This window comes from Sulfitobacter sp. 1A13368, assembly GCF_043557275.1.
Lineage (GTDB): Bacteria > Pseudomonadota > Alphaproteobacteria > Rhodobacterales > Rhodobacteraceae > Sulfitobacter > Sulfitobacter faviae.
In genome coordinates this window covers 610,068-710,049 of the sequence record NZ_JBIFFR010000002.1, presented here as the reverse complement: position 1 = coordinate 710,049, position 99,982 = coordinate 610,068, and the positions used below count along the sequence as shown (strand labels likewise).

The window sequence follows — 99,982 nt, the reverse complement described above, 5'->3', positions numbered from 1 at the left end:
CATAAACCACGACGCATAACTGAGGGTGGGTCAAATCTCGGTGAAAATACCGGGTCAGTTCTCAGTGACAATCAACAATGGCGGTGCTATCCGGTGAGAAAGTCACGGGATAACTGATGCATGAAAACAATCGAAAAGATCGGGCGGTTCACCATAGCTGAGAACCGGCGCGCACTCTACCTGAGATGGTGGGATTCTCACGCTAAGAAAACTCAAACGAAATGCCTGCATGCGGCGACTCTGGAACAGGCAAGAACGCTCGCAAAGGAGCGCATGAAGGTCGTCTTGGATCGCACCGAGACTATTCGACCTGACAGCGGCGATGATCCGACGTTCGGTGAAATTTGGCTTGGCTTTGAGCAGGACAAGCGGAAGCAGCTTGCAGCCGAACGCTTTCGTCTCTTGGAAAATCGGAGGGAGCTATACTTTAAACCGCATCTTTGGAACGTCAGAATGTCCAAGATGGGTCCTGCTCTTCGGGCGCTGGTAAAGGGCATGGAAGAGGGTCGGGTTCGCCCCGAAAATGCCAAGTCGAAGCTAAAGACCCTTACACCTGACGGCAAGCCCAGGCTACATCCCAATACTATTGCTGACATTATCGGCAGCGCAGTAGAGGCCTGCGCACTCGCGAAAAGCGACAGTCTAACGACTCACAATCCGCCCAAGATCCCTTTCATCGCAGGGGTCACAGCGCCGGAAGATCGAGATCCGAAAGGCAGATACATCAGCTTCGAGGAACTGGGCCTACTGATCGACGCTTGCAAGCGTCCACACGTTCTCGATCTTCTTCTTCTCGACATCGGCTGCGGTGGTCGGATCGGCGCGGTGGCAGACATGACGGGGGCGAAGGTTCGCCTTGATCTTGGTGTTATTGATCTTCTTGGGGAAGGATTTGTCGAAACAAATCGGCGAAAGAAAACTCCAATTATACCGGTTACTGGTCCTATGGAGCGTATTTTGAGCAGGCTCGTTGCGGCAAATCGAGACGGTTTCCTTATTCATGAAACCGGCGGCCCAATCTCAGCAGGCGCTCGCAATTTTACGCAAATTATTCAGAGATTGGTGGCGCGAGCGCATTCGGCCAGAACGCCTGACCAGGTCAAGCGGAAGGTGCTGGAACCAACCGAACAAGGGAATGTAAACTGGTATTCGATTAGGCGCACATTTGCCGATTGGCTCGACGAGAGGGTGAGTGATGCGGCAATCAGCGCAGTTATGGGGCATTTTGAGATTTCCTCTCGGACCAGGCGTCAACTTTTCGAGGCCGGGAGCCCTACCACCGACCTCTACAAACGCCGCAAATTGGGGCCGGTCCTTGAAGTTGCGGCCGTTCTCGATGGGGAATGGTGGCCTTCCATTCAGCCATTCACAACTGTAGACCTGCGAAGAGAGACTTGAAGGCTGAAGCGAGCTGATGCATGATGTTGGTTAAGGTTTTGATATATAAAGATTTATATGAGTTAGATAACCGCGTGCATGACGTGCAAATCACCCGTGAAAGCCCGAACTACCGTATCGGTTAACCCATAAAGCAGCGGCCCCCAGGCCGTTCTTTGCAAAAGGAAGATGCCATGACCCCCGGCGCGCGCGTATCAGCAGCGATAGAAGTTCTGGACGCGATCGCCGGGGGGCTGGCCGCCGAACAGGCGCTGACCCGATGGGCGCGGCAAAGCCGTTTCGCAGGCTCCAAGGACCGGGCCGCCGTGCGGGACCATGTCTTCGACGTACTGCGCCAGAAACGCACCGCTGCCCACTACGGCAAGGGTGAGACCGGTCGCGCGCTGATGATTGGTGTGCTGCACGGGCAGGGGGCTGACCTTGAGGCGCTGTTTTCGGGGGCGGGCCACGCGCCCGTTCCGTTGACGGAGGAGGAGCGGGCTTTCCCGCCCGCGCCCGAAGATCGCGCAACCCGGCTGAACCTGCCCGACTGGTTGCTGCCTCTGTTCGATACGGCGCTCGGGGAGAATGCGGATGCCGCGGCCCTCGCGCTTCAAGAGCGCGGGCCGATCTGCCTGCGGGTAAACACCGCACGGATCGCCGTGCCCGCGGCGCAAGAACTGCTGGCCGAAGAGGGTGTCCAAACCCGCGCAAACCCGCTTGCCGAAGCCGCGCTGACCGTGACCGAAGGCGCGCGCCGCATCCGAAATTCCGCCGCCTTCACTGACGGTTACGTCGAATTGCAAGACGCAGCGAGCCAAGCTGTCGTCGCCGCGCTGCCTTCGGGGGGCCGGGTGCTCGACTACTGCGCCGGCGGCGGCGGCAAAGCGCTTGCGCTGGCCATGGACTCCGCGCGTGAGATCACGGCACACGACATTGACCCCCGCAGGATGAGCGATCTTCCCCCCCGCGCCGATCGCGCGGGCGTCGCGATTTCCCTAGCCGATACCGAAGAAGCCAAAGCGGGCGCCCCCTATGATCTCGTCCTCTGCGATGCGCCCTGTTCCGGCTCGGGCGCATGGCGCCGCGCGGCGGAGGGGAAATGGACCCTGACCCCCGAGCGCTTGACCGAGCTGACCACCATTCAGGACCAGATTCTCGATACCGCAGCAGGACTTACAGCACGCGACGGAGTCTTGGCCTATGCCACTTGCTCCCTGTTGCGGGAGGAGAACGAAGCGCGGGTCAAGGCTTTTCTGGCCCGCCACCCCGAGTGGCGAGTCGCCCGCATGGACCGCTATGACGTAACCCCCGATGGCGACGGATTCTTTTCAGCACAGTTGACGCGCGAGTAAATTTACCCATAATCAACCAATGCGTGCAAATCGATTTCGGTTAAAGCCTGCTTAACCTCTGTCGCACGTAATAGTCGTATGATTCGGTTGTTAGGGGATGTGCGTGCAGCAGGGCGTTGGGCATTCAGGGATTGGGGCGCAGGCGGGCCTCAGGCGGCTTTGGCTGCTTGTGGTGATGGCTCTTGCCGCTGGCGCGCTTGCGATGCGCAGCATTGATGCGACGTTGCAGCTTTCCCTTGCCGCGTCGGCGGCCACATTGGTTTTTATTTCAACTGGTTACATCGTCTTTCTTCTATGGGATAGGGGCCGGAATCGGGTCAGCGCGGATGGAGTCGCGGACTTCATCGCAAAAGACGCCGCACCGAGTTTCATCGCCACCTCTGATCGGCAAGTCATTTACCGCAACGAGGCGGCTCTGAAGCAGTTCGGCAAGGTCGGCGAAGAATCCCTCGCGCAGGCCTTACGAGCACATTTCGCCAATCCCGTGGGCCTTCTCTACCGCCTGCAATCACGCGCCACCGCCAGCGGCAACGCACGGGAAGAGGTGATCACCCGGTCCGGCCCCATGCGCCTATCGGTGCACCAGTTATCAGCCGACCGCCTGCTTTGGCGGATTGAAAGCGTTGCCACCCGCGAGGGCCCACGGAGTATGCACGAAAGCATGGCCTTGCCAATGGTCATGCTGGGCCGCGGCGGGACGATCCTTTCCATGAATGAAGCGGCGCGCATACTGGTCGGGGAACGGGTGAAGTCACTGGACCGATTGTTCAATTCCCTACCCTTAACCCCCGGAACCGTGACCGAAATCGCCACCGCGGAAGGAAACCGGCAGGTACTGGTGGCCGAGGTTGAGGCCGGCGCGAACCGCCGCGCGCTCTATCTTCTGCCGCCGCCCGAAGGGGCGGCCTCTCCCAATGAGTTAGGCTGGGAAACCTTTCAAGACCTCCCCGTGCCGATGATCAAACTGCGCCCCGACGGAACGGTATTGGCCTTCAACCGTATGGCGGGGAAGCTACTTGGCGTATCGCTGCGGCGCGACACCCATCTTTCGCATCTGATGGAGGGGCTCGGCCGCTCGATCTCGGACTGGCTGCAAGACAGTCTTGCAGGGCGGTTGGTTCAAAAGTCCGAATTTCTCAGGCTCACCCGAACGGATCAGGAGGTCTTCGTTCAGGTTTCGCTCAACCGCATATCCGAAGCCGGCGAGGCGGCCCTCATCGCGGTGCTGCAGGACGCGACCGAACTCAAATCGCTTGAGGCACAATTCGTGCAGAGCCAGAAGATGCAGGCCATTGGACAGCTTGCCGGGGGCGTCGCGCATGACTTCAACAACCTTTTGACTGCGATTTCCGGGCATTGTGACCTCCTCTTGCTGCGGCACGATCAGGGCGACCCGGATTTCAGCGATCTGGTCCAGATCAACCAGAACGCCAACCGGGCGGCCGCCCTTGTGGGGCAACTCCTCGCTTTCTCGCGCAAACAAACCCTCCGGCCAGAGACGCTCGACATGCGCGATACCCTCGCCGATCTCATGCATTTGCTGAACCGTCTGGTGGGCGAAAAAGTAACGCTGACCCTTAGCCATGACCCGGTACTTGCGCCGATCCGCGCGGATAAACGTCAGTTGGAGCAGGTATTGATGAACCTCGTCGTCAACGCCCGCGATGCCATGCCCGCCGGGGGCGAGATCCGTATCGTGACCGAGGTGACGAGCCTCGACCAACCGCTTGAAAGAGATCGGGTCAGCGTGCCAGCAGGCCGCTACGTCACGGTGCAGGTGCATGACGATGGCACGGGCATTCCGAAGGATAAGCTGCAAAAAGTCTTCGAGCCATTTTTCACCACCAAACGAACCGGCGAGGGCACCGGCCTGGGCCTCTCCACTGCCTACGGCATCGTCAAACAAACGGGCGGATTCATCTTTATCGACAGTGAGTTGGGCAGGGGCACATGTTTCTCCCTCTACTTCCCCGTGCTGGAGGGCCAGCCCACCGCGGTCGCGAAAAAGCCCCCGGCGTCGCCGGATCAAAGCCCGCTTCAGCGGTCCGACGGGGTGATCTTACTGGTGGAGGATGAAGCACCCGTGCGCGCCTTCGCAAGCCGCGCCTTGCGGCTGCGCGGCTACACAGTGCTCGAAGCCGAATCCGCCGAAGCCGCGTTAAAGATGCTCGAAGATAAGGAGTTGGATATCGATGTATTCGTAACAGACGTCGTTATGCCCGGCATGGATGGGCCAAGCTGGGTGCGCCAAGCGCTCAAACAACGCCCGGATGTGCGAGTTGTTTTCGTCTCGGGCTATGCGGAGGATAACTTCGGTCAGGAACAGTCGAAAATTCCGAATTCTGTCTTCCTGCCCAAACCCTTCTCTCTCACCGACCTGACCATAACGGTCCACAATCAGCTACATTAAGCATCACCTGGGGCAGGGTTATGTAATCGACTCGTAAAGCTCAAACTCCGCCGCGAACTTACGGCGAAAGCGTTTCTCCACATTCGGGGAAAGCGCCAGCTCCATCTTGGGAGAGACATTCTCCTGCCCCAAGGTCAGCGTCACGTCGAGCCGCTCTTCCAAAAAGCGACGGAGCCGCGTCTGATCTTCATAGCGGAAATGGTGAGTGATCCCGGTGCCGTTCGGTTGGGTCTCCATGAACTTCAGCTGGCTCCCCACATCGGCGAAGCCCGGCTTGTCGCCCTTCATATAGGCGAGGACGAATTCGTCGAAAGTGATCCCGAAAGTGTTGTTCGGCTTGCCCTTCATGAAGGGGCGCTGCCGATAGCGATACCAACTGCCCAGCCAAGAGATCGGTTCGCGCATCACCGCCATCAGCTCAAGCTCGGCATCGCAAACTTTTAGAAACATTGGTCGAATAAAACGATTATAGCGATAAACAGGCGCATGCTTCAGCATGGGCGGATCGGAAATCACCATGTCCGCCCGCGGCGCCAGTGCTTTTTCATAGGCCGTGGTTCCGGTCTTTGGGACCGACAGAAAAGCCAGCCGTTCTTTAAAAAAAACAATCAATTGCGTCTTACCTTGGGCTGCAGGCGGCCCTTTCTGGTTTGGGTAAACCATTTCTTTACCATTCTCGCCAAAACATAAAGGATAAACAAAGTCATTGAAATGTTCCGCATTTACCCTCATATGGAACATTAGAAGAACATAAGCGACGCAGCGCGCAGGCGATTGCCGCCGGGGCGCCACTGTGACACTAAGGAATGAACCTAATGGCAACGGCAGATCTTTTGACGATGGACAGCAAGAAAACCGCAGAAAAGCAAAAGGCGCTCGACAGCGCGCTGGCCCAGATCGAACGTCAGTTCGGCAAAGGGTCGATCATGAAACTGGGGGCCGAAGGGGCGATCCAGGATATCAAAGCCAGCTCCACAGGCTCGCTTGGCCTTGATATCGCGCTTGGCATCGGCGGCTTGCCGATGGGGCGTATCATTGAGATTTATGGCCCGGAATCCTCGGGTAAGACAACGCTGACCCTGCATTGCGTGGCAGAGCAGCAGAAAGCAGGGGGCGTTTGCGCCTTTGTCGACGCGGAACATGCCCTTGATCCGCAATATGCGAAAAAGCTTGGCGTGGACATTGACGAGCTGTTGATTTCCCAGCCCGACACGGGTGAACAGGCGCTTGAGATCACCGATACGCTGGTACGCTCTGGCGCGGTCAATATGGTAATCGTCGACTCCGTCGCGGCCCTGACGCCGAAATCCGAGCTTGAAGGTGAGATGGGCGACAGCAATGTTGGCGTTCAGGCCCGTTTGATGAGCCAAGCAATGCGCAAGCTCACCGGGTCGATCAGCCGGTCCAATTGTATGGTTATCTTTATCAACCAAATCCGGATGAAGATCGGCGTGATGTTCGGCTCTCCGGAGACCACCACCGGCGGTAACGCGCTGAAATTCTACTCCTCCGTCCGTCTCGACATCCGCCGGATCGGCGCCCTGAAGGACCGGGACGAAGTCGTGGGCAACGCAACGAAGGTTAAGATCGTCAAGAACAAGGTGGCGCCGCCTTTCAAACAGGTCGAATTCGATATCATGTATGGTGAAGGCATCTCCAAAATGGGGGAGTTGCTGGACCTTGGGGTGAAGGCCGGTGTGGTTGATAAATCCGGCTCATGGTTCAGCTACGGGGATGAACGGATCGGGCAGGGGCGTGAGAACGCAAAGAACTTCCTGAAACAGAACACTGCTATGGCGTCGGAGATCGAAGATAAGATCCGCGCGGCCCACGGGTTGGACTTCGAAGGCTCCGGCGGTGACGACGCGGATATTCTCGAAGCTTGAACTGCTTTGACAATTTGAATTTAAGAAGGGGCGTGGCCAAAGGCTGCGCCCCTTTTTCATGGGCAGGAACGGTGGACAGCGCCGGGACTGAGGGGTATTTGGGACCGATCAAATCTGCCCCGGAAGGCCTCGCCATGAAGACGCTGAATGAAATTCGCTCAACTTTTCTGAATTATTTCGATGCGCAGGGGCATCAGATCGTGCCCTCCAGCCCGCTGGTGCCGCGCAACGACCCGACATTGATGTTCACTGCGGCCGGCATGGTCCAGTTCAAGAACCTCTTCACCGGGGTCGAGACGCGCGATTACAGCCGTGCCACATCGGCGCAGAAATGTGTGCGGGCGGGCGGCAAGCACAATGACCTCGATAATGTCGGCTATACCGCGCGGCATCACACGTTTTTCGAAATGCTCGGCAACTTCAGCTTCGGCGACTACTTCAAGGCCGAAGCGATCCCCTTTGCTTGGGACCTGCTGACCGAGGAGTTCGGCATCGACCCGAACCGCCTTTTGGTCACAGTGTACCATACCGATGAAGAAGCGGTTAAAATCTGGAAGGCCCATACCGGCCTGCCGGATGAGCGCATCATTCGCATCGCGACGGATGATAACTTCTGGTCCGCTGGCCCCACCGGCCCCTGCGGGCCCTGTACCGAGATTTTCTACGATCACGGCGATCACATTTGGGGCGGCCCTCCGGGATCGCCCGAGGAAGACGGTGACCGTTTCGTCGAGATCTGGAACCTCGTTTTCATGCAATACGAGCAGTTCGAAGACGGCACCCGCCAGCCGCTGCCCAACCAGTCGATCGATACCGGGATGGGGATCGAACGGGTGGCGGCGCTGTTGCAGGGCACGAATGACAACTATGCCACCGACCTCATGCGCAACCTGATCGAGGCGAGCGCCCATGCGTCTTCGACCGATCCCGACGGGCCCGGCAAGACCCATCACCGGGTGATCGCGGATCACCTGCGTTCGACCTCCTTCCTGATTGCCGATGGGGTGATGCCCTCCAACGAAGGCCGCGGATATGTGCTGCGCCGGATCATGCGGCGCGCCATGCGCCATGCGCATCTGCTCGGCGTTAAGGATCCCTTAATGCATCAGCTGGTACCATCCTTGGTGCAGCAGATGGGCGCGGCTTACCCTGAGTTGGGACAGGCGCAATCGCTTATCCGTGAGACTTTGCTGTTGGAGGAAACCCGTTTCCGCCAAACGTTGGATCGCGGTTTGAAGCTGCTGGATGATGAGTTGAGCGGTTTGCCCGAGGGGGCGACCCTGCCGGGGGAGGCGGCGTTTAAACTTTATGACACATATGGCTTCCCGCTTGATCTGACGCAGGATGCGCTGCGCGAGAAGGGCCGTGCGGTCGATACCGAGGGCTTCGACACCGCCATGGCAGCGCAGAAGGCCAAGGCCCGTGCGGCCTGGGCCGGCTCCGGCGAGGCTGCGGATGCTACCGTTTGGTTCGATGTGGCCGACAAAAGCGGCGTGACAGAGTTTCTGGGCTATGACACCGAAAGTGCTGAGGGGCAGATCGTCGCCTTGGTGCAGGGCAGTGATCAGGTCGAAGCCGCCGCAGTAGGCAGCGATGTGCAGGTCGCGCTGAACCAGACTCCGTTTTATGCCGAAAGCGGCGGGCAGGTTGGCGACACCGGCGTGATCCGGACGCAGACCGGTATTGTGAACGTGACCGATACGCGGAAATCGGCGGGCGTTTTCGTGCATTTCGGCCATGTGGTCGAAGGCGAGGTGAAGCCGGGGCAGACCGCTGTTCTTGAGGTGGATCGTTTGCGGCGCAGTGCCATCCGCGCCAACCACTCGGCCACGCACTTGCTGCATGAGGCCCTGCGCAACGCGCTTGGGGATCATGTCTCGCAGCGCGGTTCGCTGAATGCGCATGATCGTCTGCGGTTTGACTTCTCCCATGCCAAAGGGTTGACGCAGGAAGAGTTGAGCCAGGTCGAGCGTGAGGTGAATGATTACATCCGCCAGAACACGCCGGTTGAGACGCGGATCATGACGCCAGACGATGCGCGCGCCATGGGGGCGCAGGCGCTCTTTGGTGAGAAATATGGCGACGAGGTGCGTGTCGTCTCGATGGGGCAGTTGGAAGGGTCCGGCAAGGGCAGCGACAAGTCGACCTATTCGCTGGAGCTTTGCGGCGGCACTCATGTGCGGCAGACGGGTGATATCGGCGCCTTCGTCCTTTTGGGAGATAGCGCAAGCAGCGCGGGCGTCCGCCGGATCGAAGCGCTGACCGGGACCGAGGCTTTGGCATGGCTGCGCGAGCAGGAAGCGGCGCTGAGCCGGGTCGCGGCGGAGTTGAAAACCTCGGCCAGTGACGTGCCGGAACGGGTGCGTGCATTGCTGGACGAGCGCCGCAGCTTGTCCAACGAAGTGGCGCAGCTGCGTCGTGAGTTGGCGATGTCGGGCGGCGGCGCGGCTGCACCCGAAGCGCGCGAGGTGAACGGCGTGAAATTCGTAGGCCAAGTGCTGAGCGGTATCACGGGCAAAGACCTGCCGGGTCTGGTGGATGAACATAAGGCCAAGCTCGGCTCGGGCGCGGTTTTGTTGATCGCCGACACCGGCGGCAAGGCGGCAGTCGCAGGCGGTGTGACGAAGGATTTGACAGATCGCCTCTCGGCGGTCGACATGGTGAAAGCGGCGGTGGCCGAACTGGGCGGTAAGGGCGGCGGTGGCCGTCCTGACATGGCGCAGGGCGGCGGCGCTTCGGCGGAGAATGCCGAGGCGGCGATTGCTAAGGCTGAGAACGTCTTGAAAGGATAAGGCCCATGGGCGCACTTTGGATTGCACATGTCACCGTCACCGATGAGGAGGCGTATAAGGAATACGCCGCGGGCGCCACTGATGCCATTGCGGCACATGGCGGGAAGTTCATCGCCCGCGGCGGGCGGTTCGTTCAGCTTGAGGGCAAAGAGCGGCCGCGCAACGTGGTGGCCCGTTTCCCCGATGTCGAAACGGCCGAAAAATGTTATCATTCCGATGCTTATCAAGCGGCGTTGAGCCATGCGCGCGGGGCGTCAGAGCGCGAATTGATGATCGTCGAAACCGACGAATGATTCTAAGACGCCCCGCCTGAACGACAGGCGGGGCGTCTTGCATTGCCGGGGCGGAACCTTCTAACGGTAAGGCGGTTGATCTCTCATGAACTTCGACCGACTATCCGCTTTCGCCCAATGGTGCCGCCGCCATGTGGAGGTGACGACACTGGCCCTGATGGGGCTTTCGATCACAGCCGTTTGGACCTTGGCCGAACTGACCGAAGAGGTCGTCGAAGGCAGCACCAGCAGCCTTGACCGTGACATCCTATTGTTCTTGCGCACGCCCGGCGACCTTTCCGATCCCATCGGCCCGTGGTGGGTGGAGGAAATTGGCCGCGATTTGACGGCGTTGGGCGGGGTCGCGGTGCTGGTACTGACGACCGTCGTCGTCTCGCTCTTTTTCCTGCTGCAACGGCGGTGGTCGACCGCGCTTTACATCCTCGCAACCGTTGGCGGGGGCATCGTGCTGAGCAGCATCGCCAAGGAGTTTTTCGACCGTCCGCGCCCTGACCTCGTGCCGCATGGCTCACTCGTGCATACGGCAAGCTTCCCCTCGGGGCATTCGATGATGGCGGCGGTGGCTTACCTTACCCTTGGCGCGATGGTGGCGCGGGCGCAGAAACGCTGGGCGCTCAAGGTCTATACGCTGGCGGTTGCCGTCCTGCTCACGCTGCTCGTTGGGATCAGCCGGGTCTATATGGGGGTGCATTGGCCGACGGATGTGGCGGCGGGCTGGCTTGGCGGCGGGGCTTGGGCCATCCTTTGCCTGATTGCGGCGCTGAGTTTGGCGAGGCGTGGGCATATCGATCGCGAGGAAAGCGATACTTAACGCCGCGAGGTCTCCGAGGCGCGGATATGAAAACGGCAGCGCATCGTGAAATGCGCTGCCGTTTTGTTCTGACTTACCGTAGCTTAGCTGGCTTTTGCCATCCGCTTGCGCTCATGCGGGTCGAGGTAACGCTTGCGCAGGCGCACGGCGTTCGGGGTCACTTCGACCAGCTCGTCGTCGTCGATATAGGCAATCGCCTCTTCAAGGCTCAGCGTCATCGGCGGGGTCAGGCGCACCGCGTCATCGGTGCCCGAGGCTCGCACGTTGGTCAGCTTCTTGCCCTTCAGCGGGTTCACTTCCAGATCGTTGTCGCGGCTGTGCTCGCCGATGATCATGCCGGTGTAGACGTCCGCCTGCGCGCCGATCATCATCTTGCCGCGCTCTTCGAGGTTCCACAGCGCGTAAGCGACCGAGGTGCCGTTCTCCATCGAGATCAGCACGCCCGCGCGGCGGCCCGGGATCGGGCCCTTGTGCGGCGCCCAGCCGTGGAAGACGCGGTTCAACACGCCGGTGCCGCGGGTGTCGGTCAGGAATTCACCGTGATAGCCGATGAGCCCGCGCGAGGGGACATGGGCGATGATCCGGGTCTTGCCAGCGCCGGCGGGTTTCATTTCAACCAGCTCGCCCTTGCGGGTGCCGGTGATTTTCTCGATCACCGCGCCGGAGTATTCGTCATCCACGTCGATGGTGGCTTCTTCGATCGGCTCATGGCGTACGCCGTCGATCTCTTGGAACAGCACCTGCGGGCGGGAGATCGACAGCTCGAACCCCTCACGGCGCATGTTCTCGATCAACACGCCCATCTGCAATTCGCCGCGGCCCGCGACTTCGAAAGCCTCGCCGCCCGGTGTGTCGGAGATTTTGATCGCCACGTTGCTTTCGGCTTCTTTCAGCAGACGCTCGCGGATCACGCGGGATTGCACCTTTTTGCCGTCGCGGCCCGCGAGCGGGCTGTCGTTGATGCCGAAGGTCACAGTGATGGTGGGCGGGTCGATCGGCTGCGCCGGGATCGCTTCGTTCACCGAAGGATCGGCCAGCGTATCGGCCACGGTGGCCTTGGCCATGCCCGCGATGGAGACGATGTCACCTGCTTCGGCCACGTCGATGGCGGTCTGCTCCAGCCCGCGGAAGGCGAGGATTTTGGTGGCGCGGAAGGTCTCGATCTGGGTGCCGTCGCGCGACATCGCTTTGACGGTTTGGCCCGCTTTCAGGGTGCCGGTTTCGACGCGACCGGTCAGCAGGCGGCCCAGGAACGGGTCGCCGCCGAGCGTGGTGGCCAGCATCGTGAAGGGCTTGTCGGCGTTCTCGATCTGCTTGGGCGCGGGGACGTGATCAAGGATCAGGTCAAACAGCGCAGAGAGGTCTTTGCGCGGCCCGTCAAGTTCGGCATCCGCCCAGCCGGAGCGGCCCGAGGCATACATATGCGGGAATTCGAGCTGTTCGTCGGTGGCGTCGAGGCTGGCGAAAAGGTCGAAACATTCGTCCAGCGCCCGGTCAGGCTCGGCATCCGGCTTGTCGACCTTGTTCAGCACGACGATCGGGCGCAGGCCCAGTTTCAGCGCCTTGGAGGTCACGAATTTGGTCTGAGGCATCGGGCCTTCGGCGGCGTCCACCAGAAGGACCACACCGTCGACCATCGACAGGATGCGCTCAACCTCGCCGCCGAAGTCGGCGTGGCCCGGCGTGTCGACGATGTTGATGCGGGTGTCGTTCCAGACGACGGAGGTTGGCTTGGCGAAGATGGTAATGCCGCGCTCACGTTCCAGATCGTTGCTGTCCATGGCGCGCTCGGTGGTCGCCTGGTTTTCACGGTAGGTGCCGGATTGTTTCAGAAGCTCGTCCACCAGCGTCGTCTTGCCGTGGTCGACGTGGGCGATGATTGCGATGTTGCGCAGGTCCATTAAGTCAGCCTTTGGATAGGGGAGGGACGCGCCAACCTGAAGCTGCGCGTATAATTGCGCCGCCCATACCGCGCCCCGGCTGCAATTGCTAGCCCTAATGCCGTGACGCCCCCCTTACTGCGCGAAGCTGTGCCACTGGTGCAGCCTTAGTGGGTGGCGCTGTTCGAAAAGAGGTGGATGACCAGAATGCCGCTGATAATCAGCACAAGCCCCAGAACCGCGGGCAGATCGAGCCGCTGACCGAAGAGGACGAAGCCGATAATCGCGATCAGCACGATGCCCAGACCGGCCCAAAAGGCATAGACGATCCCAACTGGCATGACCTTCAGCGCCAGCGACATGCAGTAGAAAGAGATCATGTAGAAGACCACCACCGCCACCGAAGGCCAGAGCCGGGTGAATTGATGCGAAGCCTGCACCGCGGTCGTGCCAAGGGTTTCCGCCACCACGGCGATGATGAGCCACAGGTAATGCATCTCGGTCTTCCTTAGAGCGGGAGTTCGGTGGTTTCCTTGATCTCCTCCATCACGAAACTGGCCGAAACATCCGATAGCGGCACCCGGCGGATCAGGTCCTGATAGAGGCGATCATACCCCGCCATATCCCGAACGCGCGCCCGGATCAAATAGTCCAGATCACCGGTCATCCGGTAGACGCCGAGTATCTCGGGCATGGCTTTCGTGGTGCGGGAGAATTTCTCGAGCCAATCGGGAGCATGGGCGTTGGTGCGGACTTGGATAAAGACGCTGAGGCCGAGGCCGAGTTTCGCCGCGTCCAAGAGCGTCACCCGGTTCTTGATCACGCCCGCCTTTTCCAGCGCCCGGATGCGCCGCCAGCAGGCATTGCGCGACAAGTTGACCGCCGCGCCAAGCGCTTCGAGGGATTGGCTAGCGTCGCGTTGCAGTTCGACCAATATGCGGCGGTCTATCTCATCAAGTGTTGTCATGGCGGTAGTTTGGTGGGAAATCTTCTCACGCACAAGCGGTTGTTGGGAGTGATTTGAGACAACGTCACAAGCAGGATCGGCTAGGGTAGGGGAAAGGCAGAGACAGGAGTTTCCCATGATCGCACGCATCTTCCTCGACCATCCCGCCAAGGTGGATGAGACGTTTCTGGAGCATATGGCCTTCGCGCTGAAGTTTTCGGGGCTGCTGTTTGCGGCGGCTGGCGCGGCGCTCGTGCATGCGCTGGTCCCGTGTTTGTTCGAAAAGACGGCGAGTGGGATCATCGCGAAGCTTTACGCGCGGACGCATAATCGCGGGCAGTGAGGGCCAGCGCCTGCCCGCGGGTGGGCGATCTTACGTGGCCTCGTGCCACTTTATGGTTCAGCAATGTTGTGCATTCCGCGAGGTCACGCCCAGCCAAGCCAAATCGCCTACCCGGCCGGGCGGGCAGGCGATGGCCCGGCGCCTACGGCTTGATTCCGGGCCGGGCGGCAAAAGCGAAAAAAGGCCGCATCGCTGCGGCCCTTCGCATTTAGCGCAATGCCGAACAACTCAGCCCGCCAGCGCCTTGTTCAGGTTCTCGTCCACCTTCTCCAAGAACCCCATGGTCGTCAGCCAACCCTGATCCGGCCCCACTAGCAGGGCAAGGTCCTTGGTCATGAAGCCTGATTCCACCGTATCCACCACGACCTTCTCCAGCGTCTCGGCGAAGTTGATCAGCGCGGTGTTCTCGTCCAGCTTACCCCGGTGCTTCAGCCCGCCGGTCCAAGCGTAGATCGACGCGATGGAATTGGTCGAGGTTTCCTCGCCCTTCTGGTGCTGGCGGTAGTGCCGTGTCACGGTGCCGTGGGCGGCCTCGGCCTCCACAATCTTGCCGTCGGGTGTCATCAGTTGCGAGGTCATCAGCCCGAGCGAGCCGAAACCCTGCGCCACGGTGTCGGACTGCACATCGCCGTCGTAGTTCTTGCAGGCCCAAACATAGCCGCCCGACCATTTCATCGCCGAGGCGACCATGTCGTCGATCAGGCGGTGCTCGTACCAGATGTTCTTCTTCTTGAAGTCCTCGGCGAATTCCGCGTCGAAAATCTCTTGGAACAGGTCTTTGAACCGCCCGTCATAGGCCTTCAGGATCGTGTTCTTGGTCGAGAGATAGACCGGCCAGCCACGGTTCAGACCGTAGTTGAAGGACGCGCGCGCGAAATCGCGGATCGAATCGTCGAGGTTGTACATCGCCATGGTGACACCGGCGGAGGGCGCATCGAAGACCTCCTTCTCGATGGTCTCGCCATCATCACCGACGAATTTGATGGTCAGCTTGCCTTTGCCGGGAAAGCGGAAGTCGGTGGCGCGGTACTGGTCGCCGAAGGCATGACGGCCGACGACGATCGGCTGGGTCCAGCCCGGCACAAGGCGCGGCACGTTGCGGCAGATGATCGGCTCGCGGAAGATCACGCCGCCCAGAATATTGCGGATGGTGCCGTTGGGGCTGCGGTACATGCGCTTGAGGCCGAACTCTTCGACCCGCGCCTCGTCGGGTGTGATCGTGGCGCATTTCACGCCGACGCCGTGTTCGCGGATCGCATGGGCCGCGTCGACGGTGATCTGGTCGTCAGTCTCGTCCCGCACTTCGATGCCGAGGTCGTAATACTTTAGGTCAACGTCAAGATAGGGCGTGATTAGCTTCTTTTTAATGAAATCCCAGATGATCCGGGTCATCTCATCGCCGTCGAGTTCGACGATGGGGTTTTCTACCTTGATCTTCGACATGACGAATTCCTCTGTTTTAGGGTGCGTTTGGCCGTGCTTTAGCCTATTCGGGGCCAAAGAGAAAGATCGTATACAATGGTATGCCGAAGGCTGCGGTCAGGCGCCGACCCCGGCGAAAAAGCTGCTGATGCGGGCGCGGGCATAGGACCAAAGGGCAGGGGCGCCGATGGCGATCTTGCGGCCCACCTTTTCTTCGATTTGCGCTTCCGAGACGTTATAGTCAGTCCAACTGCCGCCGCCGGAGGCGAGGTTCTGCATCGGCGGCTGGAACCGATCAAGCGATTTGGCAAAGCGGGCCGTAGGGCTTTCGGCGGCCTCGAACTCTTCCCAGATGCTGCGCAGGTCGTCCCGCAGATCGTCCGGCAATAGGCCAAAGATGCGGTCGGCGGCGATTTGTTCCTGCGCTTCCATCTCGGCGGCGTCATAGTCGCCAAAGATTGGATTGTCGCCCGCGTCAATCTCGACAAGGTCGTGCAGGATCAGCATCTTGATGACGCGGTTGATGTCGACCTCAGGCCCCGCCTGATCGGCCAGCACCAGTGCATAGAGCGTCAGATGCCACGAATGTTCGGCAGAGTTTTCCGCACGGCTGGCATCGCATAGGGTGGTGCCGCGCAGCACGGTTTTCAGCTTGTCGGCCTCATTCAGAAAGGCAATCTGCTTGTCCAGCCGCTCTGTCATGCGCCGCCCTTGCCGCGATGGTCGCGCAGCTTGCGCGCCAGAAAGGCGCGGGCCTTGTCGTTGGCCATCCGGGTGCGAACGGCCGTGAGAAAGGCTTCTTCCAGCGTTTGCGACGAGGCGCCCAGCACCTCGCCGACTTCCATGAACAAGCGGTCTTCACCCGTCTCGGCCTGTACGGCGAGACATTCCTCGGCCAATTTATTGGCCAGTTGGGTGACGACCGCGTCCGCCATCAGCGTGTGGATTCCGTCAGGCGGCGTTTCACATAGTCGCTGGTCGAGGTGATCAGCGTGTCCATATGCGGCTCTTCAAAGAAGTGCCCGGCGCCTTCGATCTCCTGATGGGTGATCGTGATGCCCTTTTGCTCGTGCAGCTTGCTGACGAGGTTCGTGGTATCGGCAGGCGGCGCCACGCGGTCGGCGGTGCCGTTGATCACCAGACCCGAGGCCGGGCAGGGCGCGAGGAAGGAAAAGTCGTACATATTCGCAGGCGGAGAGACCGAGATGAAGCCCGTAATCTCAGGCCGACGCATCAGCAGCTGCATCCCGATCCATGCGCCAAAGGAGAAACCCGCAACCCAGCAATGCTTAGAGTTGTTGTTCATCGACTGCAGGTAATCGAGCGCCGAGGCCGCATCAGACAATTCGCCGATGCCCTGATCGTATTCGCCTTGGCTGCGGCCCACGCCACGGAAGTTGAAGCGCAACACGGTAAAACCCATGTTGTAGAACGCATAGTGCAGGTTATAGACGACCTTGTGATTCATCGTGCCGCCGAACTGCGGATGCGGATGGAGCACGATGGCAATCGGGGCGTCACGTTCTTTTTGGGGGTGGTAGCGGCCTTCAAGGCGGCCTTCGGGTCCGGGAAAAATAACCTCGGGCATGGGTATCCCTGTCTAGGGGTTCAAAGATCGCCGCGAATAGTTGACGAATTCGCTAGGCCACCTTAGAACGGTTCTAATCTGGTTCCGCGCAGTGTCGCGTGGATCAGTCTTTGGACTTAGGCATTTAAGCCGCCCACGTCAATCAAATGGCGCGGCGGGTGAGGGTGAGACGATGAAGCTATCTACCAAAGGGCGCTACGCGATGGTCGCTTTGGCCGATATTGCCCTGCAACCCGAGGGCACCTTGGTGTCTCTGGGCGACATTGCCGAGCGACAGTCGGTCTCTTTGCCCTATCTGGAGCAGTTGTTCGTCAAGCTCCGTCGGGCCGAATTGGTGACCTCTGTCCGGGGGCCGGGTGGCGGGTATCGTTTGGCGCGTCCGGCGGCGGATATTCGCGTGGTCGATGTGCTGGCGGCGGTGGATGAGACGGTGGATGCGATGCACAAGGGGGCGGGCGCCTCTGGCGGGCTGTCGGGCAGCCGGGCGCAATCGCTGACCAACCGGCTGTGGCAGGGGCTGAGCGCACATGTCTATGTATTCCTGCATCAGACGCGCCTCTCGGATGTGGTTGAGAATGAGCTGGCCCCCTGTCCGGCGGTGCCGACACTCTTTGCCGTGGTGGATGAGTCGTGACGGTGGTTTTGGGCAACGGGGGCGCCTTGGCGGCTGTGGCCTGCGCGGCTGGTGATGTGGGATTTCGGGGGCGCTGCCCCCGGACCCCCGCGGTATTTGGAAAAGGATGAAGGATGCGGGTCTATCTTGACCATAACGCGACCACGCCGCTGCGGGCGGAGGCGCGCGCGGCGATGATCGCGGCGATGGACCTGCCCGGCAACCCATCTTCGGTCCATGCCGAGGGGCGTGCGGCCAAGGCCGTGGTCGAGCGCGCGCGGGTGCAGGTGGCGGGGCTTGTGGGCTGTGATCCGGTCGATGTGATTTTTACCTCCGGGGCGACCGAGGCGGCGGCGCTTGCGGCTGCGATGGGGGCGCGGGTTGTGACCTCAGCGGTGGAACATGACGCGGTTCTGTCTTGGGGGCAGGCGGCGCGTTTGGGTGTCGACGCACAGGGTGTTTGGGATGGTGACCTGACCGCCGCGGCGGGGGGCGATGTGGTGGCCCTACAGGCCGCGAACAGCGAGACGGGTGTGTTGCAGCAGACCATGCCTTTGGCGCAGCAATGTTGGGCAATGGAGAGCACGCCCTATGTGTTGGTCGATGCGGTGCAGGCGCTTGGCAAAACCCGGTTCAAGATGGCGACTTCGGGCGCGGATTTCATCCTTGTCTCGGCGCATAAGCTGGGCGGGCCCAAGGGGATCGGCGCATTGATCGTCAAACGCGGCATTGATCTGGCCGAACATGCGCTGCTGCGCGGCGGCGGGCAGGAGATGGGCCGCCGTTCGGGGACCGAGAATATCCCCGCCATTGCAGGGTTCGGCGCGGCGGCTGAGGCCGCGGCGGCCGATCTGGCTGCGGGGCGTTGGGAAGAGGTGGCAGAACAGCGTGATTTGCTGGAAGCGACCCTTGCGGATGCCGCAAGTCTGACTATTTTTGTAGGGAAAGGCGCTCAGCGCCTGCCCAACACCTCTTGTATCATCACGCCCGGCTGGAAGGGCGAGACCCAAGTGATGCAGATGGACCTTGCCGGTTTTGCCATTTCGGCGGGGTCGGCCTGTTCCAGCGGCAAGGTGCGTGCCAGTGCCGTATTGCGCGCCATGGGCTTTGATGAAACACAGGCCGCCAGCGCGATCCGGGTGTCGCTGGGCCTCGACACCACCCGGGAAGATATCCTGCGGTTCGCCACGAGCTGGACCGCCAAATTGAAAAAGCACGAAACGCGGGCCGCCTGAGCGCCGCCACGGAAAGGAACTGAAACCTTGGAAAATATGACCCTGAAAGAGAATGATGGCGTCAAGGAAGGCGTTGACCAGGAAACCGTGGATGCCGTGCGCGAAGTCGGCGGCAAGTACAAATACGGCTGGTCCACCGACATCGAGATGGAATACGCGCCCAAAGGGCTGACGCCCGACATCGTGAAGCTGATCTCGGAGAAGAACGACGAGCCTGAGTGGATGACCGAATGGCGGCTTGAGGCTTACAACCGTTGGCTCAGCAAGGAAGAGCCGGATTGGGCGATGGTGGATTATCCTGAAATCGACTTTCAGGAGCAGTATTATTACGCCCGCCCCAAAAGCATGGCCGAGAAGCCCAAGTCGCTCGACGAGGTCGATCCGAAACTGCTGGCGACCTATGAAAAGCTCGGCATCCCGCTGAAGGAGCAAATGATCCTTGCTGGCGTCGAAGGCGCCGAGGATGCGCCTGCCGAGGGCCGCAAGGTGGCAGTGGACGCGGTGTTCGATTCCGTTTCCGTCGGCACAACCTTCCAGGAAGAGTTGAAGAAGGCCGGCGTGATCTTCTGCTCGATTTCCGAGGCGATCCGCGAATACCCTGATCTGGTGAAGAAGTACCTCGGCTCGGTCGTGCCGGTGTCGGACAACTTCTACGCCACGCTGAACTCCGCCGTCTTCTCCGACGGCTCCTTCGTCTATGTCCCGCCGGGCGTGCGCTGCCCGATGGAACTGTCGACCTATTTCCGCATCAACGCCGAGAACACCGGCCAGTTCGAGCGGACGCTGATCATCGCCGACAAGGGCTCTTACGTCAGCTACCTTGAAGGCTGTACGGCACCGCAGCGCGACGAGAGCCAGTTGCACGCCGCCGTGGTCGAGATCATCGTCGAGGAAGACGCGGAAGTGAAATACTCCACCGTTCAGAACTGGTATCCCGGTGACGAGGACGGCAAGGGCGGTATCTACAACTTCGTGACCAAGCGCGCCGATTGCCGTGGCGACCGCGCCAAGGTGATGTGGACGCAGGTCGAGACCGGCTCTGCCGTGACTTGGAAATACCCGTCCTGCATCCTGCGTGGCGACGACAGCCAAGGCGAGTTCTACTCCATCGCCATCGCCAACAACATGCAGCAGGCCGACACCGGCACCAAGATGGTGCACCTCGGCAAGCGCACCAAGTCGCGGATCGTCTCCAAGGGCATCTCGGCCGGCAAGGCGCAGAACACCTACCGCGGGTTGGTGTCCATGCACCCCAAGGCCAAGGAATCGCGCAACTATACCCAGTGCGACAGCCTGTTGATCGGCTCGGAATGCGGGGCCCATACGGTGCCCTATATCGAGGTGAAGAACAACTCGAGCCGCGTTGAGCACGAGGCGACCACCTCCAAGGTGGACGACGACCAGATGTTCTATTGCCGCTCGCGCGGCATGGACGAGGAAGAGGCCGTGGCGCTGGTGGTGAACGGTTTCTGCAAGGACGTGCTGCAGGCGCTGCCGATGGAGTTCGCCATGGAAGCGCAGGCGCTCGTGGCGATCTCGCTGGAAGGCTCTGTCGGCTAATGAGCCTTGATGCGGCGCATACTCCTCTCCGCCTGCATTGGTGGAAGGCGCAGCCGAACTTCGGCGATGCGCTGAGCCCGCTGATCCTGAGCCATGTCTCGGGGCGGCGGGTGGAGCATGCGTCTGTGGATGAGGCGGATGTCTTTGGTCTCGGCTCGCTTTTGCAGATCGTGCGGCGGAACTACGACACGCCGCGTGCAGGAGCCAAGCCGGTGATCTGGGGCAGCGGGTTGTTGCGTCCCGCCGGGGGTCGTGCCTTCCTGAAGAACATCGAAATCGCGCTGCTGCGCGGGCCGGTGACGGCGGCGCTTCTCGGGATCGAGACCGATGCCTTTGGTGATCCGGGGCTTTTGGTGAACGAGGTTCTGCCCAGCGACGCACCGCGCGGCAACAAGATCGGTATCGTGCCGCATCACACGCTGGCGGACGATCCCGGCCTGCTGGACCTCGTAGCCTCCGACAGCGCCTATGTGCTGATCGACCCGCGCGACCCGGTGGAGCAGGTTTGCGCCGGCATCGCCGCCTGTGCCCATGTCTTTGCCTCGTCGCTGCACGGGTTGATCACGGCGGATGCTTACGGCGTGGCCAATACTTGGGTGACGCCCGAGGGGCAGGGGCGGCTGAAGTTCCACGACTACGCCGCCGCCGTGGGGCGCGACATGCGCGCGCCGATTGCCTTGGCCGAGATACCGGCAGCGCCCAAACCAGACGCGCCGCTGACCTATCAGGACGGCATCACTGCCTGCCGCGCCGCGCTGAAAGACAGCTTTCCCGCCGCGCTCTGCGCCCGTCAGGGGGCGGCATGAACTTTAACACGCAGGGGCAAGCCCCTGAGACAACACTGAAATAGCATGAATTGCGGCGCAAGGCGCGCCAGAAGGAGACCGAAATGCTGAGCATCAAGAACCTGCAGGTGAAACTGGAAGAAGAGGACAAGCAGATCCTCAAGGGCGTCGATCTGGAAGTCGAGGCCGGCAAGGTGCACGCGATCATGGGGCCGAACGGCTCGGGCAAGTCTACGCTGAGCTATGTGCTCTCGGGCAAGGACGGCTACGAGGTCACCGAAGGCTCCGCCACACTCGAAGGCGAAGACATCCTCGAACTGGAACCCGAAGAGCGCGCCGCGGCGGGCCTCTTCCTTGCCTTCCAGTACCCGGTGGAAATCCCCGGCGTCGGCAACATGACCTTCCTGCGCACCGCCGTGAACGCACAGCGCAAGGCGCGCGGCGAAGAGGAAATCTCGGCTGCGGACTTCCTTAAGGAAATCCGCGCCAAGGCGAAGGACCTCAAGATCGACGCAGAGATGCTGAAGCGCCCCGTGAACATGGGCTTCTCCGGCGGTGAGAAAAAGCGCAACGAAATCCTGCAGATGGCGATGCTAGAGCCCAAGATGTGCATCCTCGACGAGACCGACTCGGGCCTCGACGTGGACGCGATGAAGCTGGTGGCCGAAGGCGTGAATGCCCTGCGCACCGAGGGCCGTGGTTTCCTCGTTATCACGCACTACCAGCGTCTTCTGGACCACATCAAACCCGACGTTGTGCACATCATGCACGATGGCCGCATCATCAAGACCGGTGGTCCTGAGCTCGCGCTCGAAGTCGAGAACAACGGTTACGCAGACATCCTTGCCGAGGTGGCATAATGGCCGAAGCACAACTGAAAGAAACCCCGACCGAGGCGATGATCGCAGCGCTCGACATGCCGCAGGGTGGCTGGAGCCGTGCGGCGCGCGAGGATGCGCTGGCGCGGGTGCGCGCCATGGGCCTGCCGCAGCGCCGCGATGAATATTGGAAGTTCACCCGCCCCGACACGCTGACCCAGGCCGAGGCGCAGCCCGCTGCGATCTTTGATCACGGCGATGCGCCGTTGTTCGACGGCACCGAGCGTCTGCGTATCGTCTTCGTCGATGGCGTGTTCGACGCCGACGCCTCGGATGATCTCACGCTCGAAGGCGTCAGCATCGAACGGCTGGCCGCGGCGGACAGCGACCTGCACTGGGCGCGCGATCTTTACGGGACGCTGGAGAAGAACGGCCAGACCCCGGTGCAGCGCCCGCTCGCCGCGCTGAACACCGCCTTTGCGACCGATGGCGTCTTGATCCATGTGACCGGCACGCCGAGCAAGCCAATCAATCTGGTTTATACCCATAAATCAGAGACTTCTGACGCGATGTTGCACCATGTGGTGAAGCTCGACAAAGGTGCCGAAGTCACGCTTTTGGAGAACGGCCCCGCCGCGGCGCGCTTCAACACCGTGATGGAGGTTGAGGTGGCCGACACTGCGCGCTTCCACCATGTGCGCGCACAGGGCCGCGACCACGAGCGCCGTGCCGCGACCCATGTCTTTACCCGTTTGGGCACCGAGTCGCTGTTCAAGAGCTTCACCGTCACCGTGAACGGCGCGCTGACGCGCAACGAATGCGTGATCGAACTCACTGGCGACGATGCCTCGGCTCATGTCGCGGGCGCCTGCGTCGGCGATGGTGATTTCCACCATGACGACACGGTTTTCATCACCCATGATGCCGAGAACTGCGAAAGCCGTCAGGTATTCAAGAAGGTGCTGCGCAACGGTGCGACAGGCGTGTTCCAAGGCAAGATCCTCGTCAAGGAAGGCGCGCAGAAGACCGATGGCTACCAGATCAGCCAGTCGCTGCTGCTGGACGGCGACAGCCAGTTCCTCGCCAAGCCCGAGCTTGAGATCTACGCCGACGACGTGGCCTGTTCGCATGGCTCCACTTCCGGCGCGATCGACGAGGAGGCACTGTTCTACCTCCGCGCCCGCGGTGTGTCCTATGCCGAGGCGACCGACCTGCTGACGCTGGCCTTCCTTGCCGAAGCGGTGGAGGAGATCGAGGCCGAGGAACTGCGCGAAGAAATCACCGGGCGTCTCAGCTCGTGGTTGGAGCGTCGTAGCGCCTGATGGCTGTCACCAGCGATATCGTTGCGACCTACCGCGGCCCCGGCAAAGTGATGTCGGGGCTGCTTGCGCAGGGACGCAACGAGGTGCGCGTGCTCATGTTCGCGCTGATGGCGGGGCTGCTGATCTTCGTGGCCCTGTCGCCGTATCAAGCCCGCGCAGCGCATCTCGATCCGGACGGGCCGCTTGCGGTGCGCCAGTATTGGAGCGCGTTTTTCTGGATCTTCGTGATGCCCTTGCTGCTCTATGGCTTGGCCGCGATGGTCTGGGGGATCAGCCGTCTCGCGGGGCAACGGCTCAGCGGTTATGCGGTGCGGCTGACCTTGGTTTGGTCGCTCCTTGCCTCTGCACCGATCCTTTTGTTGCTGGGCCTCGCGCTTGGGTTCATCGGGCCGGGCCTACAGGCACAGATTGTCGGGGTGATCTGGTTGGCCGTGTTCTTTTGGTTCTGGATCGCGGGCCTTGTCGCCGCGCAGCGGGGCTGAGATGAGCGGCGCCCTGATCCAGCTTGCGCAGACCACCCTGCGCAGCCCCCGCGCGGCAGCGCGCCAGATTGCGGAGTTGCCCTTGGGCAATGATGTCATCTGGACGTCGCTTGCCTTGGTGGCCGCGCTGAACGCGCTCGTCATCTCGGCCACCTTCGTGATCGCGCCGCCCGCCATGGCGCTGCCGAGCTATTTCCAATCGCCGCTGGTGCTCTTCGCGCTGCTGGCCGGGTTGATGGTGCTCTATGTGCATGCGCTGACTTGGGTTGGCCGGGCACTAGGCGGGCAGGGCGCGTTGACGCCGCTTTTGGCTGCCGTCGTGTGGCTTCAGGCGCTTCGCCTCTGCGCGCAACTGGGAATCTTGTTGCTGACCTTGGCCCTGCCGCCGGTGGCGCTGCTGGCCTCTTTCGTCGTTACCTTTTGGGGTCTTTGGATCCTTTTGAATTTCGTGGCCGAACTCTTGCATCTGCCGGGGCTGTTCCACGCCGCTGCAGTGCTCGCGGGGGCCGCGCTTGGGGTCTTGCTGGGGTTGGGCCTTCTGCTGTCTTTGATCGGGCTGACCGCCCAGGGAGTTTAAGTCATGTTCGACGTTGAAGCCGTCCGGGTGCAGTTTCCGATCCTTGGCCGCGAGGTGAACGGCAAGCCGCTGGTCTACCTTGACAATGGCGCTTCGGCCCAGAAGCCGCAGGTGGTGATCGACGCGATTACCCAAGCCTATGCGAATGAATATTCTAACGTTCACAGAGGTTTGCACTATCTTTCTAATCTAGCGACCGACAAATATGAAAGCGTGCGCGGCACCGTGGCGCGCTTCCTCAACGCCGGGTCGGAAGATGAGATTGTGCTCAACACCGGGGCGACCATGGGGATCAACACCGTGGCCTATGGTTGGGCCATGCCGCGCATGCAGGCGGGCGATGAGATCGTCCTGTCGGTGATGGAGCATCACGCCAATATCGTGCCGTGGCATTTCCTGCGCGAACGGCAGGGCGTGGTGCTGAAATGGGTCGATGTGGACGCCACCGGCGCGCTTGACCCACAGGCGGTAATCGACGCCATCGGGCCGAAGACCAAGCTGGTTGCAATATCGCACCTTTCCAACGTCTTGGGCACGAAAGTTGATGTGAAAGCCATCACCGAAGCCGCCCATGAGAAGGGCGTTCCGGTCTTGGTCGATGGCTCGCAGGCGGCGGTCCATATGCCGGTTGACGTGCAGGACCTCGGCTGTGATTTCTATGCCGTCACGGGACATAAACTCTATGGCCCCTCCGGTTCGGGCGCGATCTATATCAAGTCCGAGCGCATGGCCGAAATGCGCCCCTTCATCGGCGGCGGTGACATGATCCGGGAAGTCAGCAAGGACGCGGTGAGCTACAACGATCCGCCAATGATGTTCGAAGCCGGGACCCCCGGAATCGTCGGCACCATCGGCTTGGGCGTGGCGCTGGAGTTTATGATGGATCTGGGGATGGAGAATATCGCCGCCCATGAGGACGATCTGCGCGACTATGCGGTCTCGCGGCTCGGCGGTTTGAATTGGCTCAACCTGCAAGGCACGACGCCAAACAAAGCGGCGATCTTCAGCTTCACACTGGACGGCGCCGCCCATGCGCATGACATCTCGACCGTGCTCGACAAGAAAGGCGTGGCCGTCCGGGCTGGGCATCATTGCGCAGCCCCCTTGATGACGCATCTCGGCGTTTCGGCCACCTGCCGCGCGTCCTTTGGCATGTATAACACTCGGGCCGAGGTCGACACATTGGTCGACGCCCTCGAATTGGCGCATGATCTTTTCGCCTAAGGTGAATTTCGCCGCCCTTGCCCCCGGATTTCCCATTGCAGGGGCGGCGCGCTCTGGCTATACCGCACCTCAGTGGACCCTTAGCTCAGCTGGATAGAGCGCTGCCCTCCGAAGGCAGAGGCCAGAGGTTCGAATCCTCTAGGGTCCGCCATTTTTCTCCATATGAATGTCGTTTGTCGCGTTGGGGTCTATGCCTTCGCTCGAGAGAGGCTTTGCCGTGGGCTCGCCAAGCGTTTGGATTATATTCCGTATCTAAAAACTCTATCCGCATCTGTCTTAGTTTATATAGCCCAGCAAGCTGATACCTTCTGCCCAACAGTGAAATTCCTGCAGAAGGACAAACGAAATGAAAGCCATCGGCTATAACACCACCGGCCCGGCAGAGGTTTTTGAGATGCTCGAAATTGAGCGTCCCGCCCCCCGACCACGTGACCTTTTGGTGGAGGTGAAGGGCATCTCGGTCAATCCGGTGGATGTGAAGCTGCGCGCGCTTTCGGGGCCTGAGGGTGGTCCGAAGGTATTGGGCTTTGACGCCGCGGGCGTGGTGGCGGAACTGGGCGCAGAGGTTAGCGATTTCGCGGTGGGTGATGAGGTGTTCTATGCCGGGGACGTGACCCGCGCGGGGACCAATGCCGCCTTCCACAGGGTCGATTCCCGGATCGTCGGGCGAAAGCCTGAAACCCTTGATTTCGTTGAGGCCGCCGGGCTGCCGCTGACCGCGATCACGGCTTGGGAGATGCTGTTCGATTCCTTCCGGCTGGCCGAGAGCGCTGGCGAAGGGGAGGCGATATTGGTCATCGGCGGCGCCGGGGGCGTGGGGTCGATCCTTATTCAACTGGCGAAGGTCCTGACCGGTTTGACCGTGATCGCGACCGCCTCGCGGCCAGAGACCCAAGATTGGGTGCGCAAGATGGGGGCGGATCATGTGGTGGATCACCGGGGCGATCTGGTGGCGCAGCTTGCCGAGCTCGACCTCACGCCAAGCTATGTCGCTGCGCTGACGGCCACCGATACGCATTGGCCCGCCATCATCCAAGCCATCGCGCCGCGCGGGCAGATCGCGCTGATCGACGACCCTGAGACGCTGGATATGAAAGCGGCGAAACCGAAAGCCCTAAGCGTGCATTGGGAGTTCATGTTCACACGCTCGATGTTCCAGACCGAGGACATGACTGCGCAGCGCGACCTGTTGAACCGGGTGTCGCAGATGATCGACGCAGGCATTTTGCGCTCTACCGTGACGGAACATGCGGGCGTGATAAATGTGGAAAACCTTCGCGCGGCCCATGAGCGTCAGGAAAGTGGGCGGGTGATCGGCAAGCAGGTTCTGGGCGAGTGGTGATCGCGCAGAACCGCCTCCGATCCCCTCGCAGAGACCCAGTAAGGAGAGACAGATGACCAAGACGATCCTCATCACCGGCGCGACCGACGGTATCGGTCTGTTGACCGCCAAAAAGCTCAGCGCGCAGGGGCATAGTGTTTTGCTGCACGGGCGCAGTGCGGAGAAACTCAGCGCTGCTGCGGCGGAGGTGGGGGGTAATCCCCAGACCTACCGCGCGGACCTGTCGCGGCTGGAAGAGGTCGTGACGCTGGCAGAGGCGCTGCGCATTGATCACAGCCAGATCGACGTGGTGATCAACAATGCCGGTGTCCTGAAACTGCCCGAGCCGCGCACCGAGGCAGGGTTGGACGCGCGTTTCGTGGTCAACACGCTGGCGCCCTATCTGCTGGTTCAACTGTTGCTGCCGGTGCTTCCCAAAGCGGGCAGGGTGGTGAACCTCTCCTCCGCCGCGCAGGCGCCGGTGGAGGTAGCCGCGCTTAGGGGCGAGGTGACGCTTGACGATATGGCGGCCTATGCGCAGAGCAAATTGGCGATCACGATCTGGACCCAAGAGATGGCCCGCGCCCATCAGGACGGGCCGCTCTTCATCGCGGTGAACCCCGGCTCTCTCTTGGCGTCGAAGATGGTGAAGGAAGGCTTTGGCGTCGCCGGGAACGACCTGAGCATCGGGGCCGACATCCTTGCCCGAGCAGCCCTTTCGGATGAGTTTGCAGGGGCCTCCGGTGCCTATTTCGACAATGACATGGGCGGGTTCAATGAGCCGCATAGCGCGGCAAAAGACCCCGATCATGTGGCCGCCGTCATGGCCGCGATCCAAGAATTGGTGAGCGGGAACCGGGCGGAGTAGCGCCGGAAAGCGTCATCTCGGACTTCCGCCCGCCCGCATGGAAAAGAAAAAGCCCCGCCGAGCGATGCTGGCGGGGCTTTTAGATCTTATCAGGCAGCATCAGCGGCGGCGGCGCCCACCTGAGCGGCCCGCGCGACCGCGGCCTTCTTGACCCGCTTTGGGCGCGCTTTTGTTGAACTCGATCCAAGCGCTGCCGTGAGGGTCACGGTCAAAGAGGAAGTTGGCGGCGCGAATGGCCTCCATCTCCTTGCCCGGGCGGGGTTTGGTCGAGCCTAGGTTGAAGAGCGTCGCAAAGGTCTCATCATCCATGTCTTCGGGCAGGATGATCCCCGCGGCGGTAATCTCGGCCCGCTTTTCGGCGATTTTGGTGGCGTTCAGTGGCACGGCCACCGGGTTCATGATCGCACTCGTCATGCCCGCACCCATCGCCATGGGCAGGAAGGCATTGTTGATGCCGTGGCGGTTGGGCAGCCCAAAGGAGATGTTGGAGGCGCCGCAGGTGGTGTTCACGCCCAATTCCTCGCGCAGACGGCGGACGAGGGTAAAGACCTGATGCCCCGCCGTCGCCATGGCGCCAATCGGCATGACCAGCGGGTCGACGACGATATCATGGGCGGGAATGCCAAAATCGGCGGCGCGTTCGACGATCTTTTTCGCCACGGCAAAGCGGACATCCGGGTCCTCGGAGATCCCTGTGTCGTCATTGGAGATCGCCACGACGGGCACGTTGTATTTCTTGACCAGCGGCAGGACGACTTCGAGCCGCTCTTCCTCTCCGGTGACGGAGTTCAGCAGCGGGCGGCCTTCGCAGGCCTCAAGCCCCGCCTCCAGCGCGCCGGGGACCGAACTGTCGATGCAGATCGGCACGTCGACGGCGTTTTGCACGACCTTGATCAGCTCCGGCATCAGCATCGGCTCGACAAAGTTGTTGTCGGCATAGCGCGGGTCTTCGGCCATTTTGTTGGAGAAGACCGCGCCCGAGTTCACGTCGAGCACCGTGGCACCGGCGGCGACCTGCGCGATGGCATCCGCCTCGACCCGCGAAAAATCGCCTTGCTCCAGCTCTTGGCTGAGGATCTTGCGGCCCGTGGGGTTGATCCGCTCTCCGATCACGCAAAACGGCTCGTCAAAGCCGATGACGGCGGTCTTGGTCTTGGATTCGATGACGGTTCTGGTCATGTAACTTCCTTCAGGCTGCGTCGGCGGGCACCCCAGAGGCGCCGCCATTCTCTTGGACCCATGTGGCGCTGGTTTTGATCCCGCCCAGCGGGAAAAGATGCACATGGGTGATGTTGAAATCCGGGTGGGCCGCTTTGTGGGCGGCTAGTTCGCTGATCACATCTGTCGGCTCATAGGGCAACAGCAGCTTGGTGACATCCATCGCGCGCTTTTGCAGCACCTTGAGCGAGGGGCCGACACCGCAGGCGATGGCGAATTTGATCAGCGTTTGCAGTTTGGCGGGGCCAGCAATGCCGATGTGAATGGGCAGGGTAATGTCCGCGGCCTTAAGACTGTCAGCCCATTCGATAATCGGCTGCGCGTCAAAGGCGAATTGCGTGGCGATGGCCATTTCGGCATCGGTGCGGATCTGGAAATCATTCTTCCATTTCAGCGCCGCATCGACGTTGAGGCGGCCCCCGTCAGCGTCGATATCGCGGTTGCCCTCGGGGTGGCCGGCGACATGCAGGCGGGTAAAGCCTGCCTTGTCGAACAGCCCCGTTTCCATCAACTGCATCGAGTCGCTGAAATCCCCCGCCGGGGTGGTGACACCGCCCGCCAGCAGCAGCGCTTGGCGGACATCGGCCTCGCCCTGATAGCGGGCGATCCAATCGGCCAGCGTGGCGCGGTCTTTGATGATGCGGGCCGGGAAATGTGGCATGACCTTGAAGCCATCCGCGTTCAACCGCGCGGCGGTGGCGACCATATCTTCGATCGGGGTGCCGTCGATATGGGCGATATAGACACGGGTGCCCTCTGGCAGCAGGGCGCGGAAATCCTCGACCTTTTCGGCGGTGCGGGGCATCACCTCGATAGAATAATCTTTCAACAGCGCCTCGACTTCGGCCACCGGCGCCTGTGGGGCCGGTGTTTCCTTTTTGCGGAAGTTCAAAAGTGCCATGAGCGTGTCCTTGATCATAGGGCTGGCAGGCTATGCCCAGCCGTCGTTGTCAATCAGTTGCTTAATCCGGTCGCGGTCGTATTCCGCGTCGATGCGGGCGGCTTCGGCATCGGCGATGCTGTCGGGATCACCCTCAACCTCAAAAGGCGCTGCCTTGCGCCATTCCGCGAGATAGGCGTCGGTATCGGCGGCCCCCACCTTCATCGCCGCGCGGTCGATCGCCTGTTCAAAGCGTTCGGGCAGGGGGCGTTTTGACCCGCGACGGCCCTTGCCGACGATCACCTGAGCAGGGATATCGCGCCAGTAAACGATGGTGACTGCGGGCATGGGACGATTCCTCCGGTTTAAACCTGTCTAACGAGCGTCGCGGTCAGGACAGGGCCGTTTTTCGACAAAACACGACCCATCCGCGACTTGGGTGAGGTGATAGCGCATTGGCCCTGCCATCACGAGGGGGCGGCGCCCCCATTATTCTCAAGATGATTGTGAGGCGGCCCGGATGGCGGAGCGCGCACGGCCCGCGGACACCGCGGAAATTGGCCCAAGGCACCGCGACCACTTGCACCGGCTGGGCGCAGGGAATACCTTGGGGGCAACTCGATATGAAAGGCGCGTAACCATGGCGCCACAGCGTCCCAAAGGTGCGGGTGCGCTCGACAAAGACATTCCGGCTCTGAGCCCCGCGCCAGTTCCGCCCAGATCTAATGAGCTATATGCGGCCCTAGATCTGGGTACAAATAGCTGCCGCATGTTGATCGCCCAGCCTCGGGGCAGCGGTTTCCATGTGGTGGACAGTTTTTCGAAATCGGTGCAATTGGGTGCCGGTTTGGAAAAGACCGGGCGGTTGTCGCGCGGATCGATGGCGCGCACCATTCAGGCATTGCGCATCTGTCAGCAAAAGTTGCGGCGCAACAAGGTGCAGAACATGCGTCTTGTCGCGACCGAAGCCTGCCGCCGCGCGCAGAACGGGGCGGAGTTCATGCGCCGTATCCAGCGCGAGACCGGGCTGAAGCTCGACATTATCCGGCCCGAGGAAGAAGCCCAGCTTGCCGTGATCTCCTGCGCGCCGCTGGTCAGCCGCAAGACGGAAAACCTGCTGGTGGTGGACATCGGCGGCGGCTCGACGGAGTTGGTCTGGATCGATATTTCCAAGGTGCCGCGGGCCGACCGCGCACGCTCGATCATGCGGCTTCAGGGCGGGTTCTATCAGGCGAAATCCGACGTGCCAGCCGCGCGGGTGGTCGACTGGATCAGCGTGCCGCTAGGCGTCGCGACGCTCCGCGACCAATTTTCGGATGTCGAAGACGACGCCGCGCGTTTCGCTTTGATGAGCTGGTTTTTCGAAGAAAACCTCACCGATTTCACGCCCTATCAGACGATCCAGTCGCAAAAGCGGTTCCAGATCGTCGGCACCTCGGGCACCGTGACCACCGTCGCGGCGAGCCACCTGAACCTGAAACGCTATGACCGGACAAAGGTCGATGGCCTCAGCATGACCAGCGCGCAGATCGACAAGGTGATCCATTCCTATATCGCCATGGGGCCGGGTGGGCGGCGCGCCGATCCGCGTATTGGCCAGGACCGGGCGGCGCTGATCATGTCGGGGGCGGCGATCCTGCAAGCCTTGATGCGCTGCTGGCCGACCGACAGGCTGTCAGTTGCGGATCGCGGTCTGCGCGAAGGCCTGCTATATGCACAAATGAGCGCCGATGGCGTATTAGAAGAAGGGGTCTTTTAATGGCCAAGACACCGGACGGAAAGAACACCTCGGGGCGCGGTCAGCGTGACCTCAAGGTCAAGGTGAAATCCGCACGCGGGCGCAAGCTCAGTTCGACCCGTTGGTTGCAGCGGCAGTTGAACGATCCTTATGTCAAACGCGCACAGGCTGAAGGCTATCGCGGGCGGGCGGCTTATAAGATCATGGAATTGGACGATAAATATCGCTTCCTCGTCCCCGGCGCGCGGGTGGTCGACCTTGGTGCAGCGCCGGGCGGTTGGTGTCAGGTCGCCGTCAAACGCTGCAACGTGCTGGGCGAAAAGAAGGGCAAGGCGCAGGGCACCATTCTGGGCGTTGACCTACAAGAGATGGAGCCGATTGCGGGCTGCGAGTTGCACCAGCTCGACTTCATGGAGGATGACGCCGACCTCAAGGTCAAGGAATGGCTCGGCGGCAAGGCAGATGTGGTGATGTCGGACATGGCCGCGGCCTCATCCGGGCATAAGCAGACCGACCACTTGCGCATCATCGCACTTTGCGAGGCGGCGGCCTATTTCGCTTTCGATGTGCTGGAAGAGGGCGGCACATTCGTAGCCAAGGTGCTGGCAGGCGGCGCGGAAGGTGAGTTGCAAAAGCTGCTCAAGCGCCGTTTTGCCAAGGTCGCCAATATCAAACCACCTGCAAGCCGTCCCGATTCATCGGAGAAATTCGTGGTGGCCACAGGGTTTAAGGGCGAAGAGGGTTAAGCCGCCATCGCCGTTCATGGGGCGTAAACCAGTCAAACGTTAGGGTGTAGCTCTCCCGCGGTATTTGTGCCGCCTACCTCATGAGGGCTCCCCGATGCTACGACACCTGCCACTTGTATCGCTCATCTTCATCCTGTGTTCCGGGCTCAAGGTTTCCGCCTCCGAAGTGCCTTGGGCGGTGACCGATTACATCGACCGCGAATTGCTGTCTTGGGTCAATGATGCCCGCATCGTCGATGCGATCGCACAGCAGAACGCGCGGCACCGCGAAATGAATGCGCTGGCGGTCACGCCGGCGGCAGTCACCGGGCCGGGCGCCGGGGTGCCCCAGCTGAAAGCCCCGATCGCTGCTGCCTTTCTCCAAACGCAGATCGCCCGCGCCGAGGGTCAGATCGCCGGGGTGACTTTGCTGGATGCCTATGGGCTGACCGTGGTCTCCAGCGGCAGCGCCTCGGTCTATTTCAAGGGCGGCAAGCCCAAGAACAGCATTCGTTTTTCTCCGCCGTCGGGGATTTTCGTGATTGATCAAGTGGCCGTTGACGAAAGGTCGAAGGCCCATCAAAGCCGCGTCTCGATGCCGATCACAGAGCCATCGAACGGCGCAATTGTCGGGGTGATTACAGTTGAGTTGGAAGCGGCGGCTTTCTTCTGAGGCTGCTCTCTGCGCAGACCGGTCCCGGCAGGCGGGGCCGGTCTGTTGCTCACCTCCTAAGCGGGGTCGGGACTATCAAATATCCCCGAACAATCCTTCAGCGATAAAACCCTTGGCCTCCGCCTGGGAAGCGGCAATTCTGCAGGTCAACCCGACGGAGAGAGTTGATGACCCCCCCAAGCTATTTCGCACCCACCGGCGGCCACCCGGATCAAAAAACGCTTTTGTCAGATCGCGCCGTATTTACTGAGGCCTATGCCGTTCTCCCGCGCGGTACGATGCGCGATATCGTGACCTCATTCCTGCCGTTCTGGGAAGGCACGCGGCTTTGGGTCATCGCCCGCCCGATGACCGGATTTGCCGAGACGTTTTCGCAATATATCATGGAAGTGCAGCCCGGTGGCGGCTCGGACCGGCCTGAGCTTGATGCGCAGGCGCAGGGGGTGCTTTTCGTGGTCGAGGGTGGCTTTACCCTGACCGTTGAGGGCCAGCAGCACGCGATGCGCGAGGGCAGCTATGCCTATGTCCCCGCGGGGGCCGATTGGACGCTGAAAAACGACAGCGGCGCGGTGACGCGCTTTCACTGGATCCGCAAAGCCTATGAGGCGGTGGAGGGGCTGGACCGCCCCGATCCGCTGGTGCTGAACGAGCAGGACATCGAGCCGAATGTGATGCCCGATACCGATGGGGTCTGGGCGACGACGCGGTTCGTGGATCCCAACGATCTGCGCCATGACATGCATGTGACCATCGTCACGCTACAGCCCGGTGGGGTGATCCCCTTTTGCGAGACCCATGTGATGGAACACGGGCTCTATGTGCTGGAGGGCAAGGCGGTCTACCGGCTCAATCAGGATTGGGTCGAGGTCGAAGCGGGTGATTTCATGTGGCTGCGCGCTTTCTGCCCGCAGGCCTGCTACGCAGGTGGTCCGGGGCCGTTCCGGTATCTGCTTTATAAGGACGTGAACCGGCATATGAAGCTCCGGTGAAGCGTTGAGGGCCAGCGCCTGCCCGCGGGTGGGCGAACATACCTTGGTTCGTGCCACTTTATGGTTCAGTCATGATGTGTGCTCGCTAGGTTACGCCCAGCCTCACCAAATCGCCTACCCGTCCGGGCGGGCAGGCGATGGCCCGGCGCCTGCGGCTTGATTCCGGGCCGGGGTGGTAATCTCAGCCCCCAAAGAGGAGGGCGCCGCATCGGGCGCCCCTTCATTATCAAACCCGCTTCTCCAACGACCCCGAACCATGCCCCGAAAGCCCGCCGGAGACCTCCTCGGTCGCCTCATCCGACAATTGCTCGGGCAACACCAAGTTCAGCACAATCGCGATCAGCGCCGCCGGCAGCAGCCCGCTGGTCATCAACACCCGCAGCGTGTCGGGCAGGTATTGCACCGCCTTGGGATCGAGCTGCAGCCCCAGACCGATCGAGAGCGAGATCGCGAAAATCACCATATTGCGGCGGTTCCAGTTCACGTCCGACAGCATCGAGATGCCCGCCGCGACCACCATACCGAACATCACGATCACCCCGCCGCCGAGCACTTCGATGGGGATGGTGCGGATCACCGCGCCCACTTTCGGCACCAGTCCGCAAAGGATCAGGAACAGTGCGCCCACGGTCACCACGTGGCGGCTCATCACGCCGGTCATGGCGATGAGGCCGACGTTCTGGCTGAAAGAGGTATTGGGAAACCCACCAAAGACCCCGGCCACCGCGCTGCCCAAACCGTCGGCATAGGTGGCACCCGTGATCTCGGCATCCGTCGCCTCACGCCCCGCGCCGCCCTTGGTGATGCCCGAGACATCGCCCACGGTCTCAACCGCCGAGACGAAGGCCATCAGGCAGAAACCGACGATGGCGGCGAAGCTGAACTCGAACCCATAGGCAAAGGGCACAGGCAGCGCCACGGCGGCGGCGCGGTTCCAACTGGTGGCGATGCCTTCGAAGGTGACCATCCCCATCGCCAGCGCATAGAGATAGCCCACGCCGATGCCGATCACCACGGCGGAGACCGACAGCATGCCCCGGGCGAAGAACTTCAGCCCCAGCGTCGCGACGATCACCACCAGCGCCGCCGACCAGTTCAATAGGCTGCCGTATTCGGGGCTGTTGATCGCAGGCACGCCGCCGGCGGCATATTGGATGCCCACCTTGACCAGCGCGAGGCCGATCATCGTCACCACCAGCCCGGTGACCAGCGGCGGCAGGGCAAAGCGGATGCGTCCGATGAAAGTCCCCAACAGCACATGAAACAGCCCGCCGACCAGCACGCCGCCAAAGAGCGCGGGCAGCGCCTCGACCCCTTTGCCCGCGACCAGCGGGATCATGATGGGCAGGAAGGCGAAACTCGTACCCTGCACAATCGGCAGCCGCGCGCCCACCGGACCCATGCCGATGGTCTGAAACAGCGTGGCGATGCCCGCGAAGAGCATCGACATCTGGATCAGATAAGTCATGTCGGGAAACCCCTGCGCCCCGGCGTCCGAGCCAAAGCCAAAGCCCGCAGCCCCCGCCACGATGATCGCGGGCGTCACGTTGGAGACGAACATCGCCAAGACATGCTGAATGCCCAAGGGCACGGCCTTGGACAGGGCGGGGGTATAATTCGGGTCGCGCAGTTGCGCCGGCGTGCCCAGTGAAGCGTCAGTCATGTCATTCTCCCTATTGACCGATCCCGTCTGCCGCTTCTGATGAGGGCATGACGGTTATTCCTTGGCTGCGACCACCTCCCACGGCTGATCGAACCAATGTTCTTCCAAATTGTCGCCTTCGCCGATCCGGTCGACCACGGCGAAAAGACCAGGGGCGCTCAGCGGGCAGCAAACCGCGTGCCATGTATTGCGGCGGTAGTTCACGCCTTGACCGGGGCCTGCGAGAAACGCCTGCAGGGGGCCGGGGCGGCCCGCGTCATCGGGGGCCACGACCACGAGATAGGGGTTTTGGTGCATCGGCAGAAAAGCCTGCGCGCCAAGCGGATGCCGCTCGACCATCTCAAGGCTGAAGGGCAGGGCGCGCGGCTCTGCGTTAAAGATGCTGATGCCCGCGCGGCCCCCGCCAAAGTCGAGATCGGCCAGATCGTGATGCCGCCCGCAGAGCCCTTGGTTGATGATTTTGTCAGGCGCCCCGCGCACTTCCAGCACCTCGCCGAAGGGGGCGAAAGCCTCGGCGGTGAACGGCTGAAGCAGGATCTGCCTGCTCATGGCAGCAGGTCTTTCAGGCGCAGCTGCGCGATCCGTTCGACTTGGCGGCAGGCCTCGGCAAATTCGGTGTCGCGGTCATTGTCGATGCGGCGTTTGAAAGCGGCGAGGATGCCCGCCTTGTCGTGGTCGCGCACGGCGATGATGAAGGGGAAGCCGTGTTTCTCGACATAGCGGTCGTTCAATTGGGTAAAGGTTTCCCGCTCCTCATCCGTCAGCGCATCCAGCCCCGCGGCGGCCTGTTCCGAGGTGCTCTCAGCCGTCAGCCGCTTGGCCTGCGCCAGTTTGCCTGCCAGATCGGGGTGGGCCTGTAGCACGCCCAGGCGCTGCGCATCTGAGGCGGAACGGAAGACCCGCGCCAGAGCATTGTGCAGGCCGACGGCGGTGTCATGGCCCGCGCCCAGTTCCAGCGCATGGGCGCCCTCGGCGATCCAAGGCGAATGCTCGAAAATGCTGCCGTATTTGGCGACGAAAGTCTCGCGGTCCATCTGGCTGGGGCGCGCGCGGCGCTGGTGCGGATGGGTGGCGGCCCAATGATCTGCGATCTGCTCGCGGGTCGTGAACCAGACGCCCTCATGGCTTTGGGCGTATTCGATGAACTGCCGCAGCGCCTCGACCCGACCGGGGCGGCCGATCAGGCGGCAGTGCAGACCGACCGACAGCATCTTCGGCGCGCCCTCGGCCCCCTCGCGGTAAAGCGCGTCAAAGCTGGCTTTGAGGTAGTCGAAGAACTGCGCGCCCGCGTTGAACCCCTGCGGCGTGGCGAAACGCATATCGTTGGCGTCGAGCGTATAGGGCACGATCAACTGATCACGGTCACCGACCTCCATCCAATAGGGCAGATCATCGGCATAGGCGTCGGCCACATAGGCGAACTGCCCGGTCTCTGCCGCAAGGCGCAGCGTGTTCTCGGACGAGCGCCCACAGTAAAAGCCGCGCGGCGCTTGGCCGGTCACTTCGGTATGCAGACGGATCGCTTCGGTAATCGCCGCGCGTTCGGCGTCTTCGGCCATGTCCTTGTGTTCGATCCATTTCAGACCGTGGGTCGCCATTTCCCAGCCTGCGTCGATCATCGCGGCGACCTGTACGGGCGAGCGCGCCAGCGCCGTGGCGACGCCATAGACCGTGACGGGCAGGTCTTTCATCAGACGGTGCAGCCGCCAGAACCCAGCGCGGGCGCCGTATTCATAGATCGATTCCATATTGGCATGCCGCTGCCCCGGCCATTGCGCGGCGCCCACGATCTCGGACAGAAACGCTTCTGACGCCGCATCCCCGTGCAGGATGTTGTTCTCACCGCCTTCTTCGTAGTTCAGCACCAGCTGCACGGCGATCTTCGCGCCACCGGGCCATTGTGCATCTGGGGGGGTGGGGCCGTAACCCTGCATGTCGCGGGGGTAGCGAGTCATGTCTTTCTCCTTCTGTCGTTCTCTGTCTAGACCGGAAGGTCATGGATTGCTTTCAATTAATTCCTGAAAGACTATCGTGAAAAGGGCACTTTCGCTCAGCCGCGGCTCGGGCGATCAAGGGTTAGGCACGGAGGGTATGATGACAGGCTATCTGACAACACATGTATTGGACACCGCACGTGGCTGCCCGGCGGCGGGGCTGAAGATCGACCTCTACCGTTTGGAGGGCGACAGCCGCACCCATCTGCGCAGCCTCACCACCAATGCCGATGGCCGCACCGATGAGCAGATTCTGCCCGCGGCGGAGTTCCAGACCGGCACCTATGAGCTGCTGTTCCACTGCGGCGATTACCTCGACGCGCAGGGCGCCCCGGCGGAAGAGCCGCGTTTTCTGGATATCGTCCCGCTGCGTTTCGGCATGTCTGAGGCCGCGCATTACCACGTGCCGCTGCTGCTCTCGCCCTTCGGCTATTCCACCTATCGCGGCAGCTAGACCTTTAGGGCGTCCTCCATCCGCGCGATCATGAAGTCCATGAAAAGCCGGGTCTTGGGGTCTTGATGGCGGCGATGGGTGTAGAGGCAGGCCATCTGAACGGGCAGGGGCGGCGTGTCTTCCACGACCCGCACCAAAGCGCCGCTTTGCAAATGTTCGGCGATCTCGAAGATCGGTTTCATGGCGATGCCCGCCCCCGCCAGCGCCCAATCGGTCAGCACATCACCGTCATCGCTCTCGAACCGCCCGCGCACGTCGTATTTCACCGCGCCTTCAGGGCCTTGTAGCTGCCATTGAAACTCGGTCGCGCCGGGAAAGCGCAGGTTGAGGCAGTTGTGCTGGCCGCGGTCGATCTCGGCCCCCGAGCGGGGATGCCCATGCGCCGCGACATAGGCCGGGCTGGCGCAGAGCACGCGCTCGCAATCGGCCACCTTGCGGATCCGTAGTGTGGAATCCTGCGGACGGCCCAGAAAAAAGGCCACGTCCAACCCTTCGGCGGTGAGATCGAGCTTACGGTCGCTGAGGCGCAGTCGCAGATCGACCAACGGATAAGCTTCTGAAAATGCGGGCACATGCGGCGCGATGAGCCGCCGCCCAACGCCTAAGGGGGCCGCCACATGCAGCATGCCGCGCGGATTGTCGGTAACGTCTTCGATGCCCGCCTCCGCCTCGGCCACTGAGGCGAGGATCTTGCAGGCCCCATCGTAGAAAATCCGCCCCTGTTCGGTGGCCGACAGGCTGCGTGTGGTGCGCTGGAACAATCGCACGCCCAGATGCCCCTCAAGCTGCGTGATCCGCGCCGAGGCCACGGCAGGCGAGACCCGCTGGTCGCGCGCCGCCGCCGACATGCTGCCAAGCTCGTAGACGCGCACGAAGGTGCGGATGTTGTCGAAATAGGACATTTATCGGGAACTTTTGATAGAGTTTAGGGAATGCCAAATCTAGCGGTAAAATCCGCGATTGAATAGTCTGCCCGGTGAATCATCCGGAGAGACCTCATGCACGACTTAGCCATCATCTGGGATTGGATCGGCTTTGCCATCCGCTGGGTGCATGTCATCACCGCCATGGCATGGATCGGCGCGTCCTTCTACTTCATCGCGCTCGACCTCGGACTGCGCAAGGTGCCGCATCTGCCCGCCGGGGCCTTCGGCGAGGAGTGGCAGGTCCATGGCGGCGGCTTTTACCACATCCAGAAGTATCTTGTGGCGCCGGAGAACATGCCCGAGCATCTGATCTGGCACAAATGGCAGAGCTATTCGACGTGGCTCTCGGGCGCGGCGCTTTTGATGGTCGTCTATTGGGCGGGGGCGGAGCTTTACCTGATTGATCCCTCCAAGGCGGACCTCTCGGTCTTCCAAGGCATCCTGATCTCGGCGGGGTCGCTGACTTTGGGCTGGCTGATCTACGACTTCCTGTGCAAATCGCAGCTCGGCAACCGGCCCACGGTGCTGATGCTGCTTTTGTTCGTGCTGCTGGTGGCAATGGCCTGGGGCTACAACCAGGTATTCACGGGCCGCGCGGCGCTGCTGCATCTGGGGGCATTTACAGCGACGATCATGACGGCGAACGTGTTTTTCATCATTATGCCGAACCAGCGTATCGTGGTGAAGGACCTCCAAGAAGGGCGCACGCCGGACGCGAAATACGGCAAGATCGCCAAGCTGCGCTCGACCCACAACAACTACCTGACGCTGCCGGTCATCTTCCTGATGCTTAGCAACCACTACCCGCTGGCTTTCGCGACCGAGTACAACTGGCTGATCGCCGCGCTGGTCTTCTTGATGGGGGTGACGATCCGGCATTACTTCAACACGATGCACGCGACTGGAAAGGGCCCGCATTGGACATGGGGCGTGACCGCGCTTTTGTTCGTGGCGATCATGTGGCTCTCCACCGCGCCCCTGATGCAAGATGATATCGAAGCGGCAGAGGCCCGCGCGCTGACAGAAACAGAGCAGCTTTTCGCCAGCGCCGAGGGGTTTGACGAGGTGGCCAATATCGTGCCGGGGCGTTGCGCCATGTGCCATGCGCGCGAGCCGTTCTACGACGGTATCCACCGCGCGCCCAAGGGGTTGCTGCTTGAAACACCCGCGGACATCGCCCGCGCCGCGCGGCAGATCTATCTGCAAGCGGGGGTGACCAATGCCATGCCCCCCGCCAATGTGTCCTTCATGGAGGAAGAAGAGCGCCGCAAGATCATGCGCTGGTATCGCGACGGGGCCGCAGCACAGCCCTTCAGCCTCGCGGGGAGGTAGCGGGGCGCGCTACTCGAACTCCATCTGCTCGAACACGCGGCCTGCGTTTTTCGTCGCCAATTCCTCGAAAGTATCAAGCCCGGCATAGGGCGATTGATCTACATAGTAAGCCTCGGCCAGACCGCCGCCCGCCTCCAGATGGGCGGCGATCCGCGCGCGGAGGTAGAGCAGATAATCCCGCGTGAAGCGACGGACCTGCGCCATATTGGTCGGATGCCCGTGACCGGGGATCACATAACGCGCCTCCAGCGGCTCAAATGCGGTTTCCCAGGTCTCGATCCATTCGGCGGTCATCGTGTCAGGAAAGATCGGCAGCATGCGCTCGTGAAAGGCCATGTCGCCCGAGATCACGAGGCTCTGCATCGGCAGCCAGATCACGATATCGCCGGGGCTATGGGCCGGGCCGAGGTGGCGGGCCTCGATGCGGAAACCGCCCATCTCGACGATATATTCATCCTCGAAGGTCTCGGTTGGCAGCTGCACCTCCGTCCCCTCGGCCCGGTCGCGGTTGTAGCGCTGCATGGCCTCCAGAATGCTGCCGCCAAAGCGCTCCACTTCATGCGCGGCGTCTGCATGCGCGACGATCGGCACGCCTTGCTCAGCCCAGTAACCGTTGCCCAGAACCGCGTGGCCCTGACCGTTCTCGTTAAAGACCAATTTCACGGGCTCGTCGGTCACGGCCTTGATCTCATCATGCAGCGCCGCGGCCAGCCCATAGACCGCGCCGCCGTTGATTACGACAACGCCTTCGCCGGTCACGATGAAACTTAGGTTATTGTTATGGCCTGCGTTTTCATAGGTGGGCGGGGCCGTCGCTCCGATGGCCGAAAAGACGCCGGGAATGACTTCATAGGGTTTGTCGTAGAGCAGGGAGCCGGGGTATTTATCGGCGATATCCTCGCTGGCCATGGCGTTCGAGCCGAGCAGGAGGGCGGCGGCGCAAATCAGGTGCTTCATTGTGCGGCCCCCAGAAAACGATAGCCTTCGCCACTCCGTTCTACGCGGCCCAATCCGCCCTGCGGCAGGTGGAAGCCCATCAACCAGATTTGCTCCTGCGCCAGCCGGTCCAACAAGCGCTGCCGGGTCCTCGCGCCTTGCTCGGGGTCTTGGTCCGATCCGCTGGCCCAGCCCGGGCGGGCAAAGGCAAGGTGGTGGTTGCCAATGGCATCGCCGCCGATCAGCAGCGCATCACCGCCCGTGCCCAGAAGGAAGGACATATGCCCGGGCGTATGGCCGAAACTCGCCTGCGCCGTGATGCCGGGCAGCACTTCGCCCCCGTCGGCAAAATGGCGCACCCGATCCTCAATCGCTTCCAGCCGCCGCGCGGCCCCCACGGCAAAGGCGGCGCGGGCCGGGCCAATCCGGTCCACCGTCGCCGGATCGCGCCAATAGTCCCATTCAACTTGGCCCATATGGTAGCGCGCATTGGGAAAGACCAGATCGTCGAAATCGTCCAGCACGCCCCAAAGGTGGTCGGGATGGCCATGGGTAAAGACCACATCGGTCACCGCCTCCGGCGCGACGCCTGCGGCATCAAGGCTGTCGAGCAGCGCCCCAGCGGAGGGCATGAAGGCAGGGCCCGCGCCCGCGTCAAAGAGGATCACACGCTCGTCATTGCGCAAAAGCGTCAGGTTGCAAGGCGGCTCCAACTGGTCTTGGGGCAGGTCGAAGGGCGCCAAAGCCTCCGCCAGTGCGTCTTGCGGCAAACCTTCGAAGAAAAAGCTGCGCGGCAGCACCAGATTGCCGTCGCTCACGCTGATGAACTCATATCCGCCGATCTGGGCCGAGGTCATCGCGAAAGCGCGCAGCGGCGTTTGGGCGAGGGCGGCCGCCCCCATTCCGGCCAGCACCATCCGTCTGTTAATCTTCATCTGATCCCCTCCCATCATTCATTCCGATTCGTGAATATAATCATCCCCATCGGTTTGCGGCACAAGGGGCGAATGCGGCTGCGAGAGATAGGCCCGAGAAACAATGCAGCTATGCATGATCATGCCTTGCATCGCCTGCAGGGGTTCTATCTACGGGGGCACCACTCGAAACCCACCCCGATCCGGACGGAAAATGACTGATATCACTACAGAAGGCGCCTCGATCGCCTTTGACAAGGTCGGCAAGGCCTTTACCAAAGCGGGCGGTGCGACCGTGAATGCGCTCGAAGGGATTTCCCTCGACGTGGCACCCGGCTCCATCACGGGGATCATCGGGCGGTCGGGGGCGGGCAAGTCGACCCTGCTGCGTATGGTCAACGGGTTGGAGCGTCCGACGACCGGCAAAGTGCTGGTCGGGGGTGAGGATGTCGGCAGCGCCAAGGGCGGCAAGCTGCGCGCGATCCGCCGTGACGTTGGCATGATTTTTCAACACTTTAACCTGCTGTCTTCACGCACCGTGTCGGGCAATATCGCGCTGCCGCTCGAAGTGGCGGGAATGCCGAGCGCGCAGATCAAGCCGCGCGTGGCGGACCTGATCGACCGTGTCGGTCTGAGCGCGCAGGCGGGGCGCTATCCGGCTGAGCTTTCCGGCGGGCAGAAACAGCGTATCGGCATCGCGCGGGCCTTGGCCACCGGGCCGAAGGTGCTGCTTTCGGATGAGGCGACATCGGCGCTCGACCCCGAAACCACGCAAACGGTTCTGGCGCTTTTGAAGGACATTAACCGCGATCTGGGGCTGACGATCCTGCTGATCACCCATGAGATGGCCGTGGTGCGCGACATCGCGAGCCATGTGGCGGTGATCGACGCGGGCCGCATCGTGGAGCATGGGGAGACCTATGACATCTTCACCGCGCCGCAACATGCGACGACGCGGTCTTTCCTGTCGGGCGTGACGGGCGTCACCCTGCCTGCCTTCGTCAAAGACCGCCTGACCCAAACCCCGCCCGCGGCAGGGGGCGAAGAGGTCATCCGCGTCACCTTTGCGGGCACCCATGCCACCGATCCGATGCTGGCGCGATTGACGCAAGAGATGGGCATTCCGGTCAATATCCTTGCCGGTGCGGTGGAAGAAATCGGCACGCGGCCCTTCGGCAACCTGCTGGTGTCGATGCCCGTGGCGCAGGCCGCCCAAGCGCGCGCCTTTCTGGAACAACACGGACTGCTGACGGAGGTGCTGGGCTATGTCGGCTAACCTGATTAACCTATTGGTCGAGGCCACGGGGCAAACGCTCTACATGGTCGCAATCTCGGCCATCCTCGGCACCGTTTTCGGCCTGCCGCTTGGGCTGTTTCTGGCCACCTCGCAGCGCGGCGAACTGCTGTCCGCCCCATGGGTGAACAAGGTGCTGGGACTGGTGGTGAACGCCACGCGTTCCGTGCCGTTCATCATTCTGGTCGTGGCCATCATTCCCTTCACCCGCATGATCGCAGGCACTTCCATCGGCACCACGGCGGCGATCGTGCCGCTGACGATTGCGACCGTGCCTTTCATCGCCCGTCTGGTGGAAAACGCGATCCGCGAAGTCGATTCCGGCTTAATCGAAGCCGCCCGCGCCATGGGGGCGACGCCGCTGCAAATCATCCGCAAGGTGCTGCTGCCCGAGGCGCTGCCGAGCATCACACTGGGCCTCACCCTCGCCATCGTCAGCCTGATCGGCTATTCTGCCATGGTCGGCGCCGTGGGCGGCGAGGGGCTGGGTGATCTGGGTATCCGTTATGGATATCAACGGTTTATGCCCGACGTCATGGCGATTGTCGTGATCATTCTTATCGTCTTGGTGCAGCTTGTGCAGTCCATTGGTGAGCGTATTGCCAGTGCCGTGGACAAACGGGCCACCAAAAGCGGCGGTCAATAGGCCGCGCCTTACTTCCGTTCTCTCAATCTAAGGAGATACTATGCTTCGTCTTACAACACTCACCTCCGTTCTGGCGTTGATGGCCACAGGCCTTGCCGCTGAAGAAATTAAGGTCGGTGTGTCCCCTGGCGAACATGCCGAAATCATGGAAGAAGTCGCCCGCATCGCGGAGCCTATGGGCCTCGAAATCGACGTGGTCGAATTCTCTGACTATGTGGTGCCGAACCAAGCACTCGCCGATGGCGACATTCAGGCGAACTCTTTCCAGCACGTGCCCTACCTCGAAGCGCAGATGAAAGACCGCGGCTTTGAGCTGAGCGTGGTCGGCAACACGATCACCACCCCGATGGGCGTCTATTCCGACAAGATCACAGATCTTTCTGATCTCGAAGAAGGCGCGACATTCGGCATTCCGAACGATCCCACGAACGGTGGCCGCGCGCTGTTGGTTCTGCAAGAACTCGGGTTGATCAAAGTCGATGAGGCCGCAGGTTTGGTGCCCACCATCCTCGACATAACCGAAAACCCCAAAGACCTGTCCTTCAAAGAACTCGACGCCGCGCAACTGCCGCGTTCGCTGGCCGATCTGGATGCGGCTTTGATCAACACCAACTACGCGATTGCCTCGGGCCTCAGCCCCAAGGAAGATTCCATCGCGATGGAAAGCGCCGAGAACCCCTATGTGAACGTCATCGCCGTCCGCAAGGGCGACGAGGAAGCGGCATGGGTTGAGACATTGCTCAAGGCCTATCACTCCGATGAGATCAAAACCTTTATCGATGAAAGCTATCAGGGCACGGTAATCACCTCCTGGTAAGCGCTTGTTATAGAAGCGTATTGATAGACTTGACCCGCGCCCGCGCGGGTCAAGAGCGCCCCAGACCGTGCCGGGGCATTTTGACTGGTTAAAACTCCCCTAATCATTGGGTCGGGGCTGACGGTCAGCTAAAACCATTAAATTTCTGTTTAGAAATTCCGCGTAGTTCTCGCAGACAACGTGCGCTTTGGCACATTTCTACGCACATTTCTTAACATTGAAATTATGTTGCGCTGCGGCGTGAGAAAATTGTTGAAAAGTTCAATTCCGCCCGTATCGTGAAATCGTGAGGGATTTTTTCACATGACCCGGGGCTTGCCCTTCCTGATGTCTGACAGGGCCGATGGTCGCGATCCATGTGAACGGGAGTTCGACTGCAAGACGCGACCATAACAAACCAAGGGAGACTATCATGAAGACCGTGAAACTGATGGGCACCGCCGCCAGCCTGCTTGTGCTGGGGGTCAGCCAATCCGCCGCGCAGGATCTGACCGTTGGGTATTTCCTCGAATGGCCGATGCCGTTCCAATACGCCAAGGCGGAGGGGATGTATGACGAAGCGCTCGGCACGACGGTGAATTGGGTGAGCTTCGATTCCGGCACCGCCATGTCGGCGGCGATGGCCTCGGGGGATGTGCAGTTGTCGCTGAGCCAAGGCGTGCCGCCCTTCGTGGTCGCCACTTCGGCGGGGCAAGACCTGCAAATTCTCGATGTCGCGGTCAGCTATTCCGAGAATGACAATTGCGTCGTGCGCGAGGCGCTGGAGATCGACAAATCCTCTGCCGAGGAACTGACGGGCAAGAAGGTCGCGGTGCCGCTCGGTACGGCTGCGCATTACGGTTTTCTCAAACAAATGAACCACTTCGACGTCGATGTAGGATCGCTCGACGTGGTGGATATGGCGCCGCCAGATGGAGCCGCGGCCATCGCACAGGGATCGGTCGATATGGCCTGCGGCTGGGGTGGATCGCTGCGCCGGATGATGGAACATGGCAATATCCTTTTGACCGGCGCGGAGAAGGAAGAGCTGGGCATTCTCGTCTTCGACGTCACCTCCGGCCCGGCCTCTTGGGTGGCCGAAAACTCCGACACGGTCGCCGCCTTCCTGAGTGTGACGGCTGAGGCAAACGCGATGTGGGCGGATGAGGCCAACCGCGGCAAGATGCTGCCTGTCATCGCCAAGGACGCCGGTATGGACGAAGACGCCACGATGGAAACCATCGCGACATTCTCCTTCCCTTCGGTTGATGAGCAGATGGGTGAGAAATGGCTCGGCGGGGGCGCGCAGGAGTTCATGAAAGGCGTGGCCGATGTCTTTGTCGAAGCAGGCGCGATCGACGGTGCGCTCGACAGCTATGAAGACGCGGTGAATACCGGCCCGCTGCAAGCCCGGAGCGATATGTAAGCCAAGCGGCGCAAAAATAGGCCGCCCCGTTGCAGCCCGGTGCCTGATTGCGAGGGACCGGGCAGATGGGGCGCGCCGATAAACGAAAAGCAGCGGGGCGGCATGTCGGGATTGAAAATCGAAAACCTGTCGATGCGGTTTGATCTGCCCAATGGCAGTCATGTGCAGGCGCTTGAGGACGTATCGCTTGACCTTGCGGAGGGGGAATTGATGTCGGTCCTTGGCCCCTCGGGCTGTGGCAAGACGACGTTGCTCAATATCGTGGCGGGTTTCCTTGCCCCGAGTTCGGGCGAGATCGTGATGAACGGCCATCGTGTCACGGGGCCGGATGCCGAGCGTGGCATGGTCTTTCAACAGGGCGCGCTCTTTGAGTGGATGTCAGTGCGCGAAAACGTGAGCTTTGGTCCGCGCATGAAGGGGCAGGGCGAAAAGCAATACGGGGCCGAGGTTGACCATTTGCTCGATATCGTCGGGCTGGGCGATTTCAAGGAAAAGGCGATTTATGAGCTCTCGGGTGGGATGCAGCAGCGGGTGGCGCTGGCGCGTTGTCTGGCGAATGACCCCGATGTGATCTTGATGGACGAACCCTTGGGCGCGCTGGATGCGCTGACCCGCGAAAAAATGCAAAGCCTCGTGCTGAAACTGTGGAAAGAGACCGGCAAGACCATCATCTTGATCACCCATTCGGTCGAAGAGGCGCTGCTGCTTGGCGAGCGGCTTTTGGTCATGGCGCCGCGCCCGGGGCGCATTCACCGCGAATACCGTCTGCCCTTTGCCGATCTGGGCGTGGGGCAAGACCTGCGTGAGGTCAAGAAACACCCGGAATTCGCCGAAAGGCGCGAGGAAATCCTCGGCATGATCTGGGACATGGAGGAAGAGATCATGGGCCGGACGGAGGAGGCATGATGTTGATCCTGCTTATTTATATCGTCATCTTCGCGCTTTCCTTTTTCCTTGTCCGTCTGGTTGTCGATCAGACAGCCAGCGGCTTTACGGCGCGTAAAACGGTAACCTTTGGCGACGAAAGCGCGGTGACGTCGAACCGCACCGCCAGCGTGATTTCGATCCTGACGATCTTCTTGCTGTGGGGCGCCTTCACCGGCTCGTCCCTGCTTCCCCGGTTTTTGCATGCGCCCGGCCCGTTTGAGGGGCTGGCCGAGCTGACCTATACCGCCGAGGCCGATGACGGCTCCCGCGATGACGGCACGATCACGGTGTTGGTGCATCCGGTGGGCGAAGACGCGGAGACGCCGCAGGTCGATCCCGGCGAAGGCTGGGCCAAGAATGACGCTTTCGCCATCGGCGCTTGGCGCTCGGGGCTGTTGCGTGTTGATAAGAATGACCAGAAGGGCCGCGATGTCGGGCACCGGGTCGTCGCCGTGAACGGGCAGGAGATCGCGCCCGGTGGCGAGGTGCAGACCGAGTTTGGCCGTGTGGGCATGTCGCCCAAGGGCACGCTGAATTTCGAGCCCGCCAAGGGTTGGCAGATGGAGCCGATCTGGCTGCCGCCCCCCGAAGCCGTGGTCTCCCGCCTTGCTGAAATCTCAAGCCAAGGCTACCGCGACAGCACCCTGTGGGAGCATCTGGGCTATTCGCTGTTCCGCGTGGTGGTGGGGTTCGCCCTTGGTGCGCTGGTGGGCATTCCGCTGGGCTATGCCATGGGGCTGTCGGGCTGGTTTCGGGGCTGGTTCGATCCGATTGTCGAATTCATGCGCCCGGTGCCGCCGCTCGCGCTGATCCCGCTGGTGATCATCTGGGCGGGGATCGGGGAGGTGGGCAAGATCATCCTGCTGTTCCTCGCGGCGCTGTGGATCATGGCCATCGCGGCGCGGTCGGGCGTGTCGGGGGTGAATATCACCAAGGTCCACGCGGCCTATTCGCTGGGCGCCTCCAAGGCGCAGATCATGCGCCATGTCATCGTGCCGAACTCACTGCCCGAGATTTTCACCGGTGCGCGGGTGGCGATGGGGGTCTGCTGGGGCACGGTGGTTGCCGCCGAACTGGTCGCGGCAGAGAAGGGGGCGGGGATGATGATCATGGTCGCCTCCAAATTCCAACTGACTGATATCGTCCTCATGGGGATCATCCTGATCGGCATCATCGGTTTCGGCATCGACATGCTGATGCGCAGGGCTGAGCGGTTGCTGGTGCCTTGGAAAGGGCGGTCTTAACCCCGCCCGTCATCCCCTTCTGTTCGAAAGGAGCCCCCCTTGCCAGACGCCGAATTCCGCGCCACAGTGAAAAAATGGAGGAAAATTTCACATGACCCGAGCAAAAAGGCCCGGGGCGGAGGCAGTGGGGCCGCGCTCTCTGGGGGCCGACCTACGGGCGATCCGCAAAGGGCGCAAACTGACTCTCACGGATATGGCCGAGGCTTTGGGCCGGTCGGTCGGCTGGGTCAGTCAGATCGAACGCGACATCTCGACCCCTTCCATCGCCGATCTGCGGCGCATGGCCGAGATTTTGGACGTGCCGATTTCCCTGCTTTTCGGCGAGGCGACAGTGACCTCCGAAGAGCGCGGCTATGTCGTGCGGGCCGGGGCGCGGCGGGCCATGGGCAGTGCCGCCAACGGGCTGACGGAAGAACTGCTTTCGCCCGATCTGACCGACAGTTTCGAAGTGATCCATTCGACCTTTGCGGCCTATTCGGGGCTGGAAGCGCCGGTGAAGCGGGAGACGCAAGAGGTCGGCTTCGTCATCTCGGGCCGGTTGAACCTCACGATTGCCGACCGCCGCTTTACCGTTGGCCCCGGCGACAGCTTTCGCATTCGCGGCGAATATTACACTTGGGACAACCCGCACGACACGCCCGCCGTGGTGGTCTGGGTGATCTCTCCGCCGGTTTACTGAACCGGGTTTTCATCAATTTAAAAGAACTGCAACTGACCGGGGGCGCCTCTGGCCAGCCCTTTGGCGGTGCATGGCGATAGGAGGTGCGTGTGGCTGATTTTCCGACAACGGCACGGGTTGTGATCATCGGGGGCGGGGTGGTTGGGGTCTCGACCCTATACCACCTTGCCCGCGCGGGCTGGACCGATTGCGTCTTGCTTGAGAAGAACGAACTGACGGCAGGCTCCACTTGGCACGCGGCGGGCAATTGCCCGAATTTCTCGAACTCTTGGGCCGTGATGAACATGCAGCGCTACGGGCTTGAGATGTACCGCAGTTTGGGCGGGGAGGTGGGCTATCCGATCAACTACCATGTGACCGGGGCGCTGCGTCTCGCGCATAGCCGCGAGCGGATGCAGGAGTTTGAACATGTCGCCTCCATGGCCCGCGCGCAGGGGCTGGGGATGGAGATGTGCACCCCCGCCGAATTGAAGGAACACAATCCTTTCATAGAGTTGCACGATTTGGCAGGCGGGCTGTGGGATCCCTTGGATGGGGACATCGACCCGGCGCAGCTGACCCAAGCCCTTGCCAAAGGTGCGCGAGAGGCAGGGGGGCAAATTCACCGCTTTACCCCCGCCACCGGCATAGATTGCGATGGGGGCGAATGGATCGTCCATACCGACAAGGGCGCGATCCGCTGCGAGAAGGTGGTCAACGCTGCTGGCTACTACGCGCAACGGGTGGGCGAATGGTTCCGCCCCCATGGGGGCCGCCGGGTGCCCGCGGTGGTGATGAGCCATCAGTATTTCTTGACCGAAGAAATCCCCGAACTTGCCGCGTGGACCGCCGAGAAGGGCCATAAGATGCCGATGGTCCGCGATGTGGACAGCTCCTATTACCTGCGGCAGGACAAGAACGGTCTGAACCTTGGCCCCTATGAGCGCAACTGCAAAGCGCATTGGATCACCCCCGAGGATCCGATGCCCGAAGATTTCAGCTTTCAGCTCTACCCCGACGATCTGGACCGGTTGGAATGGTATATCGAAGACGCCATGGCGCGGATGCCGCTGTTGGGCCAAAGCGGTGTGGGGCGGGTGATCAATGGGCCGATCCCCTATGCGCCCGATGGGCTGCCGATGCTCGGCCCGATGCCGGGCGTCCCGAACGCCTTTGAGGCGCATAGCTTTACCTTTGGCATCGCGCAGGGCGGCGGCGCGGGCAAGGTCATGGCCGAATGGATCACGCAAGGCGAAACGGAATGGGACATGTGGGATGTCGACCCGCGCCGCTACACCGCCCATGCCGATCACGACTACACTCTCGCCAAGGCGCTTGAGACCTATGGCCATGAATACGCGATGCATTTCCCGCATCACGCATGGCCCGCCGGGCGCCAGAAAAAGCTCTCGCCGCTGCACGACCGTCTGCGCGAAGCGGGCGGGCAGATGGGGGCCTACAACGGGTGGGAGCGCGCGAATTGGTTCGCGAAACCCGGCGATGATACTTCGGAAGCACCGACCCAGACGTGGGACCGGGAGGGGCCGTGGGCGGTTCGGGTTCGAGAGGAGGTCGAGGCGGTGCGCGATAGCGTGGGCGTGCTCGATCTGCCGGGCTTCTCCCGTTTCGCGCTGGAGGGGTCCGGTGCTGCGGATTGGTTGCGGGGCCGGATCGCGGGCGCGCTGCCCAAGGTCGGGCGAATGACGCTGGGCTATTTCCCCGACAGCCGGGGCCGGGTGCTGACCGAGATGTCGATCCTGCGCCATGCGGAGGATAAGTTCACCTTGATCACCGCCGCCCCCGCGCAATGGCATGATTTTGAACTGCTGCGCGATGCGCTGCCCAAAGGGGGGGAGATCAGACTGAGGGACCGGACAGATGCAGTCTCGACCCTGATTCTATGCGGCCCGAAATCCCGCGCCCTGCTGGCGCCGCTGGCCCCGGAGGCCGATCTGGCGCTGCCGTGGCTCAGCCATCAAGAGGCGTCGGTAGAGGGCAAGCCTGCGCTGCTCGCCCGGGTCTGTTTCGCGGGCGAGTTGGGCTGGGAAATCCACGCGGCCTCCGAAGACATGCCCGCGATATATGATGCGCTGATCGCGGGCGGGGCCACGCGCTTTGGGATGTTCGCGCTCAATTCCATGCGCCTGGAAAAAGGCTACCGGACGTGGAAAGGCGATCTGTCGCAGGAGTATACCTTGCTGGAGACCGGCTTGGACCGTTTCCTGCGCCTCGACAAGCCGGAGGCATTTCCAGGAAAGGAGGCGCTGATCGCCGAACGGGACGCAGGGCCACAGCGCCGCTTCGTGACGCTGGTGGTTGAAGGCAACCCGCAAGATGCGCCGCCGATGGCCACGCTGCGCCTGAAGGGAGATGCCGTGGGCGAGGTGACCAGCGGCGGATATGGCTACCGGGTGGGTGCCTCCATCGCGCTCGGCGTCGTGCGGGCCGAGGCCGCCCAGCCGGGCACCGAGCTGATGGTGGAAATCTATGGGCAAAGCTACCGCGCTACGGTGCAGCCCGACGCCCCTCTCTGGGACAGCGAAAATGCGCGTATCCGCGCGCAGGAGGCCTGAGATGGTACAGCTTCCTACCAAAGCCCGCGCGGTGATCATCGGCGGTGGCGTGATCGGCTGTTCGGTCGCCTATCATCTGACGAAACTGGGCTGGACCGATGTGGTACTGCTGGAGCGCAAACAACTGACCTCCGGCACCACATGGCACGCGGCGGGGCTGATCGCACAGCTGCGGGCGACGCAGAACATGACGCGGCTGGCGAAATACTCCCAAGAACTCTACGGCGCGTTGGAGGGGGAAACCGGGGTCGCCACCGGGTTCAAGCGCGTGGGCTCGATCACCGCCGTCCTGACGCCTGCGCGGCGTGAGGAGATCTTGCGGCAGGCCGCCATGGCCCGCGCCTTTGGCGTCGAGGTCGAAGAGATCACCCCCGAAGAGGTCCGCACGAAATACCCCCATGTGAAGACCGAGGGCATAACCGGCGCGGTCTATTTGCCGAAAGACGGTCAGGGCGATCCGGCCAATATCGCGCTGGCCTTGGCCAAGGGCGCCCGAGCGCGCGGCGCGGTGGTGGCCGAGCGGGTCAAGGCGACGGGGGTCACCCGCGCGGGGCGTCGGATCACGGCGGTGGTCTGGGCCGGGGAGGATGGCAGCACGGGCCGGATCGAGGCCGAACATGTCATCAATTGCGCGGGCATGTGGGGGCGCGAGCTGGGCCGCATGCTGGGCAGCAACGTGCCGCTGCAAGCCTGTGAACATTTCTATATCGTTACCGAGGCCGTGCCGGGCCTACACGAGTTGCCGGTGCTGCGCATCCCCGATGAATACGCCTATTACAAAGAGGATGCAGGGAAGATCCTGCTTGGCGCCTTCGAACCCGTCGCCAAACCATGGGCGCTGGACGGCATCCCCGAGAGTTTCGAGTTCGATCAATTGCCCGAGGATTTCGACCATTTCGAGCCGATCCTCGAGATGGCAGTCAAACGGCTGCCGCTGCTCGCGGAGGCGGGGATTCATACCTTCTTCAATGGTCCCGAAAGTTTCACCCCCGACGATGCCTATCACCTTGGCCAAGCGCCCGAGATGGACAATGTCTGGGTCGCCGCCGGGTTCAATTCCATCGGCATCCAATCGGCAGGCGGGGCGGGCATGGCGCTGGCGCAGTGGATGGAGGACGGGCAGAAACCCTTCGATCTGGGCGATGTGGACATCGCGCGGATGCAGCCGTTTCAGGGCAACAAGACCTATCTGGCGGAACGGTCGACCGAAACGCTGGGGCTGCTCTATGCCGATCACTTCCCCTACCGCCAAAAGGCCACCGCGCGGGGCATTAGGCGCAGCCCGCTCCATGCGCATCTGCTGGAGCATGGCGCGGTCATGGGCGAATTCGCAGGCTGGGAACGGGCCAATTGGTTCGCTGATCCCGGGCAGCCGCGCGAATATCGCTATGCTTGGGGCCGGCAGAATTGGTTCGACAATCAAGCCGCCGAACATGCCGCCATCCGCGCGGGCGTGGGGCTTTACGATGTGTCGTCTTTCGGCAAAATTCGCGTCGAGGGGCCAGAGGCCGAAGCTTTCATGAACCACGTCTGCGGCGCGCAGATGGCGGTGCCGGTGGGCAAGATCGTCTATACGCAATTCCTCAACCCCCGCGGGGGGATCGAGGCGGATGTCACCGTAACGCGGCTGAGCGAGACGGCCTATCTCGTCGTCACCCCGGCAGCGACGCGGCTGGCGGATGAGACATGGCTGCGCCGCCATGCTGGCGACCGGATGGTGGTGATCACGGATGTGACAGCGGGTGAGGCGGTGATTGCCCTTATGGGGCCGAAGGCGCGTGAGGTCTTGCAGGCCGTTTCCCTCAATGACTTCTCAAATGACACCCACCCCTTCGGCATGGCGCGCGAAATCGAGATCGGCATGGGCCTCGCCCGGGCGCATCGGGTGTCCTATGTGGGCGAACTGGGCTGGGAGCTTTACGTCAGCGCCGAGATGGCAGGTCATGTTTTTGAGGCGCTGATGGAAGCGGGCGTGGCTTTCGGCGTGGAACTCTGCGGTCTGCATGCGATGGACAGTTGCCGGATCGAAAAGGGCTTTCGCCACTTCGGCCATGACATCACCTGCGAGGACCATGTGCTGGAGGCGGGCTTGGGCTTTGCTGTGAAGACCGACAAGCCCGATTTCATCGGTCGCGACGCGGTGCTGCGCAAAAAGGAAGAGGGGTTGAAGCTGCGGATGCTGCAATTCCGCCTGACGGACCCCGCGCCACTGCTCTACCACGCTGAACCGATCCTGCGGGAGGGGGCCATCGTGGGCTATCTCACCTCAGGCAACTATGGCCACCACTTGGGCGGAGCGATCGGGCTGGGCTATGTGCCCTGCGCGGGCGAAAGCCCCGCCGATCTGCTGGCCTCGACCTATGAGATCGACGTGGCGGGCCGCCGGATCAAGGCCGAAGCCAGTTTGAAACCGATGTATGACCCTAGCGGGGCGCGGACCAAAAGCTAGGCCGCCGCCTTACGAAAAACGCCCCCTTGGCAGGCTTATCGCCCCGGCTTTGACATAGATCAAAGCGGCGGCTTAGGGCTCATGCGATCCGTCTCCCAAAGATGAAGGGATTCGGAATATGTTCGATACGCTCAAGTTGATCGTGCTTGCGCTTATAGTGTTCTTTGCAGCACTCGGGGCGGATTGGGCGCGCGATCCGGCTTATATGGTTCACGCCCTGCTGGTCATGGTGGTGGCCGCAGGGTTGTTTTTTTGGCAGTTGCGCCGGATGCCTGTCGAGGACGCGGCGCCGGTCGCGCCTGCGCCGCCGCAGGGCTATATGGATGGCCCCATTCGCTATGGCGTCATCGCCACCGCCTTTTGGGGTGTGGTTGGGTTTCTGGTGGGCACCTTCATCGCCTTCCAACTGGCCTTTCCGGCGCTGAACATCGACTGGGCGCAGCCCTATGCCAACTTTGGCCGGTTGCGCCCGCTGCACACCAGCGCGGTGATCTTCGCCTTTGGCGGCAACGCCCTGATCGCCACGTCTTTCTACATCGTGCAGCGCACCTCTTCGGCGCGGCTTTGGGGTGGGAACGCGGCTTGGTTCGTCTTTTGGGGCTATCAGCTTTTCATCGTTCTGGCGGCCACGGGCTATTTGCTCGGCGCGACCCAGTCCAAGGAGTATGCTGAGCCGGAATGGTACGTCGACATCTGGCTCACCATCGTCTGGCTGGTCTACCTCGCCGTATTCTTCGGCACGATTCTGAAGCGGCGTGAGCGGCATATTTATGTCGCCAACTGGTTCTTTCTGGCCTTCATCATCACCGTGGCGATGCTGCATGTGGTCAATAACCTTGCTATCCCGGTATCGATCTGGGGCTCCAAATCGGTGCAGGTCTTTGCCGGTGTGCAGGATGCGATGACGCAGTGGTGGTACGGCCATAACGCCGTGGGCTTCTTCCTGACCGCGGGTTTCCTCGGCATGATGTATTACTTCGTGCCGAAACAGGCGGGGCGTCCGGTCTATAGCTACAAACTGTCAATCATCCACTTCTGGGCGCTGATCTTTCTGTATATCTGGGCCGGTCCGCACCACTTGCATTACACCGCCTTGCCCGATTGGGCGGCGACGCTGGGGATGGTGTTCTCGATCATCCTGTGGATGCCCTCATGGGGTGGCATGATCAACGGGCTGATGACGCTCGAAGGCGCGTGGGACAAGATCCGCACCGATCCGATCATCCGCATGTTCGTGGCCTCGCTCGCCTTCTACGGGATGTCGACCTTCGAGGGGCCGATGATGTCGATCCGGGCGGTGAACAGCCTTAGCCACTACACCGACTGGACCATTGGGCATGTGCATTCCGGCGCGCTTGGCTGGAACGGGCTCATCACCTTTGGCGCGCTCTACTTCCTCACCCCGCGGCTTTGGGGCCGGGCGCAGATGCACTCCATGGCGGCGATCAACCTGCATTTCTGGCTCGCGACCCTCGGGATCGTGCTCTACGCCGCGTCGATGTGGGTCTCCGGCATCATGGAGGGGCTGATGTGGCGTGAGGTCGATGCCAATGGCTTCCTTGTCAACAGCTTTGCCGACACCGTCGAAGCCAAATTCCTGATGTATGTGGTCCGTGGTCTGGGCGGGGTGCTCTACCTCGCGGGGGGTGCGGTGATGGTCTGGAACATGTGGATGACCATCCGCGCCCCGCAAGCCCGCCCCGTCACCGTCGCCCTGCCAGCGGAGTAAGATCAATGGCCAAGAACCCCCACAGCCCTAATTATAACCCCGCTGACGACCCCAAAGTCGTGACCGCCAGCGAAGGCTTAAAGAAGGGCAAAATCCCCAACGAACTGCCGCCCGAGACGGAGGCGATCACCTTTCACCAGCGGTTCGAGCGCAACGCGACGCTGCTGTTGATTGCCTCGCTCGGGGTGGTGAGCATCGGCGGGATCGTCGAAATCGCGCCGCTCTTTTGGTTGGAGAACACCATCGAAGAGGTCGAGGGCATGCGCCCCTATTCGCCGCTGGAACTGGCGGGGCGCGAGATCTATGTGCGCGAGGGCTGCTATGTCTGCCACAGCCAGATGATCCGCCCGATGCGCGACGAGACCGAGCGTTATGGCCACTACAGTCTCGCCGCCGAGTCGATGTATGACCACCCGTTTCAATGGGGCTCCAAACGCACCGGTCCCGATCTGGCGCGGGTCGGCGGGCGCTATTCGGATGAGTGGCATGTCGATCACCTGATGGACCCGCAATCGGTGGTGCCGGAAAGCGTCATGCCGAAATACGCGTTTCTGATGGACGCCCAACTTGAGCCCGAGGATGTGACCGATCTGGTCGCCACCCACCGCACGGTCGGCGTGCCCTATAGCGATGAGATGATCGCGAATGTCCGTGGCGACTTCCGGGTGCAAGTCGACCCTTTCGGCGATTACGACGGGCTGCTGGAACGCTACCCCGGCGCGCAGGTGCGCAACTTCGACGGCCAGCCGGGGGTGAGCGAGATGGATGCCCTGATCGCCTATTTGCAAATGCTCGGAACGCTGGTCGATTTCTCGACCTTCGTGCCTGACGCCAGCCGCTGAGGAGGCCGCAATGGACACCTATTCTTTCCTGCGTGAACTGGCTGATAGCTGGGCGCTCTTGATCCTGACGCTGATCTTTCTGGGCGTCATTGCTTGGGCCTTTCGCCCCGGCTCGCGCGCCCTGCACGACGATGCCGCCGCCGTCCCGTTTCGCAACAACGACCCCGATCAAGCCCGCAATGACGGAGCCCGCACATGACCGATAAACGCAAGATCGACCCCGCCACCGGGACCGAGACCACAGGCCACAGTTGGGACGGGATCGAAGAGCTGAACACGCCGCTGCCGCGCTGGTGGCTCTGGACCTTCTACGCGACCGTCGTCTGGGGCGTGATCTATACCATCCTTTATCCCGCCTGGCCGATGGTCTCAGGCGCGACGGCGGGGCTGCTCGGCTATTCCACCCGTGGCGAGGTCGCTGCCGAGATTGCGCGGGTGGACCTGTCGAATGCTGACTTGACCGAAAGCCTCGTCAACGTCGATCTGGGGGTGCTGAAGGACAACGAAGAGCTTCACCGTTTCGCGACACAGGCCGGGCGCTCGGTCTTTGCTGCCAATTGCTCGCAATGCCACGGCGCGGGGGCAGGGGGTGTGGTGGCCTCGGGCTATCCCAACCTTTTGGACGATGACTGGCTCTGGGGCGGCACGATGGAGGATATCGCCTATACCGTGCGCCATGGCATCCGCAACGAGGATGACCCCGACGCGCGTTTTTCGGAGATGCCGCCGTTTGATTGGATGGAGGAGGCCGAGCTCGACGCCACCGTGCATTTCGTGCGCAGCCTCTCGGGGCTTGAGCATGACGCAGGTGCAGCGCAGGCGGGGGCAGAGGTCTATGCCGACAACTGTAGTGCCTGCCATGGGGAGCGTGGCCTTGGTGACCGTGAGATGGGCGCGCCCAACCTTGCCGATGCGATCTGGCTGCGCGGCGGCAGTCATAAGGCGATCCTGCGGCAGCTCAAAGCGCCGCGCATGGGGGTGATGCCGCCGTGGCAGGCCCGTCTGGGCGAGGCCGAGGTGCGCGCCGTGACCGCCTATGTCCACGGTCTGGGCGGCGGCGAGGCTGCGGTCGATGCCGAGGGTGCCGCCGCCGATTAAACCGGTACGACAAATAATCTGCGGATTGATGCAGATCAAAGCGGCCTGCGCCCCACGGGTGTAGGCCGCAAGACGTAACACCGGAGCCTACTGCCCATGTCCAACGCCGCCCCTCCGCTTTTCGCCGCCCGCGAGCCGATCTTTCCCCGCCGGGTCAGCGGATTCTTTCGTCGGTTGAAATGGGTGATCCTGATCCTCACGCTGGGGGTCTATTACATCACCCCCTGGATCCGCTGGGATCGGGGGCCGAACCTGCCGGACCAAGCGGTTCTGGTCGATCTCGCAAACCGGCGCTTCCATTTCTTCTGGATCGAGATTTGGCCGCATGAATTCTACTTCGTGGCCGGGCTGCTGATCATGGCGGGGCTGGGGCTGTTCCTGTTTACCTCTGCCTTGGGGCGGGTCTGGTGTGGCTATGCCTGCCCGCAGACCGTCTGGTCTGACCTCTTCATGACCGTGGAACGTTGGATCGAGGGCGACCGCAACGCGCGCATCCGTCTGCACAACGCACCCTGGAGCCTGCGCAAGGCGCGGCTGCGGGGGGCGAAATGGGTGGTCTGGCTGTTGATCGCGGTGGCGACGGGCGGGGCTTGGGTCTTTTACTTTGCCGATGCGCCCAGTCTGGCGCGCGACCTCGTGACCCTGCAAGCCGCCCCCGTGGCCTATGCCACCATCGGCGTGCTGACGGCCACGACCTTCATCTTTGGCGGTTTCATGCGCGAACAGGTCTGCATCTACATGTGCCCTTGGCCCCGCATCCAAGGCGCGATGATGGACCCCGGCACGCTCACCGTCGGCTATCGCAAATGGCGCGGCGAGCCGCGCGGCAAGGGCGGGGTGAAGCGCCAGAAAGCGGCGGCAGAGGCGATCGGCAGCGGCGATGCGGTGGCGCGCTATGGTGCGGCGCTCGACAAAAACACCGCGGGCGACCGCCAGTCGCGGGACGGCGAGGTTTTGGGCGATTGCATTGATTGCAACGCCTGTGTCGCGGTCTGCCCGATGGGGATCGACATCCGCGAAGGCCAGCAGATGGAATGTATCACCTGCGCGCTCTGTATCGATGCCTGCGACGATGTGATGGCCAAGATTGGCCGACCGCGCGGGCTGATCGACTACCTCGCGCTGGATGATGAGCCGCCCACCGCGCCCAAGGAAAGCGCCGCCGTGGCGGGCCTTGCCGAGGCGCCCGCGGGCGATGTCGCCGGGGCCACTGCGCCGCCCTGGCAGCCCAAGCCGCTTTGGCAGCATGTCTTCCGCCCGCGCACCCTGATCTATACCGCCGCTTGGGCCGCCATCGGTGTGGCGCTTGTCGTGGCGCTCTTCATCCGACCCGAGATCGACATGACCGTGGCGCCGGTGCGCAATCCGACCTTCGTCACCCTCTCGGACGGGTCGATCCGCAACGCCTATGACATCCGTCTGCGCAACAAACATGGGGAAGCGCGGGATTTCCGGCTGTCTCTCGCCGGAGACCGTGGTTTGGACCTCAGCGTCGAGGGGGCTGCGGGTCCGGTGGTCTCAGTGCCCGCCGACACCACCCGCCTGCAACGGATCTATGTCATCGCCCCGCCGCAGAGTGACGCCGCCACCGCGCCGCGCAGCGATCTGCGGTTCTGGGTCGAAGATCTCCGCTCGGGCGAGCGGGCCTTTGGTGACACGATTTTCAATGGAAAGGACAGCCAATGACCGCAGCGCAATTACAACGGGGGCGCCCCCTGACAGGCTGGCATGTGCTGGCGATCTTCGTGGGCGGGTTTTCGATCATCATCGCGGTGAACCTCGCGCTCGCTTTCAATGCGGTGCGCACCTTCCCGGGAAAGGAAACCGAATCGAGCTACGTCGCCTCGCAGAATTTCGACAGCGACCGCGCGGCGCAGGAAGCGCTCGGCTGGGCGGTGCAGACCGAGTTGACGGAGGAGACACTCCGGGTGGCGGTGCAGGATGCCAATGGCGTGGTGCAGCCCGAGATCATCGCGGCGACATTGGGCCGGGCGACCACCGTGGCGGATGACATGACGCCCGACTTCGCCTGGGATGGCCGCGCGTGGACCGCGCCGGTCACCGCAGCGCCCGGAAACTGGAACCTGCGGATCGAGATGCGCGCCGCCGATGGCACGCTCTTTCGCCGCCGCATTCCCTTGCAGGTGACACGATGACCGTCGCCGCCTGTCCCGGCTGTGTCGCAGGCGCCCCCTCGGCTGAGGCTGCGGCGCAGCGCATCGCGGAGAACGACAAGGTCATCCATCTCGCCCTGCCGCAGATCCGCTGCGCGGCCTGTATTGCGGGGGTCGAGGGGGTTTTGGCCCGCTTGCCCTCGGTCAAAGCCGCGCGGGTGAACCTTGGGGCCAAACGGGTGCGGATCGTGCTGAGTCCCGGCTATGACGCCAGCGCCGCGCTTCAGGCGTTGAACGACGCGGGCTTCGAGGCGCATGAGCTGGACGCGACCGCCCTGCGGCCTGCGGGGGATGACACGGGCCGCCGTCTGCTGGCCCGCGCCGCCGTGGCGGGCTTTGCCATGATGAACGTGATGGCAGTCTCCGTCGCGGTCTGGTCCGGGGCGGGCGATATCACGCGCGAGATGTTTCACTGGGTCTCTGCCGCCATCGCGCTGCCCGCCTTGGCCTTTTCGGCGGTGCCCTTCTTCGCCTCGGCATCGGTCGCCCTGCGGGCGGGGCGGATGAATATGGATGTGCCGATTGCGCTGGCGATCCTGCTGGCGGCGGCGACCTCGCTTTATGAGACTTTCGCCGCCACCGGGGCGCATACTTGGTTCGATGCGGCGCTCTCGCTGACCTTTTTCCTGCTGGTGGGCCGCTATCTTGAGCATCGCGCGCGGGCCATGGCACGTTCCGCCGCGGCGGAGTTGACGGCGCTGGAACTGCCCCGCGCGACGCGGCTGACCGCGACGGGGCGTAAGACGGTGGACGTCAGCGCCCTGATGCCCGATGACCGCATCGCCCTTGCCGCCGGGGCGCGCGCGCCGGTGGATGGCATCGCCTTGGGCGCGGTGATGGTGGACCGCTCCGCCCTGACCGGAGAGGCCGACCCCGTCGCGGTGGCGGCGGGCGGGCCGATCTGCGCGGGCGAGGTGATCCTTGACACGCCGCTGACCCTAAGGGTCACCCGCCGGGCCGAGGACAGCACCCTGCGCCGCCTTGCGGCTTTGGTCGAGGTCGCCGAGACCGGCAAACACCGTTACAGCGGGATCGCCGACCGCGCGGCGCGGCTTTATGCGCCGGTGGTGCATGGGCTGGCGGCGCTGGCTTTTGTGGTCTGGTGGGCGCTGACGAGGGACCTCTATCAGGCGATTGCGGTAGCCACGGCGACGCTGATCATCACATGCCCCTGCGCGCTGGCGCTGGCCATTCCGGCGGTGACGGCGGCGATGACCGGGCGCTTGTTCCGCGCGGGCGTGCTGCTAAAATCCCCCACGGCCTTGGAGCGTCTGGCCGAGATCGATACGGTTCTCTTCGACAAGACCGGCACGTTGACCGAGGGCGTGGCGCGGCTGCCCGCGCTTGATGCAGAGGTGGCATCGGTCGCGCTTGCCCTCGCGCAGGCGTCTGACCACCCCGCCTCGCGCGCCTTGGCGGCGGCGTTGCAGGGGCAGATGCCCGCCGATCTGCACGACCTGCAAGAGGTGCCGGGCGAGGGCGTCCGCGGCCTTTGGCACGAGGCGCGGGTCTCTCTGCGCCGTGGGCTGGAGGGGCCGGAACTGCATCTGCCTGATCGCCGTATTCCTTTGCCCCTGTCCGAAACACCCCGCGCCGGGGCGGCGGAAGTCGTCAGCGCCCTGCGCGGGCGTGGGATGGAGGTGGCGATGGTCACTGGCGATACCGCGCAGCGTGCAGAAGTGCTGGCCGAAACCCTCGGGATCGCCACGGTTCATGCCTCCGTTCGGCCTGAGGATAAGGCCGGTCTGGTTCGCAATATGGCCGCGCGGGGCAAGCGGGTGCTCATGGTGGGCGACGGGCTGAATGACACGGCGGCGCTTGCCGGGGCGCATGCCTCTCTCGCGCCTGCCACGGCGCTGGATGCCGCGCGGGTCGCCTCGGACGGGGTGATGCTGGGCGGTGATCTTTCGGCGGTCGCCGATACCCTGCGGCTGGCCCGTCGGGCGCGCAGCCGCATTCGCCAGAACCTCGGGCTGGCCGCCGCCTATAACGCGGTCGCGATCCCGGTGGCGGTCATGGGCTTCGCCACCCCGCTAATGGCGGCGGCGGTGATGTCTTCTTCCTCTATCCTCGTGGTTTTGAATGCGGTGCGCCGATGAATATCCTGATCGTTCTCATCCCCGTCTCCGTCTGTCTTGGCGCGGCAGGGCTTGCGGCCTGTCTTTGGACGCTGCGCAGCGGCCAATACGATGATCTGGAAGGTGACGCCGCGCGGATTTTGTTGGAGAATGGGGAGACGCCCGACGGCAAGGACCGCGAGAGGAATGCTGAGAAGACCGCCTAAAACGCGAAACGCAGGCCGGAGCCTGCGTTTTCTGGGTTCATTGGGAGCTGGCGTTCAGTCAGTCGCCTGAGAGGCCGAGATCAGCGCGTCCATATCCTTGATCATCACGGTTTGGGAGGTCTCGAGCACGATGATATTTTGCTTGCGCAGGCGGGTCAGGGTGCGGCTCACCGTCTCAATCGTCAGGCCGAGGAAATCCGCGATGTCGCTGCGGGTCATCGGCAAGGCGCAGGTGGTGTAATTGCCGATCGGCCTGCCGGTGCGCTCCGCCAGCGTGATGAGGAAGGACGCAACCTTTTCCAGCGCGGATTTGCGGGCCAGCATCATGAAGTGATCCTGCATCGCCGAAATCTCACGCAGGGCAGCGTTCAACAGCCGCTTATGCGTCTCGTGATCCCCCTCGAAATCGTCGAGCGCATGGCGGCGGTGGGCGATCACCTCTGCCGTCTGGATCGCCTCGCAATCGCTGTGATGGAGCGCGCCATTGGGAAAGCCGATGATGTCGCCGGGCAGGCCAAAGGCGATGACCTGCCGCCGCCCGTTGTCGAGCACGCGGGTCAGGCGAAAGACGCCCGAGGTGATCTCATAGATATGGTTGGCGATATCGCCCTCGCGAAACAGATGGCTGCCGACCGCCTGCCGCTTGCGCGGCGATTGCGCGGCGGGGGTGCGAGAGCAAAGCTGCGCCTCGGGCACTTTGGTTGCGGGGGTGAACTCATTGGATAGCGTCACGTACATGCGATCGTCCTTTCTGCGGCGCGGTCACATTCTCAGGCGCATGTCGCAGAACGACCTTTGGTCTTGTATCCGTTTGTAACGCTTTGTCGCAGGGGATGGCGTGGCGGGTGGTGCTCGCTTGGGTTGCGGACTATACAAACGCAACTTTTGGGGTGATGGGCGTGACCGCGAAGAAGATCCTTGTTGTTGATGACGATGCGAAGATCCGGACGCTTCTGAGGCGCTGCCTTGAAAGCGACGGCTACCTTGTGACCGAGGCGCATGACGCGCAGAGCGTGGGCGCGGCCTTTGCGGCGGAGGCTTTCGATCTGGTGACCTTGGATCTGAACCTCGGCGCGGAGGACGGGCTGGACATCGCGCGCGACCTTCGCCGCGATCATGACGTGCCGATCTTCATGGTGACGGGCAAGGACGATGTGATCGACCGTGTTGTCGGGTTGGAACTGGGCGCGGATGACTATCTGACCAAACCCTTCCATGTGCGTGAGGTCTTAGCCCGTGTAAAATCCGTCCTGCGGCGCAGCGGCAAGCGCGAGGCGGAGGCGCCCGCACCGCAAAGCGCGGAGCCGTGGCTTGCGCTTGATGGGCTCAAGATCAACCTCGACCGGATGCTGCTGGTGGGCCGGAACGGGCAGGAGGGGGATTTGACCACGGCTGATTTCAAACTCTTGGCCGCCTTTGTGAACCACGCGAAAAAGCCCTTGTCGCGGGACCGGTTGATGGATCTGATCGACGGGCAGAACTGGGCACCCTTGGACCGAACCATCGACAACCAAGTGGCGCGGCTGCGCAAGAAGGTCGAGCGTGATCCGGCGCGTCCGCTTTTGATCAAAACGGTGCGCGGGGTGGGCTATGTGCTGACCGAAAGCCCCACCGCCACCTCGGGTTAGTCTTGTAACAAGGCGCGAAACGCTTCGGCCAGATCCGCTTGCCTATAGGGTTTGCGCAAGAGGGCGAAGGCATGGCTCTCTTCCTCGCCGCGCAGGACGTTTTCGGAAAATCCCGAGGTGATCAATATTCGCAGATCGGGCATTTCCGCCGCGACCCGTTTGGCCAGCGCATGGCCCGACAACTCCCCCGGCATCACCAGATCGGTAAAGACCACGTCGATGTCGTCACGGTCTTGCAGGATGTCCCAAGCCGCATCGCCGGTGGTTGCCGTGACGCAGTCGAACCCCAGCGACTCCAGCCGCCGTTCCGACAGGCGCAGGACCATCGGATCGTCTTCGACCAGCAACACGCGCAGGCCGGTGCCGATACCGGCGTGCTGCTCTGGCGCGTCGCTGGAGGCCGCCCGCGTGCTGGTGCTGTCCACGAGGGCGGGGAAATAGAGGCTGATCGTCGTGCCCTTGCCCAATTCGCTGTAGATCGCGATATGCCCGCCGGATTGTTTGATGAAGCCGTAAACCATCGACAGGCCCAGCCCCGTGCCTTGGCCGACCGGTTTGGTCGAAAAGAACGGCTCCATCGCGCGGGTGCGGGTCTCAGCAGACATGCCTTCGCCCGTGTCCGCGATCGACAGGCGGATGTAGTTGCCCATGTCGATGCCGATTTCCTGTGCGACATAGGTGTCGTCAAGCTGCATGTTGCGCGTTTCCAGCGTGATTTTCCCGCCCGAAGGCATGGCGTCTTGGGCATTGAGCGCGATGTTCAAAACGGCGGTCTGAAGCTGGGTGGCATCCACCTTGGCCTGCCAAAGGTCCTCGGCAAAGCCCGTCTCGACCGCGATATGCGCGCCGATGGTGCGTTTGAGCATCGCCACGGCTTTGGAGACTTCGGCGTTGAGGTCGATCTCCGCCGCGTTCAGCGTGGTCTTGCGGGCAAAGACCATCAGGCGTGAGGTGAGATCGGCCCCGATCTCTGCCGCCTCCAGCGCGTCCGAGATCAGCGCGCCGCTTTTGGCCGAGGTTTCCGACATCTCCAGCAGTTCCAGATTGCCGATCACGACCGTCAGAAGGTTGTTGAAATCATGCGCGATGCCGCCGGTCATCTGGCCGATGGCATCCATCCGTTGCGAGCGGGCGGTGGCCTCCTCGGCGGCTTTTCGGCGCGACAGATCGTGCATGATGCCGACAAAGGCGACCTCGCCCGAGATATCGGCGCGGCCCACGGAAAGATGCAGCGGGAAGACACTGCCATCCGCGCGCAGCCCTTCCACGTCGCGGCCCACGCCGATGATGCGTTTCTCTCCGGTCTCGAGATGGTGGCGCAGAAAGCCGTCGTGTTGAACGGCCATATCCCCCGGCATCAGCATGCGCACGTTCTGCCCTACCAGATCCTCGACCGGATGGCCGAAGAGCATGGCCGCCGCCTTGTTCACCCGCAGGATATTGCCCGCGTGATCCGCCACCACCATGGCATCGACGGCTGCGTCCAGAAGGGCCAGCAGAACGGGGCTTTCGTCGTTGATCTTCATGCAAGGGTTCCGTCTGTAGGGGCTGCGGGGCAAGGCATCCGATAGCGTGAGAGCGGGCGGGGGCGCAATGCAGGGCGGGGGCGCCTCAAGTGCCCGAGGGCTGCCTCCCGAACCACGCCGGCCCTACCACTGGATCGCTTCCAGATAGTCGAGCAGATTGGCGAAATCGGTTTCCAGCACCTCCCCATCCGCGCCGCCATTGGGGTAGACGTGGCGCAGACCCACCGCGGAAAAGTCCGGCATGGGCGAAGAAGGATCGTCTTTCGCAAGCTGGCCCATGACAAAGCGGCTGACAAACTCGCGCGGGAAGTAGCCGTCGTTGCGCTGTTTCAGCCCGGCCAAATCCGGTGGCACCACATCCAGATGCAAGGACATCGGACCGCCCCCTTCGCCCTGCGCCCCGTGGCAGGCGGCGCATTCCTTGGCATAGACCCGCTGGCCCGCGCGCACCCGGTCGGTGTCGTCAGAAGACCCCTCCGAACAGGCGGAGAGGAGGGCGCAGGATAGCCCGGTGAGGGCAGCGAGGTGAGGGCGCATAGGGGGTCCTTTCGATGGGCGTTAGTGTGACAGAAGCACAGGAAAGGCGCTTTGTTCAATCAGGCTGCGGGTCGTGCCGCCAAAAACCATCTCGCGCAGGCGGGAGTGGTCATAGGCGCCCATGACGATCAGATCGGCCCCGGTTTCTTTGGCGCGTTTCAGGATGGCGGTGCCGATGTCCTCTCCTCCGCTGGCATATTGTTGTACCGCGACCTTGCAGCCTTGGTGGGTCAGCCAGGCGGCGACATCGGTCCCGGGGTTTTCCCCGTCATAGGCCGAGATCGAGACCGGATCGAAAAGCGCCACCGTTACCTCCCGCGCATTGCGCAGGATTGGCAGAGCGGCGCGGATCGCCCGCGTGGCGGGAATGCCCGCTTTCCATGCGACGAAGACCGATTGCGGGGTCAAAGCCAGTTTGGCCTGCGCGGTGTTGAGCAAAACGGGCGCGGCGGACTCGAAGAGGGCGGCATGGACGATGTCCTCAAACAGGCGCTTGTCCTCGCGCAGGTCCGTGCCGATAAGCACCGCGTCACAGGTCAGCCCCGCCCGCGCCACCGTGTTGCGCAAGGCGGAGGCATCGCCACAGACCGCGCGCACATCCGCGCTGGCGCCTTGATCGGTGAGATACTGCGAAAATTCCGCGCGCTGTTTTTCGACCGCCTCGCGGGCCGCGTCCACATCCGCCTGCCAGCCCGCCGGGAGGGAATAGGTGCTGAGTTCGCCCACCCCCATCGAATAGACCGGGACGGCAGGGGTTTCGCTGAGCAGAAGAACGATCAGATGCGTGCCCCGGGTCTGCGCCTCGCGGGCGAGGGCCTCAAGCTGATTGGGCCGGGCATCGACCCCCAGAACGGCTGTGATGGTGGCATTTTGCATGGCGACGCTCCTCATGTGACCACGGCCATTATGGGGCAGGCTGGGCGCGGCTGCATTGATCTGGATCAAGCGGGAGGAGGACTGCGGAAAGAACCGTAGGCGGCATGCGCCGGAAAAGGGTATCGCCCCCGCGCAAAGGGGGGCGATACCTGCGTCAGTTAAAAGCTGATCGACGCGGTCAGGCTGACAGTGCGGCCCGGTTCGGTCAGGGGCACCACATTGGCAAGCCCAAGCCCATCGGAACTGCGGCTTGCATAGGTCGCGTCGAACAGGTTCTGCACGTCCATGCGCACGTTCAGGTTCTCCATCCGCCGCGGTTTGTATTCCGCGTAGAGATTGACCACCTCATAGCCGTCGAGCGACACATCGGTATCGTCGTTCTCCAAGGCGATCTGCGCGGTCGCGCCGATACGCCATTCCTCGGTCACGTCATAGCCCGCTTCGAAGCCAAAGATATGGCCGACCGGACGGCCAAGGTAATAGGCGGTCGTGGCGGTTGTCGCGTCGTTGGTTTGCACATCGGCATAGGTGTAGTTCAAGGTCGCGAAGCCGCGCGCGCCGGTATAGGTGACCGACCCGTCGAAGCCGCGCGATGTCAGATCGTCCACAGCACCGCGTGCGCCGCTCGAGGGCAGAACGGCGTTGATGTCTTCGATCTCAGTGTCAAACAGCGCGCCTTTGACCGCCCAAGGGCCACTGTCGTAACGCAGGCCCAAACGCACCGCATTGGCGCGCGAGGTGGTGAAGCCGTCATAATTCCACGGGGTGCGGAAGTTGACCAATGCAGCCTCGCCCAACTCATAACCGCCCCAGCTGGAGGCAGCCCCTGCGTTGAGGGTCCATTGATCGTTCAAGACGTAATCGATCGAGCCATTGACGCTGGCGCCGCTGGCGTCGAAATCGCTCCCATCCGCGCCTTCGAAGGATGCCCAATCATAGCGCCCGCCGTAGGACACGGAGATGCGGTCCGACAGATCCTGCCGTGCCTGCGCGAAGATACCGATGTTGCTAAGCTCTTCGCGGCCGCTCGAACTGCGCGGGCTGACCGTGTTGTCATAGCCTTCGGCGCTTTCATCAAAGAAATCGACACCGACATTGACGCTGCCGTTGCGCAGGGTGAATTCGTTGCTCAGCACACCGCTGAAGCTTTTGTTAACCCCGTAGAGCGAGCCCACATCCATCGCCTGCTCGTTATAGCTGAGCTGTGCATAGGGCGCCCAGATGCCTGATGGGTTCTCATCCTCATAGGTCAGCGTATAGGAGGTGCGCTGCGACAGCGCTTCGTAAAGCACCGTGTCGCGCCCGATCACATCGGCAAAGTCGGGGCGGATGAAGCCACCTTGAGACGCGCGCAGGCCATTGTCGGTTGTCTCAGACGCCGAAAAGCTCAGACGTTTGCCGCTTTGCGAGGTATAGGCGAATTTCGCGATATAGTCGGTCAGGTCCGCCGCCGTGCCGGTGATGGTGCTGCCCGAGCCGTCATCATAATCGTCGCCCGTCGCGCGCGTGCCGCTCAGCAGATATTCAAAACCGTCGTTCTGCCCGAAGAGGGTCAGGGTGTTGCGGAACCCTTGGCCATTGCTGCCATAGGACAGCGTGTAGCGACCCCCAAAGGGATCGTCCCCGTCCAACAGGTCGCGGGCGTCTTTGGTGGTATAGGCGATAGAGCCCGCCAGCGCGTTTGGCCCCTGATCCGCCGGGGCAAGCCCCGCGCTGACCTCAACGGATTTCAGCAAGGCCGGATCCAGCAGAACGTTGCCGGTATGGTGGAAGGCCGATTTGTTCTGTCGCGCGCCATCGATGGTGACGGAAAGCAGGCTTTCCTCGATCCCGTTCACATAGACCTTCTGCGCGATCGGCGCGCCGCCGCTGGCGGTGATCGCGGATTCGCCGGCAAAGACATCGGCCACGGTGGCCGGGTTGCGCTGTTCGATTTCGGTTTCGGTGATCTCGTCATTGCCCAAAACAGCCTGAGCGGCTGAGGTCTGAATGCGCAGCACACCGAGATCGAAGGCGGTGTCGTCTTGCGCGTAAGCGAGAGTGGCGGTCGAGCACATCAGCCAAGAGAGCGCGACGCGCTTGGCGGTATTGGTTTTCATTTTATTGTCCCTTGTAGAAATCCTTGGCTGGCTGGGACTCATGAAACCGCTTGCTTGCTCTGCGCGGATAGTTGCGACAATCCGCCGAAATGTTCAAGGCGCGGATTTGGCTAAAGCGGGAGGGTGGCGGCTGCGGCGTTGGATTTCTACGCGGGTGCCTGGTCTTTAAGCAGACCGGTTTGGAGGACGGCGACGTCGAGGCTTGCGCGGCGACTGACCAGCGTCTTCGTATCGGGGGAAATAAGCACCACGCCCAAGGCGTTAGTGGCGGAGAGACAGGGATTCGAACCCTGGGAACCCGTGAAGGCTCAACGGTTTTCGAGACCGCCCCGTTCGACCACTCCGGCACCTCTCCGCGGGGGTCTGGGGGGTCCGTTTAGTCGCCTTTTCCAGCAGTGGCAAGAGGGGTTTTGCGCATCAATTGAAAGTTTGGGGATTTTCATTGCGCCGAGGCTGGTAGAGCCTAAGTTTAAAGGCAGAATTCTGCGAAAGGACCGCCCATGTTTCGCCAAAACCGAATGATTGCAGCCCCCTTTGTCATGGCGTTGATGCTGCTCGTCGCGCTTGCCCTGCCGCTGCGGGCGGCGGATCGCGGCGCGTTGGAGCGGTTTTTGGAGGTAACCGGCTTTGACGTGGCGTTGGAGAGCATCCGCCTGTCCGCCGATTCTGCGCCTGAAATGTTGGGGCTGCAAAGCAAGGATTTCGGCTCGGAGTGGTCGCGGCTGGTGCGCGATGTCTTTGACACCGAGTTGATGCACGACATGGCGATGGATATCCTTGCCGAGACGCTCAGCGATGACCTGTTGGATCATGCCGCCGGATTCTATGCCTCCGATCTGGGCCAGCGTTTGGTGGTGGTCGAGAACAAAGCGCATATGGCTGAGGATGATGGGCTGAAGGCCGAAAGCGGTGCCGCCATCATCGCGGGGCTCGAGCGGATCGGCTCCCCCCGGTTGGAGACCCTGCGGCGCTTGAACGTGGCCAGCGATGTCGAGGAAATCTCGGTCCGGGCCGTTCAAGAGGTGCAGATTCGTTTCCTTCTGGCCGCCGCGGGCGCCGGGGTGATCGAATTGCAGATGGAAGAGCCGGACCTGCGCGGGGCGATGCGGGCGCAGGCGGATGAGCTGGGCGCGCAGATCGCCGCTAACGCGCTGGCCAACGCCGCCTATACCTATCAATCCTTCTCGGACGAAGACCTTGCCGCCTATGCCGAGGCGTTGGAGCATCCCAAGATGCAGCAAGTCTATACGCTGATGAACGCCGTCCAATATGAGATCATGGCCAACCGGTTCGAGGCCGTGGCCGCGCGACTTGCGGCCATGCAGCCCAGTCAGGACATCTGATGCGGGCTTGGGTTTTCGCGCCGCTTCTGTGGCTTCTGGCGCTGCCCGCTTGGGCCGACGCGCGGATGACCGTGCTGGTCGATCTGTTGGAGCTTCGGCAGGCGGCGGTGATCCTCAGCGACGAAGGGCAGGCCCATGCGGAGGTGCTGAACCAAGACATGCTGGCCGGGCAGGGCGGCCCAGCATGGCAGATGCAGGTCGAAAGCATCCACGATCCCGAGCGTATGGTCGAAATGGTTCGCCGCGCCTTGGAAGAGACGATGACGGCGGAGGAGGTCGAAAAGGCGATCGCCTTTTATTCCACCGAACTGGGGCGCCGGATCGTCGGGCTGGAGAATGCCGCCCGCGCCGCCATCGCCGAGCCTGAGATTGAGCAGATTGCGAGGGCGAACTATGGGGTCCTGGCGGGAGACGGTGATCCCCGGGTGACTTTGATCCGCCGGTTGATCGACGCTTCCGATATGATCGACCGCAATGTTGGCACGGCACTCAACAGCAATTTCCAATTCCTCCGCGGCATGCGCGATGGCGGCACGCTGGAGGACAGTGATGAAGACCTCTTGGCCGATGTTGGCGCCGATTTGGATGCGGTGACCGAAGACACCTCCGTCTGGTTGCACGCCTATATGCTGCTCGCCTATCACCCTTTGGCCAACGCCGAAATCGCGCAATATGCGGCCTTTGCCGAGACACCGGCGGGCCGGGCGCTCAATCGCGGGCTTTTCGACGGATTCGGTCGGGCCTATGAGGATATCTCTTACGGGCTGGGGCGCGCATTGGCGCTGAACATGGTGGCCGAAAGCCTCTGACAGGCCCAAGGGGCAGGGCCAAGAAAACCTACTTGACTTGCCCCGCCATTCCGAAGATAAGCCCGCATCCCGGCGGGTAATCCGTTTTCGGGATTGTTTTTTAATGACGCCCCATGGGCGCGCTGTTCGAGGCGGATCGGCCGGAAAGCCGTCCACAAACTCCCAAGCGGGGGCCACAGAACGCGGATGACAGAAAAGGAAGACGCATGTTTGCGGTCATCAAGACAGGCGGCAAGCAATACAAGGTTCAAGCGGGCGATATGCTGCGCGTTGAACGTATTGCAGCCAATGCTGGCGAAACAGTCCAGTTTAACGAAGTTCTGATGCTGGGCGGCGACAGCCCCGTGCTCGGCGCGCCCACGGTCAAAGACGCAGGCGTTCAGGCCGAAGTCGTTGATCAGATCAAAGGCGAAAAGGTCATCAACTTCGTCAAGCGCCGCCGGAAGCACTCTTCCAAGCGCACCAAGGGTCACCGTCAGAAGCTGACGCTGGTCAAGATCACCGACATTCTCGCCTCCGGCGCAGAGAAGTCGGGCGTATCCGAAGCTGTCGGCACAGGCTCCGTAAGCGCCGCCGCCGTGGCTGCCATCACCGGCAAGACCGATGAGGCTGCGCAGATCAAGAAGGCCAAGAAGGCGAAAGCCACCAAGGCCGCTCCGAAAGCCGAGAAAGCCGACCAGATGTCGGAAGCCGGCGCGGACGACCTGAAGGCGCTGAGCGGCGTTGGCCCCGCGCTTGAGAAAAAGCTGCACGAAGCGGGCATCACCTCCTTCGCTCAAATCGCAGCATGGACCGAAGCGGATATCGCTGAAGTTGACGAGAAACTGTCTTTCAAAGGCCGTATCCAGCGTGAAGGCTGGGTCGAACAGGCCAAAGAAAAGACCAAAGGCTAAGGAGAGACCGAGATGGCACATAAAAAAGCAGGCGGTTCATCCCGTAACGGGCGCGACTCAGCTGGTCGTCGCCTTGGCGTGAAAAAATACGGCGGCGAAGCCGTCATCCCCGGCAACATCATCGTGCGTCAGCGCGGCACCAAGTTTTGGCCTGCCGAAGGCGTTGGCATGGGCAAGGATCACACGATCTTTGCAACCGTCGACGGCGCTGTGACCTTCCACAAGGGTCTGAAAAACCGCACGTTCATTTCGGTTCTGCCACGCGCGGAGGCCGCTGAATAAGCCGTACCCCAAAGGGTTTGAAAAAATCAGGGATCGGCGATACCGCCGGTCCCTTTTTCTTTTCGGGAAGACCCCCCAATGTTTTTGTTTTCCAGTTCAGGGCCCATTGGCCTGCCGGGCCGTTTTTCCGCTCTTTGCGGGGTGCGGCTGAAATTTGATAAAGTCGTTACATTCGGCAGGGAGGAATATGTCGAATGTGTCAACGCCTCGGCGCGCGGCTTGCGCGTGATCGGGGCAGGGGCGGCCCGTTTGGCCAAAGGCCCCCAATCCAGTCTGTTCGGAGGAGGAACATGACGATGCAGTTGGAAGCGATTGTGAACCAACCCCTTATTGAGACAGAGCGGTTTGATCTGCGCCCGGTGCGCCGGTCCGACATGGGCATGATCGAGATGTATGCCAGCGACCCGCGGGTCGCCAATGCAACATCCTCGATCCCGCATCCGCTGCCGCCCGGCAGTGTCGAAGCCTATGTGAGCCGTGCGATGTCCGATGACCGTGAAGAAGACGTCTGGGTCATGGACGGTACCCGCGCGGATAGCTCCGAGGTGATGGGCGTGATCTCCCTCACCCGGCTTGACCGCAACCAATCCGAAATCGGCTATTGGGTGGCTCCGGCGTTCTGGAACACCCATCTGGCCTCGGACGCGGTGCAGGCTTTGGTGAATGCCAACCCTTTGGGCAATGATGCGCTTTTTGCCTCTGTTTTCCATGACAACCCGGCTTCGGCCAAGGTGCTGACCAATGCTGGCTTTGTCTATCTCGGCGACGCGGAAACCTATTGCTTGGCCCGCGATGCTGCCGTACCCACATGGACCTATAGCCGCAAGCTGTAGCTCCGTTTCCCGTGCCTGAAAGGCAAGACCATGAAGTTTCTCGACCTGTGCAAAGTCTACATCCGATCCGGTGCCGGGGGCGGCGGCTGTGTGTCGTTCCGGCGTGAGAAATATATCGAATATGGTGGCCCGGATGGCGGCGATGGCGGCACCGGCGGCTCGGTCTGGGCCGAGGCGGTCGATGGGCTGAACACGCTGATCGACTTTCGCTATCAGCAACACTTCTTTGCCAAGAACGGCCAGCCCGGCATGGGCAAACAGCGCACCGGTAAGGACGGCGAGGATATCATCCTGCGGGTGCCCGTGGGCACGGAGATCCTCGACGAGGATCAGGAAACCGTCATCGCCGATCTGACCGAGCTTGGCCAGCGCGTGCAGCTTGCGCGCGGCGGCAATGGCGGCTGGGGCAACCTGCATTTCAAATCCGCGACCAACCAAGCCCCCCGCCGCTCGAACCCCGGGCAAGAAGGGGTGGAACGGACGCTTTGGCTGCGGCTCAAGCTGATCGCCGACGTTGGCCTGCTGGGCCTGCCCAATGCGGGCAAGTCGACCTTCCTTGCAAGCACGTCGAACGCGCGGCCCAAGATTGCCGATTACCCATTCACTACGTTGCACCCCAACCTTGGCGTGGTCGGTGTCGATAACACTGAATTCGTGGTGGCGGATATTCCCGGCCTCATCGAAGGCGCCTCCGAAGGGCGGGGTCTGGGCGATCTTTTCCTTGGCCACGTCGAGCGTTGCGCGGTGTTGTTGCACCTTATCGATGGCACCTCCGAAACCGTGGCGGAGGATTACCACACCATCATCGGAGAGCTGGAAGCCTATGGTGGCGATCTGGCAGAAAAGCCGCGTGTCACTGTGTTGAATAAAGTTGATGCATTGGATGAGGAAGAGCGCGCAAGCCGTTTGAAAGAATTGGAAAAAGCTTCCGGCGGAAACGTGATGATGATGTCCAGTGTGGCTGGCGAAGGCGTGACGGAAGTATTGCGCACCCTGCGCCAGAATATCGACGAAGACCGCCTGCGTTTCCGCAGCACCGAGGAAGAGACGCCTTGGCAACCCTAAGCACCGCCCGCCGTGTCGTGATCAAGATCGGCTCCGCCCTTCTGGTGGACCGCGATAGCGGCAATCTGCGCCGGGACTGGCTGACTGGATTGGCGCAAGATGTCTTGTGGCTCAAGGGCTTAGGCTGCGATGTTGTGCTGGTATCCTCGGGCTCCATCGCGCTTGGCCGGGGTGTTCTGGGCCTTCCGCCGACCGTCTTGGCGCTGGAACAGGCGCAGGCCGCCGCGGCGGTGGGGCAAATCCGCCTTGCCCGGGCCTATGAAGAGGTGCTGGCCCCCCATGGCATCACCACGGCGCAGGTGCTGGTAACGTTGGAAGACAGCGCCAACCGCCGGCGCTACCTCAACAGCCGCGCGACCTTGGAGCAGCTGCTCTCGCTCGGCGTCGTGCCCATTGTGAATGAGAATGACACGATCGCGACCGACGAAATCCGCTTTGGCGACAACGACCGTCTCGCTGCGCAGATCGCGGTGACGGTGGGGGCGGATCAGTTGATTTTGCTCTCCGATGTGGATGGTTTCTACAGTGCCAACCCTTCGCAGGACCCTACCGCGAAACGTTACGATGTGATCGAGAGCATCACGCCCGAGATTGAGGCGATGGCCGGTGATGCCGGGTCGGGCCTGTCCAAAGGTGGCATGAAAACCAAGCTGATGGCCGCGCGGACGGCGACAACGGCGGGCTGTGCGATGGCGATCACCGATGGGTTCGTCATGCGCCCGCTCACCGCGCTCGAAGGTGGGGCAAATGCCACTTGGTTCAGCGCGCAAAGTGACCCACAAGCCGCGCGTAAGCGCTGGATTGCCGCGATGAAGCCGCGCGGGGCGGTGACCTTGGACGCCGGAGCCGTGGCGGCATTGGCGCGGGGCACATCCCTCTTGCCGGCCGGGGTGACCGCCGTTGAGGGGCGTTTTGAACGGGGCGATAGCATCGCCATGTATGACCCCGCCGGTCATGCGGTGGGTCATGGTCTCAGCCGCTATTCGGCGGGGGAGATCGGGCAGATCAAGGGCCACAAGAGCGCAGAGATCGAGGCGCTGTTGGGCTACCCGGGGCGTGCGGCTTTGATCCATCGCGACGATATGGCGCTCTAAGACAAGATGAAGACAGGGGCATAAGGCTATGAACGACATCGAGAATATCTCTGAGCTGATGGCCGATATTGGCGCCCGCGCCCGTGCAGCGGCAGCGCAACTGGCGACCGCCACAGCCGAGCGGAAACACGCCGCCCTGATCAGCGCTGCCGATGCGGTCTGGAAAAACCGGGCTGAGATCATCGCCGCCAATGAGCAAGACCTCACCTTTGGCCGCGACAAGGGGCTGTCGGACGCCATGATGGACCGGCTGATGCTGAACGAAGAGCGCATTCGCGGCATGGTCGACGGGCTGCGGTCGGTCGCGGAACAGGTCGATCCGGTGGGCGAGGTGATCGCTGAATGGGACCAGCCCTCCGGCCTTAACATCCAGCGCGTGCGCACGCCGCTTGGCGTGATCGGCGTGATCTATGAATCGCGCCCCAATGTGACGGCGGATGCGGGCGCGCTTTGTCTCAAAGCGGGCAATGCGGTGATCCTGCGCGGCGGGTCGGAAAGCTTTCATTCATCGCGCGCCATTCACGCCTGCCTGCAACAAGGGCTGCGAGATGCGGGCATGCCGGAAGACGCGGTGCAATTGGTCCCGACGCGCGACCGGGCGGCGGTGCGTGAGATGCTGACGATGACCGATACCATCGACGTGATCGTACCGCGCGGCGGCAAGGGGCTTGTCGGCTTGGTCCAGCGTGAGGCCCGGGTGCCGGTCTTTGCCCATCTGGAAGGCATCGTGCACATCTATATCGACGCCGAGGCGGATCCCGAAAAAGCGTTGAAGGTCGTGCTGAACGCCAAGACACGACGGACGGGCATTTGCGGCGCGGCGGAATGTCTTTTGATCCATGAGGATGTCGCCAAGACCATTGGCAATGGCGTGATCCGAGCGTTGATTGACGCAGGCGTCGAAGTGCGCGCCGATGCGGCCTTGCAGAATGTCCCCGGCACGGTCCCGGCCAGCGATGCGGATTGGGGGCAAGAATACCTCGATATGATCGTCGCGGCGCGGGTCGTCCCCGATCTGGACGCTGCGATGTCGCATATTCGGGAGTATGGTTCGGGTCACACCGATTGCATCCTGACCGAGAATACCGAGACCGCCGCGGCCTTCTTCAGCGGGCTGGATTCCGCGATCCTGATGCATAACGCCTCGACCCAATTCGCAGATGGGGGAGAGTTCGGCATGGGCGCAGAGATCGGCATCGCCACGGGAAAGCTTCATGCCCGCGGCCCTGTTGGTGCGGCGCAATTGACGAGCTTTAAATACCTAGTGCGTGGCGAGGGGACGGTGCGCGGCTGACCTTTAGAACGAGAGGGTCAGTGCCGTTTCGCCGCTGTCGAGCGTGATTTCTCTCCCCTGTGCTTCGGCCAGAATCGGCAAAAGTGCGAATTGAACCTGCGCGGGCTGTAGCCGCCTGTCCGCGCCGGTCTGCGTCAGCAGCGCCCAAAGTTCAGGGTCTATCGCGATCTTGTCAGCCTCGGCCCTTAGGGACCAGCGGCCCGCCTCTTCACCGATGGTGATCCGCCCGCCGTGGTGCAGGGCCGTCTCGATGCAGAGCAGCGCGAGGAAGGCCATCCGCACGCCATTGCGTGATTGCGGGCTTGTAACCTGCCAGTCGATCTCAACCCGTGAGTCGGCATAGAGATCGCGCAGGATCGATGTCACCTCGTTCTGGCCCATGGTCTGATCGCCCGCAGCCCCAAAGGCGATGCGGAAAAAGCGGATCCGGGCCGAAGCGCTTTCGACGCTTTGACCAATCAAGGCAAGCTCAGGCCCCGGTGCGGCGCCGGTTCCGGCCATTTGAAGCAGCTCTAGCCCGTTGTTGATGGCACCGATTGGCGATATCAAGTCGTGGCAAATGCGGCTGCCGATCAGGGCGGGCAGGTCGATGTTAAGCTGGCCCATGGTGGTCCCTTGGAATGATTGGAAAAGGTATGGATGATCTGAACGCGCTGCTGACGCCGGGCATGCTGGTCATGCATCCGCAACATCCTGAATGGGGCACGGGGCAGGTGCAAAGCAACATTGGCGGCAAAGTGACGGTCAACTTTCGTGACCAAGGCAAGGTGGTCATAGACAGCTTTCGTTTGGAATTAATGCCGGTCTTTGATGAGGGATGACCCTTTCCAAATCCTTAATGGTGGAAGAAAATTTTCTTAAAGCAACCATAGGGAGAGTAACCGATTTCCGCTTTCCCCGCAACTGTTGCGCCCGCGCAGCCGATTGCCTATCAGGCGGAGACTTTCATTTCGGGCATAGGATTGGCCGATGCCACGGGGCGTAGCAGCAGATTTTCAGGTCAGATTGGCGCAGACGGAGGCCGATGTGCAGGCGGCACAGCGGCTGCGGTACGACGTTTTCGTGCGGGAGTTGGGCGGCGGTGGGCCGATGGTCGATCATGCCGCCGGCTTGGAGCGGGACCGGTTCGATCCCTACTTTGACCATCTGCTTTTGACCGACCGGCGCAGCGGTAAATTGGCGGGCGTCTACCGGGTGATGCGGGGCGATATGGCCGCGCGGGCAGGCGGCTTCTATTCGGCGGCGGAGTACGATCTGGCGCCGCTTGTCCAGTCGGGGCGTAAGCTGTTGGAATTGGGGCGCTCTTGCCTTGACCCCGCCTATCGCGGCGGCACGGCGATGCACCACCTCTGGGCGGCGCTTGCAGGCTATGTCGCCGAACATGAGATCGAGGTTCTTTTCGGCGTGGCGAGCTTTCACGGCACCGACACCGCGGGTTTGGCAGAGCCGCTTTCGCTTCTGCATCACCGGCATTTGGCGCCGCCCGAACTGCGGGTCCGCGCGCGCGAATACGCGCCCATGAACCTGATCCCCGAGGCCGAGTTGGACCGGCGCAAGGCCATGTTGGCGGTGCCGAGTCTGATCAAAGCCTACCTTCGGTTGGGGGGCACCGTGGGCGAGGGGGCCTATATCGACCGCGCCTTCAACACCACGGATGTTTGCCTGATCCTTGATACGAAACAGATGAGCGCGCGGCAGATGCGGTTCTATAACGGGAGCGCTGCATGAGCACGACTTGGGACAGCGACCAGCCGCCGCCAAAGCGGCGTTTGACGCTTGCAGGGATGCTGCGGGTCATGCTGCGCGGCGCGGTCTTGGCGTTTTTGGTCTTTGGCGGGTTACTGGTCTTGCTGCTGCTGCGCTTGGTCGAGCGGCCAATTTTTGGCCTGCATCGGCCCATCACCCCGCATATCACGCAGATGGTATGCCGCGCGGCGTTCTGGGTGATGGGCATGCGCTTTATCCGCCGCGGCACCCTGATGGAAGGGCGCGGCGCAGTGGTGGCCAACCATACCTCATGGCTTGATATTTTCGCGCTGAACGCAGCCAAACGGATCTATTTCGTCTCCAAATCCGAAGTGGCGGGCTGGCCCGGCATCGGCTGGCTGGCGCGGGCGACGGGCACCGTCTTTATCCGCCGCGACCGGGCCGAGGCGCGCAACCAGACGGAAGTTTTTCGGACCCGCCTCTTGGCCGGGCATAAGCTGCTGTTTTTCCCCGAGGGGACCAGCACCGACGGGCTACAAGTGCTCCCCTTCAAGACCACGCTGTTCGAGGCCTTCTTTGACCCTGCCTTGCGGGATGAGATCGCGGTGCAGCCCGTCAGCGTCATCTACCATGCGCCGCAGGGTGAAGATCCGCGGTTCTATGGCTGGTGGGGGGATATGTCCTTTGGCGCGCATCTGCTAACGACGCTGGCCGCGGCCCGGCAGGGCGCGGTTGAGGTGGTCTATCACCCGCCGCTGCCGGTGGCGGAATTCACCGGGCGCAAGGCGCTGGCGCAACGCTGCGAAGCGATCGTGCGCACGGGCCATGCCCAGACAGGTGGTGATGGCGGGTCGGGCCCGCAATAAGCCCCTTGCGCTGCGCCGCGCGCTGGCCTATATGCGCCCCACTTGAACCCGCAGTCGGGGTTGGGCCTTTTGGGGAGAAATCCCAGATCGTCCGCCGGTTGGCAGCATAAGGCTGTCATACCCCCGATGAGGCTAAACCGGAAAGGTATAAAGACATGGCTCTTCCTGAGTTCTCCATGCGCCAACTGCTTGAAGCAGGCGTACACTTTGGTCACCAGACACAGCGCTGGAACCCCCGCATGGGCCCGTATATCTACGGCGCGCGCAACGGCATCCACATCATGGACCTCACACAGACCGTCCCCATGCTGGACGAAGCGCTGAAAGTGATCCGTGACACCGTCGCCAAGGGCGGCAGCGTTCTCTTCGTCGGCACCAAGCGTCAGGCCGCTCAGCCGATCGCTGACGCCGCAGAGAAATGCGCACAGTATTACATGAACCACCGTTGGCTCGGCGGTACGCTGACCAACTGGCAGACCGTTTCGCAGTCGATCAACCGTCTGAAAAACATCGACGAACAGTCCGAGCGTGGCTTCGAAGGCCTGACCAAGAAAGAGCGTCTTGGCATGGAACGCGACCAAGCGAAGCTTGAAGCGTCGCTGGGCGGTATCCGCGAAATGGGCGGCCGTCCTGACCTGCTCTTCGTCATCGACGTGAAGAAAGAGTCGCTGGCCATTGCAGAAGCCAACAAGCTGGGCATCCCGGTTGTGGCCGTGGTTGACACCAACTGCTCGCCCGACGGTGTTGACTACATCATCCCCGGCAACGACGACGCGGCCCGCGCCATCGCGCTCTACTGCGATCTGGCATCGCGCGCTGCTCTCGACGGCATGTCGGCTCAGTTGGGTGCGGCAGGCGTTGATCTGGGCGCCATGGAAGAAGCCCCCGAAGAAGAAGCCGTGAGCGAAGAGAGCACCGGCGTCGAAATCGGCAACGCGTCCGAAGAGACTCTGCACGACGATGCCATGGGCAAAGATGCACCGCTGGACATCGAATCCAAGAAAGAGACCGTCGCCAAAGCCGAAGGCTAAGCGTCACGGACCTGAAACACGGGGCAGGGTAACCTGCCCCGATTTCCACCAGAGGCGGGCCTTGAGCCTGCACCCGATTTCCAAAGGAGAACCAAGAGATGGCAATCACAGCATCCATGGTCAAGGAACTGCGCGACAGCACCGGCGCAGGCATGATGGACGCCAAGAAGGCACTGACAGAAAACGACGGCGACATGGAAGCCGCTGTCGACTGGCTGCGCACCAAAGGTCTGGCCAAAGCGGCGAAGAAATCCGGCCGTACCGCTGCCGAAGGTCTCGTGGCTGTTAAGGTCGAAGGCGGTCACGGTGTCGCGGTTGAGGTGAACTCCGAAACCGACTTCGTCGGCAAGAACGCCGAATTCCAATCCATGGTCAGCAACATCGCCGATGCCGCGCTGAAAGTGGACGATGTCGAAGCGCTGAAAGCGGCTGAGATCGACGGCAAATCCGTTGAAACCACCCTGACAGACGCCATCGCCAAAATCGGCGAGAACATGTCCCTGCGCCGCATGCAGAGCATCGAAGGCGAGACCGTCGTCTCCTACGTCCACAACGCCGCCGCACCCGGCATGGGCAAAATCGGCGTTCTGGTCGCCATGACCGGTGGCAACGAGGAACTGGGCAAGCAGATCGCGATGCACATCGCCGCTGTGAACCCCGCGTCGCTCTCCGAAGCTGATCTGGACCCGGCCGTGGTCGAGAAAGAAAAGCAGGTTCAGATGGACATCGCCCGCGAAAGCGGCAAGCCCGAAGCCGTGATCGAGAAAATGATCACCGGCCGCATGCAGAAGTACATGTCCGAAGTGACACTGGTGAACCAGTCCTTCGTCGTGAACCCTGACCTGACCGTCGGCAAGGCCGCTGAAGAAGCGGGTGCGACCATCACCGGTTTCGTGCGTCTGGAAGTTGGCGAAGGCATCGAAGTCGTCAAAGAAGACTTCGCAGCAGAAGTGGCGAAAGCCGCGAAAGGCTAAGCCTTCTCGACCTGAAGAATATGGGGCGGTGCATTCCGATGCGCCGCCCTTTTTCGTGGCCAATCACCGATAGGGGCGCAGACACAAACGACAGCTCGAAGCATCAGGGCGAGTTCTGGATGGGGCAGGGGAAGGATCCGGTCAGCCAGGCGAAAAATAAACCTGACTGAGACCGGCGAGCCAAAAAGCGCCTTGGTATTACAAGGATTTAAGGCCCGTCGTACCGCAGGTGCGAACACCCGCGATACTGGCGGACCATGGCCATCTACTACCTGAGGTGCCAGTAAGGTATTCCATACCCTAATATATCACGGATCCATCACGAACATCTGGTTCGCAAAGGCCGCTTTGAGCACCGCCTGAGCCGTCGTCTCGACCGACAAAGCCTCCCGCGCGAGGCGCAAGTGTTTTTCGACCGTAGGCGCCGTCAGGCCCATCAGCAGGGCAATATCCTGCGTGGTCTTGCCATCTCCGACCCATTGCAGCACCTCCAGTTGACGCCGCGTGAGGCTGCGGTTGGGGCTGCTATAGGGCAGGGAGAGGATCTTCAGATGCGCGATTTCATTCATCAGCTGAATGTCAGCGCCATGCTTCTTCCAAATCGCATCCACCTCATCCTGAGACAGGCCACGGCGCGCCGTTAGCGCAATCGCCCCCTTGGACCGGGCCGAGATCGAGCGGAAACTGATCGTATAGCCCGCCGTCACATCCATGCTGGCGTTGAAGTCGATCACCCGTTTTTCGGTCTCCGACAGGCCATCGCGCTGCGTGATCTCCGCCAGGGTGCCCCAGCTACAGGCGCCTTCGTTGTTGAGCGCCCAACGCAGCATCGGCGCGTTGAAGTAGAGCCCACTGTGCAGATAGCCGTTGAGGTATTCCGCGCTTTGGTTGCTCAATATCACGAAATCCGCCGGGTCGCCCAAAGAGGTCGGTGTCCGGTAGCGCGTAAAGCCGTAGATCAGCCGGTCGAACCCATAGTCAGCCATCTGTCGCGTATGGGCATCCCAGAGTGCTTCGATTGTCGGGCTATGCGCGATCTGATGCAGATAGTCGCGCAAAATCATTAGCTTACGATATGAGGTTGAAGGGCTTGGATGGCCAGAACATAGCCATGAACGCCAAAGCCGCAGATTTGTCCAAGGGCCACAGGCGCGATATAGGATGTGTGGCGGAAACTCTCGCGCGCGTGAATATTGCTCAGATGCACTTCGACCACCGGCAGTTCAACAGAGGCGATGGCGTCCATCAGCGCGATGGAGGTATGGGTATAGGCGCCGGCATTCAGAATGATACCAGCATGTTGGCCGCGGGCCGCATGGATCAGATCGATCAGGTTGCCTTCGTGGTTCGACTGCGCAAACTGCATCTCCAGACCCAGCCGTGCGGTTTCCTCGGCACAGAGTGCCTCAACATCCGCCAAGGTGGTCTTGCCATAGACCTCAGGCTGCCGCGTGCCCAAAAGGTTCAGGTTCGGGCCGTTCAAGATAAGTACAGACGCCATAATCACTCACATTAAATCATCTAGATAGTGTTAACGGAGCAAAACTGGCGCTGTCCAGCGTCAGGTGGCATTGCGGTGCTACTGTGGCGAGAAAATCGCAACAACAGGGCTGGCATGGCGATCTGTGAAACTGATAATCAGTATTATGTAAACAAAACGAGTCCTGAGAAGAGCTAGAAGAGTTTAACCCAAAGCATAACCCGCGCCGCGCACGGTTCGGATCGGGTCTCCGCCACCTTCGCGCGTCAATGCTTTGCGCAGTCGCGCGATATGAACATCCACCGTGCGGGTATCGACATAGATGTCGCGGCCCCAAACGTGGTCGAGCAGTTGATCGCGGCTGAACACGCGCCCAGGTTTTTCCAGCAGCGTCGTCAGCAGCCGATACTCTGTCGGCCCCAGTTTCAGCTCGTTGCCCGCGCGGCTCACGCGGTGACGCTCCGGGTCGAGCTGGATGTCGTCAAAGCTCAGCAGCGCGCCTGCGGCTGCGGGACGTGTGCGGCGCAACTGCGTGCGCACACGGGCCATAAGTTCGCGCAGGTTGTACGGCTTGATCACATAGTCGTCCGCGCCGGTTTCCAGCCCCCGCACGGTATCCACTTCCTCAGAGCGCGCGGAGAGCATGATGACTGGAATGTGCCGCGTCGCCTCGCGCGATTTGAGTTGGCGGCAGACTTCGATGCCGCTCATCAAAGGCATCATCCAATCTAGGATCACCAAATCCGGCGCGGCCTCTGAGACCAGAAGCATGGCTTCTTCGCCGTCTTCGGCCCGGCGCACCTCAAAGCCTTCGGCTTCGAGGTTATAGGCCAGTACCTCACGTTGCGCGGGTTCATCTTCTACCAGCAGAACCTGGGGGCGTGTGACGTCCATCGTCTCAGTCCTTCGTGGTGATCGAAGTGCGGTCGGCCTTGGGCCGGTCGTCCTCGGGAGTCTCACCGGTCACCAGATAGACAACCTGTTCGGCGATGGCGGTCACATGGTCACCCATACGTTCGACGTTTTTGGCGATGAAATGCAGATGCATACAGGCGGTGATGCTGCGCGGGTCTTCCATCATGAAGGTGAGGAATTCGCGGAAGAGCGCATTATACATCTGGTCGACATCTTCGTCGCGGGTGATCACATCCCGCGCAAGATCCGCGTCGCGCTGAATATAGGCGTCGAGCGCGTCTTTCAGCATCGCCTCGACCGCGCCAGCCATGCGGCGGATCGCGCCGGTGCTGTCGCTGACCGGCTCCATCTGGTTCAGGACGCTGGTGCGCTTGGCCATGTTTTTTGCATAGTCGCCAATACGTTCGAGGTTGGCGCTAATCTTGATGACGCTCAGCGTCAGACGCAGGTCGATCGCCGTGGGCGCGCGCAGCGCAATGACACGGGCGGCGCTTTCGTTGATCTGCTCCTCCAGCCCGTCGATGGCCTTATCCCCTGCCCGCACCTCATTGGCGAGCTCTTCGTCGCGGGTTTCCAGCGATTGCGCGCCGCGGCGAATGGCGTCTTCGACCAGCCCGCCCATTTTAAGGATCTGCGCCTGAACGGCTTCCAGATCGCGGTCGAATGCTGATGCAATGTGTTGATCTGACATGATATTATCCAATACGGCCGGTGATGTAGCTTTCGGTGCGCGGGTCTTGGGGGCGCGTGAAGATGTCGTCGGTGTCGCCAAATTCCACGAGGTTGCCGAGGTGGAAAAAGGCGGTTTTCTGGCTCACCCGCGCGGCCTGTTGCATGGAGTGCGTGACGATCACGACGGAGTAGTTCTGACGCAATTCGTCAATCAATTCCTCCACTTGCGCGGTGGCAATGGGGTCAAGGGCCGAGCATGGTTCGTCCATCAAAAGCACTTCGGGTTCGGTCGCCACGGCGCGGGCGATGCACAGACGCTGCTGTTGGCCGCCCGAAAGGCCGGTGCCCGGTGCGTGCAGACGGTCCTTCACCTCGTTCCAGATCGCGCCCCGGCGCAGGGCCTGTTCGACGATATCGTCGAGGTCGGCCCTATTGCGGGCCAGCCCGTGGATGCGGGGGCCGTAGGCCACGTTGTCGTAGATCGACTTTGGGAAGGGGTTTGGCTTTTGAAAAACCATACCCACTTTGGCGCGCAGCTGCACCGGGTCGACCCGTTTGTCATAGATGTCTTCGCCATCGATACGGACGTCGCCGGTCACGCGGGCCACATCAATTGTATCGTTCATCCTGTTGATACACCGCAGAAAAGTCGATTTGCCGCAGCCCGAAGGGCCGATAAAGGCGGTCACGGTCTTGTCGTTGATGTCGATGTCCACGTCGCGAATGGCGTGGCTGTCACCGTAGTAGACCTGCACGTTGCGGGCCGCGATCTTGACGGGTTGGGTTGTCACGTCACTCTCCGAATATCTGTTGTCTTTCATGGTCCCGTCCTTGGTTTACCAGCGACGCTCAAAGCGGCGGCGCAGCAGCACGGCGATGGCATTCATCGTGATCAGGAACACCAGCAAGATGATGATACCGCCCCAAGCGCGTTCGTAGAAGGCCGGGTCGGCGCGTTTGGCCCATTCATAGATCTGGGCCGGCATGGCGGAGTTCGGGGCCATCAGCCCTTCGGCGATGCTGTCGGGCGGGTTGGAGGCGATGAAGCCCACCATGCCGATCAGCAGCAAAGGTGCCGTTTCGCCAAGGGCTTGGGCAAGCCCGATGATCGTCCCCGTCAGGATGCCCGGTGCGGCGAGGGGCAGCACATGGTGGAACACCGATTGCATTTTCGAGGCCCCTACCCCAAGCGCCGCGTCGCGGATCGAGGGCGGCACCGATTTGAGCGAGGCGCGGGTCGAGATGATGATCGTCGGCAGGGTCATCAGCGTCAGCACCAGACCGCCCACCAGCGGAGCCGAGTTCGGCAGGTGCATGTAGTTTATGAAGACCGCGAGGCCAAGGATACCAAAGACGATCGAGGGCACCGCGGCGAGGTTCGATATGTTCACTTCGATGATGTCGGTGATCCAGTTCTTCGGCGCGAATTCTTCGAGGTAGATCGACGCGGCGACCCCGATGGGCAGCGCCAGCACCAGCACCACCAGCATCATCGCGAAAGAGCCGATCATCGACACCCCCATGCCTGCCGCTTCGGGCCGCGCGTCAGAGGCGTCGGCACCAGTGATGAAGTCGAGGTTGAACCGCTTTTCGATGCTGCCGTCGGCGATCAACGCATCGACCAGATCAAGCTGCTCGGCGCTGATGTTCTTGTCATTGGCGATGCTTTCGCGGGTCACGCGGCCCTTGAGGTAGCCATCGACACGGCTGTTGGTCAGGAACTCGAATTCGGCATTCGTGCCGATCAGCTCCGGGTTGGCCAAGACGTAGTTGCGCAATTGAGCGGCGGCGTCTTTCGACAGGATATCTGCCATCGCCTTGGGCTTGAGATCGGTCTCAACCTCGCCCGCTTCGACCTTGTTTTCAAAGGCAGCTTTTAGCAGCGGCGAATATCCGAAGGTCGAGACCTTCTTGATGTCTTCCAAATCGCGGTTGCCGTTTTTGTCGAGCTTGTCTTCCAGCAGCGGCACGGAAAGCGTCACATAGGTCTGCTGAAACGCGCCGGTCCCGCGGGAGATGATGGTGAAGAGCAGCGTCAGCAGCATCAAGAGGCCGATGACGATGGCAATGATGCCATAGAGCTTGAAACGGCCCTCGGAAGCGTTGCGGCGTTTGGTGCGCCCGTCTTGGACCAGCAGCGAAGCTCCGCGCGGGTCTGCGATGGGGGCTGCGGGGTTGGGGATATCGCTCATTCGTACTGCTCCCGGTATTTGCGCACGATGTAGAGGGCCAGCACGTTCAGGCCCAAGGTCAGGACGAAGAGGGTCAGGCCAAGGGCGAAGGCCACCAGCGTCTCGGGGCTGGCGAAATCGCTGTCCCCGGTCAACTGGCTGACGATGCGGGTGGTGATGGTGGTCATGGCTTCCAGCGGGTTGGCCGAGATGCGGGCGATGGCCCCTGCCCCCAGCACCACGATCATGGTCTCACCGATGGCGCGGCTCGCGGCCAGCAGCACGGCGCCCACGATGCCCGGCAGCGCCGCAGGAAGCACCACTTGGCGGATCGTCTCGGATTGGGTCGCACCCAGCCCGAAGGAGCCATCGCGCAGCGATTGCGGCACCGCGTTGATGATGTCGTCCGAGAGGGAGGAAACGAAGGGGATCAACATGATGCCCATGACCAGCCCGGCGGTCAGGACCGAGGTCGCCCCCGACATCCAATCGACGCCCAGAAGCCCCTCTTCTCCGCGTCCGAAGACTTGGACGAGGAACGGCCCCACCGTCAGCAGCGCGAAAAGGCCGTAAACGATTGTGGGGATGCCTGCGAGGATTTCGAGCAGCGGCTTGGCCGTGGCGCGCACCTTGGGGCCTGCATATTCGCTCAGGTAAATCGCGGCGAAAAGCCCGATGGGCACGGCCACCAGTAGCGCGATGAGCGAGATATATAGCGTCCCCCAAAGCAGCGGCAGGATCGACAGGTCACTGTCGCCGCGGAAGTTCGGTGCCCAGGAAGAGCCGAAGAAGAAGTCAGTCCAGGGATGCAGGTTGAAGAAATTGATCGTCTCGAAGAGCATCGACAACACGATGCCCACCGTGGTCAGGATCGCGAGCGACGCCGCGAGGATCAGCAGCGCTTTCACGCCCCCTTCGACCCGGTTGCGAGCGCGGAAGGTGGCATCGGTTTCGCGGTAGACCATGGCCAGCCCGGCCAAGGCGATCAGCGCCACGATGATGTGGCGCCAGAAATTGCCCGTCGCCGTCATCTCGCGGTAAGCCTGCGCAGCTTGCAGCACCTCGGGGCTGATCTCGGCACCCAAGGCAACGCCCTGTTCGCCCAGCCATGCGCGCAGGTCATCGGCAGCGGAAAGATCGGTCGCATCTGCCGCGCTAAGCGCGCCGGAAGAGACGGCCGCGTCCAGCCCATCGGCCAGACGACGCACATCGCTCATGATCAGATTAACGGAGGAGCCTTCGGGCACAGCCTCGGCGGGGATCATATCGACCACCGAAGATTGCACCAGCATCGGCTGGACCAGCAGCCAGATGCCCAAAACCAAAAGCGCGGGCACCGCCACGCTCATCACTGCATTATAGCCGTAGTAGCTTGGCAGCGAATGCAGCTTGCGGCTGTCGCCTTGGGCAGAGGCCAAAGCCCGACGCCGCGCAAGGAAATACCCGCCCAGTGCCAGGGCCGCGATCAGGATGACCAGCGGCAGCACCGCGCCTGTTGTCAGTATTTGTCCCACATGTCCCCCGGTGGATCAAAAAGCGAAAAACCGGGGGCAGTCACCCGCCCCCGGCGATAAGGGTAAAGGCTTAGGAGCCGCTGCCCATCACGGTCTCATCCGCAACCACGGACTGGGTGTCGGCCAGTTCAGGGTCGGAGACCAGACCGTATTCGGCCAGCGGGCCGTCGGGGCCGGCAACTTCGTCGGCGACGAAGAATTCAGCGTATTCCTTCAGGCCGGGGATCACGCCGATGTGGGCTTTCTTGACGTAGAAGAACAGCGGGCGCGATACGGGGTAGTCACCCGAGGCGATGCTCTCGGTGGTTGGCTCGACGCCGCCCATGGTGGCAACTTGCAGCTTGTCGGTGTTGTTCTCGTAGAAGGCCAGACCGAAGACGCCGATGCCGTCTTGGTTGCTTTCGATGCGCGCCAGCGTCTCGGTGTAGTCGCCGTCGATGTCCACGGACTTGCCGTCGGTGCGCAGGCTGATGCACTCTTTCTCAGCGGCTTTCTTGTCGCCATCCGCGGCTTCGAGGAAGGCTTCGAAATCACCGGTTTCTTCGCAGCCTGCGAGGATCACCTTGTCTTCAAACACTTCACGCGTGCCGTGTTTGGTGCCGGGGATGAAGGCTTGGATCGGCTGGGCGGGGAAGTCGGGGTTGACCTGATCCCATGTGGTATAGGGGTTCTCGGTCACTTCGCCGTCGACGACAACTTTGGCGGAGAGGGCTTTGTACCAATCGACCGGCGTGAACTCGAAGGTCTCGCCATTGATGTCGGAGGCGAAGACGATGCCGTCATAGCCGATGCGCACTTCGATGATGTCGGTCACGCCGTTCTCGGCACAGGCCGCCACTTCGGCGTCTTTGATCTGGCGCGAGGCATTGGCCACGTCGATGGTGTTCTCGCCCACGCCTTCGCAGAAACGCTTGAGGCCAGCCGAGGAGCCGCCCGATTCCACGACCGGTGTCGGGAAGTCAAAGTTTTCGCCAAAGGCTTCGGCGACGATGGAGGCATAGGGCAGCACGGTCGAGGAACCGGCAACCTGTACTTGGTCACGCGCGGCAGCAGCGGTTGCGGATACGGCGGCAATCGCCAGGGCGGATGTGGTGAGTTTTGCGAGTGACATGATATCTCCTGTCAGATGCGAATTGGTGACCACCCCATGGTGATCTGCGCCCCGTCTATGAAGGCGGTGCTGTGCTTTTGTGACAGCAACGTTACAGTTTCATGACAGTCGGCCTGAATCACCAAATTTCTGCAAAAATCAGTCAGAACCCGGTTTCATCGGCAGAATCACGCGGAATTCGGCCCCTTCGCCGGGGGTGCTGGTGATCTTGAGACGCCCGCGGTGGCGATTCATGATGTGTTTGACGATGGCCAAACCCAGCCCCGTTCCGCCAAGCGCACGGCTGCGGTGGCTGTCGACCCGGTAGAACCGTTCGGTCAGCCGCGGCAGATGGATGGCGTCGATTCCGGGCCCATGGTCGCGCACGCTGACATAGACCGCGGGGCCGCGCATCGCCGGGTCATGGGCTGTGCGTTTGACCGAAATCTCAACCCGGTTGTCGCGCCCGCCATATTTGATCGCGTTCTCGATGAGATTGGTAAAGACCTGCACCAACTGATCCGCATCACCCAGCACAAGGGCCGGTGCATCGCCCAGTTTGGGCGCCAGTGTCACATTGCTATCGACCGCCAGCGGCGCGAGGTTGCGCAGGGTGCCGCGCAGCACGTCGCGCACATCGATCGGCGCTTCGGGGCGCACGCGCTCTTCGGCCTCGACCCGGCTGAGGGACAAAAGCTCTCCCACCAGCCGATTCATCCGCTCGGCCTCTTGCGCCATAATCCCCAGAAACCGCTCGCGCGCCGCCGTGTCATCGCGCGCCGGACCTTGCAGCGTCTCAATGAAGCCGATCAGCGCGGTCAGCGGGGTGCGCAACTCATGGCTCACATTGGCCACGAAATCGCGGCGCATCTGGCCTGCCTGCGCCATCTCCGTCACGTCGTTAAAACTGAGCAGGACAATCCCGTGGTCGCCCACCGGGCGCAGGCTGACGTCATAGGTGGTGCCATGTTCGCCGCCGGTGCTGGTAAAGCGCGCTTGGCAGGGGCCCGCGCCCGCAAGACAGCGTTCAACCGCTTCGACCAGCCCCGGCTGGCGCAGCGCGGTGACGAAATGGCGGCCCAGCAGCCCCTTGCCCAGCAGATCCTCGGCGGGCGCGTTCAGAACGGTGATCCGCTCTTCGGCATTGATGGCCACGCTTGGCAGCGGCAGCGCCGCCACCACATCGGAAAGGGTTACGGCGGTGCTGCCCATGTCAGAGCGGTTCAAGATCGCGGCGGAAGCGCGCCGCGTTCTCGGCATAGTGTTTGGCGCTCGCGGTCAACTGTTGGATCGCCTGCGCGTCAAGCTCACGGACCACTTTGCCCGGCACGCCCATGACGAGCGACCCATCGGGGATCACCTTGTTTTCGGTGATCAGCGCCCCTGCCCCGATCAAGCAGTCCTTACCGATCTTGGCACCATTCAGCACCGTGGCCCCCATGCCGATCAGAGAGTTGTCGCCGATGGTGCAACCATGCAGCATGACCTTATGGCCGATGGTGCAATCTTCGCCCACGGTCAGCGGATAGCCCATATCGGTGTGAAAGACGCAGTTCTCCTGCACATTGCTGCCGCGGCCCACGGTGATCATCTCATTGTCGCCGCGCAGGGTGCTGCCGAACCAGACAGAGGCTTCGGGGCCGAGCGTCACCTTGCCGATGACATTGGCGTCCGGGGCGACCCATGCATCGGGGGAGACTTCGGGGCGGGCATCGGCGAGGGCGTAGAGGGTCATTTCAATTCCTCGAATTCGGATTGCAGACGGCGAACGTGATCCTTGATGGCGGGCTGTTGGCTCAGCCGCAGGCGCGCGGCGGTGATGATGGACTTCAGCCGCGCCTCGGTCTGGTCGAGATCGTCGTTCACGAGCACGAAGTCATAGCCGTCCCAATGGCTGATCTCATCCCAGCTTTTGCCCATGCGCTTGGCGATGGTTTCGGCATCGTCCTGCCCCCGGCTTTCCAAACGGCGTTTCAACTCGGTGATTGAGGGCGGCAGTAGGAAGATCGACAGCGTATGGGTGTTCAGGTCGGAGTTGCGGATCTGCTGTGCGCCCTGCCAGTCGATGTCGAAAAGGATGTCCTGCCCCTCGTCGATCGCTGCCTGCACGGGGGCCTTGGGGGAGCCGTAGAAGTTGCCAAAGACATGGGCGTGTTCCAGCATTTCGCCCTCAGCCACGGCCTGCCGGAACTCCTCTTCGCCGACAAAGCGGTAATCCTTGCCGTCCTCCTCGCCCGGTCGGGGGGCGCGGGTGGTGGCAGAGACCGAGAAGTTGATCGTCGGATCCCATGCGCGCAGGGCGCGGGCCATGGTCGATTTGCCCGCCCCGGAGGGGGAACTGAGGATGATCAGAAGGCCGCGTCGGCTTGGGTTTGTCACGTCTTACTCCACATTTTGCACTTGTTCGCGCATTTGGTCGATCACCGCCTTCAGGGCCAGACCGACAGTCGTCAATTCGGTGCTCTGCGCCTTGGAGCAGAGCGTGTTGGCTTCGCGGTTGAATTCCTGCATCAGGAAATCCAGCTTGCGCCCCACCGGCCCGCCCTGCCCGATCAGCGCACGCGCGGCGGCGACATGGGCGGCAAGGCGGTCGATCTCTTCGGTGACATCGGCCTTGACCGCGATCAAGGCCAGCTCCTGCGCCACCCGGTCCGCATCCGCGCCCTCGCTGTTGTCGAGCACGCGCGCGAGGTTGCGGCGCAACTGGGCAGCGGTTTCTTCCTTACGGGCCTCGGCCAATGCGGCGGCTTCGGCGGCGCGGTTTTCGACCTCGGTCAACTGCTCTTGCATCACACTGGCCAGCGCCGCGCCTTCCTGCGCGCGCATCTCGTTGAAATCACGCAGCAGGGTCGGCACTTCCGCCAGCAAAGCGGCGCGCAGCGCGTCGATGTCCTGTGCCTGATCGGCCTGTTCCAGCACGCCGCGCATGGAAAGAATGTCGCTAGCCCGCGAGGGCGCCAGCGATACGCCGGCATCCATCGCACGGGCCTCAATCTCATGCAGGGCGGTCAGCAGCGTGTCGACATGCGCCTCGTTGATCTGCAAGCTGCCGTCACTCTCAGCCGAGGAGATGCGCAGGTTGCAGGTGATATTGCCCCGCGCCACCTCCGCCGAAATCTCCTTGCGCAAGGCGGCCTCAAGCCCCACGATCCAATCGGGCACGCGCAGGCGCAGGTCGAGCCCTTTGCCATTGACCGCGCGCAGCTCCCAAGACCAGCTCCAACCCTCCAAAGCGCCGGAGGCAGAGGCGAAACCTGTCATGGACCTGATCATCGGCGCGTTCCTTGCAAGGGCGGTCATGTCCTGCCTTACGGCGAAACCCCCGCGAGGGGCAAGCCCCCGCCCCCTCGGCCCGGCGGATCCCGTGGCTCAGGCGTTAACCACTTCAGCGAAAGCGTAACGAAATCCTTAACCGCCTGCGGTATTAATGATTTGGTAATCATTTCGGCCGCATTGTGCCGCTGTCGTTTCAAAAACGGCTGCTGTATTGGCCAAGTCCTTATGGGTGAGTTTCAATGGGCAATACAGGCCACACCGCGCAGAATGTTGTCGCCATGTCAGATCATCGGACGCATGTTGGCTATGGCCCGCTCGCGCAGGTCGAAGCCTATTGGGAGGCCCTGCGCGGCAACAGATTGATGCCGCGGCGGTCGGATATCGACCCGCGCGGGATCGAGCAGGCATTGGAATATGCCTTTATCCTCGAACGCGTCGCCGTGGGTGTCGGACGGTTGCGGATTGCGGGCGGCCATCTGCGCGATCTCATGGGGATGGAGGTGCGCGGCATGCCGATCACCGCCTTTTTCGGAACGCAGTCACGCCCCCGCGTCAGCGAAGCGCTGGAAGAAGTGTTTCAGATGCCCGGCCAAATCACACTGCACCTGGGCGCGGCGGCGAGCTATGGGCGGCCTGCCTTGACGGGGCGGATGTTGCTCTTGCCGCTGAAAAGCGATCTGGGCGATGTCAGCCGGGTGCTGGGCTGTCTCGTCGTGCTGGGGGAGATCGGACAAACCCCACGGCGTTTCGATCTGGCGCAGGCCACGCGGCAGAGCGCCTTTGGCGGGGTGGCCAAACCTCTGCGCCATGCCGATCCGTCGCCGCAGCCGCTTTTGCCACGCGAAACCGGATTCGCAGAGCCGAAAGCAAGCTTCACCGCCGTCCCGGCGGGTGAGATTCCGCCCTATCTCCGCCTAGTGAAGTCAGAGCAGGAATAGCCCGTCCGCCGCCCTCGGAACGCGAAAACGCCGCCCCGCAACTAGCGGGACGGCGTCTCTTTCGTCACAATCAAGTGCAGCCCGGGGCTGTTACCCTGCCGCCCGCGCTGTCTGTGCCACGCGGCGGTTCGACAGTTCCTCGGCCACGAGGAAGGCAAGTTCCAGCGACTGGCTGGCGTTGAGCCGCGGGTCGCAGGCAGTGTGGTAGCGATCCGACAGGTCTTCGTCGCTGACCGCCCGAACACCGCCGGTGCATTCGGTCACGTCTTGGCCGGTCATCTCGAAATGCACACCGCCGGGGACGGAACCTTCGGCGTTATGCACGGCAAAGAATTCATGCACTTCGCGCAGCACGGAATCGAAGGGCCGGGTCTTGTAGCCCGTGGAGGATTTGATCGTGTTGCCGTGCATCGCGTCACAGGTCCAGACGACATTCGCGCCCTCTTCCTGCACGGTCTTGATCAGACGCGGGAGGTGATCGCCCACCTGCCCCGCACCAAAGCGCGAGATCAGGGTGAGACGGCCCTCTTCGTTCTCGGGGTTCAGCTTTGCCATCAATTGCTTAAGGTCATCGCCGGTCATCGAGGGACCACACTTCAGGCCAATCGGGTTTTGCACGCCGCTGGCAAACTCCACATGCGCCCCGTCGGGCTGCCGCGTGCGGTCACCGATCCAGATCATGTGACCTGAGCCCGCAAGCCATTTGCCGGTTTGGCTGTCACGGCGGCAAAGCGCCTCTTCATACTCCAGCAGCAGCGCCTCGTGGCTGGTGTAGAACTCCACCGATTGCAGCGTATGCGCGGTTTCGGCGGTCACCCCAGCGGCGGCCATGAAATCAAGCGTGTCGGAGATGCGGTTGGCGATCTCACGGTATTTCTCGGCCTTTTCGTCATCGGTGAAGCCCAGTGTCCAGCCGTGGACCTGATGCACATCCGCATAGCCCCCGGTCGAGAAGGCGCGCAGCAGGTTCAGCGTGGCGGCGGCCTGCGTATAGGCGCGCAGCATCTTTTGCGCGTCGGGGATACGCGCCGCTTCGTTGAAGGCCAGATCGTTGATGATGTCGCCGCGGTAGCTGGGCAGTTCCACGCCATCCACCACTTCGGTCGGGGCCGAGCGCGGCTTGGCGAATTGACCGGCCATGCGGCCCAGTTTGATCACCGGCACCTTGGCCCCATGGGTCAGCACGATGGCCATCTGCAACATCACCTTAAAGGTGTCGCGAATGGCGTCCGAGCTGAATTGCTCAAAGCTTTCGGCGCAATCACCGCCCTGCAAAAGGAAGGCTTCGCCACGGCCCGCGGCGGCCAGATGTTTCTTCAACCGGCGTGCTTCGCCCGCAAAAACGAGGACCGGATAGCGTGCCAGCTGTGCCTCAACCGCTTCCAATGCGGCTTGGTCAGGGTAATCGGGCATCTGGACGCGCGGTTTGCTGCGCCAGCTCGAGGTGCTCCAGTCTGTCATCTTTCTACTCCGCTCCACAGCGCCGAGTGTCGGCGCTTCGTGATCTTTCTCTATACAAAGGCGCGGGGAAAGTGACCAGAACCGAAATGCGCCCTATTGACGTGGCGTGAGGCCCGTGGGCAATGTTTCCGGCAAGTTCTGGCGGCCATGGCACATGTCGACAGAGACGACCTGAATAGAAAGACGCCGTGATGTCCCAACCGCGCCCGGCCACCCGCATGCCCCCCCAGACCGACAAGCCGCGGCGCTTCGTCTTTGTGTTGTTGGAGAATTTCACCCTTCTGAGCTTTGCCTCGGCGGTGGAATGCCTGCGGATCACCAACCGCATGCTCGAACGCGAGGTCTATGAATGGCAGGTCGTGGGCGAAAGCGGTGAGACCTGTGTAAGCTCATCCGGCGCGGTTTTCGCGCTGGACGGCGGGCTTGAAGAGTTGGGCCGCGACGACACCATCATGATCTGCGGCGGCATCGGCGTGCAGGCCGCGACCACCAAAAAGCTGCTGGCATGGCTGCGCCGCGAGGCGCGCAAGGGGCTGGTTGTCGGCGGGCTGTGCACCGCGGCGCATACGCTGGCCAAGGCGGGTCTGCTCGACGGCAAACGCGCCACGATCCATTGGGAGAATCAGGACAGTTTCGGCGAGGAATTCGAAGAGGTCATTTTGACGAAATCGGTCTTCGTGGTCGACGGCAACCGGCTGACCACGGCGGGCGGTACGTCTTCTCTGGATATGATGCTGAAACTCATCGCCGATGATCATGGAGAGGAGACGGCCAACGCCGTGGCGGATCAGCTCATTTATTCCTCGATCCGCACCGACCAAGACACGCAGCGCCTCTCGGTGCCCACGCGAATCGGCGTACGGCATCCGAAGCTCTCCCAAGTGATTCAGCAGATGGAGCGCAATATCGAAGAGCCGATCAGCCCATCCATCCTCGCCCGTGACGTGGGCATGTCGACCCGCCAGCTAGAGCGTCTGTTTCGGCGCTACCTGAACCGCAGCCCAAAACGCTACTATATGGAATTGCGGCTGCAAAAGGCGCGCAACCTGCTGATGCAGACGGATATGAGCGTGATCAACGTGGCGCTGGCCTGCGGCTTTGCCTCGCCCTCGCATTTCTCGAAATGCTACCGGGCGCATTACCAGACCACGCCTTATCGTGAGCGCGGAAGCCAATCCACCCGGCAGCCCGCCTGAGGGTCAGGGCGTGATCCGGTAGACGGTGCCGTTGACCTCTGAGATGAACCAGATTCCGCCCTCCGGCCCTTCGACGACATCGCGCACGCGGGCGGTCTCGTCGGTCTTGATCTGCGCCACCTCTTCTAGCGGCGTGCCGCTTAGCCGGGCAATATAGTCGAACTTGAGCGAGCCGACGAAAATGTCACCTTCCCATTCAGGGAAAAGCGCGCCGGAGTAGACCATCAGCCCCGCAGGCGCGATGGAAGGATCCCAGTAGAAATCGGGCTGCGCCATCCCTTCTTTCGCCGTGCCCTCACCGATCTTCGCGCCCGAATAATGTTCACCGTAGGAAATCACGGGCCAGCCGTAATTCGTGCCTTTGGTGATGCGGTTCACCTCATCCCCGCCCTTGGCCCCGTGTTCCGAAACCCAAAGCCGACCGTCCAAATCCAGCCCCGCCCCTTGTGGGTTGCGATGGCCGTATGACCAGATTTCGGGCAGCACGTCGGGGGTGTCGACAAAGGGGTTGTCATCGGGGACCGAGCCGTCGCGGTTCACACGGATGATGCTGCCGTTATGGGTGCTGCGGTCCTGCGCCGCCGGACGATCGCCGCGTTCGCCGATGGTCACCAGCAGCGTACCATCCGGCGCTTCGACCACGCGCGAGCCGAAGTGCTGGCCGCCGCTGCTGCCCGGCTTCATGACGAAAAGCCCGGTTAGGTTTTCCAGACTGCGGCTATCCTCTGACAAGCGCGCGCTGGCCAGAGCGGTCCCCGCGCCGCCGCCCTTTTGGGGTTTGGCGTAGGTCAGGAACAGCAGGCGGCTTTGCGCGAAATCCCCGGCCACGGTGATGTCCAACAGACCGCCCTGCCCGACAACAGCCACTTCCGGCAGACCCGAGACTTCGTGCCGTGTGTCATCTTTCTGGTAGATCAAACGCCCGGCCTTCTCTGTCACCAACAGACCGCCACCGGGCAAGGGGGCAACGCCCCAAGGGGCTTCGAGATCCTCGGCCATGGGGGTGATCGAGAGACCGCTCTGCGCTGTGGCGGCACCCGCAGCGCAGAGGCTGCCGAGGCTGATGAAGGCGGCGGTGGCGAGGTGTTTTGCGCGGGTCATGGGCAGGCTCCTTTGGGTATGGGGGCTTGGTTCAAGACATAGCCAGCGCACCGCCCATTTCCACCATCGTTCCCGGTCCACGCGAAAACCTGCCCGCGAAAAACACTTTATAAATCGCCTTTTCTTTTTCGAAACCACGACCTAACGTTCGATCAGAACGGGAGTTCAACTAAGGGAGAGTACCAAATGAAAAAAATACTGATGGCCACAACGGCCGTTGCTTTGCTCGCCACGGGCGCGCATGCGGAAGACACCAAAATCGGCATTCTGCTGGGCTTCACCGGCCCGCTGGAATCGCTGGCCAATGACATGGCCGCCGGTGCCGAACTGGCGATTTCCGAGGTTAACGAGAGCGGCATGTTCCTCGACGGCGCCACCGTGACCTCCGAGCGTGGCGACACCGGCTGCATCGACGCGGGCCTCGCCGTGGCATCGGCTGAGCGTCTGATCACCTCCGACCGCGTGAGCGGCATCGTGGGCGGCATGTGCTCGGGCGAGACGACAGCCTCGCTGCAAAACGTCGCCATTCCGAACGGCATCGTGATGATCTCGCCCTCCGCGACATCCCCGGCCCTGTCGACGGTCGAAGACAACGGCCTGTTCTTCCGCACCTCGCCGTCGGACGCACGTCAGGGTCAGGTCATGGCCGACATCCTGAACGACCGTGGCATCAAGGAAGTCGCCGTCACCTATACCAACAACGACTATGGTAAAGGTTTGGCCGACAGCTTTGAGACCGCCTATAAGGAATCCGGCGGCACCGTGACCATCAACACCTCGCATGAAGACGGTAAAGCGGACTACTCCGCCGAAGTCGGCGCGCTGGCCTCTGCCGGTGGTGAGGTTCTGGTCGTGGCAGGCTATGTCGACCAAGGTGGCGCGGGCATCGTGAACGGTGCGCTGGACGCCGGTGCATTCGACGTCTTCATGTTCCCCGACGGCATGGTCTCCGACACGCTAGAAGAGAAATTCGCCGAGATCGCGGATGGCTCCTTCGGCCAGAACCCGAGTGCTGCTGGCGAAGGCCCGGACAACTACAAGAAGATGGGCAAGGAAGCCGGCTTCGAGCCGACCAACGCCTTCTCGCCTGAATCCTATGACGCGGCGGCGCTGATGCTGCTGGCGATGCAGGCCGCAGGCTCCAACGATCCGGCGGAGTACAAGGAAAAGGTGATGGAAGTCGCCAACGCCCCGGGTGAGAAAATCTTGCCGGGTGAACTGGGCAAGGCGCTTCAGATCATCAAAGACGGCGGCGACGTGGACTATGTCGGTGCCTCGGCGGTCGAGCTGATCGGACCGGGCGAGAGCGCGGGCAACTACCGTGAGGTCGAGATGAAAGACGGCAAGATGGTCACGGTCGGCTACCGCTGATCCACGCCACCATCTAACCGCTAAGATAGGCCCGGTCGCAGTGCGATCGGGCCTTTTGCTTAGGAAATCGGCTTTTCTTCCTGGGTTGCAGCCAGTACAAATCCCCTATTGAGGACGTGGAAAACACGTCCCGTCTGGGAGGACAGGATGAAAAAGCAACGTATGGCCGTCTCGGTCAGGGCTTTGGGCATGTATTTTGCTGAACGCGATTTCGGCAATACGGCGCAATCTGCCTCTGACAAGGCAGCGCAGGGCTTTCTTCAGATCAGGACCGCAGCGGCCCCTTCCAAGAATCTCAGCAAATTGTAAACAGGTATGGCGGCGCGCATCTGCCTGCGCGGCCCATATGACGACCGATAAAAACCAGCCACAAGGTGGCGGACACGGGGATGGACATATGATCGTCGTAGACGACGTACACAAACACTTCGGCGGGTTTCACGCCGTCGACGGGGCAAGCCTGTCGATCGAGAAAGGATCGATCACCGGTTTGATCGGCCCCAATGGCGCGGGGAAAACCACGCTGTTCAACGTAATTGCCGGCGTGCTTCAGCCCACATCGGGCCGCGTCACCATGGATGGGGAGGACATCACCGGCCTGCCCCCGCATGAGCTTTTCCATAAGGGGCTGCTCCGCACTTTCCAGATCGCGCATGAGTTTTCTTCGATGTCCTGCCGTGAGAACCTGATGATGGTGCCCGGCAACCAGTCGGGCGAGACGCTGTGGAACACATGGTTCGGCACCAAACGCATCGCCAATGAGGAACGCGCCCTCAAGGCCAAGGCCGATGAGGTGCTGGAGTTTTTGACCATCGAACATCTGGCCGAACAGAAGGCGGGCCAGATCTCGGGCGGGCAGAAAAAGCTGCTGGAGCTTGGCCGCACCATGATGGTGGATGCGAAAATCGTCTTCCTCGACGAGGTCGGCGCGGGCGTGAACCGGACGCTGCTGAACACCATCGGCGACGCGATCATCCGGCTTAACCAAGAGCGCAATTACACTTTCGTCGTGATCGAGCATGACATGGATTTCATCGGCCGCCTTTGCGACCCGGTGATCTGCATGGCTGAGGGCCACGTTCTGGCCGAAGGCACGCTGGATGAGATCAAGGCGAACGAACAGGTGATCGAGGCCTATCTCGGCACCGGTCTGAAGAACAAGGACAAGGTAGGCGCATGAGCAATGATCCCTACGGCGACCGCGGCAACAAAGATTGGTCGGTCGGCAACGCGAAGGGCCAAGGCAGCATCATGCCCAAGGCCAGCGGCAAAACCCACCCCGCCCCCGGCGGCCCCTTCCTGATTGGTGACGGCATGACGGCGGGCTACGGCAACGGCCCCGACATCCTGCATGACTGCACCATCGCCGTGGACCGCGGCGAGATCGCGGTGATCGTCGGCCCCAACGGGGCGGGCAAATCCACCGGCATGAAGGCGGTCTTCGGCATGC

99 protein-coding genes and 2 tRNA genes (1 of these 101 running past the window's edge) are annotated in these 99,982 nt (G+C 62.0%); 63 read left to right on the top strand and 38 right to left on the bottom strand.

Annotation, left to right across the window (positions count from 1 at the left end):
• Positions 1–120 precede the first annotated feature (120 nt).
• From ACGYK4_RS07070 to ACGYK4_RS07060, 3 genes are all read left to right on the top strand, one after another.
• Entirely contained in the window at positions 121–1,398 is a 1,278-nt protein-coding gene (locus ACGYK4_RS07070) for a site-specific integrase (RefSeq protein WP_136720494.1), read from the top strand.
• A gap of 173 nt (positions 1,399–1,571) precedes the next feature.
• The gene (locus tag ACGYK4_RS07065; RefSeq protein ID WP_394455759.1) at positions 1,572–2,732 is read left to right on the top strand and encodes an RsmB/NOP family class I SAM-dependent RNA methyltransferase; all 1,161 of its coding nucleotides are present in this window, start codon (positions 1,572–1,574) and stop codon (positions 2,730–2,732) included.
• A gap of 175 nt (positions 2,733–2,907) precedes the next feature.
• Positions 2,908–5,142 (top strand): ATP-binding protein, encoded by a 2,235-nt coding sequence (locus ACGYK4_RS07060; protein ID WP_394455781.1) that lies wholly within the window; start codon positions 2,908–2,910, stop codon positions 5,140–5,142.
• 18 nt (positions 5,143–5,160) lie between these two features.
• Here ACGYK4_RS07060 and ACGYK4_RS07055 read toward each other — a convergent pair whose 3' ends face one another.
• A complete protein-coding gene (locus ACGYK4_RS07055) occupies positions 5,161–5,754 on the bottom strand; it encodes a gamma-glutamyl kinase (protein ID WP_271693818.1) in 594 nt (197 codons plus the stop codon).
• A gap of 203 nt (positions 5,755–5,957) precedes the next feature.
• On the opposite strand from ACGYK4_RS07055, the gene recA reads away from it, so the two are divergent.
• The 4 genes from recA to ACGYK4_RS07035 all read left to right on the top strand — a co-directional run bounded on the left by recA (position 5,958) and on the right by ACGYK4_RS07035 (position 10,924).
• On the top strand, positions 5,958–7,028 hold the full coding sequence (recA, locus tag ACGYK4_RS07050; protein ID WP_067261794.1) for a recombinase RecA: 1,071 nt from the start codon (positions 5,958–5,960) through the stop codon (positions 7,026–7,028).
• Positions 7,029–7,162: 134 nt separating this feature from the next.
• A complete protein-coding gene (alaS, locus tag ACGYK4_RS07045) occupies positions 7,163–9,820 on the top strand; it encodes an alanine--tRNA ligase (protein WP_394455757.1) in 2,658 nt (885 codons plus the stop codon).
• Between the two features lie 5 nt (positions 9,821–9,825).
• Positions 9,826–10,113, top strand: coding sequence for a DUF1330 domain-containing protein (locus ACGYK4_RS07040; protein ID WP_394455756.1), 288 nt, complete (start codon positions 9,826–9,828; stop codon positions 10,111–10,113).
• An 85-nt stretch (positions 10,114–10,198) separates the two neighbouring features.
• The gene (locus tag ACGYK4_RS07035) at positions 10,199–10,924 is read left to right on the top strand and encodes a phosphatase PAP2 family protein (protein WP_067261800.1); all 726 of its coding nucleotides are present in this window, start codon (positions 10,199–10,201) and stop codon (positions 10,922–10,924) included.
• An 83-nt stretch (positions 10,925–11,007) separates the two neighbouring features.
• Here the strand turns inward: ACGYK4_RS07035 and typA are convergent, their stop codons facing one another.
• The 3 genes from typA to ACGYK4_RS07020 form a co-directional block, all read right to left on the bottom strand.
• The gene (typA, locus tag ACGYK4_RS07030; RefSeq protein WP_209218798.1) at positions 11,008–12,825 is read right to left on the bottom strand and encodes a translational GTPase TypA; all 1,818 of its coding nucleotides are present in this window, start codon (positions 12,823–12,825) and stop codon (positions 11,008–11,010) included.
• Between the two features lie 146 nt (positions 12,826–12,971).
• Complete coding sequence (locus ACGYK4_RS07025; protein ID WP_067262978.1) at positions 12,972–13,301, bottom strand: multidrug efflux SMR transporter; 330 nt, start codon at positions 13,299–13,301, stop codon at positions 12,972–12,974.
• 11 nt (positions 13,302–13,312) lie between these two features.
• Positions 13,313–13,771 carry an Lrp/AsnC family transcriptional regulator gene (locus tag ACGYK4_RS07020; RefSeq protein WP_394455754.1) on the bottom strand — a complete coding sequence of 153 codons (459 nt, stop codon included), beginning with the start codon at positions 13,769–13,771 and terminating at the stop codon, positions 13,313–13,315.
• Positions 13,772–13,886: 115 nt separating this feature from the next.
• Between ACGYK4_RS07020 and ACGYK4_RS07015 the strand changes: the two genes are divergently transcribed.
• A complete protein-coding gene (locus ACGYK4_RS07015) occupies positions 13,887–14,093 on the top strand; it encodes a DUF6356 family protein (protein WP_394455752.1) in 207 nt (68 codons plus the stop codon).
• A 228-nt stretch (positions 14,094–14,321) separates the two neighbouring features.
• Here the strand turns inward: ACGYK4_RS07015 and ACGYK4_RS07010 are convergent, their stop codons facing one another.
• The 4 genes from ACGYK4_RS07010 to ACGYK4_RS06995 all read right to left on the bottom strand — a co-directional run bounded on the left by ACGYK4_RS07010 (position 14,322) and on the right by ACGYK4_RS06995 (position 17,103).
• Positions 14,322–15,536 carry an NADP-dependent isocitrate dehydrogenase gene (locus ACGYK4_RS07010; protein WP_271693722.1) on the bottom strand — a complete coding sequence of 405 codons (1,215 nt, stop codon included), beginning with the start codon at positions 15,534–15,536 and terminating at the stop codon, positions 14,322–14,324.
• 96 nt (positions 15,537–15,632) lie between these two features.
• Positions 15,633–16,217, bottom strand: coding sequence for an HD family hydrolase (locus ACGYK4_RS07005; protein ID WP_394417453.1), 585 nt, complete (start codon positions 16,215–16,217; stop codon positions 15,633–15,635).
• A complete protein-coding gene (locus ACGYK4_RS07000) occupies positions 16,214–16,450 on the bottom strand; it encodes a hypothetical protein (RefSeq protein ID WP_209218794.1) in 237 nt (78 codons plus the stop codon). The genes ACGYK4_RS07005 and ACGYK4_RS07000 overlap by 4 nt, the downstream gene beginning before the upstream one ends.
• Complete coding sequence (locus tag ACGYK4_RS06995; RefSeq protein ID WP_067262961.1) at positions 16,450–17,103, bottom strand: alpha/beta hydrolase; 654 nt, start codon at positions 17,101–17,103, stop codon at positions 16,450–16,452. Before ACGYK4_RS06995 ends, ACGYK4_RS07000 begins: the two co-directional genes overlap by 1 nt.
• A 172-nt stretch (positions 17,104–17,275) precedes the next feature.
• Here ACGYK4_RS06995 and ACGYK4_RS06990 point away from each other — a divergent pair, with 172 nt between their 5' ends.
• From ACGYK4_RS06990 to ACGYK4_RS06935, 12 genes are all read left to right on the top strand, one after another.
• Positions 17,276–17,737: an Rrf2 family transcriptional regulator gene (locus ACGYK4_RS06990; protein WP_067262959.1), complete on the top strand. Its 462-nt coding sequence runs from the start codon at positions 17,276–17,278 to the stop codon at positions 17,735–17,737.
• Positions 17,738–17,850: 113 nt separating this feature from the next.
• A complete protein-coding gene (locus ACGYK4_RS06985; protein WP_394455750.1) occupies positions 17,851–18,951 on the top strand; it encodes a cysteine desulfurase family protein in 1,101 nt (366 codons plus the stop codon).
• 36 nt (positions 18,952–18,987) lie between these two features.
• Complete coding sequence (sufB, locus tag ACGYK4_RS06980; RefSeq protein WP_394455779.1) at positions 18,988–20,511, top strand: Fe-S cluster assembly protein SufB; 1,524 nt, start codon at positions 18,988–18,990, stop codon at positions 20,509–20,511.
• The gene (locus ACGYK4_RS06975; RefSeq protein ID WP_394455748.1) at positions 20,511–21,317 is read left to right on the top strand and encodes a polysaccharide pyruvyl transferase family protein; all 807 of its coding nucleotides are present in this window, start codon (positions 20,511–20,513) and stop codon (positions 21,315–21,317) included. Before sufB ends, ACGYK4_RS06975 begins: the two co-directional genes overlap by 1 nt.
• An 83-nt stretch (positions 21,318–21,400) precedes the next feature.
• Positions 21,401–22,156: a Fe-S cluster assembly ATPase SufC gene (gene sufC / locus ACGYK4_RS06970; RefSeq protein WP_067262950.1), complete on the top strand. Its 756-nt coding sequence runs from the start codon at positions 21,401–21,403 to the stop codon at positions 22,154–22,156.
• On the top strand, positions 22,156–23,436 hold the full coding sequence (gene sufD / locus ACGYK4_RS06965) for a Fe-S cluster assembly protein SufD (RefSeq protein WP_394455746.1): 1,281 nt from the start codon (positions 22,156–22,158) through the stop codon (positions 23,434–23,436). The genes sufC and sufD overlap by 1 nt, the downstream gene beginning before the upstream one ends.
• Positions 23,436–23,918, top strand: a complete 483-nt coding sequence (locus tag ACGYK4_RS06960; protein WP_394455745.1) for a YIP1 family protein — start codon at positions 23,436–23,438, stop codon at positions 23,916–23,918. Before sufD ends, ACGYK4_RS06960 begins: the two co-directional genes overlap by 1 nt.
• Before the next feature lies 1 nt (position 23,919).
• Entirely contained in the window at positions 23,920–24,495 is a 576-nt protein-coding gene (locus ACGYK4_RS06955; RefSeq protein ID WP_394455743.1) for a YIP1 family protein, read from the top strand.
• Between the two features lie 3 nt (positions 24,496–24,498).
• Entirely contained in the window at positions 24,499–25,719 is a 1,221-nt protein-coding gene (locus ACGYK4_RS06950) for a cysteine desulfurase (protein ID WP_394455742.1), read from the top strand.
• Between the two features lie 74 nt (positions 25,720–25,793).
• Positions 25,794–25,870 (top strand) — tRNA-Arg (locus ACGYK4_RS06945).
• Positions 25,871–26,065: 195 nt separating this feature from the next.
• Entirely contained in the window at positions 26,066–27,061 is a 996-nt protein-coding gene (locus tag ACGYK4_RS06940; RefSeq protein WP_394455740.1) for a zinc-binding alcohol dehydrogenase family protein, read from the top strand.
• Between the two features lie 52 nt (positions 27,062–27,113).
• Positions 27,114–27,908 carry an SDR family NAD(P)-dependent oxidoreductase gene (locus ACGYK4_RS06935; RefSeq protein WP_394455738.1) on the top strand — a complete coding sequence of 265 codons (795 nt, stop codon included), beginning with the start codon at positions 27,114–27,116 and terminating at the stop codon, positions 27,906–27,908.
• 99 nt (positions 27,909–28,007) lie between these two features.
• Here ACGYK4_RS06935 and ACGYK4_RS06930 read toward each other — a convergent pair whose 3' ends face one another.
• The 3 genes from ACGYK4_RS06930 to ACGYK4_RS06920 are packed head-to-tail and all read right to left on the bottom strand — an operon-like array spanning position 28,008 to position 30,354.
• Positions 28,008–29,087, bottom strand: coding sequence for a methyltetrahydrofolate cobalamin methyltransferase (locus ACGYK4_RS06930; protein ID WP_271687328.1), 1,080 nt, complete (start codon positions 29,085–29,087; stop codon positions 28,008–28,010).
• Positions 29,088–29,097: 10 nt separating this feature from the next.
• Entirely contained in the window at positions 29,098–30,027 is a 930-nt protein-coding gene (locus tag ACGYK4_RS06925; protein WP_394455737.1) for a methylenetetrahydrofolate reductase, read from the bottom strand.
• A 30-nt stretch (positions 30,028–30,057) separates the two neighbouring features.
• Entirely contained in the window at positions 30,058–30,354 is a 297-nt protein-coding gene (locus ACGYK4_RS06920) for a virulence factor (RefSeq protein WP_394430061.1), read from the bottom strand.
• A 292-nt stretch (positions 30,355–30,646) separates the two neighbouring features.
• Between ACGYK4_RS06920 and ACGYK4_RS06915 the strand changes: the two genes are divergently transcribed.
• The 4 genes from ACGYK4_RS06915 (at position 30,647) to ACGYK4_RS06900 (ending at position 34,131) form a co-directional block, all read left to right on the top strand.
• Positions 30,647–31,765: a Ppx/GppA phosphatase family protein gene (locus tag ACGYK4_RS06915; protein WP_067266266.1), complete on the top strand. Its 1,119-nt coding sequence runs from the start codon at positions 30,647–30,649 to the stop codon at positions 31,763–31,765.
• A complete protein-coding gene (locus tag ACGYK4_RS06910; RefSeq protein ID WP_168613015.1) occupies positions 31,765–32,490 on the top strand; it encodes an RlmE family RNA methyltransferase in 726 nt (241 codons plus the stop codon). Before ACGYK4_RS06915 ends, ACGYK4_RS06910 begins: the two co-directional genes overlap by 1 nt.
• 94 nt (positions 32,491–32,584) lie before the next feature.
• Positions 32,585–33,142, top strand: a complete 558-nt coding sequence (locus tag ACGYK4_RS06905) for a hypothetical protein (protein WP_394455736.1) — start codon at positions 32,585–32,587, stop codon at positions 33,140–33,142.
• A 167-nt stretch (positions 33,143–33,309) separates the two neighbouring features.
• On the top strand, positions 33,310–34,131 hold the full coding sequence (locus ACGYK4_RS06900; protein ID WP_394455735.1) for a bifunctional allantoicase/(S)-ureidoglycine aminohydrolase: 822 nt from the start codon (positions 33,310–33,312) through the stop codon (positions 34,129–34,131).
• Positions 34,132–34,357: 226 nt separating this feature from the next.
• Here the strand turns inward: ACGYK4_RS06900 and ACGYK4_RS06895 are convergent, their stop codons facing one another.
• From ACGYK4_RS06895 to puuE, 3 genes are read right to left on the bottom strand one after another with little or no spacing between them, the layout of a single operon-like run.
• The gene (locus tag ACGYK4_RS06895; RefSeq protein WP_209217834.1) at positions 34,358–35,794 is read right to left on the bottom strand and encodes a nucleobase:cation symporter-2 family protein; all 1,437 of its coding nucleotides are present in this window, start codon (positions 35,792–35,794) and stop codon (positions 34,358–34,360) included.
• Positions 35,795–35,848: 54 nt separating this feature from the next.
• The gene (locus tag ACGYK4_RS06890; RefSeq protein ID WP_394455733.1) at positions 35,849–36,343 is read right to left on the bottom strand and encodes an ureidoglycolate lyase; all 495 of its coding nucleotides are present in this window, start codon (positions 36,341–36,343) and stop codon (positions 35,849–35,851) included.
• A complete protein-coding gene (gene puuE, locus ACGYK4_RS06885) occupies positions 36,340–37,749 on the bottom strand; it encodes an allantoinase PuuE (RefSeq protein ID WP_394455732.1) in 1,410 nt (469 codons plus the stop codon). The genes ACGYK4_RS06890 and puuE overlap by 4 nt, the downstream gene beginning before the upstream one ends.
• A gap of 139 nt (positions 37,750–37,888) precedes the next feature.
• On the opposite strand from puuE, the gene uraH reads away from it, so the two are divergent.
• On the top strand, positions 37,889–38,242 hold the full coding sequence (gene uraH, locus ACGYK4_RS06880) for a hydroxyisourate hydrolase (protein WP_394455730.1): 354 nt from the start codon (positions 37,889–37,891) through the stop codon (positions 38,240–38,242).
• On the opposite strand, the gene ACGYK4_RS06875 is transcribed toward uraH, so the two are convergent.
• The gene (locus tag ACGYK4_RS06875; protein ID WP_394455728.1) at positions 38,239–39,144 is read right to left on the bottom strand and encodes a LysR family transcriptional regulator; all 906 of its coding nucleotides are present in this window, start codon (positions 39,142–39,144) and stop codon (positions 38,239–38,241) included. The two genes, uraH and ACGYK4_RS06875, sit on opposite strands and share 4 nt — an antisense overlap.
• Positions 39,145–39,240: 96 nt before the next feature.
• Here ACGYK4_RS06875 and ACGYK4_RS06870 point away from each other — a divergent pair, with 96 nt between their 5' ends.
• Positions 39,241–40,500, top strand: a complete 1,260-nt coding sequence (locus ACGYK4_RS06870; RefSeq protein ID WP_394455727.1) for a urate hydroxylase PuuD — start codon at positions 39,241–39,243, stop codon at positions 40,498–40,500.
• Positions 40,501–40,509: 9 nt separating this feature from the next.
• On the opposite strand, the gene ACGYK4_RS06865 is transcribed toward ACGYK4_RS06870, so the two are convergent.
• Together ACGYK4_RS06865 and ACGYK4_RS06860 are read right to left on the bottom strand one after the other, a co-directional pair.
• Entirely contained in the window at positions 40,510–41,457 is a 948-nt protein-coding gene (locus ACGYK4_RS06865; RefSeq protein WP_394455726.1) for an MBL fold metallo-hydrolase, read from the bottom strand.
• Positions 41,454–42,371: an MBL fold metallo-hydrolase gene (locus ACGYK4_RS06860; RefSeq protein WP_394455724.1), complete on the bottom strand. Its 918-nt coding sequence runs from the start codon at positions 42,369–42,371 to the stop codon at positions 41,454–41,456. The genes ACGYK4_RS06865 and ACGYK4_RS06860 overlap by 4 nt, the downstream gene beginning before the upstream one ends.
• Before the next feature lie 193 nt (positions 42,372–42,564).
• On the opposite strand from ACGYK4_RS06860, the gene ACGYK4_RS06855 reads away from it, so the two are divergent.
• From ACGYK4_RS06855 to ccoS, 17 genes are all read left to right on the top strand, one after another.
• The gene (locus ACGYK4_RS06855) at positions 42,565–43,626 is read left to right on the top strand and encodes a methionine ABC transporter ATP-binding protein (protein WP_394430042.1); all 1,062 of its coding nucleotides are present in this window, start codon (positions 42,565–42,567) and stop codon (positions 43,624–43,626) included.
• A complete protein-coding gene (locus tag ACGYK4_RS06850; RefSeq protein ID WP_394430040.1) occupies positions 43,616–44,290 on the top strand; it encodes a methionine ABC transporter permease in 675 nt (224 codons plus the stop codon). The genes ACGYK4_RS06855 and ACGYK4_RS06850 overlap by 11 nt, the downstream gene beginning before the upstream one ends.
• A gap of 40 nt (positions 44,291–44,330) precedes the next feature.
• On the top strand, positions 44,331–45,107 hold the full coding sequence (locus ACGYK4_RS06845) for a MetQ/NlpA family ABC transporter substrate-binding protein (protein WP_394455722.1): 777 nt from the start codon (positions 44,331–44,333) through the stop codon (positions 45,105–45,107).
• A 412-nt stretch (positions 45,108–45,519) separates the two neighbouring features.
• Positions 45,520–46,512: an ABC transporter substrate-binding protein gene (locus tag ACGYK4_RS06840; protein ID WP_394455720.1), complete on the top strand. Its 993-nt coding sequence runs from the start codon at positions 45,520–45,522 to the stop codon at positions 46,510–46,512.
• Between the two features lie 102 nt (positions 46,513–46,614).
• Positions 46,615–47,418, top strand: a complete 804-nt coding sequence (locus ACGYK4_RS06835) for a taurine ABC transporter ATP-binding protein (protein WP_271693751.1) — start codon at positions 46,615–46,617, stop codon at positions 47,416–47,418.
• Positions 47,418–48,683 (top strand): ABC transporter permease, encoded by a 1,266-nt coding sequence (locus ACGYK4_RS06830; RefSeq protein WP_394455719.1) that lies wholly within the window; start codon positions 47,418–47,420, stop codon positions 48,681–48,683. The genes ACGYK4_RS06835 and ACGYK4_RS06830 overlap by 1 nt, the downstream gene beginning before the upstream one ends.
• 91 nt (positions 48,684–48,774) lie before the next feature.
• On the top strand, positions 48,775–49,362 hold the full coding sequence (locus tag ACGYK4_RS06825) for a helix-turn-helix domain-containing protein (RefSeq protein WP_394407698.1): 588 nt from the start codon (positions 48,775–48,777) through the stop codon (positions 49,360–49,362).
• A gap of 89 nt (positions 49,363–49,451) precedes the next feature.
• Positions 49,452–51,914 carry an FAD-dependent oxidoreductase gene (locus tag ACGYK4_RS06820; protein WP_394455718.1) on the top strand — a complete coding sequence of 821 codons (2,463 nt, stop codon included), beginning with the start codon at positions 49,452–49,454 and terminating at the stop codon, positions 51,912–51,914.
• Position 51,915: 1 nt separating this feature from the next.
• Positions 51,916–54,363 carry an FAD-dependent oxidoreductase gene (locus tag ACGYK4_RS06815; RefSeq protein ID WP_394455717.1) on the top strand — a complete coding sequence of 816 codons (2,448 nt, stop codon included), beginning with the start codon at positions 51,916–51,918 and terminating at the stop codon, positions 54,361–54,363.
• Between the two features lie 118 nt (positions 54,364–54,481).
• Positions 54,482–56,092, top strand: a complete 1,611-nt coding sequence (ccoN, locus tag ACGYK4_RS06810; protein WP_394455716.1) for a cytochrome-c oxidase, cbb3-type subunit I — start codon at positions 54,482–54,484, stop codon at positions 56,090–56,092.
• Positions 56,093–56,097: 5 nt separating this feature from the next.
• Complete coding sequence (ccoO, locus tag ACGYK4_RS06805) at positions 56,098–56,934, top strand: cytochrome-c oxidase, cbb3-type subunit II (protein WP_394455714.1); 837 nt, start codon at positions 56,098–56,100, stop codon at positions 56,932–56,934.
• A 10-nt stretch (positions 56,935–56,944) separates the two neighbouring features.
• Positions 56,945–57,133 (top strand): cbb3-type cytochrome c oxidase subunit 3, encoded by a 189-nt coding sequence (locus ACGYK4_RS06800; protein ID WP_394455713.1) that lies wholly within the window; start codon positions 56,945–56,947, stop codon positions 57,131–57,133.
• Complete coding sequence (ccoP, locus tag ACGYK4_RS06795; protein WP_394455712.1) at positions 57,130–58,032, top strand: cytochrome-c oxidase, cbb3-type subunit III; 903 nt, start codon at positions 57,130–57,132, stop codon at positions 58,030–58,032. The genes ACGYK4_RS06800 and ccoP overlap by 4 nt, the downstream gene beginning before the upstream one ends.
• Before the next feature lie 96 nt (positions 58,033–58,128).
• Positions 58,129–59,718 (top strand): cytochrome c oxidase accessory protein CcoG, encoded by a 1,590-nt coding sequence (ccoG, locus tag ACGYK4_RS06790; protein WP_394455711.1) that lies wholly within the window; start codon positions 58,129–58,131, stop codon positions 59,716–59,718.
• Positions 59,715–60,188: a FixH family protein gene (locus ACGYK4_RS06785; protein ID WP_394455709.1), complete on the top strand. Its 474-nt coding sequence runs from the start codon at positions 59,715–59,717 to the stop codon at positions 60,186–60,188. The genes ccoG and ACGYK4_RS06785 overlap by 4 nt, the downstream gene beginning before the upstream one ends.
• The gene (locus ACGYK4_RS06780; protein WP_394455708.1) at positions 60,185–62,305 is read left to right on the top strand and encodes a heavy metal translocating P-type ATPase; all 2,121 of its coding nucleotides are present in this window, start codon (positions 60,185–60,187) and stop codon (positions 62,303–62,305) included. The genes ACGYK4_RS06785 and ACGYK4_RS06780 overlap by 4 nt, the downstream gene beginning before the upstream one ends.
• Positions 62,302–62,490: a cbb3-type cytochrome oxidase assembly protein CcoS gene (gene ccoS, locus ACGYK4_RS06775; RefSeq protein ID WP_394430017.1), complete on the top strand. Its 189-nt coding sequence runs from the start codon at positions 62,302–62,304 to the stop codon at positions 62,488–62,490. The genes ACGYK4_RS06780 and ccoS overlap by 4 nt, the downstream gene beginning before the upstream one ends.
• Before the next feature lie 54 nt (positions 62,491–62,544).
• On the opposite strand, the gene ACGYK4_RS06770 is transcribed toward ccoS, so the two are convergent.
• Positions 62,545–63,228: a helix-turn-helix domain-containing protein gene (locus ACGYK4_RS06770; protein WP_394455706.1), complete on the bottom strand. Its 684-nt coding sequence runs from the start codon at positions 63,226–63,228 to the stop codon at positions 62,545–62,547.
• Between the two features lie 155 nt (positions 63,229–63,383).
• Between ACGYK4_RS06770 and ACGYK4_RS06765 the strand changes: the two genes are divergently transcribed.
• Positions 63,384–64,118 (top strand): response regulator, encoded by a 735-nt coding sequence (locus tag ACGYK4_RS06765; protein ID WP_394448093.1) that lies wholly within the window; start codon positions 63,384–63,386, stop codon positions 64,116–64,118.
• On the opposite strand, the gene ACGYK4_RS06760 is transcribed toward ACGYK4_RS06765, so the two are convergent.
• From ACGYK4_RS06760 to ACGYK4_RS06740, 5 genes are all read right to left on the bottom strand, one after another.
• A complete protein-coding gene (locus ACGYK4_RS06760) occupies positions 64,115–65,644 on the bottom strand; it encodes a PAS domain S-box protein (protein WP_394455704.1) in 1,530 nt (509 codons plus the stop codon). The two genes, ACGYK4_RS06765 and ACGYK4_RS06760, sit on opposite strands and share 4 nt — an antisense overlap.
• A 123-nt stretch (positions 65,645–65,767) precedes the next feature.
• Complete coding sequence (locus tag ACGYK4_RS06755; protein WP_394455703.1) at positions 65,768–66,181, bottom strand: c-type cytochrome; 414 nt, start codon at positions 66,179–66,181, stop codon at positions 65,768–65,770.
• Positions 66,182–66,202: 21 nt separating this feature from the next.
• Entirely contained in the window at positions 66,203–67,057 is an 855-nt protein-coding gene (locus tag ACGYK4_RS06750; protein WP_394455701.1) for a universal stress protein, read from the bottom strand.
• Between the two features lie 158 nt (positions 67,058–67,215).
• Complete coding sequence (locus tag ACGYK4_RS06745; RefSeq protein WP_394455699.1) at positions 67,216–69,156, bottom strand: TonB-dependent receptor domain-containing protein; 1,941 nt, start codon at positions 69,154–69,156, stop codon at positions 67,216–67,218.
• Between the two features lie 265 nt (positions 69,157–69,421).
• Positions 69,422–69,511, bottom strand: a tRNA-Ser gene (locus ACGYK4_RS06740).
• 145 nt (positions 69,512–69,656) lie between these two features.
• On the opposite strand from ACGYK4_RS06740, the gene ACGYK4_RS06735 reads away from it, so the two are divergent.
• The 8 genes from ACGYK4_RS06735 (at position 69,657) to ACGYK4_RS06700 (ending at position 76,769) form a co-directional block, all read left to right on the top strand.
• On the top strand, positions 69,657–70,499 hold the full coding sequence (locus ACGYK4_RS06735; protein WP_394455697.1) for a DUF2059 domain-containing protein: 843 nt from the start codon (positions 69,657–69,659) through the stop codon (positions 70,497–70,499).
• Positions 70,499–71,308: a DUF2059 domain-containing protein gene (locus ACGYK4_RS06730; protein ID WP_394455695.1), complete on the top strand. Its 810-nt coding sequence runs from the start codon at positions 70,499–70,501 to the stop codon at positions 71,306–71,308. The genes ACGYK4_RS06735 and ACGYK4_RS06730 overlap by 1 nt, the downstream gene beginning before the upstream one ends.
• Positions 71,309–71,514: 206 nt before the next feature.
• Positions 71,515–72,201, top strand: a complete 687-nt coding sequence (locus ACGYK4_RS06725) for a 50S ribosomal protein L21 (protein WP_067262097.1) — start codon at positions 71,515–71,517, stop codon at positions 72,199–72,201.
• Between the two features lie 12 nt (positions 72,202–72,213).
• Positions 72,214–72,483: a 50S ribosomal protein L27 gene (rpmA, locus tag ACGYK4_RS06720; protein WP_067262095.1), complete on the top strand. Its 270-nt coding sequence runs from the start codon at positions 72,214–72,216 to the stop codon at positions 72,481–72,483.
• Positions 72,484–72,779: 296 nt separating this feature from the next.
• Complete coding sequence (locus tag ACGYK4_RS06715) at positions 72,780–73,316, top strand: GNAT family N-acetyltransferase (protein ID WP_394430247.1); 537 nt, start codon at positions 72,780–72,782, stop codon at positions 73,314–73,316.
• Positions 73,317–73,346: 30 nt separating this feature from the next.
• Positions 73,347–74,381, top strand: a complete 1,035-nt coding sequence (obgE, locus tag ACGYK4_RS06710; protein ID WP_394407730.1) for a GTPase ObgE — start codon at positions 73,347–73,349, stop codon at positions 74,379–74,381.
• Positions 74,369–75,475 carry a glutamate 5-kinase gene (gene proB / locus ACGYK4_RS06705; protein WP_394430001.1) on the top strand — a complete coding sequence of 369 codons (1,107 nt, stop codon included), beginning with the start codon at positions 74,369–74,371 and terminating at the stop codon, positions 75,473–75,475. The genes obgE and proB overlap by 13 nt, the downstream gene beginning before the upstream one ends.
• A 28-nt stretch (positions 75,476–75,503) precedes the next feature.
• The gene (locus ACGYK4_RS06700) at positions 75,504–76,769 is read left to right on the top strand and encodes a glutamate-5-semialdehyde dehydrogenase (RefSeq protein WP_394429999.1); all 1,266 of its coding nucleotides are present in this window, start codon (positions 75,504–75,506) and stop codon (positions 76,767–76,769) included.
• A 3-nt stretch (positions 76,770–76,772) separates the two neighbouring features.
• Here the strand turns inward: ACGYK4_RS06700 and ACGYK4_RS06695 are convergent, their stop codons facing one another.
• Positions 76,773–77,375 (bottom strand): histidine phosphotransferase family protein, encoded by a 603-nt coding sequence (locus ACGYK4_RS06695; RefSeq protein ID WP_394429997.1) that lies wholly within the window; start codon positions 77,373–77,375, stop codon positions 76,773–76,775.
• A gap of 29 nt (positions 77,376–77,404) precedes the next feature.
• Between ACGYK4_RS06695 and ACGYK4_RS06690 the strand changes: the two genes are divergently transcribed.
• The 5 genes from ACGYK4_RS06690 to tsf all read left to right on the top strand — a co-directional run bounded on the left by ACGYK4_RS06690 (position 77,405) and on the right by tsf (position 81,347).
• Entirely contained in the window at positions 77,405–77,590 is a 186-nt protein-coding gene (locus ACGYK4_RS06690) for a DUF3553 domain-containing protein (RefSeq protein WP_067262087.1), read from the top strand.
• A 148-nt stretch (positions 77,591–77,738) separates the two neighbouring features.
• On the top strand, positions 77,739–78,497 hold the full coding sequence (locus tag ACGYK4_RS06685) for a GNAT family N-acetyltransferase (RefSeq protein ID WP_394429995.1): 759 nt from the start codon (positions 77,739–77,741) through the stop codon (positions 78,495–78,497).
• Positions 78,494–79,342, top strand: coding sequence for a lysophospholipid acyltransferase family protein (locus tag ACGYK4_RS06680; protein ID WP_394455693.1), 849 nt, complete (start codon positions 78,494–78,496; stop codon positions 79,340–79,342). The genes ACGYK4_RS06685 and ACGYK4_RS06680 overlap by 4 nt, the downstream gene beginning before the upstream one ends.
• Positions 79,343–79,497: 155 nt before the next feature.
• A complete protein-coding gene (rpsB, locus tag ACGYK4_RS06675; protein ID WP_067262080.1) occupies positions 79,498–80,373 on the top strand; it encodes a 30S ribosomal protein S2 in 876 nt (291 codons plus the stop codon).
• 98 nt (positions 80,374–80,471) lie between these two features.
• Positions 80,472–81,347 carry a translation elongation factor Ts gene (tsf, locus tag ACGYK4_RS06670; RefSeq protein WP_067262078.1) on the top strand — a complete coding sequence of 292 codons (876 nt, stop codon included), beginning with the start codon at positions 80,472–80,474 and terminating at the stop codon, positions 81,345–81,347.
• Positions 81,348–81,655: 308 nt separating this feature from the next.
• On the opposite strand, the gene ACGYK4_RS06665 is transcribed toward tsf, so the two are convergent.
• The 12 genes from ACGYK4_RS06665 to ACGYK4_RS06610 all read right to left on the bottom strand — a co-directional run bounded on the left by ACGYK4_RS06665 (position 81,656) and on the right by ACGYK4_RS06610 (position 92,462).
• Positions 81,656–82,411, bottom strand: a complete 756-nt coding sequence (locus tag ACGYK4_RS06665; protein WP_394455691.1) for a LuxR family transcriptional regulator — start codon at positions 82,409–82,411, stop codon at positions 81,656–81,658.
• A complete protein-coding gene (gene aroQ / locus ACGYK4_RS06660) occupies positions 82,411–82,848 on the bottom strand; it encodes a type II 3-dehydroquinate dehydratase (protein WP_394455689.1) in 438 nt (145 codons plus the stop codon). Before aroQ ends, ACGYK4_RS06665 begins: the two co-directional genes overlap by 1 nt.
• A 183-nt stretch (positions 82,849–83,031) precedes the next feature.
• Positions 83,032–83,721 (bottom strand): phosphate regulon transcriptional regulator PhoB, encoded by a 690-nt coding sequence (phoB, locus tag ACGYK4_RS06655; protein ID WP_067266767.1) that lies wholly within the window; start codon positions 83,719–83,721, stop codon positions 83,032–83,034.
• 4 nt (positions 83,722–83,725) lie between these two features.
• Positions 83,726–84,433, bottom strand: a complete 708-nt coding sequence (gene phoU, locus ACGYK4_RS06650; RefSeq protein ID WP_209217798.1) for a phosphate signaling complex protein PhoU — start codon at positions 84,431–84,433, stop codon at positions 83,726–83,728.
• A gap of 4 nt (positions 84,434–84,437) precedes the next feature.
• Positions 84,438–85,235, bottom strand: a complete 798-nt coding sequence (gene pstB, locus ACGYK4_RS06645) for a phosphate ABC transporter ATP-binding protein PstB (protein ID WP_394455688.1) — start codon at positions 85,233–85,235, stop codon at positions 84,438–84,440.
• Between the two features lie 15 nt (positions 85,236–85,250).
• Complete coding sequence (gene pstA, locus ACGYK4_RS06640) at positions 85,251–86,606, bottom strand: phosphate ABC transporter permease PstA (protein ID WP_271687279.1); 1,356 nt, start codon at positions 86,604–86,606, stop codon at positions 85,251–85,253.
• Positions 86,603–88,099 (bottom strand): phosphate ABC transporter permease subunit PstC, encoded by a 1,497-nt coding sequence (gene pstC, locus ACGYK4_RS06635; protein ID WP_394455686.1) that lies wholly within the window; start codon positions 88,097–88,099, stop codon positions 86,603–86,605. Before pstC ends, pstA begins: the two co-directional genes overlap by 4 nt.
• 70 nt (positions 88,100–88,169) lie before the next feature.
• The gene (locus ACGYK4_RS06630; RefSeq protein WP_271691303.1) at positions 88,170–89,210 is read right to left on the bottom strand and encodes a substrate-binding domain-containing protein; all 1,041 of its coding nucleotides are present in this window, start codon (positions 89,208–89,210) and stop codon (positions 88,170–88,172) included.
• Positions 89,211–89,348: 138 nt separating this feature from the next.
• Positions 89,349–90,401, bottom strand: a complete 1,053-nt coding sequence (locus tag ACGYK4_RS06625; RefSeq protein ID WP_394455685.1) for an ATP-binding protein — start codon at positions 90,399–90,401, stop codon at positions 89,349–89,351.
• Position 90,402: 1 nt separating this feature from the next.
• Entirely contained in the window at positions 90,403–90,924 is a 522-nt protein-coding gene (locus ACGYK4_RS06620) for a gamma carbonic anhydrase family protein (RefSeq protein WP_394455684.1), read from the bottom strand.
• Positions 90,921–91,568, bottom strand: a complete 648-nt coding sequence (gene gmk / locus ACGYK4_RS06615) for a guanylate kinase (protein ID WP_394401072.1) — start codon at positions 91,566–91,568, stop codon at positions 90,921–90,923. The genes ACGYK4_RS06620 and gmk overlap by 4 nt, the downstream gene beginning before the upstream one ends.
• Positions 91,569–91,571: 3 nt before the next feature.
• Complete coding sequence (locus ACGYK4_RS06610; protein ID WP_394455682.1) at positions 91,572–92,462, bottom strand: YicC/YloC family endoribonuclease; 891 nt, start codon at positions 92,460–92,462, stop codon at positions 91,572–91,574.
• A 281-nt stretch (positions 92,463–92,743) separates the two neighbouring features.
• Here ACGYK4_RS06610 and ACGYK4_RS06605 point away from each other — a divergent pair, with 281 nt between their 5' ends.
• Positions 92,744–93,403, top strand: a complete 660-nt coding sequence (locus tag ACGYK4_RS06605; protein ID WP_394455681.1) for a PAS domain-containing protein — start codon at positions 92,744–92,746, stop codon at positions 93,401–93,403.
• A 90-nt stretch (positions 93,404–93,493) separates the two neighbouring features.
• Here the strand turns inward: ACGYK4_RS06605 and ACGYK4_RS06600 are convergent, their stop codons facing one another.
• The gene (locus ACGYK4_RS06600; protein WP_394455680.1) at positions 93,494–94,864 is read right to left on the bottom strand and encodes a class II 3-deoxy-7-phosphoheptulonate synthase; all 1,371 of its coding nucleotides are present in this window, start codon (positions 94,862–94,864) and stop codon (positions 93,494–93,496) included.
• Positions 94,865–95,055: 191 nt separating this feature from the next.
• Here ACGYK4_RS06600 and ACGYK4_RS06595 point away from each other — a divergent pair, with 191 nt between their 5' ends.
• Positions 95,056–96,060 (top strand): GlxA family transcriptional regulator, encoded by a 1,005-nt coding sequence (locus ACGYK4_RS06595; RefSeq protein WP_271687273.1) that lies wholly within the window; start codon positions 95,056–95,058, stop codon positions 96,058–96,060.
• Positions 96,061–96,063: 3 nt separating this feature from the next.
• On the opposite strand, the gene ACGYK4_RS06590 is transcribed toward ACGYK4_RS06595, so the two are convergent.
• A complete protein-coding gene (locus ACGYK4_RS06590) occupies positions 96,064–97,161 on the bottom strand; it encodes a PQQ-dependent sugar dehydrogenase (RefSeq protein WP_394455678.1) in 1,098 nt (365 codons plus the stop codon).
• A gap of 186 nt (positions 97,162–97,347) precedes the next feature.
• Between ACGYK4_RS06590 and ACGYK4_RS06585 the strand changes: the two genes are divergently transcribed.
• From ACGYK4_RS06585 to ACGYK4_RS06570, 4 genes are all read left to right on the top strand, one after another.
• Positions 97,348–98,532, top strand: coding sequence for an ABC transporter substrate-binding protein (locus ACGYK4_RS06585; protein WP_394455677.1), 1,185 nt, complete (start codon positions 97,348–97,350; stop codon positions 98,530–98,532).
• Positions 98,533–98,679: 147 nt separating this feature from the next.
• Entirely contained in the window at positions 98,680–98,841 is a 162-nt protein-coding gene (locus ACGYK4_RS06580; protein ID WP_394455675.1) for a hypothetical protein, read from the top strand.
• An 88-nt stretch (positions 98,842–98,929) separates the two neighbouring features.
• The gene (locus ACGYK4_RS06575) at positions 98,930–99,712 is read left to right on the top strand and encodes an ABC transporter ATP-binding protein (protein ID WP_067266791.1); all 783 of its coding nucleotides are present in this window, start codon (positions 98,930–98,932) and stop codon (positions 99,710–99,712) included.
• Positions 99,709–99,982, top strand: partial view of an ABC transporter ATP-binding protein gene (locus ACGYK4_RS06570; protein ID WP_271687269.1) — the 5' portion only. The gene runs 548 nt beyond the window's last position; the window shows 274 of its 822 coding nt (coding positions 1–274); the start codon lies at positions 99,709–99,711; the stop codon falls past the right edge of the window. The genes ACGYK4_RS06575 and ACGYK4_RS06570 overlap by 4 nt, the downstream gene beginning before the upstream one ends.

Excerpts from the sequence above, each read along its gene's own strand:
- ACGYK4_RS07070 (WP_136720494.1), top strand. The coding sequence starts at position 121 with ATGAAAACAATCGAAAAGATCGGGCGGTTCACCATAGCTGAGAACCGG.
- ACGYK4_RS07065 (WP_394455759.1), top strand. The coding sequence starts at position 1,572 with ATGACCCCCGGCGCGCGCGTATCAGCAGCGATAGAAGTTCTGGACGCG.
- ACGYK4_RS07060 (WP_394455781.1), top strand. The coding sequence starts at position 2,908 with ATGGCTCTTGCCGCTGGCGCGCTTGCGATGCGCAGCATTGATGCGACG.
- recA (WP_067261794.1), top strand. The coding sequence starts at position 5,958 with ATGGCAACGGCAGATCTTTTGACGATGGACAGCAAGAAAACCGCAGAA.
- alaS (WP_394455757.1), top strand. The coding sequence starts at position 7,163 with ATGAAGACGCTGAATGAAATTCGCTCAACTTTTCTGAATTATTTCGAT.
- ACGYK4_RS07040 (WP_394455756.1), top strand. The coding sequence starts at position 9,826 with ATGGGCGCACTTTGGATTGCACATGTCACCGTCACCGATGAGGAGGCG.
- ACGYK4_RS07035 (WP_067261800.1), top strand. The coding sequence starts at position 10,199 with ATGAACTTCGACCGACTATCCGCTTTCGCCCAATGGTGCCGCCGCCAT.
- typA (WP_209218798.1), bottom strand. The coding sequence starts at position 12,825 with ATGGACCTGCGCAACATCGCAATCATCGCCCACGTCGACCACGGCAAG.
- ACGYK4_RS07025 (WP_067262978.1), bottom strand. The coding sequence starts at position 13,301 with ATGCATTACCTGTGGCTCATCATCGCCGTGGTGGCGGAAACCCTTGGC.
- ACGYK4_RS07020 (WP_394455754.1), bottom strand. The coding sequence starts at position 13,771 with ATGACAACACTTGATGAGATAGACCGCCGCATATTGGTCGAACTGCAA.
- ACGYK4_RS07015 (WP_394455752.1), top strand. The coding sequence starts at position 13,887 with ATGATCGCACGCATCTTCCTCGACCATCCCGCCAAGGTGGATGAGACG.
- ACGYK4_RS07010 (WP_271693722.1), bottom strand. The coding sequence starts at position 15,536 with ATGTCGAAGATCAAGGTAGAAAACCCCATCGTCGAACTCGACGGCGAT.
- ACGYK4_RS07005 (WP_394417453.1), bottom strand. The coding sequence starts at position 16,217 with ATGACAGAGCGGCTGGACAAGCAGATTGCCTTTCTGAATGAGGCCGAC.
- ACGYK4_RS07000 (WP_209218794.1), bottom strand. The coding sequence starts at position 16,450 with ATGGCGGACGCGGTCGTCACCCAACTGGCCAATAAATTGGCCGAGGAA.
- ACGYK4_RS06995 (WP_067262961.1), bottom strand. The coding sequence starts at position 17,103 with ATGCCCGAGGTTATTTTTCCCGGACCCGAAGGCCGCCTTGAAGGCCGC.
- ACGYK4_RS06990 (WP_067262959.1), top strand. The coding sequence starts at position 17,276 with ATGAAGCTATCTACCAAAGGGCGCTACGCGATGGTCGCTTTGGCCGAT.
- ACGYK4_RS06985 (WP_394455750.1), top strand. The coding sequence starts at position 17,851 with ATGCGGGTCTATCTTGACCATAACGCGACCACGCCGCTGCGGGCGGAG.
- sufB (WP_394455779.1), top strand. The coding sequence starts at position 18,988 with ATGACCCTGAAAGAGAATGATGGCGTCAAGGAAGGCGTTGACCAGGAA.
- ACGYK4_RS06975 (WP_394455748.1), top strand. The coding sequence starts at position 20,511 with ATGAGCCTTGATGCGGCGCATACTCCTCTCCGCCTGCATTGGTGGAAG.
- sufC (WP_067262950.1), top strand. The coding sequence starts at position 21,401 with ATGCTGAGCATCAAGAACCTGCAGGTGAAACTGGAAGAAGAGGACAAG.
- sufD (WP_394455746.1), top strand. The coding sequence starts at position 22,156 with ATGGCCGAAGCACAACTGAAAGAAACCCCGACCGAGGCGATGATCGCA.
- ACGYK4_RS06960 (WP_394455745.1), top strand. The coding sequence starts at position 23,436 with ATGGCTGTCACCAGCGATATCGTTGCGACCTACCGCGGCCCCGGCAAA.
- ACGYK4_RS06955 (WP_394455743.1), top strand. The coding sequence starts at position 23,920 with ATGAGCGGCGCCCTGATCCAGCTTGCGCAGACCACCCTGCGCAGCCCC.
- ACGYK4_RS06950 (WP_394455742.1), top strand. The coding sequence starts at position 24,499 with ATGTTCGACGTTGAAGCCGTCCGGGTGCAGTTTCCGATCCTTGGCCGC.
- ACGYK4_RS06940 (WP_394455740.1), top strand. The coding sequence starts at position 26,066 with ATGAAAGCCATCGGCTATAACACCACCGGCCCGGCAGAGGTTTTTGAG.
- ACGYK4_RS06935 (WP_394455738.1), top strand. The coding sequence starts at position 27,114 with ATGACCAAGACGATCCTCATCACCGGCGCGACCGACGGTATCGGTCTG.
- ACGYK4_RS06930 (WP_271687328.1), bottom strand. The coding sequence starts at position 29,087 with ATGACCAGAACCGTCATCGAATCCAAGACCAAGACCGCCGTCATCGGC.
- ACGYK4_RS06925 (WP_394455737.1), bottom strand. The coding sequence starts at position 30,027 with ATGGCACTTTTGAACTTCCGCAAAAAGGAAACACCGGCCCCACAGGCG.
- ACGYK4_RS06920 (WP_394430061.1), bottom strand. The coding sequence starts at position 30,354 with ATGCCCGCAGTCACCATCGTTTACTGGCGCGATATCCCTGCTCAGGTG.
- ACGYK4_RS06915 (WP_067266266.1), top strand. The coding sequence starts at position 30,647 with ATGGCGCCACAGCGTCCCAAAGGTGCGGGTGCGCTCGACAAAGACATT.
- ACGYK4_RS06910 (WP_168613015.1), top strand. The coding sequence starts at position 31,765 with ATGGCCAAGACACCGGACGGAAAGAACACCTCGGGGCGCGGTCAGCGT.
- ACGYK4_RS06905 (WP_394455736.1), top strand. The coding sequence starts at position 32,585 with ATGCTACGACACCTGCCACTTGTATCGCTCATCTTCATCCTGTGTTCC.
- ACGYK4_RS06900 (WP_394455735.1), top strand. The coding sequence starts at position 33,310 with ATGACCCCCCCAAGCTATTTCGCACCCACCGGCGGCCACCCGGATCAA.
- ACGYK4_RS06895 (WP_209217834.1), bottom strand. The coding sequence starts at position 35,794 with ATGACTGACGCTTCACTGGGCACGCCGGCGCAACTGCGCGACCCGAAT.
- ACGYK4_RS06890 (WP_394455733.1), bottom strand. The coding sequence starts at position 36,343 with ATGAGCAGGCAGATCCTGCTTCAGCCGTTCACCGCCGAGGCTTTCGCC.
- puuE (WP_394455732.1), bottom strand. The coding sequence starts at position 37,749 with ATGACTCGCTACCCCCGCGACATGCAGGGTTACGGCCCCACCCCCCCA.
- uraH (WP_394455730.1), top strand. The coding sequence starts at position 37,889 with ATGACAGGCTATCTGACAACACATGTATTGGACACCGCACGTGGCTGC.
- ACGYK4_RS06875 (WP_394455728.1), bottom strand. The coding sequence starts at position 39,144 with ATGTCCTATTTCGACAACATCCGCACCTTCGTGCGCGTCTACGAGCTT.
- ACGYK4_RS06870 (WP_394455727.1), top strand. The coding sequence starts at position 39,241 with ATGCACGACTTAGCCATCATCTGGGATTGGATCGGCTTTGCCATCCGC.
- ACGYK4_RS06865 (WP_394455726.1), bottom strand. The coding sequence starts at position 41,457 with ATGAAGCACCTGATTTGCGCCGCCGCCCTCCTGCTCGGCTCGAACGCC.
- ACGYK4_RS06860 (WP_394455724.1), bottom strand. The coding sequence starts at position 42,371 with ATGAAGATTAACAGACGGATGGTGCTGGCCGGAATGGGGGCGGCCGCC.
- ACGYK4_RS06855 (WP_394430042.1), top strand. The coding sequence starts at position 42,565 with ATGACTGATATCACTACAGAAGGCGCCTCGATCGCCTTTGACAAGGTC.
- ACGYK4_RS06850 (WP_394430040.1), top strand. The coding sequence starts at position 43,616 with ATGTCGGCTAACCTGATTAACCTATTGGTCGAGGCCACGGGGCAAACG.
- ACGYK4_RS06845 (WP_394455722.1), top strand. The coding sequence starts at position 44,331 with ATGCTTCGTCTTACAACACTCACCTCCGTTCTGGCGTTGATGGCCACA.
- ACGYK4_RS06840 (WP_394455720.1), top strand. The coding sequence starts at position 45,520 with ATGAAGACCGTGAAACTGATGGGCACCGCCGCCAGCCTGCTTGTGCTG.
- ACGYK4_RS06835 (WP_271693751.1), top strand. The coding sequence starts at position 46,615 with ATGTCGGGATTGAAAATCGAAAACCTGTCGATGCGGTTTGATCTGCCC.
- ACGYK4_RS06830 (WP_394455719.1), top strand. The coding sequence starts at position 47,418 with ATGTTGATCCTGCTTATTTATATCGTCATCTTCGCGCTTTCCTTTTTC.
- ACGYK4_RS06825 (WP_394407698.1), top strand. The coding sequence starts at position 48,775 with ATGACCCGAGCAAAAAGGCCCGGGGCGGAGGCAGTGGGGCCGCGCTCT.
- ACGYK4_RS06815 (WP_394455717.1), top strand. The coding sequence starts at position 51,916 with ATGGTACAGCTTCCTACCAAAGCCCGCGCGGTGATCATCGGCGGTGGC.
- ccoN (WP_394455716.1), top strand. The coding sequence starts at position 54,482 with ATGTTCGATACGCTCAAGTTGATCGTGCTTGCGCTTATAGTGTTCTTT.
- ccoO (WP_394455714.1), top strand. The coding sequence starts at position 56,098 with ATGGCCAAGAACCCCCACAGCCCTAATTATAACCCCGCTGACGACCCC.
- ACGYK4_RS06800 (WP_394455713.1), top strand. The coding sequence starts at position 56,945 with ATGGACACCTATTCTTTCCTGCGTGAACTGGCTGATAGCTGGGCGCTC.
- ccoP (WP_394455712.1), top strand. The coding sequence starts at position 57,130 with ATGACCGATAAACGCAAGATCGACCCCGCCACCGGGACCGAGACCACA.
- ccoG (WP_394455711.1), top strand. The coding sequence starts at position 58,129 with ATGTCCAACGCCGCCCCTCCGCTTTTCGCCGCCCGCGAGCCGATCTTT.
- ACGYK4_RS06785 (WP_394455709.1), top strand. The coding sequence starts at position 59,715 with ATGACCGCAGCGCAATTACAACGGGGGCGCCCCCTGACAGGCTGGCAT.
- ACGYK4_RS06780 (WP_394455708.1), top strand. The coding sequence starts at position 60,185 with ATGACCGTCGCCGCCTGTCCCGGCTGTGTCGCAGGCGCCCCCTCGGCT.
- ccoS (WP_394430017.1), top strand. The coding sequence starts at position 62,302 with ATGAATATCCTGATCGTTCTCATCCCCGTCTCCGTCTGTCTTGGCGCG.
- ACGYK4_RS06770 (WP_394455706.1), bottom strand. The coding sequence starts at position 63,228 with ATGTACGTGACGCTATCCAATGAGTTCACCCCCGCAACCAAAGTGCCC.
- ACGYK4_RS06765 (WP_394448093.1), top strand. The coding sequence starts at position 63,384 with ATGGGCGTGACCGCGAAGAAGATCCTTGTTGTTGATGACGATGCGAAG.
- ACGYK4_RS06760 (WP_394455704.1), bottom strand. The coding sequence starts at position 65,644 with ATGAAGATCAACGACGAAAGCCCCGTTCTGCTGGCCCTTCTGGACGCA.
- ACGYK4_RS06755 (WP_394455703.1), bottom strand. The coding sequence starts at position 66,181 with ATGCGCCCTCACCTCGCTGCCCTCACCGGGCTATCCTGCGCCCTCCTC.
- ACGYK4_RS06750 (WP_394455701.1), bottom strand. The coding sequence starts at position 67,057 with ATGCAAAATGCCACCATCACAGCCGTTCTGGGGGTCGATGCCCGGCCC.
- ACGYK4_RS06745 (WP_394455699.1), bottom strand. The coding sequence starts at position 69,156 with ATGAAAACCAATACCGCCAAGCGCGTCGCGCTCTCTTGGCTGATGTGC.
- ACGYK4_RS06735 (WP_394455697.1), top strand. The coding sequence starts at position 69,657 with ATGTTTCGCCAAAACCGAATGATTGCAGCCCCCTTTGTCATGGCGTTG.
- ACGYK4_RS06730 (WP_394455695.1), top strand. The coding sequence starts at position 70,499 with ATGCGGGCTTGGGTTTTCGCGCCGCTTCTGTGGCTTCTGGCGCTGCCC.
- ACGYK4_RS06725 (WP_067262097.1), top strand. The coding sequence starts at position 71,515 with ATGTTTGCGGTCATCAAGACAGGCGGCAAGCAATACAAGGTTCAAGCG.
- rpmA (WP_067262095.1), top strand. The coding sequence starts at position 72,214 with ATGGCACATAAAAAAGCAGGCGGTTCATCCCGTAACGGGCGCGACTCA.
- ACGYK4_RS06715 (WP_394430247.1), top strand. The coding sequence starts at position 72,780 with ATGCAGTTGGAAGCGATTGTGAACCAACCCCTTATTGAGACAGAGCGG.
- obgE (WP_394407730.1), top strand. The coding sequence starts at position 73,347 with ATGAAGTTTCTCGACCTGTGCAAAGTCTACATCCGATCCGGTGCCGGG.
- ACGYK4_RS06700 (WP_394429999.1), top strand. The coding sequence starts at position 75,504 with ATGAACGACATCGAGAATATCTCTGAGCTGATGGCCGATATTGGCGCC.
- ACGYK4_RS06695 (WP_394429997.1), bottom strand. The coding sequence starts at position 77,375 with ATGGGCCAGCTTAACATCGACCTGCCCGCCCTGATCGGCAGCCGCATT.
- ACGYK4_RS06690 (WP_067262087.1), top strand. The coding sequence starts at position 77,405 with ATGGATGATCTGAACGCGCTGCTGACGCCGGGCATGCTGGTCATGCAT.
- ACGYK4_RS06685 (WP_394429995.1), top strand. The coding sequence starts at position 77,739 with ATGCCACGGGGCGTAGCAGCAGATTTTCAGGTCAGATTGGCGCAGACG.
- ACGYK4_RS06680 (WP_394455693.1), top strand. The coding sequence starts at position 78,494 with ATGAGCACGACTTGGGACAGCGACCAGCCGCCGCCAAAGCGGCGTTTG.
- rpsB (WP_067262080.1), top strand. The coding sequence starts at position 79,498 with ATGGCTCTTCCTGAGTTCTCCATGCGCCAACTGCTTGAAGCAGGCGTA.
- tsf (WP_067262078.1), top strand. The coding sequence starts at position 80,472 with ATGGCAATCACAGCATCCATGGTCAAGGAACTGCGCGACAGCACCGGC.
- ACGYK4_RS06665 (WP_394455691.1), bottom strand. The coding sequence starts at position 82,411 with ATGATTTTGCGCGACTATCTGCATCAGATCGCGCATAGCCCGACAATC.
- aroQ (WP_394455689.1), bottom strand. The coding sequence starts at position 82,848 with ATGGCGTCTGTACTTATCTTGAACGGCCCGAACCTGAACCTTTTGGGC.
- phoB (WP_067266767.1), bottom strand. The coding sequence starts at position 83,721 with ATGGACGTCACACGCCCCCAGGTTCTGCTGGTAGAAGATGAACCCGCG.
- phoU (WP_209217798.1), bottom strand. The coding sequence starts at position 84,433 with ATGTCAGATCAACACATTGCATCAGCATTCGACCGCGATCTGGAAGCC.
- pstB (WP_394455688.1), bottom strand. The coding sequence starts at position 85,235 with ATGAAAGACAACAGATATTCGGAGAGTGACGTGACAACCCAACCCGTC.
- pstA (WP_271687279.1), bottom strand. The coding sequence starts at position 86,606 with ATGAGCGATATCCCCAACCCCGCAGCCCCCATCGCAGACCCGCGCGGA.
- ACGYK4_RS06630 (WP_271691303.1), bottom strand. The coding sequence starts at position 89,210 with ATGTCACTCGCAAAACTCACCACATCCGCCCTGGCGATTGCCGCCGTA.
- ACGYK4_RS06625 (WP_394455685.1), bottom strand. The coding sequence starts at position 90,401 with ATGGGCAGCACCGCCGTAACCCTTTCCGATGTGGTGGCGGCGCTGCCG.
- ACGYK4_RS06620 (WP_394455684.1), bottom strand. The coding sequence starts at position 90,924 with ATGACCCTCTACGCCCTCGCCGATGCCCGCCCCGAAGTCTCCCCCGAT.
- ACGYK4_RS06610 (WP_394455682.1), bottom strand. The coding sequence starts at position 92,462 with ATGATCAGGTCCATGACAGGTTTCGCCTCTGCCTCCGGCGCTTTGGAG.
- ACGYK4_RS06605 (WP_394455681.1), top strand. The coding sequence starts at position 92,744 with ATGTCAGATCATCGGACGCATGTTGGCTATGGCCCGCTCGCGCAGGTC.
- ACGYK4_RS06600 (WP_394455680.1), bottom strand. The coding sequence starts at position 94,864 with ATGACAGACTGGAGCACCTCGAGCTGGCGCAGCAAACCGCGCGTCCAG.
- ACGYK4_RS06595 (WP_271687273.1), top strand. The coding sequence starts at position 95,056 with ATGTCCCAACCGCGCCCGGCCACCCGCATGCCCCCCCAGACCGACAAG.
- ACGYK4_RS06590 (WP_394455678.1), bottom strand. The coding sequence starts at position 97,161 with ATGACCCGCGCAAAACACCTCGCCACCGCCGCCTTCATCAGCCTCGGC.
- ACGYK4_RS06585 (WP_394455677.1), top strand. The coding sequence starts at position 97,348 with ATGAAAAAAATACTGATGGCCACAACGGCCGTTGCTTTGCTCGCCACG.
- ACGYK4_RS06580 (WP_394455675.1), top strand. The coding sequence starts at position 98,680 with ATGAAAAAGCAACGTATGGCCGTCTCGGTCAGGGCTTTGGGCATGTAT.
- ACGYK4_RS06575 (WP_067266791.1), top strand. The coding sequence starts at position 98,930 with ATGATCGTCGTAGACGACGTACACAAACACTTCGGCGGGTTTCACGCC.